Genomic DNA, 115,343 nt, shown 5'->3' on the forward strand with positions numbered 1-115,343 from the left:
CATAACGCGTTGTATTTGCAAAATTATTTAATACCGCTACACGTTTTACGTTACCTAAATCTACCCAAATTGGTAGTTGAGTGAATATTTGCCCATCAACGTCAAAAATAGCGGGTTGCGGATTTTCAATAGAAGAAACACCTCTTATATAAACTCCACCATTTAAAAATGTGACTCCAGGCAATCTTCCGTTTGCTACCAAGTTTGTAATGTCGCCATTTACCATGGTAATTTCATCTTCCTGCAAAAATGCTATTCGTCCGGCAGATCGCTCCGCATCTAAATAGCCATAAGCGGTTTTAATGATGTTTTCACGAATATTGTATTGCTCCTCAATTTCTTTTTGGGATAGCCTTTTACTGCTTTGGACCACAACCTCATCCAGTTCGTTTACATCAAGAATCATTACGGGGTTTAAAATTCGAGTTACATCCTCTACACGTATGTTTAAGGTTTTCATACCCATATATACGTAATTGATTACATCCCCTGTTTCAGCCTCTATCGCATATTTACCCTCGGCATCCGAAAAGGTAGCAGTATCAGTATTCAATATATTGATCTGTACATTGGAAAGTGGTGCGTTACCATCTGACACTATACCTGAAATCTTACGAACCTCTTGTCCTACAAGAGAAAAGGAACTTACCACTGCAATTAGTAAAATAATAATATTCTTATTCATAGCTACGTTAATTTTATAAGTTATAAGGTACAAAACAATTCTAACAGATCAGTTGATTTTAACAAAAGTTAAGCATAATTATCGCTTTATCAATAGTTTTACTATTAACATTTGTTATAATTGGAAAACTAGTTTAATGATTTCAATTTTTTGCTGATACAAATTTGAGCACTGTCATACATTGACTTATTACATTGTAAAGACTGTCGATTTGCCCCAAGAACACCACAAAAACCATTCCCTTCTTGATACAGGAAAAATATCTGAGACTGGTGCTGCTTTCCCTTTTAAAGATTTGACGTGTAGAAGTAACATGGTATGGATTAAAAAAGATACTACACTGGACAAGATGAAGTGTAGCTCATTAGAAAAGTAAAACAAAACGATGCATCAATTCATCAAGGATTTCCAATTACGACTGATACGCGGCCTGGCCTTATTTGAAACAGCATGCCATTTACAAGATTATAGACGACCACGCTTAAACTATTCAAATTTTCTCCGTTCCAAATTGACTAAGCACTAGGAACTATAGCTACCGAAGCAATGATTTAGGTTTAAAAAGTTTAACAACACTAATACCACTAGCCATTTACCGGTGACAAGAATAATGAAGTGCAGCACTCGAACAATTCTTTCAGTTACATTAAAGTTGGTTTTCAACTATTAGGAAATCTTCCTAATTCCCCTGATGACCCTTTACCCTAGGCACCAAAAGGAGTTCCGTTTGTCTCCCATTTACATACCTGAAACCATCTTCACCATAAAATCCGGCCTCTTCCAACATAATACGAATATCCTTTTTCCATTCCGGAATCGTAATCGTAGTATTCAATTCTATGGCATATACCGTATTGGAATTTAGCGGATAGTTCTCCCCATCATCCTTCATTACACCACCTTGAGAATCCCACATACCGATCGTAGTGCCCGCCGAGTGTCCATAGGAACCAAGAGGGTGCGTATAAATAGACGGTCGCAAACCTGCCGCTTTCGCATCCGAAAGGGCTTTGGCAAGAATTTCATTTCCGGTTCTTCCTTTAATCATATTCATTGTTAGAAAATCCTGTACCCTATTCCCGTCCTTTAATCCATTAATAAGAAAATCAGGGGCTTTGGTCTCTTCTGGTTTTAGTACGTAGGCCAACTCTTGACAATCTGTATTTAATCTGAGGTAGGTGATACCAAAATCGCAATGCAACAAATCTCCAGGCATAATCACCATTTCGTCCGGTTGATCTGCAAACGAATAAAAAGCAGCGTCATTCTCGTCGCTGGTACGTTGCACGTCTACTGTGGGGTGAAACCATGTTTCCAGTCCCAAATCCGTTACTTTCTGGCGCATCCACCACACCACTTCGCTCGTTTTGGTTACTCCTGGCGTAATTACTTTTTCGGAGAAAGCCTCTGCGATAATATCATGGGTAATATCTACCAACTGATCAAAGATGACCATTTCGCGTTCTGTACGGGTCTCAATCCAACGCACTGCCAACTGTTCTGCAGAAACTACCTTTTTATGATGTTTCTTGGGTAAATTTGCCATAAACTCATCATAATCCGTCTTATCCAAACCATCAGCAATATTATGATCTTTTGAAAAATTGAGTCCGATCGTTTTCGGATTCCGTTCTTCGATCAACTGCATTAAGCGTTTCCACTGGTCAGGTTCCTTTTCCTTGTCCCAAGCCGACATAATATTATCCCCTACGTTGTAACGTGCCACCGCTATCTTCTCTATTGTGTTCTTTGCCTTGTTTCTATAAAACAAAAGAATAGTGCGCCTACGGGCATTTAACCAAGTCGCCGGCAACATAGTTCTCAAAACAGGATCTTCGTTATATTCTCGTGAAATAACCACCCACATATCTATGCCCGATGTGTCCATAAGTTCTGGTAAGAGGTTGTTAAACCGGTCTGCCAGAATCTCATCCACTACCCTAGCCCTGTCCCGTTCCGGAAGAATTTGTTGTGCATTTAGATGGATGGTCAATAAAACTAGCAAGAAGCGCAAAAGGTATTTCATAAGGTGTTTATTTAAAGTCATGAAAATACAATATTTTATCGCTTTAAGACAAGCCATTAGTCAAGTTTACAACCACTATTTTCTAAATCTAAAATACGAATCGGCAATGTGATTTTTGAACACTTCTACCATGTTGATATCCAGTGGAACCAACATATTTAAAATCGCCAGATTCTATCCGGAAACGACAATGGTAATTATCGTCCTTTAGGACCTCATATTTCAATATGTGGCTGTTAGCTCTATTCACGATACGTTATTTAGACACTCTGTACATTTTGCCCATGGAATTGCCCTTTTAACCCATTAAACGCTACCGATTGAGCAATTCCAAGGTATTGGACCGCTGTATCTTCCCAGTTTTGGTATCTAAAAATTTAGGCAAAACAAAGATATTTTTAGGGATTTGATACTTGGAAAATCCTTCTGCCGTTTTCAATAGTTCTTTAATTTCTTCTACTTGAACTTTACCTTCTACCACTAGCACCAGTTTTTGACCTAGCACTTCATCCGCAAGACCGGCAACAAAAAAGCGTTGGGAAATAATGTTGGAAAGCATTGCTTCAATTTGTTCTGGAATCAGTTTTATACCTCCGGAATTGATGATGTTATCATACCTCCCCAGCCATCTAAATTGGGTAGGCGAGAATAAACTAACCATATCATTCGTTACCACCAAACCGTCCGTAAGCTTAGGCGCATCTATTACTAAACAACCTCTATCATCTTGAGAAACGCTAACATCTGGGACAGTATTAAATGCTTCTTGCACAGCAAGATCCTGCCCGCTTAAATGATTTACCGGTTTAATCGCAATATGGGTTACGGTCTCCGTCATTCCATAAGTCTCATAAATTTTAGTTGATTTTTTTGCTATTAATTCTTTTAAATCAGCGGACAAGGGGGCACCACCAACGATTAAGCAATCTACGCAGTCAATGTAATCTATGGTATTTCTTAGCTGCAACGGTACCATAGCGGCAAAATCGTATCGGTTTTGATCCGTAAGTATTGGAGCAGCTGTTGGAGCTACACAGGTTATTCTTAGTCCTAGAACCATAGCACGTACCAGCATCATTTTCCCCGCAATAAAATCCGTTGGTAGGCAATGTAAAGCGCTACTGCACGCTTGTAATCTAAAATAGCTACCCGTGGCCATAGCAGAACTAACCATGTGTAATTTCTTAATCACAATAGACGTTGGCATACCAGTGGAACCAGAGGTAAGCACTGTTAGGGTTGGCTCATCGGATAACCAATCTAAAAGAAAGGCTCCGATTTTAACCTCGTACTGTTCGCCTTCTTTTACAAGCGTATACGCATGCTCATTTAGCTCATCTATAGTATAGGGGGTTCCGTTTAATTTAAATTCGGGATGTAGTGGTATTGTACTCACTCTAGTCCAACTTTTCGGAATTGAATGCTTCTTCTTTGAGCACTTTACCTGTTAATTTTTCTTTCCAATTTTTCCAACCGTACATTTGAGAAAATACAAACAACAGTATGGGAAACACAACAAAAACCGGAATTAAAATATCCCAGCCTAGAGTAGGATCAGACACATCACGATATACCGAGTTTGTCTGAAAAGCCGTCCAATCTGCGGTAACCAATAGTGCTGCGGTTAGATTATTGGCGGCATGGAATCCCAAAGCCAACTCTAATCCGTCATCCATAAGCGTAATGATACCTAAAAAGAAACCCGTACCTATATAATAAACGAGTATTCCGTATCCAATTTTTTCAACTTCCGGATTAAAAATGTGCATGAGTCCAAAAAGTAACGATGTAAACACCAAAGGGAACCATCGATTTTTAACTGCAACACCCAAACCTTGCATTAAATAACCTCTAATAAAATACTCCTCCATACTGGTTTGCAAGGGAATCATAAAAATGGCAATGATGGCTAGGAATATAAATGGTTCTAATTTAAAATTGTATTCATAATTCTCTGGGGCCAAATAAATGTCCAAAAAGATAAACAGAATAGTAATAAAAGCCCAAAGCCCAAAGGCAATTACAACTCTGGACCAATCCGTTTTCTTTCTGGCGGTCGTGAGTGCCGTGATGGACTGTTGGTGGGCAAACTTTACGTATAGAAAAAGAAATACAAGACCAATAGCAAAAGTAAGTAGCATGTAAAAAAAGAAAGTATTGGAACCCAAGGCATCGGCTAATATTCCCATATCCCCACTAGCTAGCACGGCAACTGATTCTGTTTTTAAAAACAGTGCCAAAATCAAAGGAATACCGCCAAGAATTTGCCATCCAAAAAAAACAAGGATAGACCCAATAACGTAGCGCCAACCTTCGCTCAAACCCCTATATGCCTGTTCTATATACATAAACTCTCAATTAAATTTTCTTGCCATATCTTGGCTTGATCGTAATATATTCCGCCTTTGGCAACCGTTAACGGACTATCAAAATTGTTTGTGAACAAGGAGCCCGTACCCAAGCCTTGTGGAAGGGAATTTCCTAAGGTCGCTGTCCATTGCGCAATGGCATTCAAACCTACATTGCTTTCCAAAGCACTAGTTACCCACCAGCCAATTCCATGCTCCTCAGCTATTGCAATCCATTCATGACTACCCTTAATACCGCCTACCAAGCTAGGCTTAAGAATAATATATTGTGCATCAATTTTTTGTAATAGCTCCCGTTTCTTTCCAATATCGCTAATACCAATGAGTTCCTCATCTAGGGCAATAGGCAAGGGTGTCCTTTTACACAAATAATTCATTTCTTGCCATTGCCCCTGTTTAATAGGTTGCTCAATGGAATGTAAATCTAATTGCGACAAAACTGTTAACTTTTCCAATGCTTCCCCAGGAGAAAATGCACCATTGGCATCTACACGAAGCTCAATTTTATCTTGACCAAAGTTTTTTCTTATAGAGGCTAGCAACTTTACCTCTTCCGTAAAATCAATAGCCCCAATTTTCAATTTTATACACTTAAAGCCTTGTTCGAGTTTTTCCCGTACTTGGTCCTTCATAAACTCCATATCGCCCATCCAAACAAGACCGTTAATTTCAATAGGCTGTTCGGATGCTGTAAATGCTGAAGGAAAAAGTTCAAAAGGATGTTGAGAATGTAAGGATAACAGCGCTTGCTCCAATCCAAATTGTATACTAGGATACGTTCGCAAAGACTGAAGTAGCGTATCGGTTTCTTGGTTAATATTTGAAGCCAACCACTTTAATTGTTCCTCATAATCTGGCACGTCATCACTACTTAACCCTCTAAAAATTCCACATTCTCCAATTCCGAACCTGCCGTTTTCTTCTAAAATCAAAAACCAAGTTTCCTTGGTTCTGAGCACACCACGCGATGTGCCACTAGGGTTCTTAAACTTTAATATGTACTTTTTATAGCTTGCTTTCATACAACCGTATAAATTTAGGTATATTTTTAGTGTTTAAATGAAATAGATACACATGATGAAGGAAAAAATTATATGGATTACCGGAGCCTCTTCTGGCATAGGAGAGGCCTTGGCATATGAACTTAGCAAACAAGGCAGTACACTTATACTATCTGCAAGACGGAAGGATGCATTGGAAACCGTAAAGTCCAATTGTACATACCCTGAAAAAATAGCTATCATACCTTTAGACCTTTCCGATTTTGAATCACTACCAGATAGTGTCGAGAGCGCAATTGCAATACATGGTAACATTGATATTCTTATAAATAATGGAGGTATTAGCCAGCGTTCTTTACTAGCTGAAACCAAATTTGAAGTATTTAAAACAATGATAGACGTTAACTACCTGGGAACAATACAGTTAACAAAATCATTACTGCCGCATTTTATGGCAGAAAAAAAAGGGTATTTTGTTACGGTAACAAGTTTAATGGGGAAGTTTGGATCACCTTATCGCTCTGGGTATTGCGGCGCAAAACACGCGCTTCACGGCTTTTTTGATGTATTGCGGATGGAGCATGAAAAAGACAATATAAGCGTAACACTTATCTGCCCAGGATTTATTCAAACCAATGTTGCTAAAAATGCATTAACAGCTGACGGGAGTCCACAAGAAAAACAGGATAACGCAACCGCTGAAGGCTTACCGGTAGCAAGTTGTGCAAAACAAATTGTTAGCGCAATGGAAAGGAAAAAGTTTGAGGTGTATATTGGCGGAAAAGAAACATTTGCGGTTTACCTAAAACGTTTTTTTCCAAAGCTCTTGCATAAGATTGTCTTGAAAAGCACCGTACGATAACGTTTATTTAAAATTAAACCAAAAGCGAACACCATCAGCTGTTCTATCCGTATTCAAATTGGTTTGCAGCTGGTTTGCGAGTCTATTCATTAAACGTATTCCCATAGAGGAATTAGCTCTTTCCTCTGTATCTTCAGGAAGCCCAACGCCGTTATCGGTATATTCAAAAAATCCTTCCTGACCATTTATTTTTCGTAGATGGATATATATCTTTCCATCATCTTCGTCATTGGGAAAGGCATATTTAAATGAATTGGAAACCAGCTCATTCAGAATCAATCCAAAAGGAATTGCACGATCTATATCCAGCTCCACGCCTTCTGCATCAATCGTAATATTTATATTATGACCACCCTTCTTATATACAGACTGTACGCTATTAATAAGACTTTCGATATAACCCTGCATTTCAATTACCGATAAGTCATCGTTTTGATAGAGTTTTTGATGTATTAAAGCCATCGCCTTAACCCGACTCTTTCCTTCTTCCAACGCCGCAATAGCTGCCTTACTTCTAGTATTCTTGGTCTGTAAACTAAGTAAGCTGGAAACCATCTGCAAGTTATTTTTTACCCGATGATGAATTTCTTTTAGTAAGGAATCTTTCTCTACCAATGAATTTTCAATAATATGCTTTTGTTCGGCAATTAGCCGTTGGTTTTTTATACTTTTCAGATATGCATATACCAAGCCAGCGAAACCTAGAAGGGTGAATACCAACGAAATAAACACCAAACTAATGCTCTTGTCCTTTTCTATAATATCTATTCGAGATTTTTCTAACGCCAACTTTTGTTTTTCCAACATGCTTTTAGAGTTCTCTAAATTTTGGTTAAGTACGGCGGTGAGCTGCTGATTTATAATCTTAGACTCATTTTCGTCGATAGAATCCCTTATGCGTACATTACGTTTTAAATATTCATTCGCTGTTTTATAATCTCCTGTTCTGTCATAAAGCGCTGCAGAAATTCTATTCTTTTTAATAACATTGCTCGCTTTTTTGGGCTCATCTATTTGACTAAGATAATTTGTAACTTTATTGTAATCTTTTAATTGCAAATAGCATTCTACCAATTCCAAACTATTTTCGATTAAATCGGAGGAGAATTTACCTGTATTGTACTCTTTTATTGTCTGAACACTCTCCTCCAAAAATGGTATGGCCTTTTCGTACTCCTTATCCAAAACATGGCACTTTCCAATATTCCCAACAATTTTTCCTTTTAAAACATAAGCCGCAACAAGTTCTTGTTCTGTTCTATCCTCAAGAATATCATTAAAATAGACATCCATAAAAGCGTTAGCCTTTTTAAAATACGTTAACGCCGTAGGAACCGACTTGTCTAGTCTAAGGTAATTTCCAACGTTATTATTATAGACTGCCTTTGCATAAAAATCACCTTCCTCTATTAGGTTTTTCTGTTCTGCTATATAATCCTTCATAGCTTTGCGATACTGACCTAGATTAGAATAAATATCATAAAACATGATATTTTCCGTAAGACCCAGTTCTCGCTTGTCACTTCGGATTTCAAATTGCCTTTCGTAGAGATTAAGTTTTGAATAATTGGTATCCATCAATTCTAATATGATGGTCTTCGTAGGCAAATCAAAACGGTCCAGCTCATCGTATAGCGTTTTGGTAATTGCCCGGCTTTTCTCGTAATCCCCTAAATCATAATATATCTGAGCCTGAATAAGTTGATAATCCACGACAGCTGAAGAATCATTAATTTTCTGCGAAGAATTGAGATATACGTTAACTGTATCCAGCCAATCATAGGCAGAATTTTTAGCATACCTATTTTGTGTTTCAAAAAAGAATGCAACCCGTTCTTCACCGCCCTTAAGTTCTTTGAACTCCTGAAAAAAGTCGCGCTCCTGAGAAACGGTCTCTTGAGAACATAAAACACTACTAATAAAAAAGGCACATAGTATTACTGCCGTCCTCAAATAAACTACTCTTTTCATATTCTGCACTATACTGCATCAAACATAAGGATATTCCTTTGTTTCGTTACATTTTTGTTGTGAACCATATCAAACAAAAAGCTCCGCTTCCAATTTTCTCGTCAACTAGCGGATATGTAGACACCTAGCATGGTTATAATAGCGAACTAACATTTAACAAAAACAAAAGAATATTTTATACTAACCATCTGTTTAACAACTACTTAAAACTTATTATGAATAACTGCCCTATGACTTTTGTTATGTTGGTTTCGTTTAAAACAAAAATATGACAAACAGTTTCATGTCTAGTTCTATTGTTGTGTAAGTATTGTTTTTTGTTGTGTACCTTCTGGAAGACCACAGCGGCTATATGTATTATAAATTTCTCAAGAACCTACCCAAAAATCATGGTAGCGTATAATAAGTCGAAGCCCTTATTATTTTAAAAGGAAAAAATGATTTACAGGTATTAATTTAAGAGTTCATTGCCGAAATAATAAATTCCTTGAAATCCTTTGAGATAGGAATAAGGGTATTGTTAATCATAATATCCTTAGAGTTTATGGCATCAATATGATCCACATTTACAATATAGGACTTGTGAGCTCTGTAAAATTTATTCTTGGGAAGTTTCTCTAAATAGTCTTTTAAGGGAGATCTTACCAAAAACTTCTTGTCTACCGTATTTACCTCTAAATAAACGTTATCCGCCTTTATGAAATGAATATCACCAAACTGAATCCTATAATAAAGATGTTGTTTTTTAACAAAAATAGAATCTTTAAGTATGGAGTTTGACATTGCGACATTATCCTCCGACTGCGCATTACCCGCATTTGTATCTTTGGTTGCAGATTCTTTTCCATAAATAAAATTAGACAGCGCTATCTCAATAGAGGTGTATAAGTCTTGCTGCTCAAAAGGTTTTACCAAGTATCCGTTGGGCTTTACTGTTTTAGCATTTTCTACCGTGGCACGATCTGAGTTTGATGTGACGAATATAAAAGGTATATCGTAATTTTCTCGGATGTGTTTTCCTAAATCTATACCCGTTTTGTCGGATGCCAGAATTATATCTATCAACACCAAATCTACTTGCTTTGACTTCAAAACCTCTATCGCTTGTTCATAAACGATAACATTATCCACTATTTCATAGCCAATCTCCTCTAACATTGACTGCATATCATCTGCAATGATGACATTATCCTCAACTATGAGTATTTTAATCGCTTGCTCCAAAGTTCTATACGGTTTAGATGGTTGACATTCAAAACTACAAAAAATAAATGTAACTAAAATAAAACAACAAGGCCAATAGGAAGGTACTCAAAGCCAATTTTTTAAGTTCTGGATCTAATAACTGCGGACTCGTTGTTTTCAGTACGAAACCTAAATGCACAAAAATTGGAATAAAAGCAAAAAGACAAATGAACTGAACTGAGTGCGCAACATTTAAAATGAGAAAAACACAAATACAAACAAACGACAACAGTAATAGTAGTGCATGGTATCGTTTTCCCTTTTCAAAACCCATTTTCACTACCATCGTATTTTTACCTGCTAATTTATCGGAGGCTACATCTCTTAAATTATTGAGATTAAGCACACCAACACTCAATAATCCAATAGATATTGCCGGTAATACCGAAACCAAAGGAATCGTTTTTATAAATAAAAACATGCTTCCAAGAACTCCTAACAAACCAAAAAAAACAAAAACAAAAACATCCCCTAATCCCTTATATCCATAGGCTGAGTCACCAACAGTATATTTTATTGCTGCCCAAACACTAAATCCTCCTAAGAACAAAAATAAAATTCCCCAATGAACATATTCGCGACCAAAAGAGACGACCAATAAACTAAGCGTTAAAATCAGGTTGATAAAAACGGAAATAATAATTCCAGTTTTAAGCACCTCACGCGATAATAATCCGCTTTGTAACGCCCTTTTAGGACCTATTCTATTATTGTTGTCGGTACCCTTGACACCGTCCCCATAATCATTGGCAAAATTTGAAGTAACCTGAAAACCTATTGTAGTTAGAATTGCTAGAAAAAAGATAACATGGTCAATCTCTCCATACGAACTTGCCATAGCCGTGCCAACCAAGATTCCTGAAACAGATAAAGGAAGTGTTCTTGGTCTGGCCGCATTCAGCCAAACTTTAAATGTAGTCACTAGTAAGGGTCTTCTATTTGAAGTCGTTTTCCTTCTTTGTAGGAAGCTACAAAGGCATCCTCAAAACCAAGCTCAACCAATTGTTTTCTAAACAATTGTGCTTCTGCTAGCGTTTCAAAATTACCAAGAGAGTAAGAATAGAAAGGATTTGTTTTTACAAAAAGTGTATTTGTAAGGGCTTCGGAAGCCAAAGTGATATTATTATCTACAAAGGATTTTACCTGTACGGAATAAATTTTCTCCTTCTCTAAAAATTCTTTTGCCAAATAAAATTCCTTTACAAGGCTCAATTCAGCATTCTGTACCTTTAAATTGTCAATGCGTGTTTTAATTGCATCTAAACTATCAATGGAAACCAATAAATTATTGTTCTGTCTTTCGTAGTTGTTACCCATACTCCAACCAGTTGCCATTGAACCAACCGCCAAACCACCGATTAAAAAAAACGCAGTTATGCCAGCAAAAATATTTCGCTGCAACCTACTTCTTTTAAGTTCTTTGTTTTTAAACTTAATCTGATCCAATAAGCGTTCGTTGATAATCTGGGCCTTATCAATGTCTTTGTGAAGCTCCAATAAATCACTTTCTTCTATAAACGGCATTTGTGGGTATTTTAAAACTAATCTTATTAAATGTAGGCAAAATATTGAACTATAGTTAAAATTTTATCCTTATGTTACAAAAATAAACGTTCTAATGTATAGCACCAACAAAAAAGGGGATAAATAAGGAGTCACGAAGCTGAGATACAAGCATTTGAGTATTGAACTTACAACTATCAATTCTCAACCAAGCGTACACCATCTCCTTCTAGCTCAATTTTTCTTGCCTTGTAAAGTGTACCTAAGCCTTTCTTAAAAGTTTTCTTACTCATTTGCATCATATCCCTTATTTCATCAGGGCTAGATTTATCATGCAACCCCAAATAACCACCCTGCTCTTTTAGTACATTATAAATTTTATTTGCTGCGGGCTCCAAAACCCTACTTCCTAATGGCTGTAAGGAAATATCTATTTTGTTATCCTTTCTAATGGTCTTTACACAACCTGGTAAAACATCACCTATATTTATGGTTTTAAACACTTCATTAAAGTAAACCAAACCCTTATGTTTCTCGTTAACGATTACCTCCCATCCTAAGTCGGTCTGTCTGGTGACCACCAAATCTACTTCATCCCATTCCCTAAACTCCAGATGATCATTACTTAAGAATTTGTCCAATTTATTGGATGCAACCAATCTACCACTGCGACTGTCCAAATAACAATGTACTACATACCATTGCCCTTCTTTCATTTTCTCCCGTTGCTCCCTAAACGGAACCAGAAGATGCTTTTCCAATCCCCACTGCATAAATGCGCCAAACTCGTTAATCTCGGCTACCTGTAACAATCGAAACTCCCCAAGCATTATATAGGGTTCCAAGGTAGTGGCAATAGGCCTTTCGTCATAATCCAAATAACAAAATACTTCAATCGTATTACCTATTTCGTATCCTTCAGGAACATACTTATTAGGCAAAAGAACATCGTTGCCTTCTTCATCCCCTAAAAAAAGACCAACACTGGTATCCCTTAAAATCTCTAACTTATTATTTTTACCTAACTCAATCATGTTACAAAATTACATTTTATAATCCGCAAGACCACGCTATAAACACCCAAGATCTTTCGTAAACCAAAAAAGCTGCTTCATAAGAAACAGCTTTTTAATAATTTATACGTTTTAACTAGTAAACAGATGCCTTATTAAAGTGCTTACACAGCATATAATACACTACTGCTCTATGCTTATTTTTATTAGAGGACCCGTATTTATCCATAACGGTTTTAATGGCATCCATTAACTTTGGACTATCGGCCATACCCAGTTTTTTTATTAGATAATTGTTCTTAACTGTCTCTAATTCTTTTTCATCACCACCGGAAACCTTAGAGGCATCCAAGTTGTAAATGGATGGTCCTAAACCTACAGTTACTTTTGTAAGCAAATCCATATCGGCACTTTCTCCGAACTTGTCCTTAATGTCCGCAGCGTACTTTTCGATTAAATCATCACGTTTACTCATAATCTTTAGTGTTTGTAATTAATAGTTAATAGTGCTCTAAGATATAAAATGAAAGTAATCCATCAAAATTTTATTATTCAATAATCTCGGGGTCTGAATTTCAAGTAATCGAGGTGTTTTGGCAACTTCAAAAAACGCTAATAATTCTCGTTCCAAAGAATCCTGGTCATGTGCGCTATAGTAACCCAATCCAAACATTTTACAAAGTTCGCTAGCAGTTAAGTTATGCTTGGTTTCAAAAAAACGTTCAAAATTTTCCGAGTCCTCTTTTCCGGGCAATATTCTAAATATTCCGCCTCCGCTATTATTTACAAGAATAATCCTAAAATCTTTTCTAAGATAATTATTCCACAAGGCGTTACTATCGTAAAAAAAACTCAAATCTCCTGTAATCAATAGAGTTGGATTCTTGTTATAAAATGAAGCGCCAACTGCTGTAGAAGTGCTCCCATCAATACCACTGGTTCCCCTATTACAGAATACCTGAACCGATTCTTTTATATTGAACAATTGTGCATACCGAATTGTGGAACTATTGGCCAGCTGTAACTGATATGCATCGGGGATGCTGCCAAGAATGGTATTGAACACGGTAAAATCGGAGAACGGAACCTGTCTCAAGTAGGTTTCTCTCTTTTCCAGATAATGTTGTTTTATATCGTTCCAATGAGATAAATAAGTACTTTGCGGTACATTATGTGCTTTATAAAACTCCCTTAAAACTATATTGATAGGCAGCTTTAAATGGGTATCCAAACAAAAGAAGGTGTCGTTTGCCCGCTTTTCTCCTACATGCCAATGATATTTTGGACTATACTGGCGCAAAAAGGCCTTGATTTTTTTTGATACAATAAGTCCGCCAAAAGTAAGTAACACCTCTGGCTGAAGGGCTTTAAAGAGTTCTACCTTATTCTCAGACAGCTCTATAGGTGCTACCAAGGTGTCAATGCTATTAAAAAAATTGGGGTGATGCAGGTTAGAAGTACTTTCTGTTAAGACCAAAACAGAAGGGTCTAATCCCAACCTGTCCAGCAATACTTGTTCCACGCAATCAGGGTGGTTTACTCCAACCAAAACCATTTTTCTAGATGCGTTGTTCCATATAGCTTTAAACGTATCTAAAGCAATAGTACCATCGTTTTTTTGTAGCACTGGAGTGGTCTTTAAAACTACTGTTGGCTCCTTTACAAAATCATATAACGGCTCTTCAAAAGGTACATTAATATGTATGGGCAAAAACTCTTGCTGCGCGGTTTGCAGGGCGCGATTGAGTTCCACATCATTAAAATCCTGGATTTCCTTCTGTAGTGTGTAAACTTCTTTATTCTTTAGCCAATCCGCTTTATAACGCAGAATGCGGTCAGTAGCATGTGAAACATCTTGCTTCAAGTTTGCCGAGTATCCAATATGCCTATGAAATACATGGTCCTGTCGAATGGTTTGTCCATCTCCTACATCAATTTTATAGGAAGGCCTATCTGCAGATATGACTACCAAAGGTATTTCACTATAGTACGCTTCGGTTACTGCTGGGTAATAGTTTAACAAAGCACTCCCAGATGTGCAAACGACTGCTACTGGTTTCTTAATGTTTTGGGCCATACCTAAGGCAAAAAAAGCGGCACAACGCTCATCTACGATGCTATAACAACTGAAAAAAGGATCTTCGGAAAAAGAAATTGTCAAGGGTGCATTTCTTGAACCCGGAGAAATTACGATATTGGAAATACCGTTTTTCTTACATTGAGCTACAACGGTCTGCGCTAAGGGAATTGAAGAATATTTCATGCCCTACAAAAATACAACCTGCAGCTTACTTAACCCAATTCTAATTTACTTAAGTAGCCAACAAACGTAACATGATTTGTGCCTTACTCTCGGTTTCTAGCCACTCATTTTTAGGGTCGGAAGCCGCCGTAATTCCTCCACCAACATAAATAATGACCGAATCATTAATCTTTTGCATACACCTAAGATTTACAAAAAGTTCAGAACTTTGTACAACGGAGCGGTACGCACTATTTTCTTGGTTTTTACGGTTTCTGTTCCTAGATTTTTCTTCCTTAAAGTTCAGTTCACCTAAAAATCCAGAGTAGTAGGTACGGGGATACTTCTCATTTTCCAAAATAAAGCGCTTAGCATCGCCTAGTGGCAAACCACAGACTGCAGGTGTAGGATGTAATGCAGTGAGTAAATCCTTAAACTTACCTTTAGAGAACAGACCCGTTATTTTAGACCTTAAATGCCAAAGATGACCGGCGCTTACGGTTTCTACGTCACCAACACTAACTGTCGTTGCTCTAGTAGCCAAAACTTCTGCAATATAGTCCGTAACAAGCTGCTGCTCCTCTAATTCTTTTGAAGTCCAATTGGGATGTTCCTTTCCTGCTTGCTTATTCTGCGTTCCCGCCAAAGACATTGTTGTAAACTGTTGGCCACTGGCCTTTACCAAAATTTCTGGTGTTGCTCCTAACCATAATCCTACTTTTGGATGATACCAGAGGTAACAAAAAGCATTGGGGTATGAGTTCAATAGTTCTTGAAATATTATTAAAACCGGCTTAGTAAGCGAGACTTTAATATTTCTGGAGAGTACTATTTTTTTGCACTTACCTGCTTGTATTTCTGATTTGGCCTTTTCTATCAAGTTAATATATCGCTCTTTTTCATCGGAATTACTTACGGTCTCTTCCACGAAGCGAGCTTTCTTATTTTTTGAAACTTCGAGTACTGCGTTACAAACCTCATCAGATTTTAATAGCACCGGATTTTTAGTGTCCAAAAAGGGGGCGAACACAAAACCTTGCTCCCTATAATCTACTACCTCGTTTAAGATGTTATCGTATTGAAAAATAGCATTTAATATGTTTTGCTCAGGTTTTCTATACAACACGAAAGGCAACTCTTTGTCCAACTGAGTTTTGGCTCTGGCCATTAGTTTGGCACCCATACTATTTTCTTGGTAATGCGATAGTCGTTAATTTACACACCGATATCAATTGGTCGGCTTCATCGGTAATTTTAATGTCCCATAACTGTGTGGTCCTACCTTTATGGATAAAGGTTGCCTTTGCGAATACATAACCGGAGACTATACTTTTTACATGATTGGCAGAAATCTCAATACCTCTTACTATAAATTGTTGTGCATCTAGAAAAATATAGGAAGCGGCACTTCCAACACTTTCTGCAAGGGCAACCATGGCACCTCCATGTAAAACGCCATCTGGTTGATGTACACGTGGATTTACGGGCATTCTACCTACTAAGAAATCCTGGCCTACATCTACATATTCTATCTCCAAGGTCTCCATCATCGTATTCTTTGAGGATGCATTACATATATTTAAAATCTTTTCTTTGTGGTCGTTCATCTTTTTTTTGTAAAATTAAGGAATACTATTGCAATGAACCAGTTGTAAGCAAATGAATAGAACGACGAAATCAGTAACATACGCCACCAAAAATTCATATTCGACCTTAAATCACGTAACTTCCAAAACCAAAAATGTTTGGATTGTGTTTCATGGTATTGGTTATCTAAGTCGATATTTCCTTAAATATTTTAATGAACTAAATGCCCTGGAAAACTATATAATAGCACCTCAGGCACCTTCTAAATACTATTTGAACGATACCTACCGTCACGTAGGCGCTAGTTGGCTTACGAAAGAGGATACACACCAGGAAACTAAAAACCTATTTGAATATATTGATGCCGTGCTACAAGCAGAATCGATTCCAGAGCACTGTAAACTGATAGTATTCGGGTTCTCGCAAGGGGTCTCGGTAGCAACTCGATGGGTAGCACAAAAGAAAATGAAGTGCAATAAGCTGATACTTTATGCTGGTAGCCTACCAAAGGAGCTACATCCCGAGGATTTTGAACATTTAGTCTCAAATAGCACAGAAATCATCACAATCATTGGTAATAACGATGCCTATATTACCCCAAAAAGAATGTTAGAAGAGGAAGAAAAAACTAAAGTACTATTTAAAGGAAAGGCGAAAGGAATACGCTTTATAGGCGAACACGAAGTAAAAAAAGAAATCATTAATTCCTTGGTTTAAGGTACATGAACAACATTTTAGAGAATTCCCGAGTGAAACTAGTGCCATTAAAAACAGAGCACTGGACACTACTTTGGCCCATTGCGCAACAAGTGGACTTATATAACTACGGAACTAGTGATGTTTCTTCGCCTGAAAAGCTAAAAAATTATATAAAGGTTGCCATGGACGAAGCGGCAGGTCATAAATCCATACCCTTCGTAATCTACAATCTAGAAACCAATGAAGTGGTTGGCTGTACCCGATTCGGAAACATAGATAAGGTAAACAAAGTGCTACACATTGGGTGGACATGGATTTCCCCTGTCGTACAAGGAACAGGCCTTAATCACCAAGTGAAATTTTTAATGCTCACCCATGCTTTTGAAACTTTAAAATTCAAAAAAGTAGAATTTCGCATAGACGAAAGAAACATAGTATCAAGAAGGGCCGTTGAGAAATTAGGGGCGTATCTTGAAGGAATCCTGAGAGAAAATATGATCGTTAAAAATGGATTCAGAAGAAGTTCTTGCTGTTATGGAATTCTGAGCGAAGAGTGGCCAGCTTTAAAAACTACTAAATTTAAAGCATTAGATAATTAAAGAATAAAGTGAGCTACTGCTTTCCTACTCTTTTGTTTGCACTTCCTCATAATAGGTAATCTTACGTGTGATATATGAATTTTCAGGGGCAATAATCTGTTTCACCCAATTACCATTTTCCTTATTGTCGTACTGGTATATATAGGTTTTTTTCTCTACCGTATTTATTCCTTTTATCACCTCTTCTATTAACATATCGTTTTCGTCATAATTGTAGGAGGTACGGATGGTTGGTATAAACTTCTTATCCTTCTCCGCATATTCAAATTCTTGCTTTGCGATTAATTTTCCGGCAGCATCGAATACCTCTTCAAATGCCTTGTTTTCTTCGCCTCGCAAAAATTCTTTGATCAAGACTACTTCCTGTAAATCTCCATTTTTCTTTTTGATTGTTGAGGTCCGAATCGATTTTAAGGGCACATTATTAATGAGATAGGTAACGGTATATTCACCTTTATATTTCTTATACTCCACCAATGTTTCATCTATGCCTTCATCATTTAGACGGGTAATTTTGACTAAATCACCATTATCATCGTATTCATAAACGTATTGTTCTAAAAACTCATTTTCATAAGAAACTATTTTTTCGGTAACCTTCCTATTTTCAAGCGTGTCTAAGGTGTATAAATGCGCTAGAGAGGTGCTTGGATCAAACGTATTATTTCTGTAAGACTCAGAACGTTTCTCCGTAAGATTTTCATTTTTGTACCTGTATGAAACCAAATCGTAGTCTGCCTCATTATACCTTGTGATTGCTTTGGTCAACCGACCTAACCTATCAAAATCATATTCTTCCTTGCCGTAACTGGTGCTTACCAAACAGGTCTTTACTTTGTTGTTTAGGTCAAAATCATTTAATGTGAATAATTCAATTTCTTGCGCATGAGAATGGCAAGTATGAACTAAAAAGCTAAATAACAAAATACGGAAACATTGTTGTAACATAGGTACAAAGGTACTTTTAATTGGAAGAAGCAAAAACAAAATGTATACCAAACTAAAAAAGGCCGGATAACTCCGGCCCTTTTTCTACTTATATTTAAACAGTAGGCTACTTAACTTCTTCGAAGTCTACGTCTTCTACATTGTCACCTTCTGCTGTTGCCTCAGTTGCAGGCTCTCCTTGTGGAGCACCACCACCCTGTTGTGCATCTGCCTGAGCCTTGTACATTTCTTCGGAAGCTACTTTCCAAGCTTCGTTTATTTTGTCCAAAGCTGGAGTTATTACCGCTAAGTCCTTGGACTCATAAGCCGCTTTTAATTCCGTTAAGGCATCTTCGATAGGTTTTTTCTTATCATCGGATAATTTATCTCCAAACTCTTCTAATTGTTTTTCGGTCTGGAAAATCATACCATCGGCTTCGTTCAACTTGTCGGCGGTTTCCTTAGCTTTCTTATCGGATTCGGCATTAGCTTCCGCTTCGGCCTTCATTTTCTTGATTTCTTCTTCGGTCAATCCTGAAGAAGCCTCGATACGAATATCTTGTGACTTGTTCGTTGCCTTATCCGTTGCAGAAACTTTAATAATCCCATTTGCGTCAATATCAAACGTCACTTCAATTTGAGGTGTACCTCTTTTTGCCGGTGGAATACCGTCCAAATGAAAACGTCCTATTGTTTTATTGTCGTTCGCCATTGGGCGCTCTCCCTGGAGTACGTGAATTTCAACTGAAGGCTGATTATCCGCAGCCGTAGAGAATACCTGAGACTTTTTCGTTGGTATCGTCGTATTAGATTCAATCAACTTTGTCATTACACTTCCCATAGTCTCTATTCCTAAAGACAACGGTGTAACATCCAATAGCAGTACATCCTTAACATCGCCAGTTAATACACCACCTTGTATGGCAGCACCAACGGCAACAACCTCATCAGGATTCACCCCTTTTGAAGGTTTCTTGCCAAAGAATTTCTCAACGGCTTCTTGTACAGCAGGGATTCTAGTTGAACCACCTACCAAGATAATCTCGTCGATATCACTTTTAGATAACCCTGCAGCTTTAAGTGCTGTTTGGCAAGGCTCAATAGTCCTTTTCACCAAATCATCGATCAACTTGTTGAAGTTGGCCAATGTCAACGTGCGCACTAAGTGCTTCGGTCCACTTGCAGTAGCGGTAACGTATGGCAGGTTTATTTCAGTCTGTGCAGAGGAAGACAATTCAATTTTAGCTTTTTCAGCAGCCTCTCTTAACCGTTGTAATGCCATAGCATCATCACGTAAATCTATGCTCTCATCTTTCTTAAACTCGTCTGCCAACCAATCAATAATTTTTTGATCTACATCATCTCCACCTAAATGTGTATCTCCATCAGTAGACAATACTTCAAAAACACCATCTCCCAGTTCCAATATGGAAACATCATGTGTACCGCCACCAAAATCAAAAACAACAATTTTTTGGTCGGTATCTTTCTTATCCATTCCGTATGCCAAAGAAGCCGCAGTTGGCTCGTTGATTATACGTTCTACGGTAAGACCGGCAATTTCACCAGCCTCTTTTGTAGCCTGTCTTTGTGCGTCGTTAAAGTAGGCCGGCACTGTAATAACAGCTCTGGTTACGTCCTGTCCCAAATAATCCTCAGCAGTTTTCTTCATTTTCTGAAGAATCATTGCAGACAATTCCTGAGGAGAGTACATGCGGCCATTTATATCTACCCTTGGCGTATCGTTATCTCCCTTTACCACTTTATAAGGCACACGATCCGCTTCTTTTTTAGACTCGGAAAATTTGTTCCCCATAAAACGCTTTATGGAGTAAATAGTGTTGTGAGGGTTGGTTACCGCCTGTCTTTTGGCTGGATCCCCAACCTTGATTTCACCACCTTCTACGAAAGCAATAACGGATGGCGTTGTTCTTTTTCCTTCTGCGTTCGGGATTACCACTGGCTCGTTACCTTCCATTACGGAGACGCAGGAGTTCGTTGTACCCAAATCTATACCTATAATTTTACTCATTTTATGTGTTTTAAATATTAGTGCTTATTTCTTTAAATCATTACCTAATTGACAAACAATATGCCAAGGGACAGTAACCTGACAGGATGTCATTACAACTTATTTCTAAATGGTATATCAATACTATTATTTTTGAATTATCGATATTTTGCAAGAAGAAACCAATAAACTTCTATGTAAATTAGCTCAACACAAATTGACAAATATGTTACAAATTGAGTGTATCAGTATTTTCGACATGCTAAAAATAGGAGTTGGTCCATCTAGCTCGCACACCTTAGGTCCTTGGCGTGCCGCTGAAAGATGGCTGGCAGCGTTACGGGTAAAAGAACAATTTGATGAAATTGAAACCGTAATTGTAAATATGTATGGCTCGTTATCCCTTACCGGAAAGGGCCATGCCACTGATTACGCCGTAATGCTAGGGTTATCGGGGGCTGACCCAGAATATATCCCTATTGAAGATATTCATCCATTGGTACACCAAATAAAAAGGAATAAAGTTTTACAATTAGGGAACGAAAGAGAAATTGAATTTGATCCTGAATTGCATATTGTTTTCCATAGAAAATTTCTTCCTTTTCATGCAAACGGGCTCAAATTTGAAGCCGTTTTAAAATCTGGTCAAAAGAAATCGAAAACTTATTATTCTATCGGTGGCGGATTTGTGGTGGTAGAGGAACGTAAAAATGCAAAAAAGAATATCGATGCTTTTAAAACTTTTCCATTTCCCGTTCAAAAAGGGGCGGAATTATTAGCCTTTTGCGAAAAAGAACAAAAAAGCATTTCTGAAATCGTTTTGGAAAACGAGCGCTCCCTTAGAACAGATGAACAAATAGATACTGAAATAAAACGTATTTGGGATACCATGCTCGAATGTATGTATACCGGGTGCCATACCGAAGGAAAACTACCTGGTGGACTTAACGTAAAAAGAAGGGCTTATGATATTCACAAAGGATTAAAAGGGAACCTACCGTATGAGAATCATGAAGAATGGCTAATGACCATTAGACAGACGGAAGTCAAATTTCGTCAAATATTACAATGGGTAAGTTGTTTTGCGCTAAGCGTAAACGAAGTGAATGCCGCGCTTGGCAGAGTGGTTACGGCTCCTACGAACGGAAGCGCAGGAGTGATACCGGCTGTTTTAATGTATTATATGGTGATTGAAAACCACGGTGGCAACTTTGAACACATCAAGCAATTCCTTTTAGTAGCAGGGGAAATTGGAAGTATCTTTAAGAAAGGTGCTACCATTTCGGCAGCTATGGGTGGCTGCCAGGCAGAAATTGGGGTTTCCTCTGCCATGGCAGCAGGAGCACTGACCGAATTGTTGGGCGGCACACCGGAACAGGTGTTGATGGCCGCTGAAATAGCGATGGAACATCATTTAGGGCTTACCTGTGACCCAATAGGCGGATTGGTACAAATTCCGTGTATAGAACGTAATTCGATGGGAGCAATAAAAGCTATAAACGCAGCTGAACTCGCTTTGGGGTCTGACCCAAAGGAGGCAAAAGTACCTTTGGACAAAGTAGTACAGACCATGTGGGAAACTGCACAGGACATGAGTTCCAAATACAAGGAAACCTCAGAAGGAGGTCTCGCCGTTGGTGTGTTCTTAAGTGATTGTTAGGTCTTGGGTAGCTAAAAAAAACGAACTGATAAACGAATCACGCTGCAACGATTTCAGAATGTTATTCCGAATATTTGGTAATCAAACGGACCATCAAATCGTTAAGTTTTTCCACTTGATACTCCCCTACACTGGCTTCTAAATGGTCATTTCCGATTCCGCTATCATTGGTAATGAAAACGTAAGTGCCATTGGTAGCTATAGAGAAAGAACGCATTAAATACTCGGTTTCCTTATCGATTCCGCTGGCTGTTATGGGAATAATTTTTATTCCCTTTTTCGCAGCGTCTACTATAGCACCCTGAAGTTGATTGATAATGTTGCTATTATTATGGGGAGGAGCATCCAATAACAAAAAAGCGATTCTGGCTTTCGCTCTATTGGACCACTGTAATTCCGTCAGCACCGTATTCAACGCTGTATGCACTGCCTCTGGGAAGTCCCCACCCCCATCTGCACTTTGCGCTTTTATAAAATCCAAAGTAGTCTTTGTACTACTGGCAAAACCCGAGTGCTTTACCACATAATCGTCTCCTTCATCCCTGTAAAACACACTTGATGTCATAATATCCAAACTAGGAGACTCCTGTTCCACCTTTTCTATAACGCTCAACAAATCTTTTTTCAAAAACTCCAGTTCATCGCTCATACTACCCGTGGCATCCACAATGAAAGCCAATTCTACTTTTGTACCTGCCGAACCCACATCATTTAGTATAAATTCATTGATTCCTTCATCAAAAATTTTTAAAGATGAAGTCATCAGTTTATTGTCTATGAATACAGTAAAGTCCTCTGTGGCGATGTCCAAACTAGATTGCCGCAATCCAACGAAAAGTTCGGCAGTACCTAAATTATCGGTTTTAGCCTCCCACACTACGTTACCGCCTTTCTCCAGTCTTACAGGCACATCATTTAAAAGTTCGTCCATTTCGCTTTTTACAAGTACAGCAATCCTATTGAGTGTATGAAACTTCCACAAATCAGCCTTGTTGGAAAAATCTTCAGTTTGGAGTAAGTCTTTCCAAAAGGTCCAGTTGTCCAAATCGTTCCATTCCGCTGCAGTTACCAATCCGGCTTCACCACCAGTACCATTGCCGTTTCCGGAGGGTGTAGTAGCACTTCCCGAATCGGAGGCAAAAGTTTCAGATCCATCTGATGTTTCATCGGTACTATTTAAAATCGACTCGTCAACAGAGGCATCGTCATCACAGGATACCAATAGAAAACCAACTACTAAAAAGCTTAGGAAAAATCGTATATGTTGCATGGTGCTATTGTTTTACTAACAAGAGTAGTAGAACGTAAATTGGTTGCGTATTTATTTGCCAATTTTAAAGGAACCAATCCTTAAATATAAAGAAAGGTTCAGGACCATCCTTGCCTTCTCCAACGATGATAAAATGAAGTACCGCTTTTACCCTAGTTTAAAAATGCCAATACGTTTTTTTCAATACGTGCTTGAATATTATCGGTGTTGGCTTTAACGAATTTTTCTCCAATAATCTTTTCGAAGAGTTCTATGTACCTATTGGATACAGTAGTGATGTACTCATCTGTCATTTCAGGAACGGCTTGTCCCTTCAACCCCTGAAAGTCGTTAGCTATTAGCCATTGCCGCACAAACTCTTTTGACAATTGTTTTTGCTCGGCTCCCCTTTCCTGCCGCTCCTCATAGCCATCGGCATAAAAATAGCGGGAAGAATCGGGCGTATGAATTTCGTCTATCAATACGATTTTACCCTCTTTGGTCTTACCAAACTCATATTTGGTATCCACCAAAATCAAGCCTCTTTTGGCCGCAATCTCGGTTCCTCTTGCGAAAAGGGCATAGGTATAATTCTCCAAAATGGCATAATCTTCTTTGGATACGATTCCTCGTTTTAATATATCGGCTTTTGAAATATCTTCGTCATGGTCTCCCATTTCAGCCTTGGTAGCTGGAGTTATAATAGGTTTCGGAAACCTATCGTTCTCCTTCATACCTTCTGGCATCGCAACACCACAAAGCATTCGTTTGCCGGCTTTATATTCTCGTGCCGCGTGACCGCTCATGTAACCTCTAATCACCATTTCTACTTTAAAGGGTTCACACGCATGACCAATGGCAACATTAGGGTCTGGGGAAGCCGTTAACCAATTGGGAACAATATCTGCAGTATCGGCCATCATTTTGGTCGCTATTTGATTCAAAATCTGACCTTTGTAAGGGATGCCCTTTGGCATGACCACGTCAAACGCAGAAAGCCGGTCCGTAGCTATCATGACCAAAACATTGCCCTCTAACGCATAGACTTCACGAACTTTTCCTTTATAAACGCTTAGTTGACCTGGAAAATTAAAATTGGTATCTGTAATCGTATTCATTTCATTCTCTTATATGGTTTGCCAAATGATATAAAGTACCTAATGGTTAGCGTATCGATTCTAATTTTGATGTTCAATGGTCTTGTATGCGTCTATTACTTTTTTGACAAGCTTGTGTCTAATAACATCTTTATCGTCCAAATAAATTATTTCTATCCCCGGAACGTTTTGTAAAATTAATAACGCTTCCTTTAATCCGGAAATAGTTCTACGAGGTAAATCTATCTGACCCGGATCTCCAGTTATCAAAAATTTGGCATGCTTTCCCATTCGTGTCAGAAACATTTTCATCTGGGCATGGGTGGTATTTTGTGCCTCATCCAATATTACAAAAGCGTTATCGAGCGTTCTTCCTCGCATAAAGGCCATAGGTGCTACTTGAATGATTCCCGTTTCTAAGTAATGAGTCAATTTTTCTGGACTGATCATATCTCGCAACGCATCGTATAACGGCTGCATGTAAGGGTCTAACTTTTCCCTTAAATCTCCGGGTAAAAAACCTAAATTTTCACCCGCTTCTACCGCTGGTCTGGTTAGGATAATTTTACGAACCTGCTTCTCTTTAAGCGCCTTTACGGCCAAGGCTACACCCGTATAGGTTTTACCCGTTCCGGCTGGCCCTATAGCAAATACCATATCGTTTTTTTTTGAAGCATCGACTAGTCGTCTCTGATTGGGCGTCTGTGCTTTTATAAGTCGACCACTGACACCATGCACTAAGGTTTCCCCACTTTTCGCAGAAGATTGATTTTTACCGGTTTCCTCAGTATCCATAAGTACGCGCTCTATACTATTCTCGTCCAATCTATTATATTTCACAAAATGGTCGGTTAGCATTCCAAAGCGCTTTTCAAATTCTTCTAGAAGTGCATCGTCACCATAAGCTTTAATCTTATTACCCCTCGCCACGATTTTCAATTTTGGAAAATACTTTTTTAGAAGGTCTATATGTTCGTTTTGCTGTCCAAAGAAATCTCGTGGACTTATCTCGGTTAGTTCTAAAATCAGTTCGTTCAAATAGTAATTTTTAGTAAGGTGAAAACTAAGCTCGGTTTAATTTCGCCCAGCTTTATTTTTGTGTAATTTTGTTTATCAAATTTAGGTAAAAATTAAGTTTACCTTATCAAAAACATATCAACATTGCGGTATGGCGATAATCACCTTAACGACCGATTTTGGACTTAAAGACCACTTTGTTGGCGTCCTTAAGGGCTCTATTTATACAGAACTTCCAGAAGCTACCATTGTTGATATTTCGCATGGTATTTCACCGTTTAACATACAAGAGTGTGCTTATATACTGCAAAACTCCTATCATAACTTTCCCAAAGGCTCCATACACATTGTTGGTGTAGATTCTGAGGCTACCCCGGAGAACAAACATATTGCGGTATTGGTAGATGGTCATTTTTTTATAAGTGCCAACACTGGTGTCATTGGTCTTATTACCTCAGAAATGAAGCCTGAAAAAGTGGTTGAACTTCACCTCCCGGAGCGCATACAGGGTTCTTTTCCTGTAATGAGCGTTTTCATTCGGGTGGCATGCCATATTGCCAGAGGCGGTACATTAGAGGTCGTTGGAAAGCGGTATTCAGAACTTAAAACCTTGAGGGAATTTTCGCCAAGAATGGCCGAAGATGGTAAAAAAATTACTGGAAGCGTCATATATATCGATAATTACGGGAACGTAGTAACCAACATAAAAAAATCATTTTTTGATAGTTACGGCAAGGACCGCGAATTTGAACTACATGCAAGAAGTAAAAAGATAAGGCAAATACATAGTAATTACAGTGGTATTGTAAATTTTAACGGAGAAACGGACAAGCAAAAAAATGATGGGGATTTGTTGGCCCTCTTTAATTCATCGGGCTATCTGGAAATTGCCATCTACCGAAGCAACCTAGACACGGTGGGTGGTGCGTCTACATTACTTGGCTTGGAATATAGAGATACTATCATAATTGATTTTTTCGATTAAATAAACGTCGATTACGAGTACTTATTCCCTACACACCAAAAATTCATTTTTGTTTGGGTAAAGGGTTTAATTGAAGATTGTACAATACCTATAATGGTTAATAACTCCCCAGAAGAAAAGACAAGGAGCGCAGAGTAAGTTGGTATTGCGGTCTTTGAGTGTATAAAAAAGGTTTAGATTACTGTTAATAAGTTTGTTTCCTATAAAACCCCAATTCAAATATCTTTGTTTTACAGGGATTCTATTGAAATTGGAGCCTTATATTGATAATTTAGAGAGAAATAACTCAAAGTAGACCAAAATGAAATTTATAGTATCTAGCACCTATTTGTTAAAACAACTTCAAATTTTAGGGGGTGTTATCAATAACAGCAACACCCTACCGATTTTGGATAATTTTCTGTTCGACCTTAAAAAGAATAAGTTGATGGTATCGGCATCCGATTTGGAAACTACTATGAGTTCTGAGCTTAATGTAGATTCGGATAACGAAGGTGTTATTGCCGTTCCTGCACGCTTATTATTGGAGACTTTAAAAACCTTTCCGGAGCAACCGTTGACCTTTATGGTTACCGATAACAATACAGTGGAAATAAGCAGTAATCATGGTAAATATGCGCTAGCGTATGCAGATGGAGCAGAATTTCCAAAGGCAGTGGAACTAGCAAGCCCAAGCTCCACCACCATATTAGGCGATATATTGGCAACCGCTATTACAAAAACTATTTTCGCAGCAGGTAATGATGACCTAAGGCCTGTAATGAGTGGCGTTTTCTTTCAATTTTCACCTGAGAATCTAACCTTTGTAGCAACGGATGCACACAAATTGGTTAAATATAGACGCGAAGATGTCAGGGCATCCGAGGTAGCAGAGTTCATTATGCCAAAGAAACCGCTGACCCTATTAAAAGGGATTTTGGCAGGAAGCGAATCGGATGTTTTAATAGAGTACAATGAGAGTAATGCTAAATTTACGTTTGATGATACGGAGTTGATATGCCGACTAATTGATGGAAAATACCCAAATTACGAAGCGGTAATTCCGAAAGAAAATCCAAATAAACTTACGATAGCACGCAATCAATTTTTGAGCTCCGTACGCCGGGTTTCTATATTCTCCAACAAAACAACGCACCAAATACGATTAAAAATCGCTGGGGCGGAACTGAATATTTCAGCAGAGGATTTAGATTATTCAAACAAAGCGGAAGAACGTTTGACATGCGCTTACCAAGGTGATGATATGCAAATAGGGTTTAATTCGCGGTTTTTGACCGAAATGCTAAATAACCTTGGATGTGATGAAGTTTCCTTAGAAATGAGCCTACCCAACAGAGCTGGTATTCTTACGCCAATTGATGGTTTGGATGAAGGCGAAAGCGTAACCATGCTCGTAATGCCGGTAATGCTGAACGGATAAATGCAATACGAATATATAGAAAAAGGGAGCAAATTTTGCTCCCTTTTATTTTTCAAATTATCTACTCTTTTGATTAGAGACTATTGTCAAATAGAAATGAAAAAAGCAAGATTTTGAAGTTTTTTTAGGAGTTAACCGTAAAAACCTATTCCTTTCTGATTTACGAAGTTTCATACTGTGAACTAATTCCAAAACGATCAACGTTTTTAAACACAAGTGCTGAAATCGCTTCTTTCATTTTAAGATATAAACCGTATCGTTCCAAAATAACTAGGCGACTCCCCATTGCTAGCCCTAACAGCGTTTACAAGTGGTATTACTAATGACAGAATACCTGTCAATACCAAGAGAATTATACCCAATCCAAATAAAAGAATTGAAGGAATACCTATAATTACATATAATATTAGACTCAACTGAAAGTTAATAATAGACTTCCCATGCTCGTCCATACCTATAACAGTATCCTTCATGGTAAGCCATAGTGCCAAAGGCACCAATAGACCTCCTACCCCAGTAATATAATCTAAATATTGAGTTAAATGTGCGATGACCAATACATTTCGGTCTTCTCTAAGAACGTTACCTTGATTAATAATTTCCATTTTTCGATTGATTTAAAGATGAATACTACCTATATGACTCTAAAAAATGAAAAATGTTACAATAAGCAAGATTGAACCGCGCGTTTTATTTCTTACGTAGTTTATCTAGCTTGGCCTGGCTCTTAGCTATCCTGACATTCAATTTGCGGATTTTATCATCGATTTTTTCAATATCCACAGGAGCTAATTTTCCTTTCGCCTTTCCCTTTACCATCTTATCATTTAACTTGACGAGTTGGTTGTTGTACTTTTCAATATCCTTTTCTTTGGACTCGATTTCCTTTTTGAGTTTTTCTTCCTTCTCTTTTTTCTTAGCTGCCTTTTCTGTCTTTTTTGCTTTTTTCTTCTCCTTATTGGCTTTTTTTTCGGCGTCGTTGATCTTTTTCTTAACTGCCTTAAGCTCTTCCGCGCTTTCCATGACAACAGTTTTTACTGGTTCCACAGACTCAGATTCCTGTGCTTTGGTAGTAAACGTTATCGCTATTAAGAACAGTATTGTTATAGCATATCTTAAATTTTTCATGATTTTAATTTTATAGTTAACGGCGCGAATGTACTGTATTTTCCAATACGTACGACACCTTGTTATGTACGAGTAAAAAGGCCTACTAAGTTAATATTATTTACTTTTGTCACATGATTCAAGACGACACCATTATTGCCTTGGCAACTCCCTCGGGAGCAGGTGCCATTGCGGTTATACGAATATCAGGAGCTAAGGCTATTTACCTAGTTTCAGAACATTTTAAATCCATCACCAATAAGAAACTAAAAGAACAAAAAAGTCACACCATCCACCTAGGGCATATTATTGATGGGGAAATGCTTTTAGACGAAGTCCTCGTCTCTATCTTTAAAAATCCACGCTCCTATACGGGAGAAGATGTTATAGAAATCTCTTGTCACGGCTCTTCTTATATACAACAACAAATTATTCAGTTGTTTCTAAGAAAAGGTTGCCGAATGGCAGCAGCGGGCGAATTTACCATGCGTGCTTTTTTAAATGGAAAGATGGATTTGAGTCAGGCCGAAGCGGTGGCCGACCTAATCGCAAGTGATAGTGAAGCTGCGCACCAAATAGCGATGCAGCAGATGCGTGGAGGTTTTAGCTCTACAATTAACGACCTGAGGCAAGAGTTGCTAAATTTTGCTTCCTTGATAGAATTAGAACTAGATTTTTCAGGGGAAGATGTAGAGTTTGCGGATAGAACACAATTCAATCAACTATTACAAAAAATCACAAAAGTCTTGAAAGACCTCATAGATTCTTTCGCACTAGGCAACGTTATTAAAAATGGTATTCCTATTGCTATTGTGGGTGAACCCAACGTGGGAAAATCTACACTGCTCAATGCCATTTTAAATGAGGAAAGGGCTATTGTTAGCGATATTCCGGGGACCACACGAGACACCGTGGAGGATCAAATAGCCATAGGAGGTGTAAATTTCAGGTTTATCGATACAGCCGGACTACGAGATACTAGTGACAAAGTAGAGCAAATAGGCATTGCGAGGGCCTTTGAAAAAATAGCACAGGCACAGCTCGTTATTTATCTCTTCGAAGCTGCAAAGAACAAAGAGGCTGAAATCCGTACACTAAAGGAAAAGTATCGAGATAAGAATATTTTGTTGATTGCCAATAAAATTGACGAAGTAGATGAAGAACGTATAGCAGCACTACAAAATAACTATTCCCCACTACAATTGATCTCCGCAAAAACGGGACATGGCATCGAAGAACTAAAGCAGACCCTATTATCACTTTCTAGTGCAGGAAGCTTAGGTAAGAACGATACCATTGTTACCAATAACCGCCACTACGATGCCTTATTAAAAGCTCTCGAGTCAATTCAAAAAGTAAAAGAAGGTATGGATATGGAATTATCCAGCGACCTTATGGCCATAGATATCCGCGAAGCACTTTTCCATTTGGGCGAAATTACAGGAAGCGTTTCCACCGATGATTTATTGGGAAATATCTTTTCCAATTTCTGTATCGGGAAATAAGTATTTCATTTAGTTTGGTTAGCCAATAATCATTTGGATTTTAAAACTGCGTTTATTATTGTGCTATCAATAGCACGTACGCCATCTTGGCTCTCATCGTAGGTAATACGTATTACTGAAAACTCGTTTATAGCGGATAAAGAATCAATTTTAATTAATAAATTTTTTCTAATTGACTATGGAGATACTAATTAGTTCTGAGACTAATATTTTTGTTTTCATCGGGAACATGGTGCCGGATATAACCAAGAAATAAAGCGCACAATAGAAAAATCCAAAGTCCGTTGTAATAAAGTAACTTTGAGTTGAAATAAAATACCAAAATACATGTTCGACTTCTTCGTCAAAAAAAAGTTTCTAGTTGACTATCTAGATGGATTCACAGATATCCATAACCATATACTCCCAGGTATAGATGATGGAGCGAAAACAATTGATGAATCCATTCACTTAATTAAAGGAATGGGGGAATTCGGAGTTACCAATTTCATATGCACGCCTCACATAATGCAAAACTATTACCCAAACAATATGGAATCCATTCAAGGTGCGTTGGTTACGGTAGAAAACGCATTAAAAATCAACGGATTATCACATGTTCGAATACAAGCAGCAGCGGAGCACATGATAGACTCAGGTTTTGAGGCGTTAATAGAATGCAAAGGATTTATGCCAATATCTGAACAGTATGTGTTAGTGGAAATGAGCTATTTACAGGCCTCTTTAAATTTTGAAGAATCCATTCAAAAACTACACGACAAAGGGTTATATCCAATATTCGCTCACCCAGAAAGGTATGCGTATTTGAATCATGATAGAAATGATTATGCCCGTATGAAAGACCTTGGTCTATTATTTCAACTCAATCTATTATCACTTAGCGGTTATTATGGAAAGGATGTTCATAAAAAGGCAATAGCGCTTTTGGAAAATAATCTAGTCGATTTCGTGGGGTCTGACATCCATAATCAAAACCACTTAAAACACCTTAAAAGTATCCAAATCAGTTCTAAAGTATTAGACAAAGTAATTCCTATAATTGCACGTACTAATTATAATTTCGGTTAGAACTTCCACCATTTTTTAGTAGTTTTCCCATAACCATAACCATATTGTCCGCCATAACCAAGATTATCCAAGCTAACGCCATTCACCACAAAAGACACCCCGTTGAGCTTACCTTCTTCGTGCAAATCGATAGGAAACTGAATAGCACTTTTATCCGTGACTCCGGCTCTGGTTACATAAATGATATGATTCGAAAACTTTGTTAGTAGCAAGGTATCACTCACCACCATTAATGGTGCCGTATCCATAATCACATAATCGTAGTCTGCAGCTACCTCTTCAATTAACGCCCCCATTCGTTTGTTCATTAAAAGTTCCCCAGGGTTTGGTGGAATTTTACCAGAGTAGATAACATCTATAGTGTTGTTGTAAACCAACATAGGTTTTATAACATCCTTTACGCTTAATGTATCGTTGATTAAATAATCGGTTAATCCAGCATCTTTGTTGCGTTCGGGTGATTTAAGTTTATCTACCGAATCGCCGCTAAAAAAACTATATAACTTAGGGTTTCGAATATCAGCTCCTACTAGCAATACTTTTTTATTAGTACTTGCCAATATCATGGATAGGTTGGTGGACACAAAGGTTTTTCCTTCTCCTGGAACACTAGACGTGACCAGAACTACATTGTTCTTATACTTGTCCTTATCGTTTTTGGTGCTGATCAGAAAATCAAGATTGGTTCGCAAAATACGAAGGGCTTCTGCCAGAACAGAGCGATCATCATTCACAATGATTTTACTATCCTTTTTAGATAAGAAAGGTAACTCTCCAAGAACGGGCAAATCCTTGGTTATTTCTTCCAAACTATGTTTGTTATGAATTTTTGTATCTAATAAATCCTTAGCGTATAGCACGGAAAAAGGTACCAAAAGCCCTAAAATTAACGAGGCTAAATACGTAATAGCTTTTTTTGGTTTTACCGGAGTTGGACTTGCCAAATAGGCTTTGTCGATAACGTTAGATCTTGGTGCTGCGGAGGCAAAAGAAATTTGCGATTCCTCGCGCTTTTGTAGGAGGTACAAATACAAGGACTCTGTCGTTTCCTGTTTTCTAGTGATGTCCCGTAATTCCTTTTGATTTTTTGGCGCCGAATATATGGTTCCTTGAATACGACCTAGCTGATTCTGAAGTGTGCTGACGTTCATCCCAACATTAGTTTCCAAGGCGTTTAAACTAGAAGTCATCGTGCTCTTAAGGCCTTGTAACTGTTGGTCTAGGTTTACAATGATTGGATTCTGTTCATCAGCACTTTGCAACAAGCGCTTTCGCTCTGCTACTAATTGGTTGTACTGAGCCGTTGCCTGACTAATAGCGCCACTACCCACATCCAAAACGGGCATTTCTTCATAACCTACTTCTCCGTTCATATATTCTTTTAAACCGGTCACCATTTGCAGTTGATTTCTGGCATTGTCTAAATTCTGTCGGCTTGCAGCACTCACTTGTACAGCGGCACCTACTTCAAGGCCACTGCCGGTCATCCCCTTTTCGGTGAGCATTTCCTGGGCATCTTGGTCAACGTCACTAAGAGTACCTGCAATCATTTGAATACGATTGTCTATAAAATCAGACGTTGTATTCGCGATACGACGCTTATCATCTACCGCGTTTCTATTATAAATTTCAATTAGTTTATCAATAATATCCTTTGCTTTTTTTGGAGTGGTGCTATTCATGGTTATATCGATAATATTCGAGCCGTCTTCACTTGCGGTAATGAAAACACTAAGCTTATAGCTCCCTGCCACTCGCTCAACTGGATTAATACTTACCTGATAGCGCCTCCCTACATTTGCCTTTGGGTTTTTAATATTCGGAGTAATGATAATATCGCCTATGTTAGAAGATACCGCGTCTCCAAAAGTGTATTCTTTGGCTGGAAGATTTTCTGCTTCCGTAAAACTAAAGCGAGTTTCCGAAGTAAACTCTATAAAAAAATTGAAAGTGGTTCTAGCGATAATGGAATCTGAAGCCATAAAATTCAACTTTACCGGTGGAGCTCCATAAATCTCCGAATCGATAATACTTCCCAAGGCCATATAACTGATGTTGGTCTTTAGCTCGTTGACCACATCAATAAAATTAGCTCTAGATCCCAATATTTGAATTTCATCCTCCACCAGTTTGGAACTACCAGAAAAAACATCCAACTCTTTAAACATACTTAATTCATTGGTGGAGTTTTGGTCCTGGACAACCTGTATTTGGGATGTTACTTCATATTCTGGTATGGTATAACGTATATAAATAAAAGCCAACACTAGTGCCGCTATTGCAGCAAGCACAAACCATTTCCAGTGTTTGGTATAGGTTTGAATCAATATTTTGATATTATTTTTGTTATCCGCAATGCTCATTTAAATTAGCTTTAAAAATAAAAATTATCTAGTTAACAGAAATACTGTGGACGTAATCAGCAAGGAAGCAATAGAAACGGCAATGCTTGCCCTATTATCCAATGCAGATGAAGTTACCGCTGATTTGTTAGGTTCGACGTACACTACATCGTTCTGTGTCAAATAATACACAGGTGAATTTAATGCAGCTTTTCTTGTTAAATCGATGCGTTGAGAAATCTTGGTGCCATTAAAATCCCGAATAATCAACACATTATTTCGCTCACCCCTTATATCCAAATCACCTGCAAGACCTAGTGCTTCCAAAACAGTTATTTGTTCTCCGTTTACTTGATAAGTTCCTGGTCTTGACACTTGTCCTAAAACAGTAACTGTAAAATTTCGTAATCGAATGTTGATAATGGGGTCTTTCAAATAAATTTTTAATTTATCCGTCAATAATTCTTTAGTCTCGGTAGCGGTTAATCCTAAAATATTTACTTCCCCCAACACCGGAAAATCGATGTTTCCTTCCTTATTAACGATATAATCTAGTTGTTGAGCTTGTCCACCAAATCCTCCGCCTTGAATTTGAGGCGCCGTTAATAGGTTAAAAGGAATACTGGCTTCCGAATCTAGGGTAGACACATTAATACTCAATAAATCGTCAACCTTAAATTTATATGCATAGGAGTTGTCGCTTATGATAGTTTCATAATTTTGTGTATCCTGAAAATAAACAATATCTTTCTTAGAAGCGCAAGAAAATACGAATAAACTAACAATACAAACTACAGTAAGGTGCCGAAAGGCTGTACTTTTTTTGAACATGGTTCGGGTGATTTAATTCAATAACAGATTATTGAAAGGTTAATTAAGGTTGAACTATTTTTAATTTTTGCTGGCTATCATTGGTATTTTTAATCTTGTCCAACTCACAAAAATCTGAGTTTTTAGACACATACTCTGGTACTATTTGCTTCATTAACTTGACCGTATTTCCATTAAAAAACATATTGGTAATACACAATTCATCTATTTTAGATCGCGTCTTGGCATAGTCCAATTCCCGGACCTTACTTATCTTAATCTTCTTATGGTAGGTAGGCATGGTATTTTCGCCATTCGCGCTAATAACTCTTCATACAACTTCTCCCCTGGTCGTAATCCTGTAATCTTAATATCAATATCCTCAGGATAACGAAGTCCGGACAAACGAATCATGTTTTTGGCCAAATCATATATTTTAACCGATTCACCCATATCAAAAATGAATATCTCACCACCTTCTCCCATAGCTCCTGCTTCCAGCACCAGTTGCGATGCTTCTGGTATGGTCATAAAATAGCGGGTAATATCCTTATGAGTTAAGGTTAATGGTCCACCATTCTCTATTTGCTTTCTAAACAATGGAATTACCGAACCGTTTGATCCTAGCACATTCCCAAATCTTGTAGTAATAAACTTTGTTTTTTGCTCCTTCTGCATACATCCAATGTACATTTCTGCAATTCGCTTGCTGGCCCCCATGACATTAGTGGGATTCACCGCTTTGTCCGTTGATACAAATACAAACTTTTCTACCCCGTGCACTACAGATAAATCTGCAACAGTCTTGGTACCTCCTATGTTAATTTTTATCGCTTCGTACGAATTATATTCCATTAAAGGAACGTGCTTGTAGGCAGCAGCATGAAATACAATATCAGGACTGTACTCCTCAAAAATTCTATTTAATCTGTTTTTATCTCGTATATCCCCTACAATAGGAATAAAATTATGAAACCCATTTTGTTTCAGTTCCTGTTGTAAGTCGTACAAAGCAGACTCTGCTTGGTCTATTACTATTAAAGATTTATAAGAGTAAGAACATATTTGACGCACAATTTCACTCCCAATAGAACCAGCTCCACCAGTAACTAAAATACTTTTATTCAATAGTTCCAAAGCTATTTTGCTGTTCTTAATCTTTATAGGGGCCCTATCCAACAAATCTTCAATTTGTACTTGTTTAATTTGGGCAGCATTTAATTCCCCGTTTATCCAATCTTCTATGGGAGGTACAATTTTAACGGTCACAGGGAACCCTGCAAGACCTTCAACAGTAGCTCGCAACTTCTTAGCATCGATGTTCTGTATAGAAAATATTACCTCTTTGATATTATTTTTTGATAAAAAATCGGCATTTAATATCTGTTTAGTAAAAACCGGGACACCATTGATACGTTTACCGACCTTCTTTTGATCTCGATCTATAAAGCCGATAACCTTTACGTTTCCTTTGGAATGATTGGTTAAGGCGCCATAGGTAAGTATTCCTGAATCTCCCGCGCCATAAATCAATACATTTTTAGAAGATATTAAATCCCCACTTATTTGTTCATATAATGATTTAAAGACGTAGCGTGAGGAGGTTAAGATAATAAACGCAATCAAACTGTTTACTATGATGATGGAAATAGGAATCGTAAACTGCGGTAAAAATCCAAACTGTCGATTAGCGATGACAATAAAAATGACCATGATGCTCGACAAACATATTGCATTGAATATATTATAAACATCACGAACACCGGTATGTCTTACCACACCTTTATAAGACCCTACTATCAAAAAGGATATTAAGGCAGCTCCAATGACCAAGGGCAATTGCAGCATCAATTTGTCGACCTCAAAATTAAGTGTTAGGTTAAACCTAATGAGATAGGACAAAATAAAAGAAAAAGCAACGGTTATAAGGTCTATGAACAACACCAGCCATTTAGAGGCGTAACGCTGTGCATGGCTGGTTACAAATTTTTGTATCATGATTGGGTTCTTTTGATAATTTCTACAATGCGTTGCAAGTCAGCTTCTGTTAAATTAGAACCGCTTGGCAAACATAGACCACGATGAAACAAATCTAGTGAAGTTCCATCTAAAAAACTCAATTCCTGCTCAAAAATAGGTTGCAGATGTAGCGGTTTCCATAATGGTCTTGATTCTATATCTTCGGCTAATAATGCCAATCGTATTTCTTCGCGATGTTCGAATGATGATGTAAGCAAACAGCTTAACCATCTATTGGAGCTATAGCCCTCTGGCTCCGCTAGGAATTCGAAGTTCGGTATATCGTTTAGTTGGTTCACATAGTAGTCATAGTTTCTTCTTCGTGCAGCAACCCTGTCGGCCAGAACTTCCATTTGACCGCGACCGATACCCGCCAGTACATTACTCATTCGATAATTGTATCCAATGTGTGAATGTTGATAATGGGGAGCCTCATCCCTTGCCTGTGTCGCGAGAAAGATAGCTTTGTCCGTGTACCCTCTATTTTTGGAGATCAATGCTCCGCCCCCTGAGGTAGTAATTATTTTATTCCCGTTAAAAGACAAGATACCAATATCTCCAAACGTACCACATGCACTACCGCGAAATGAACTTCCTAAGGCCTCCGCACTATCTTCTAGGACCGGGATATCATATTCATTCGCAATCCTATGAATCGCTTCAACATTATAAGGCATCCCATATAAATGTACGGCCAAAATCGCTTTTGGTTTTTTATACTTCGCTATACGGTCTTCTATTGCGTTACGTAATAAAGCCGGGGACATGTTCCATGTAGTTCGTTCACTATCTATAAAAATAGGTTTAGCACCTAAATAGGTAATGGGATTAGCTGAAGCTGAAAAGGTAAAACTTTGACAAAGTACTTCATCACCAGGTGAAACGCCCAATATATTAAGTCCTAAATGTATGGCGGCGGTTCCGGAACTAAGCACTGCAGCGTGAACACCATTGCCCAACTCTTCCCGTATGGCCGCTTCAAAGGCATTTACGTGAGGACCCAAAGGAGCGATCCAGTTGGTCGCAAAAGCTTCGGCAACATACTTTTCTTCGTTTCCACCCATATGAGGGGAAGAAAGCCAGATTTTTGTAGGTAAGGTCAATGTTTTCAATATTTTAAGTTTAGGTTAGGGTAACTTGGGAACGAAATTAAGTATAGTTTCAAATAAAATAGTATTTTCTTACGTAATTTCGTTTAATACTCGAATATCATCGGTTAATGGATAACTTTTTTTTAATAAACCCTAAAACAATGCTATATAACCCTATACATGGGTCTTACGGCCAAAACATATTATTATTTACTACCTTATTTTATAATCTTTGCTAAACTTTTAGAACGTCTATGCGTCCAAACCGATCAAACAAAACACGTAGTATAATTCTGAACATACCATATACTACAGTGGCTCACATAAAACTTAAATGATTAAGAAATATATAAGAATTTCAATTTAAATACATTAAGAGAACTACATGCAAAAAATAACAAAAGTCTGTTGTATTGGAGCAGGTTATGTTGGAGGTCCCACCATGTCCGTTATCGCTAACAAATGTCCGCATATAAAAGTCACGGTAGTTGATATCAATCAAGACCGTATAAACCAGTGGAATACTGAAGACTTGGATGAATTGCCTATCTATGAGCCGGGACTTAAGGAAATTGTTGGACAAAGCAGAGGTAAAAACCTGTTTTTTTCAACGGAAGTAGATAAAGCCATAGACGAAGCACAGATGATTTTCATCTCTGTGAATACGCCTACCAAAACCTATGGTAAAGGCAAAGGGCAAGCTGCGGACCTTAAATTCGTGGAGCTCTGTGCGCGGAATATTGCCAAGGTTTCCAAAACAGATAAGATAGTGGTCGAAAAGTCCACCCTTCCCGTACGTACTGGACAGGCGATTCAGAATATCCTAGACAACACGGGTGACGGGGTACACTTTGAAATTCTTTCGAATCCTGAGTTTTTGGCCGAAGGTACCGCCATAAAGGACCTCGTCCATGCAGATCGCGTACTTATTGGTGGAAACGACACACCTACAGGGCAGGCCGCCAAGGACGCCCTTAGTGCTATTTATGAAAACTGGCTGCCAAAGGAACGTATCTTACAAACCAACATTTGGTCCTCGGAGCTGTCCAAACTAGTTGCGAATGCCTTTTTGGCACAACGGGTATCCTCTATAAATTCCATTTCGGCGCTATGTGAAAAAACGGATGCCAATATAGAGGAAATATCAAAAGCCATAGGCTTTGATAGTCGCATAGGACCAAAATTTCTGAATGCATCCGTTGGTTTTGGAGGCTCCTGCTTTCAAAAGGATATTTTAAATTTGGTCTATATTGCCCGTAGTTTTGGACTACAAGAAGTGGCAGATTATTGGGAACAGGTTATTATCATGAATGACTACCAAAAAAGTCGCTTTGCAGAACAAATCATCAGCACCTTATACAATACCATTTCTGGAAAAAAAATAATCATTTATGGCTGGGCCTTTAAAAAAGACACTAATGATACACGCGAATCTGCTGCCATACATGTAGCAGATGCCTTAATGGAAGAACATGCCGAAGTTATCGTATTTGACCCTAAAGTTTCTAAGGAACGTATCTATCAAGATTTAGATAGTTTAAACACAAGGAGTCCCGAAGAAAATCGACGTCTGCTTAGCGTAACCAACACTCCTATTAAAAGTACCGAAGATGCGCATGCTGTGGCAATTCTTACCGAATGGGATGTCTTTACCAGTTACGATTGGGAACAAATTTATGATAACATGCTTAAACCAGCCTTTGTGTTTGACGGCAGACGTTTATTAAACAGAGAGCTAATGAAAGTGATTGGTTTTAATTATTATAGCATTGGACAATCATGAAAATCCTAGTAACCGGGTCTGCAGGGTTTATTGGTTTTTACGTGGCAAAAATACTGGTATCCAAAGGGCACACTATCGTTGGCTTAGACAACATCAATGACTACTATGATGTGAATCTAAAATATGCTCGACTTAAGGAGTTGGGAGTTATGCGAGAAGATGCGGAAATTATGGGCCACCGCGCCTTGAGCAAAACCCATGAACAATTCTCCTTTGTCCGCATGGCATTGGAAGACCGCGAAAACTTGCCTAAACTATTTGAAGAGCAAAATTTTGATGTCGTCTGTAATCTTGCAGCACAGGCTGGCGTGCGGTACAGTTTGGAAAATCCAGAAGCCTACATTGATAGTAATGTAGTTGGGTTTCTGAATATTTTAGAATGTTGCCGCCACCATCACATAAAACATCTGGTCTATGCGAGTAGTTCCAGCGTATATGGCTTAAACGAAAAAATTCCTTTCGAGACCACAGATTCGGTAGATAATCCGGTGAGCCTTTATGCCGCTACAAAAAAAAGTAATGAGCTGATGGCACATGCCTACAGTCATTTATACGGATTTAAGACTACAGGGTTGCGTTTCTTTACCGTATACGGCCCTTGGGGAAGACCGGATATGGCCATGTTTCTCTTTACGGATGCTATAATTAAGGGCAAGCCGATTGAAGTATTCAACCAAGGAAAGCTAGAGCGGGACTTTACCTATATCGATGATATTGCGGAAGGTGTGGTACGGATTTTGGAAACTCCCTTGAACAATACATTGGATAAAACAGCACCTTATAAAGTCTACAATATTGGCAATAGTAAATCTGTGAAGCTACTGGATTTTATAGCCTCAATTGAAGAAAGTTTGGGTTTAACGGCGGTGAAGAAAATGATGGCCATGCAACCAGGGGATGTAGAACGAACTTGGGCTAATGTAGATGATTTAATCGCTGATTATGATTATCGACCGAATACGCCAATAAAATTAGGAGTACAACGTTTTGTAGATTGGTATAAGGACTTTTATGAGATTTAAAAAAAAGAATACTCTAGAAATGACCATTGATATTTTATAACTATAATATTAAGTTGGAGACAAAACTTCGATTATTCTTACTACAATCAATCCAATTATAAATGCTATTTAATTCCCTAGACTTTGCAATTTTCTTACCGATAGTATTTGTTCTATATTGGTTCGTTTTTCAAAAAAACTTAAAACTTCAAAACTTTTTGATTGTAGTAGCCAGCTATTTGTTTTATGGTTGGTGGGACTGGCGCTTCTTAACATTAATTCTCTTTAGCACCTTGGTCGACTTTAGTATTGGGTACCTGCTGGAACATGAAAAAAGAATACCCAGACGCAAAGTATACCTTTGGATAAGCATACTGGTAAATTTGGGCTTTCTAGGTTTTTTTAAATATTATAATTTTTTTGTAGAGAGTTTTACTGATGCCTTTTCTTTTTTAGGAAAAGAGATTCAACCCAATACCTTAAACGTAATTCTCCCGGTGGGTATTAGCTTTTATACCTTCCAAACATTAAGTTATACCATTGATGTTTACAAGAAAAAGCTGGAGCCGACTCGTAATTTTATAGCCTTTTCGGCTTTCGTTAGTTTCTTTCCCCAATTGGTAGCAGGCCCAATAGAAAGAGCTACAAATCTACTACCACAATTCTATACCAAACGAGTTTTTGACTACAACACCGCCGTTCTTGGACTTCGCCAAATACTTTGGGGATTATTCAAAAAAGTGGTCATAGCAGATAATTGTGCTACGTACGCCAATATTATTTTTAACGACCATTCTGACTATGGTACCGTTACTTTAATTTGGGGGGCGCTATTTTTCACGTTTCAAATCTATGGTGATTTTAGTGGCTACTCGGATATTGCAATCGGAACCTCCCGATTATTCGGTTTTAATTTAATGCAAAACTTTGCCTTTCCCTACTTTTCCAGGGATATTGCAGAATTTTGGAGAAGATGGCACATTTCCTTATCCACTTGGTTTAGGGATTATTTATACATTCCTCTTGGCGGTAGCAAGGGAGGCATGAACATGAAGGTTCGCAATACCTTTATCATATTTCTGGTAAGTGGGTTTTGGCACGGAGCCAATTGGACCTTTATAATTTGGGGATTGTTAAATGCAATGTACTTTTTACCACTATTGCTAAGAAACAAGAACCGAATCAATACGAATATTGTAGCAGAAGGAAACTGGTTACCAAATATAAAAGAGCTCTTTCAAATACTTAGAACCTTTAGTTTAACGGTTTTTGCATGGATATTATTTAGGGCAAATTCAGTAGCTGACGCCTTCGATTATATTTCTCACCTATTTAAAAGTAATCCTAATGCATTAAGCGTTACTATTCCAAGTGAGCTGCCATATCTTATATTGTTTTTCATAAGCGTAGAATGGCTTGGGCGTTCATCGCAATTTGCCATCGAAAACCTAAAAATGCTCCCAAAAGTTTTTCGGTGGACTTTGTATTTTGGGTTAATTCTGCTCTTGTTCCTATTTGCTGGCCAAGAACAGGAATTTATTTATTTCCAATTTTGATATTATGAGGTTACTTTTTAAAAACATGTTGGTTTTTTGTATTTTTGGATTACTTCTTGGCGAGGTAATATCACGTATGTTCAATACTACCTCGGACATCCCTAGTCGGATAATCGACCAAAACAATATTCAAAAATATAACCCTAATCAAACCGGGAACTGGATTGGGGGAACACATAGCTGGCTTATAAACGAGGAGGGTTGGCCGGGTAAACTTCCTAGCTCAAAAGATAGTCTTATTACTATTATCGGCGATTCGTTCGTAGAGAATTTCATGAATCCAGATTCATGCCGGCAGTCTGTTGTTTTAAAGAAAATGCTACCCGATTACAATTTTTATGAAGCTTCAAGATCAGGAGTCTCTTTTATCGAGACCATGGAAATAGCATCACATTTAGACTCCCTAGAACCCTTGCAGCAACTAATCTACGTCCATGATGGAGATTTTTTGGAAAGTGTGGTTCAAATTAAGAAAATGGCTGATATTACCCAGTACGACCGTGAGAAAAATAAAATCGTTCCTGGTATTTTAAAATCTCCAGGTTTAAAAAAGATTTTATACAATTGGAAATTCATGTACTACCTGTATACCAATTATTCTTTTGGCTCTAAAAATAAAGAGGCTACCGAACCCAATAAAGAAACAACTGAAACAAAATCTTTAAAGGCAGCACATGTAACAGCACTAAGAGCCCTACTAACTTTTGTAAGCAAAAGTTATAATACAACTAAAATCACCTTGATATGTAGACCCAATACAGACCCAGAATTGCTCGCCCTACTAAACGACTTTAATTTCAAAGTGCTTTTACTGGTAGATAATAAGAAAATAGAGTGGTCTTTTGAGCATGATGCACATTGGACCTGCATTGGGCATAAAGAAGCAGCAAAACAGGTTAAAAACAAAATAGAACAATAAATACTCTTTATAAAAGAATTACCTTTCCTTTAAATAAATTAGCATCACGGGAAAAGGATAATGATGGTTAAAAAAACCCTTTATCGAAAATTCTTTCATATCACATGGAAAAATTAGAATTCTCAATAGGAATTTACATCTTTACATCCCTAAAGTCAAAAAAGAAACATGAGCATTAAAGCATTACAACTAAAGTCTGAATTACATATACTCGTTACCGGCGGTGCTGGTTTCATCGGTTCCAACCTTTGTGAAGCACTTTTGGAGAACGGAAATAAAGTAAGCTGTTTGGATAATTTTTCCACAGGAAAGCGGGAGAATTTAGCTGCTTTTATGAACAATCCTAGGTTTACCTTGATTGAAGGGGACATCCGAAACCTAACAGACTGCCAAAAAGCTTGTGAAGGCGTAGATTATGTTTTACACCAAGCCGCCTTAGGCTCTGTGCCTCGTTCCATCAAAGACCCCATCACCAGTAATGCTGTAAATGTCTCCGGTTTTCTTAACATGTTGGTGGCCGCTAGGGATGCCAAGGTAAAACGCATGGTCTATGCGGCAAGCTCCTCCACCTATGGAGATTCCACCTCCATGCCCAAGGTAGAGGAGATTATCGGAAAACCCTTATCCCCTTACGCCATTACCAAATATGTAAACGAATTGTATGCGGATGTATTCGCCAAAACTTACGGAATGGAAACCATAGGCCTCCGTTATTTTAATGTCTTTGGCCGTAAGCAGGACCCCAATGGAGCCTACGCCGCGGTAATTCCAAAATTTGTGATGCAGTTGATGAGCTACGAATCCCCTGTCGTCAATGGGGATGGAAGCTTTTCTAGAGATTTTACCTATATAGACAATGTCATACAAATGAACGTGCGCGCCATGACGACGACCAATCCAGTAGCGGTTAATACCGTGTACAATACGGCTTATGGCGAACGAACGGACTTAAAAGAACTCATTGCACTGCTGAAAGAATACCTAAGTACTTTCGACCCAAAAATAGCAAGGATAGCGACAATTTACGGGCCTCAAAGGGCAGGTGATGTACCGCATTCGCTGGCATCCATAGACAAAGCTAAGACGCAACTTGGTTACGATCCACAATTCGATATTAAATCCGGCCTAAAGGAAGCTGTGGCTTGGTATTGGGACAATCTTAGATTGTAAGCAGAGGGTAGTTAGTAGTTTGCAGAAAAGGCAACTCCAACCACTACACTTGTAGGAGGAAACAAAAAATAAAAACCGGAAAATAACGTTAACGGAGTAACATATAAAAATAGCGCAACGCAAGCAGCGATTGGCGCATAGCACAATAAGCATGAATAACACAAAAATTGCCATAATTGGTTTAGGATATGTAGGATTGCCCTTAGCACGACTCTTCGCTACCAAATATCCCGTTGTTGGATTTGACATTAACACGCCAAGAATCAAAGAATTAATGTCAGGTCACGACAGTACCTTAGAGGTAGATGATGCCACGCTAAAGGGCGTATTACAGGGAACAAGTACCATGGAAACAGGCTTGTTCTGCTCTGATCAATTATCCGATATTGCCGACTGTAATTACTATATCGTTACCGTACCTACACCCGTGGACAGTACCAACCGCCCCATTCTCACGCCGTTGTTCAAAGCGAGCGAAACAGTGGCGCAAGTCTTAAAAAAAGGCGATACCGTGATTTATGAATCTACCGTCTACCCTGGAGTGACAGAGGACGAATGTATTCCCGTATTGGAAAAAATAAGCGGTCTTACGTTTAATACCGACTTTTTTGCCGGTTACTCCCCAGAACGTATCAATCCAGGCGATAAGGAACATACCGTAGAAAAAATATTAAAAGTGACCAGCGGATCCACACCGGAAGTGGGGAAACAAGTAGATGCTTTGTATGCCTCCGTTATTACGGCCGGCACCCATTTGGCACCAAGTATTAAAGTAGCCGAAGCGGCAAAAGTGATAGAAAACTCACAACGGGACATCAACATTGCCTTTGTGAACGAACTGGCAAAAATATTTAATTTGATGGGTATCGACACCCATCAAGTCTTGGAAGCCGCAGGAACCAAATGGAACTTCTTACCCTTTAAACCAGGGTTGGTAGGCGGACACTGTATTGGTGTAGATCCTTATTATTTGGCGCAAAAAGCACAAGAATTTGGCTACCACCCCGAAATTATTTTGGCGGGACGCCGTATGAACGATACCATGGGAAAATATGTGGCCTCGGAAGTGGTAAAACTGATGGTGCAGAAAGACATAAAAATTAAAGGCAGTAACATTCTAGTATTAGGCATCACTTTTAAGGAAAACTGCCCGGACGTGAGAAATACCAAGGCCGTAGATGTCATCAACAACTTGGCAAGCTATGGTTCTAAAGTAACGGTTTACGATCCCTGGGCCAGCCCAAAAGAAGTGATGCACGAATACAAGCTGGAAGTAACCAATACGGTACCAAAACAAAAATTTGATGCGATTGTACTCACTGTTGCGCATACAGAGTTCTTAACACTAACCCTTCAAGACTTTTTAGCCGAAACTGGGGTTATTTATGATGTTAAAGGGGTCTTGACTCAAAAAATAGATGCCCGTTTATAGTGTAGCAGCTTATTTCAAAGCAGGTGTACAAATAAATATTTTATAAGAAGGTGGGTAAATTTCCCTTGCTTTTACTACAGTTATATATCCAAAAACTAGGATTTGAGGTCAGTTTTAATAAATAGAAATCGCTTCTTTTGCGAAATATGATATTACTCTGAGTCCACCATTACGATGAATTTGGCTGTTATCTTCAAATTAACAGTCCTCCACTAGCAATCTTGCTATGGCTCTAGATATGTATAGCAACAAAAAAATATCCAATCTAGACCAGTTGTTACAACTGAAAGATTTTTATTACGTCACACTAATTTTCTGCTTTAAATAAATATCCCAATCAACAAGATTGGTAGATATAACACCTAAATTTTAGCTTTTAAATCGATTGCCGCTTTTAAACAGTCCGCCGGCACCTGCTAAGTGAACTTCCGTGAAATTTACTTTAAACAATTCTAAAAGTCATTTGTTGACTATAATTCTAGCTAAAACATGAAAGATATAGCTGAGCTTCGTTCTGACAATACTGCCAAACAATGTTAAAAAAAAATGCACTTCATCGAATATCAAAGTTTAAGAAAACCAAAATCACTCTCAATCACGTAATATACTTGTCACATATGTGTATTTCATCGAAAAAAATATACTATTTAACGATTTAAATGAGTTTATCTTTATAATTGCAGTCCCAATAAATGTTTTTATTCATCCTAATTAGTACACCTACTTATGAACCTAAATACTGATCGCTTTTTTGCACTACTGTTATGTGGTGCTTACCTGTTTTTTTCATCATCATGTTCCAAAGATGCTGATTTATTATCTGACTATGTTATCACAAATAATGGTGACATAGAAAGTATTGCGCTGTTAGCAGATGATATCTATTTTATTAACAATGCGCAATCAAGTATGCTCTTAGATGTTTTAAACAACGACTCCTTTAGTTCAAATACACAAGTAACGATAATTAGTACGTCAGAACCTAGCAATGGCGATGTAACCATTAATACTAATAATACCTTAACCTACACGCCAAATACTATAACTTCACAGGAAGAGACTAAACCCGAGGTAATAGAAACTCCAGAAGAAGATTCCTTTGAATACACTACCGAGGTAATCACAGAACAGGGCGAAACGTTTAGGGAAGCGGCTACAGTAACTATTTCCCCTGCAGATATGGGAGACCTAAAAGCTTTTCCTTTGGCTTACGGTGCTGGTGCGTACTCAACTGGGGGTAGAGGGCAATCAGTATACAAGGTTACGAACTTGAACAATGCTGGACCTGGGAGCCTCAGAGATGCGCTAAGTCAAAGTAATAGAACTATCGTGTTCGATGTTTCAGGAACTATTGAATTAACTTCAGGAATAAATGCTAATATAAGCAATGTCACAATAGCCGGACAAACAGCTCCAGCAGGAGGTATTACAATAACCGGGAAAGTAATTAACCTATCGGGCGATAATATAATTATGCGATATATAAGGGCTAGACCAGATTTTGACAAATCTGGAACTAATGACGTGATAAACGCCGTGCGGTTAACCAATTCTATTTTTGATCACCTTTCTGTTTCTTGGGGGGGTGACGAAATTGTGAGTATGGTAATAAATACCAATAACAATACCATACAGAATTGTTTGATGGCTGAAAGTAAGACTGGACAAATAATGGGCGATAGTCAAAACCCTGCTACCGGAGGGAATTTTTCTGTCTTAAGAAATGCTTATTACAACATTAGTCATAGGTTTCCGAATCCAGTCACAGAAGATAGAGCAGATATTATAAACAACTTTATTTACAACCATAATTATAGGTTAATGACTTTCGCACCATCCACTAATATAGATTTAAATTGGATTGCAAATTATATTGAGTCTCCTTGTGGTCAAAACAACAGAACAAGTTCTCATCAGATAAATTGGATTGATTACAACTCCGGTAAGTCAGAAAATATTTATGCCGAAGGAAATCTCCTTATGCCTGCTGAATTTACTAATCCCTCTGAAGATAATCGTTTTTTCTTTCAGTACCGAAACCCTCCTTCAGGTATCCAGCAATGGTCCACTGTCAATGAAAGCTATTTTGTTCCTAATCCGTTTCCTTTCTTAGGTGCATCATTACCGGTCACAAACCCGCTTACTGTAAAAGAAAGTGTTTTAAATGATGCAGGTGCCAGATGGGTACTATCCGAAAATGGACAGAAAATTGAAAGTATCGACACAATAGACAGTAGATATCTGAATCACATGGCCAACAATGTTTGTTTTGATTATGAATGGCTTGAGGATTATTCCCAATATGCCCATTATAAAACATGGCATTCCAATGTTAGTAATGTACCACTGGCCTCATACCCGACCTCCAGGGATAGTGATGATGATGGAATGCCTGACGCTTGGGAACTAAGCCGGTTTGGTGAATTATCAAGAGATGGCAAAGGTGATATAAATGATGACGGTTACACCGATTTAGAAGAGTTTTTAAATTTGGTAGACTTTTAAATGGAATAAAGCTTCTGTTATCACCCAACTATAGCTAGCGCTATTCAGATATTAAATACTTGTTTCAACTAAACTCAAAACTATTGATTTTTTTAAAACTTCCATACTCTTCTATAGCTATATCAGTTTAAAGAATCATAATTAAAGGGTTTACCCCTAATAATTATTAAGCCTTTTCATATTTGGATTGTTGTAGAAAGTCAGTTTACTCTGTTTAAGTTGAATTTTTATTTACGCTGGATAACGACTGAAATATTTTCACCTGTAAATCTCCAATTATCAATATTCATAACTAAAGTATCAAGTTTTAATTAGATCTTGTAGAATATTAATGAATCCCAGAGCAATAGTACAGCAACCGTTTGTTGTATAGTCTTTTGTCCGAAATCTAAAGTACTTAATAGACTAAAGTATCGATAATAACGCATATTCTAAAAATTATTTGAAATCTATACTACTAATCTCAAATTATAATTACAACTGGAAAAATGAGGTTAACGAACTTTTTGTTTAGACAAAATTTGATAATACCTTACTTTCCACAAATCCAGGGTTGAAAGAAATAAAGCTCTGTATAACTGCAATATAGTTTCAGTATTGGAGTTAATTATTATAATGTATTTTTACATTTTTTGGTTCATTATTCTGTTCTCCATGTAAATTTCAAAAATATTGAAAATTGAAACGTTAGTTACTAGACTATTATTTGCTGGTCTCGCTTTAAGCCTAGTTTTTATTTATTTTTCACAAGAACGCTTGTTTTCTTTCATGACAAAAGGAGATAATACGCTTGGTTTTGAGAGGTACGTCAGGATTGCATCCACACTGTTAGTTATAGTTGCAGCTTTTATCACTCTTTTTTTTACTAGGAAAAAATATTCTATTTCTATTTATTTCTCTTACGGTATTCTTGTAGTTTATCTGATTTTAAATTTTTTGCTAAGTGGTGGAGATATTCTAAATCCTACAGACATAATGAATACCAAGGGTTTTGGCGTTTGGCTATGTTTTGGACTTATTTTTGTTAGTTATGATGACAACCGCTATAAACTATTTCAACGTTTTTTATATATCGCAATTATTATAATAGCGCTATTATCCATTTATAACTTATTCGAATTTGGCGCCGGCTTATACCGAGGGCAAGCATTAGGTAGGTATAGGGTATATGCCGTTAACTATGTCTGGGTGGCACCCTATGTCTTCTTAATTCTAAAGGGAAATAAAAAATTAGCTTGGTTAAGAATTTTCGCTCTATTCATGGGTTTAATCTTAGCATTAGTAACACAAACAAGATCATTTATACTTATTTATATGATTGTTCTACTATTTGATTATTTCCATACAAAAAAGAAAACACCATATCTCATTGTTTTTTCAATTTTAGTTATACCAGCATTGTATATGGTAACCAATTTGGATCTCATTTCTAGGTCTCTAGATTTACTAATTAACAGGGGTGTCAACGATACTAGAACAGGGCAACTTACGTTATTCTTAAGTCAATTAAATGTAATAGAAATCATTCCTGGCAAAGGGTTTTTAGCCAATTACAAACTTGGAAACACTAAATTTTACTTTCTAGATAACCAATGGCTTTATCTTTTATGGTGGGGGGGGCTAATCCCTGTGCTAGCTTATTTTTACCTTACCGCAATTATTCCCTTAAAGGTGTTCTTCACGAAAAATATATCCTATGATACCAAAGTAGAGTGTTTTGTAATGCTATTATGGGTTTTAGGCCTTGCTGGACTAGCAATATATACGACTATGAATTTCGATTTCTTTTTTCTCGTAATTTGCATAATTCAAGGAAGGGTTCTTTACAAATATAGCTGTTTAAAAGATGATTAAGAATTCTAGAAGTAAAATGATGGTCATGTATGGCTCCAGCATTGCTGGTATCCTTTTAGGTTTTCTTATTAGTGTTTTGCATACAAAATTACTAGGAGCTGAAAAATTTGGTGACTTTAAATTTATCGAAACTGTCGTTAGATTTATTGGTAGCTTGGTATCCGTTGGATTCTTTATTTCCCTAACCAGATTGCTAGCTATTAATAATGATAGCAAAAAAGAAAGAAAATATGTTGGTCTATTTACACTAGTTTTTATAATAATTTCCTTGATAGGAATCATTTTGATTCTATTCTTTTCTTTTATAGAACCTTATTTTTTTGGTCACGGTCTAAGCACAATATTTAGAAAATATTTTTTTGTAGTCTCCGCGGTAATTGGTCAGTTGGCATTGAATGAAATTTTAAAAGGAATGCACAAAATCAACTACTTGGTCATTTTTAATGTTTTACCGGGTACTATTTACGTGATTATACTTTATATTTTAAGTTTTTATTTTACCATAGGTGTCGAAACTATTTTGTTTCTATATTATTTATTAATCTTTATAGCAGTAATTCTGGCAATTATATGCTTAAAACCAAAGTTTAATTTTGACAAAAAAATGTATCGCGCCCTATTGGTTGAAAATAAACATAATGGCAGACCAATATATTTTGGGAGTCTAGCAGGAGTAGCGACTTCTCATATCGCTGGTTTCAGTATATCTTACTATTTAAACAATACTGAGGTGGGATTTTACATGCTGGCACTTACCGTATGTAGCCCAATTTTAATAGTGCCTTCTGTTTTAGGAACCATTTACTTTAAAGAATTTGTGCACCTAAAATCAATCCCACGCAAGGTGTTGATTTTTAGTTTTTTGTTCACTTTTATTGCGTTAATCATTTTTTATGCGTTAATAGAACCAGTAGTTATTTATGTTTACGGGGATGCTTTTCAGCCTGTATCAGCAATGTCTAAATATTTAATTTTTGGTTTTATTGTTCATGGTTTAGGGGACTTATATAATCGATTTCTTGGGGCAAAAGGAAAAGGCAAATTGTTACGAAACGCGGCATTTTTTGTCGGTATTGTAAATGTTGTTGGATATACAGTTTTAATAAGCTTATTTGATATAAATGGTGCCATTCTAACGAAAATACTGGCAAGTTGTCTTTATATGTCGGTTATGATTTATTATTATTTCAATTTTGATAAAAATTAAAATATGTTCAAAAATAAGATTCTATTGATTACTGGAGGCACTGGCTCTTTTGGAAACGCTGTGCTTGATCGTTTTTTAGAAACAAATATTAAAGAAATTCGCATATTTTCTCGCGATGAGAAAAAGCAAGATGATATGCGTAACCAACTAAATAATGAGAAGGTTAAATTTTATATTGGCGATGTCCGCGACTATGCTAGTATTGATAAAGCCATGCGAAATGTAGATTATGTATTCCACGCGGCTGCACTAAAGCAGGTACCATCTTGTGAGTTTTTTCCACTAGAGGCTGCAAAAACAAATGTCTTTGGCACTCAAAATACCATAGATGCCGCTGTAGCAAATAAGGTAAAACGAATTATATGTTTGAGCACTGATAAGGCTGCTTATCCAATAAACGCCATGGGTATTAGTAAAGCATTAATGGAGAAAGTGGCGGTAGCAGCCTCTAGGAATATTCCAAATGACGAAACTATTGTGTGCCTCACGCGCTATGGCAATGTTATGGCATCCAGAGGCTCTGTGATACCCCTTTTTACAAAGCAAATACACGAAATGCAACCCTTAACTATAACCGATCCTAAAATGACCCGTTTTCTTATGTCTTTAGAAGATGCGGTAGATCTAGTTTTATTTGCCTTTAAAAATGGAAACCAAGGAGACCTTTTCGTAAACAAGGCCCCTGCAAGTACTATTGGAGATTTAGCCAACGCTATTAAGGATATATTTAAAGCCGATAATCAAATAAAAGTGATTGGTACTCGTCATGGAGAAAAACTTTATGAAACACTATGCACTAGAGAGGAAATGCAAAAGGCAGAAGATATGGGTGATTTTTATCGAATCCCCGCAGATAATAGGGACTTAAATTACAATCGTTTCTTTTCTGAAGGAAAAACCAATACTAGTTTGATCGAAGATTACCATTCGCATAACACAGAACAACTATCCAACAAAGAATTAAAGGATACGCTTTTAGGTTTACAATTCATAAAAGATTTTTTATAAATGGGTAATCATTTCTTAATACAAGGAGCCTTGCATGAAGACCAACGGGGCAAAATTTCCTTTTTCAATACTTTAGATTTGTCTAAAATTAAAAGGATGTATCAAATAGAACCTGCTAATGAAGGAATAATTAGGGCATGGCAAGGTCATAAAGTCGAGAAAAAATGGTTCTACTGCCTTCAGGGTAGTTTTATCATTAACCTTGTAAAAGTGACTGATTTTGAACATCCGACGACCGATGCGACAATTAGTCAAAATAAACTTACGGCAACTACTCCTTCTGTTCTTTATATGGAAGGGGGGTATGCATCTGGTATCAAGTCCACTGCTCCAAATTCTAAACTATTGGTGTTTTCCGACCTTTCTATAGAGGCTTCAAAAAATGACGATTATCGTTTCGATTTAGATTTCTGGAATGCGAAATGGGAATAAACAATAAATAATCATAAGTAAAAAGGTATGAAAATACGAGTTGGAGTTACCGGACAAGCAGGTTTTTTAGGCTATCATTTATATCGCACCTTAGCCTTAAAAGAGCATATAGAGCTCATATCCTTTGATCGGTCTTTTTTTAACAATGTCTCTTTGTTGGCTGCTTTTGTAAAGCAGTGCGATGTTATTGTGCATCTTGCGGCTATGAATAGGCATGATAATCCACAAATTATCTATAATACTAATGTTAAATTAGTATCCCAACTTATTACCGCATGTGAAAATGAAAATGTAAGTCCACACATCTTATTTTCATCTTCCTCTCAAGAAGTAAAAGACAATTTATACGGAAAATCAAAAAAAGAAGGTAAAGTACGGTTTATGAATTGGGCAAAACGCACTGAAGGTAACTTTACTTCTTTGAGGATACCCAACGTTTTTGGACCCTTTGGCAAACCAAATTACAATTCAGTTGTAGCTACTTTTTGCCATAAAGTGGCGCATAATGAAGAAACTACGATAATAAATGATGGAGAAGTTGGGCTCATTTATGTAAACGACCTTGTAGATCGCTTTATTAAAATTATTGAAGAAAAAATAGAAACCAAAGAGATAGGGCGCCATAGTTTTGAATTGGTTGTTGCACCATTAACCCACATAAAAGTTTCAAAAATTCTTTCCCTTTTACAGCGGTACAAATCTGATTATATGGGTAAGGGCATCTTTCCAAGTCTGGAAAAGCCTTTTGAAAAAGCCTTGTTCAATACCTTCAGATGTTATGTTCCCCAACATCATTATCCTGTGAAATTCACAAAGCATACGGATGACAGAGGAAGTTTTGTTGAAATTGCTAGAACGGAAACAAGCGGCCAATTCTCATTTTCCACGACAGTTCCGGGTGTTACTAGGGGTAACCATTACCACACCAGAAAAGCAGAGCGCTTTGCCGTAATAAGTGGTAAAGCCTTGATTCAGTTGCGAAAAATGGGAACAGAAGAAGTTATAGACTATTATTTGGATGGAAAAGAGCCTGCCTACGTGGATATGCCCATTTGGTATACTCACAATATTAAAAATATCGGCGATCAAGAATTGGTTACCTTATTTTGGATTAATGAACCTTACAACCCCGAAGATGCAGACACCTATTTTGAAAATGTTTAAATCAAACGTAATCAATGTCTAAAAAAAGATAAGGGTAAGAGGCAAATGTAGTGGACGGGGTCAATAGGCTTAATTTTTAAAACTAATTCAATTCGATAGGCTAAATAGCAAACTTAATTTTAGTTTGCCAAAATGGAATTATACAAATGAAAAAACTTAAAGTACTTACCGTCGTAGGAACTCGACCAGAAATAATCCGGTTATCCTGTGTATTAAATGCCCTAGATGCTAACGAAGCTATTGAACATACCTTGGTACATACAGGGCAAAATTATGATTATGAACTTAATGAAATTTTCTTTGATGATTTAGAGATTAGAAAACCTGATATTTTTTTAAATGCTGCCGGAAAGAATGCTACGGAAACAGTGGGTAATATTCTTATTAAAATAGATCCAGTTTTAGAGGATATGGAGCCGGATGCTTTTTTGGTTTTGGGCGACACTAACTCCTGTCTGTGTGCCATTCCTGCAAAAAAGAGAAAAATACCTGTATTTCATATGGAAGCGGGAAACCGTTGTTTTGATCAACGTGTGCCCGAAGAAACCAATAGAAAAATTGTTGATCATGTCTCGGATATCAATTTAACCTATAGCGATATTGCAAGAGAGTACCTACTCAGAGAGGGCCTTTCCCCCGATAGGATAATAAAGACCGGTAGCCCTATGTTTGAGGTTTTGCATAAATTCAGGGCCAAAATAGAAGGATCTGACGTACTAGAAAAACTAAACTTGCAAAAAGACAAATTTTTTGTAGTATCATCGCACCGCGAAGAAAACATAGGTAATCCTAAAAATTTTGAAGACCTAATTACTTCGCTCAACCTAATTGCAGAAAAATATGATTATCCGGTAATCGTTTCCACACATCCAAGAACACGCAATATGCTAGTTGCCAAAAAGATAAAAGCGCATAAAAATGTAAAATTTTTAAAGCCGCTTGGCTTTTCGGATTATAACGCATTACAATACAATTCCTTTGCCGTATTGTCCGATAGTGGCACCATTTCCGAAGAATCCAGCATTTTAAACTTTAGGGCCTTAAACATTAGGGAAGCTCACGAACGTCCTGAAGCAATGGAAGAAGCCTCCGTAATGATGGTGGGCCTTAACCCAGAGCGTATTCTTCAAGCACTTGTGGCTCTTGAAACGCAAAAACGAAATCCTGAGCGTAATTTTAGAGCGGTAGCGGATTACTCCATGCCGAATGTAAGCGAAAAAGTTGTCCGTATTATCCTGTCATATGTAGATTATGTAAACACAGTAGTTTGGAAAAAATAACCAACCATCCCCATGTTAAATTTCATATAAGATTACAATAATCACTAAAATTTTTATGGACTCTGTCAATTATTATATTTACAGCAATTTCGACTTTTCCCAAAAAAGTGCTGGAGCTACACGAATGTTGTATTATGCAAAGGCATTGGCGAATAAAAAACAAGCAGTTTTCCTGGTTAGTTGCTGTAAAACTAAATTCAATCTAGATAGTTTTGAAGAAGTTGAACCGCATGTTTTTGTACTTAAAAACAAAAAACTGACCACGAATTTCTTTTTCAATATTCTGTTCTTAAAAAGACTATATGGATTCTCTAAAAAATTTAAAGGAAAACGTAGATTTATATTTTACCCATCCCCTCTAGTCTATTTGGAGATTTTAGCATTGGTTTATTTAAAAGGGATTAAAAAACAACAATTATTTTGTGAATTAAATGAAGTAAGACTTTACTCATCGAGTTTCCACGACCCTTTATCTTTTACAAGAATAATATATTCGTTAAAAAAAATCATTTATAAAACGGTGTTTTTTTTAATGCAATACCTACTTTATTTTTACTCTGGTATTATTTGTATTTCAACCTCCATAGAACAATATGCCAGAACATATAATAGTAACACTATCAGGATTCCCATACTTACCGATCCATTTTTAGAATTGAAAACTCAAAATGATAAATCATATTCAAAACAGGGTTATTTTAATATCGGATTTTCAGGGACAATACATCCTACCAAGGAAAACTTAAACGATTTTATTAAGACTCTGAATAATGTAATCAAAGAAGGCCATAACGTAGTATTTAATCTTTGTGGACATGCATATGATAAAGACTTCGCTAAAATATTTAATAATAATCACTTTCAAATAGAATTGAATTATTATGGAAATCTAAATCAAATTGAGTTGTCTACATTTCTACTTCAACAAAATTTATTGGTAATACCAAGAGGTTATACGTTGCAAAATAAATTTGGATTTTCCACTAAATTATCGGATTACTTAAATCATAAAAAGACAATATTACTTACAGATATCAGCGATAATAGTTTATATATTAAGGATGGTATAAATGGATTTATTGTTCCGCCAAACGATAATGAAGCTATGTTTGAAAAACTAGTTTATATAATTAAAAACTTTGAACAAAATGAAATAAAAATAATTGAAAATGCTTATGCTACATCTTTAGAGCATTTTTATTATAAAATACAAAGCAGAAGACTTCGCAAATTTTTAGTTTAATAAGTAGCACGGGACAATTTCCCATACTAGGTTCTACCAACGAGCAATCTGCAAGCTATCCTTAAAACCGAACGGTTTAAAGGGAGGAGGTCACTTTTTGATACAAATTTATTTAGTACAAAGAAAAATATGGCATTTCATTAATTAATCCAATACATATTCAAATGATTGATTATATAACGTAACTACATATAGGAAAAAGTGTTCAAAAAATAATATTTGCGTTTTTGACTCGTTCATGCACTTGGTTATAAACCAATAGATAGATTAAAAATCAATCATACAAAAGATACGTACTTAAATTTCCGATGCCTAAATTTAACGAATACAATCTATCTCTAAGTTGTTAAAGTATATCATTATCATAAATGAACAAAGGAAACATGGCCATGCTGCGAAATAATAATGAGTAAAGTAAACATATTTTAACTTAAGCATTATTAATCAAAAACAGATTTAACACAGGTAAATTATAGTTGTAAAGAATAGAACTATTGACAAAGCCAATTACATTTTATTTAGGAATAGTATCTTTATACATTAATCTAGAGGATTCATTGGCCTATAGTAACTAGCATAAAAAAACAATGGCTAGAACTCTGCAATTTATTGGCTATTTAAAACGTTTAATTATTCTTAAAACAATATAATATGTGCGGCATCAATGGCTTCATTACATCCAATTCATCCAGAGTAAACGATTTAAAAGCTGATATACAGCACATGAACGATTTGATTGTTCACCGAGGTCCTGATGATGATGGAGTATTCACAGAAGTTCAAAAAGAGTATGGTATAGCCTTAGGAATGCGAAGGCTCTCCATTATAGATTTAACTAGCGGAAATCAGCCCATCCTAAGTTCGGATAAACAATTGGTCATCGTTTTTAATGGGGAAATATACAATTACAAAATTTTACGAAATGCATTGATAGCCAAAGGTTTACATTTTGAGACTAATAGCGATACAGAAGTAATCCTGAAGCTTTATGAATTGGAAGGTGAACAATCATTTAAAAAACTGGACGGTATGTTCGCCTTTAGTATTTATGACAAAAGGAGAAAGAAGGTGTTTATAGCACGTGATTTCTTTGGGGAAAAACCACTCTATTATACAAAGCAAAATGACAAATTTATTTGGGCATCAGAATTAAAATCACTGTTAAAAGTCGTGAAAAGTAAACCCGAGATTTCCATTCCTGGGCTTAACCTTTATTTTAGATTAACCTACGTGCCAGCTCCACATACTATTTATAAAAATATATTTAAATTAGAGGCCAACAATTATTTGGTTTACGACTTGGATACCCATGAGTATCAAACATATAGTATTGAAGATGCTTTTCAACGACGTAAAAGCGATTTGAGCTTCAACAAAGCTAAAATAAAAACTAAAGAACTGGTTACAGAAAGTGTAGAAAGCAGATCTATCTCTGATGTACCCATTGGCACCTTCCTTTCAGGTGGCGTAGATTCGTCAGTCGTCTCGCTTTGTCTAGCCCAAATGTCATCAAAAAAAATAAACACTTTTTCCATTGGTTTTAAGAAAAAATCATATGATGAATCGGACAGGTCGCGCATAGTTGCCAAACAAATCAACAGCCAACACCATGAATATATTATAGGCGAGGAAGACTTAAAAGATAACATTTCCGAAATCTTACTTAATTTTGATGAACCCTTTTCAGATTCTTCCGCTTTACCCACCTATTTAGTTTCTAAAAAAACAGGTGAACATGTAAAAGTTGCCCTTACAGGTGACGGTGGCGATGAAATTTTCGGAGGTTATAACAAGTATTATGTCGGCAAGATAAATAGTAAATATACTTCTATAGTGCCTAAAACTCTCCACCAATTTATAATAAAAAACATGGACTATGTTTTGAAATATAAGGGCGACAAAAGAGGACAAAAGTATAGGATTAGAAAAATGTTGAGTTCGGTTAGCTACGATGGAAGCCACTATTGGGACATGATTTCGCTGGCGAATACCGAATATCAATTAAAAAATTTGTTGAAATCCGATATATTTCACCAAGATATATTCATGGAATATAAAAAGAAACTTTCTATTGAGAAGCCCAACAATATTACTGATTTTCGTTTTATAGATAAAATAATTAGTTTAGAAGGAGATATGTTGGTAAAAGTAGATCGAACCAGTATGCTAAATTCCCTTGAATGCAGAGCTCCCTTTTTAAATAAGAAATTATGGGCCTTCACAAATACTTTACCTGAAAAATATTTAATGAAGGGATGGGACAAAAAACACATATTAAAAGAGGCTTTTAGAGAGGATTTTCCAAAGGGGTTTTTAAATCTAAGCAAACGTGGTTTTGGTGCTCCGGTCGGCGATTGGTTACAAATGAGCCTGAAGAAAGAGGTAGAATCCTATATTTCAACACCATTTTTAACAAAGCAGAATCTGTTTAATGCCACGTATATTCAAGAAATGGTCACTAATCACTTAGAAGGTATTCAGGACAGTACATTTCAGGTTTGGAACTTTTATTGTTTTCAGAAATGGTATGTTAATATTTATGAACAACTATAAAGATTAAACCAATGCCAGGGTAATATCTTTATTAAGTTATAAATCCTGATAAATATACTTTATTAATTATTTAGGTTTAACACTTAATTTAAAATGTTCGAAAAAAAATATAAAAAAATAATTAGAGTAACAACGGTACAAGGGTCCCTAGTGGGTACATTAAAAGGTCAGTTTGCTTTTATGAAACAATTCTATGAAATCATAGGTGTTTGTTCTAATGACCCTGAGCTAAACATACTATCAGAAAGAGAAGGCGTAAGGACAGTGGGGATAGATATGACCCGTAAGATTACACCCTTCAAAGATTTAATATCTTTATTTCAATTATATCGCTTGTTTAGAAGTGAAAGTCCAGAAATTGTTCATACACATACACCAAAAGCAGGAACTTTGGGCCTCATAGCAGCATATCTTGCTAGAGTTCCATACAGATTACATACTATTGCGGGTTTACCCCTTATGGAAGCCACTGGTTTAAAAAGAAAACTATTAAATCTGATAGAAAAAATAACCTACGCCTTTGCAACCAATATATATCCAAATTCAAAAGGGCACTATGAGTTCATAATACAGGAGGGGTTTACTAGTGTTGAAAAATTAAAGGTAATTGGGCAGGGTAGTTCCAACGGTATTGATATTTCTCTTTTTAATCCAAAGCTATTTTCAGCTAAAGATAAAGAAACTTTAAGAGAAAAATTAGATATTCCCTTGAATGAAAGGGTTTTAATTTTTCTAGGTCGAATCGTAGTGGATAAAGGTATTCATGAGCTTATAGATTCATTTGTTAGTCTATCCAAAAAATTTAATAACATCACACTAATTATTGGTGGGGATTATGAACGAGATTTAGATCCTATCTCAAAAAGGACAGAAAATATTATAAATAAACATCCTAAAATTAAATTATTAGGTTGGGTCAAAGATGTTAGGCCTTACCTTTCTATTGCAGAATTAATGATTTTCCTAGTTATCGCGAAGGCTTTCCTAATGTGGTCATGCAAGCTGGGGCAATGGGTTTACCTGTAATAGCCACAGATATAAATGGCTGTAACGAAATTATAGTTAATGACATAAATGGTATTATCGTGCCTCCTAAAAACACGTTAAAGTTAGAGGAGGCAATTTCAAATTATTTGAATGGCGATTGTCATACCTATTCTGCAGAAACATGTAGGAACATGATTACAGAAAGATATGATCAAAAATTAGTTTGGAAGCTTATACATGAAGAATATGAGCGTATCCTTACTTCAGATTCCGCCTAGAGCTTTTGACGTAAATACTCCAGAAGATTGCGTTTCACCCATAATTTAAGAACTTACTCGACTTCTCAAGTGAATTCAATCCATATTTGTTTTCTTTGAAAATGGACAAAGCCTTGTAAGGGTAATATAATAATCTATGTGTACCAAAAAACCTCAAAAATAAGTGTCTTTCTTGGGAAATATTCAATCATCCTTAGGCTAAATTCGAAATCCATTTTAAGAATAGAATTTAAAGCGTTTTGTTGTTTTTACTTAAGAATCAAAAAATCTAATAGCGATATCTAGCAAAACAACTTACAAATAGCTTAAGAAATTTATGACTGTAGGTGTGGAAAAACTACAAATATCAATTTTATTGGAAATCGTTGTTCTTATGTCAACGGTTGTCCAAAAAAGAAAAAGAATTAAGTAAAAAATACATTTAGAAATGAAAATAGCAATCCTTATCTACTCCTTATCCGGTGGCGGTGCAGAACGTGTGGTTTCCTACCTACTACCCTACCTTAAAAACAAGGGAATGGAAGTACATTTGGTCCTCATGAACCCCATCATTAGCTATGACATCCCTAAAGATACTACTATCCATTACATTGAAAAATCGAAAGGTGGTATTGAAAATGGTCTCCTTAAGTTGATAAAACTGCCTTGGTTGGGCTATAAGTATGCTAAATTGATTAGTAGTTTAAAAATAACACATTCGTTTGCCCTTCTTACACGGCCAAGTTATATTAATATCCTATCCCGTTATTTTACGAAATGGCACTACAAAATCAGTATCAGCGAACGATCACACCCGAGTATGCAATACGGTTACAATAACTTGCAATCTAAAATAAACAATTTTCTAATTAAAAAATTATACCCAAAGGCAGATCAGATTATATGTAATTCCCGCGGTAATGCCAATGACCTCATTATCAATTATGATATTGCAGCATCCAAAATAGCAGTAGTTCACAATCCTGTTGATATTGAAAAAATAGACGGTATCGAACGAAAAGATGCTTTTTTTGATGACCAATATTTTAATGTGATTACCGTTGGCCGTTTGGATGCGGGCAAAAACCATCAATTACTTATTAACGCAGTTCTTCCTTTTCCTAACCTCCGTTTATACATTATTGGTGCTGGTGGTCTTAACGAGTCCCTAGCTGAGTTGGTACACGAACTGAAGCTAGAGAAACGGGTCTTCTTTTTAGGTTTTGACAATAACCCCTACAAATATGTTAAGGCTGCAGATTTGTTTTTGTTCGGATCTAATCATGAAGGCTTCCCCAATGTGCTATTAGAAGCCATGGCCTGTGGCCTGCCCATTGTAAGTACCAACTGTAAATCGGGACCTGATGAAATTATGGAACTAAAACAACCAAAAACTGAGGACATAATGCTTACCGATTATGGTATCCTTAGCCCAGTTGGCAATCTAGAACTAGTACAAAAAGCATTGGCCTATTGCCTTGAGAATCCAGAATTTTTAGACGCAAGTCGCACAAATGTAAAAACTCGTATACAAGATTTTAAACGAGAACCTATATTAGAAGCCTATACCCATCATATCCTATCCTAATCATATTATGAGCACGTCGATACCCAAAAAAGAAAGAAAAAAAGTGATTCGTACGGCTTCTTTATCGTGGTCTCTCTACGCCTTTCTTGGAGGTCAACTTCGTTTTTTAAACAAACATTACGAAATGATGACCATAGGCTCAGATGATCCCGAGCTACAAAACATGGCCTGTAAAGAGGGTATTGTATCCATACCTGTGAACATTGAACGAACAATTAACCCCATTAAAGATTTTATTTCAATTTATCAATTATTTAAGATTTTTAAAAAGGAAAAACCCTATATGGTACATAGTATGAATCCTAAAGCAGGCCTGGTATCCATGCTTGCCGCCTATTTTGCAGGAGTACCAAAAAGGGCGCATACCTTTACCGGTTTAATCTTTCCTACAAAAAAAGGTCCAATGAAGCAACTATTGTTATTTTCAGATAAATTGATTTGTAGATTTGCTACACATATCTATCCGGAAGGAAATGGGGTAAAGAACGACCTTAAAAACCACAGCGTGACCCACAAACGCTTAAAAGTGATAGCAAATGGTAACATTAATGGAGTAAACCTAGACTACTTTAATCCTGAACTATATACGGAAGCAGATAATTTAAAATTACAGGAACAAATTGGTATCCAACCCACAAATTTCGTTTTTATCTTTATAGGAAGATTAGTAATTGACAAGGGAGTCAATGAATTAGTTGCTGCTTTTGATTCCTTAACTCGTGAACATAATAACGTAAAACTTATACTTGTTGGATCTGATGAGTGGGAATCAGATATTCTTCCACAGACCACTTGGAATACCATTGCCGACAACGAAAATATAGTAGAGGTAGGACATCAAAATGATGTCAGACCCTATTTAGCACTCGCTTCTGCTTTGGTTTTCCCCAGTTATAGGGAGGGTTTTCCCAACGTAGTGCTGGAAGCTGGTGCCATGGGGCTCCCCTCTATAGTAACAGATATAAATGGCAGCAACGAGATTATTACCCAAGATTATAACGGTTTAATAATTCCATCCAAAGACACAGAAGCTTTGGAAAATGCCATGCGATGGTTTATAGACCATCCTCTATTGGTAGATTCACTCGCAAAAGAATGCCGAAATCATATTAGAAAAAAATATGACCGCAAGTTTGTATGGCAGGAAGTATTGAAGGAATACAAATTGATTGAATCGGAAGACTAAAAAAGTACCATCTAATACTTTAAATTTTGTAAATTTTCGTTTAACGAAGTTTTTAAAAGCCTACTTGGTTGCCGAAAACTTTTCATCCTATACCTTTAGAATTACCCTGAAAATCAGTTTTTTAAGAACCATTACGGCTTAACCATAATTAAGGAATAGTAATATTCACAGAATTATGAGATGACGGACTACCTATCGGCCTTAAAAAGTATTAGCTTTAACTTATCAAACAACTAACCCTTCATCCAAGATTTTAGAGTTTCTTCGAATAGAAAAACAAATCTGAAAAGTTTTTGATTACTTTGACCTATGCAAAAAAGCGTAATAGGCTATGGATCAATTTTCCATAAGGTAGATATCACCCACTTACCGGAAATATCCGACACTTCTTTCCTAGGAACACATACGCTATTCTATGCTGGGCGTTATGCCATTAAACACGTCATAGATTGTATTATGCTAACCCGTACTATAGAAACCTTATGGGTGCCCAACTACTATTGTCCCTATGTTAAGAATTGGTTAGAACAAAGAAATATTAGTATAAAATATTACAACATAGACCCCTTTGACACAGAAGCCGATGTTGATTGGAAACAGTTTTCAACATCGGACGTAGTGCTACTCAATAATTATTGGGGACTCAAGGTAAACGATATTCCTAATGGTGCTCGTCCTTTAGTCATTGAGGATCATTCCCATGGATGGCTTTCTCTTGGCTGCTTGACTAGTAAGGCAGATTTTTGTATAGCCTCCTTACGTAAGACATTGCCTATACCTTTGTCAGGTATTGCATGGAAACCCAAGAAAGGAATTTGCCAGATTCCCTTACTTCCTATAAAGCATACCGGTGCCGAAACCTATCCAATGATCGAGTCGTGGAACTTGATTGAAACCGCAATGGCAAAAAAAGCCTCATGTATAGACCCAAAGGAGAAGTCAGAATTTTTAAGTCTTTATGGGATTGGGGAAACGATACTTAGAACTACCCAGGAAATTTTTGAGGTTAAAAAATCACATGAAACGGTAATACGGAACTATCTTTTCAAAGATTTTAACTCGTACAAAAAGAAAAACTTAGGATTGATAACGAAAAGCCTCAAGGATTCCAATAAATTTAAAGTAGTATTTCGTGAAAACCCGATTCCATTTGGGCTACTGTTGGTATTCAAGGATATGGACATACTTAGCAGCTTTAAAAAGTACTTGATCGCCAACGCTATCTACCCGGCCGAACTTTGGCCGCATAATAAAATGAGCCAGACGTATAAGCATTTACTTAATATTCATGTGGACTTTAGGTACAATAAAGCAGATATGGACTATCTTGTGCGCATAATTAACCAGTGGAGTTCTCCAAATACAAAATCGGAAACTATTGAAGAAATGCGACCACTTAAAAACTTATACAAATAAACACCTTAATCCTGATTTAGTTGAACACATTATATACTAACGGGTAAACTCAGTCGTTCACATGTATAGTGACTATAATATACCCCCCAATGATATACAAACGCTTTTTCAAAAGACCTTTAGAATTTGTTTTGGCACTAATTGGCCTGTTAGTGCTATCGCCGTTACTTTTGATTACCATAATCGTGCTTACGATTAGCTTCAAAGAAAGTCCGTTTTTTACTCAAAAACGTCCCGGTAGGCATGAGAAAATTTTTTCTGTTCTAAAGTTAAAAACCATGAGCAGTAAAACAGATGCGGAAGGCAATCTTTTACCAGATACGGAACGTTTAACTCCGATGGGAATTTTTATACGTAAAACATCGATTGACGAATTACCACAACTGATAAACGTACTTAAAGGAGAGATGAGTTTAATTGGTCCAAGACCTTTATTGATACGTTATTTGCCTTACTACACAGATGAGGAAAGAAAACGGTTTTTGATACGACCAGGCATCACAGGATTGGCACAAATATCCGGACGAAATTTTATTACTTGGGAAAAGAAATTTGCCAAAGATGTTGAATATTTAGAGCATATGAGTTTTGCGCTTGACCTAAAAATTATACTATTAACCGTTAAAAAAATATTTACCTCAGAGGGCATCGATGTTGATCCAGTTGGGAACAAAGAAATGCTCGCCCTTGATGATGAGCGCAAGAACAAAGAGGCCTTTGCCCATATCAAAGAACTTTGTTTATGAAAGTTGTTTTTGTAGTGATGCGTTTTGGTCAGGACGGGCTTTCTACCAATATATTAGAGCTAGCTAAAGGCTTGGTTAACAAAGGACACGAACTGCATATCGTGACTAGCGGTTTTAAAACCGGAGCCACTACGGATACTACTTTTTTTAAAGAATTAAAAACAGCTTTCACGTCCTTAGGTATTCAACTTCATTATTTTAAGGAACCATCAGGTCATGTCTTGAATAAAATTAGTATGTCGTTACAGAGCTTATTTAAAATAGGAAATGTACTTCGGAAACTAAACCCTGAGGTGATTCATTGTCACTCCCCCAACCTAACTTTTATACCGTGGATGATGGGTAGAAACTATGTATCTACGGTACATGCAGACACCATTAGACCTAATAGCAGGTATAAACATCCTACCTTGTTAATAGCAGTAAGTGAAGGTTCAAAAGAGTTTACCGAAAGAGTTATGGGTTCTCCCCCAGAAAGTATTCGCATGGTATATCATGGAATCTCCGATCGGTTCGCGTCGGTTATACCTAAAAACAAATTAGAAATATTAAAAAGGACAAACGCAATCCCAATCGATAAAATAATCATCGGGTTTGTAGGAAGAATTTCCGAAATGAAGGGAACCGATATTTTGGTAGAAGCAATTGGTAAATACTTAACTAAAGCAACAAGAGAAAAAATACATATTGTCCTTGTAGGTGACTATCTTAACAAGGATAAAGAAAAATGGTTGTCAGGTATGTTAGAGGAACAACAATTGGAACATTTGATTACGGTACTTCCCTTTCAAGACCCCAAACCTTTCTACCAGCTTTTCGATGTTTTTGTATTACCATCCAGATCAGATACTTTTGGTCTGGTAGCGGTAGAAGCGATGATGAGTGGTTGCTGTACCATACGTGCCGATTCCAATGGCGCTTATGACCAAATTGATCATGGTATTAACGGTATGATATTCCAGATGGAAAATGCTGAACAGTTGGGAGCACAATTGGAAGAAGTGCTTACGGACGAATCTTTACGACTGCAATTGGGAAAAAGAGGCAAGGAAAAAGCCCTTGCAAATTTTACCAACAAGCAAATGATTGACAATACGATTTTGGTTTATGAAGAACTGACGCAGATGTAATAGATTGTATCGCGCAATACCTTAAAAACCTTCGTTAGCTGGTTACATTTTAAAAAGATACTTCAAGTCAACTGCTTAATCAAAAACGATAAATTAAGGGGTTGGAAAAGTTTTTGACGTTAAATACCATGTATACGCTGCCATTGACCTGGGATTTATTTTTTATATCCAAGGAAATTATACGCTAGTCTACCTTTGGAGCTCTGTATTTAGGAAAAAATCCCATGGTAATATTCTCATCATTAGAATTGTTACACTCTTGACCAGAAATCTCTGAAAACTCTTGATATTTCTTTGGCATTAGTATTTTTCTTCCAGTATAAAAATCGATGTCATCATCAAAAGGAAAATACTTCTTTTTATAGAGATACAATTTGTCCTCTTTGCCGTTGGAAAGGCCTCCTCCAATCATGTAGTAGCGCAATCCCTTTTCGTTTGCCCATTTGACAGCACTTATTTTTAAATATTCATTAGGCCGAAGCTTAAAATAATCTGAATCCGTACCTCCTAAAAAGGAGTACATTGTCTTTTCCGAAATTAAGAAAAGTTCGGTGGAAATAGGAAGTCCGTCCTTATACACTAAACCTATGGCGCATTTGCGCTCATTGTTACGCCAAAATTCTACAAAGTATTCCAAGGGATGATAGAATGAATCTATGGCATCCCTCCGATCCATAGTGCCTATATACACCTTATAAAAATCTTCAACTTGCTTTTGGGTTATATCCTCATAAAAGAGTCTAAACTCTAAACCAGTCTTCTCCGCTTTACGAAATTGATTTCTGGTATTCGATTTAAGATTAGACCAAAAGCGCTCCCAATCTGTAATATCGCCTTTTACATTAAATAATGTATGTACTACTTCACCGGAGTAGCCTTTATAGTTTTCAAAGAAATTAAATCTCAAAAATTCCGAAACTACCTTGTTTTCAAGATACCAGTGGTCTACAACGTTCCAAAACTCCTTAACTAAAACTTCTGAGCTACCTTCTTTAAAAAAAGGTCCATTATAACCCCAGGGACTGCTAACATCATAAAATCCGGTATCCTTGTTGTTGAGCATTATGGTTCTAAGTAAAAATGGCATTACCGCGATAACCTGATTATCCGAAGATGTAAAAACAAAAAAATGTAATCGTTGTTGATCCGTTTGTACACTAGACAAAAGTTCATAACAGTAATAGGCGCTATCGCAACCCACTTCCTGCAATGCATTTTTATATAACTCTATAGTTTCTCCTTTTTCAAAAAGATAACTTTGTAATGTAAAAGTCTCCGTAGACTGCATGCTTTAATTGTTTGTAAAATAGAACGTCAATAAATCAAAAGAATTGTTTTTCCAATAGGATAAACAATTTTTTTAAACACCATATATCCTAGCATATCTTAAATGTATAAGCATATAACATTGGTTGCTTTCTAAAGACTGTACGTACAGAATGCCTTCTGATCATTTAATACGCGGTATACTACCCTTTATAATCAAAAAACTAGTTTAATGGTTCAAATATTAAATTCAACATACTACCCGCGTATTTCTTCGATAAAACAAAAGTAAGAAAGGCATAAATAACGTAACGATTCATTTCGTAATAAACCCTGTCTTTGAAATTAGTAATATGCTTCAATGGTAACAGTTCACTTTACAATTATTGTTTTTAACATAAATTTAGTATAATTTTACCCCGTCCCCGATTCAAAACTAAATTTGCTACGATGAAAAAAAGTACCGCGGGGATTATACTATTAGTACTAGGCATAAGTCTTTATTACAGTTTTAAACTTTTGCCAGATGAACCTGGGTTAACGGTCCCAGAGGCCGTTCAGCCCTTTTTAAATGGTAATTTTCCAGATATTTCCCCAACTAACCAAGAGTATAAAATTGCATTTCCGAACCTTACCTTTAATTCACCTTTAACGTTCTCAAGTATTCCCAACAGTAATACTGTAGTGGTTGGCCAACGTGACGGAACCCTGTATTGGTTTGACAATAACGATAGTGTTACACAAAAGAATCTTTTTCTAGACATGTCCGACCAAGTTGGGATGGTATGGGATGGTGGATTTCTTGGTTTGGCCGTCCATCCAGAATTTGGACAAAACGGTAAGAATTACTTTTATATTTATTACACCACAAAGAATAGCGAAGGCGCAGACTACCCTGATAGCTTCGTTTCAGGCTTCGGTTGTAATCGAGAAGATTACTGGGGAAGTTTTCTCATACTAAAAAGAATCAGTGTTGACCCAACCACACTTACGGTAGAGGCTGCGGAAGACTTAACCATGTTAAAAATGCGGATGTTCAGTTCTACTCACAGAGGTGGAGGCCTCACTTTTGGGAACGACGGATTTCTTTATTTGGCAACAGGAGATCAATCTGCCTATGCGAAACCTCAAAATATACAAACGAATTTAGATGGAGGTGTACTTCGATTAGATGTAGATCAAAATCCTAGTAGAAGTCATACCCCTATAAAAAAATTAAACGTTAATGGTCGTTTTCCAGACGAAATCTCTGGAGAAGGCTATTGGATACCAAACGACAATCCTTTTTTGAGTGGAGATGGAAGTCGCTTTGAAGAATACTATACTATTGGTCATAGAAATCCCCATAGAATGACTAAAGATAAATTAACAGGTGATTTTTATGTAGGGGAAGTAGGCGAATCACGGCACGAAGAAATTAATGTACTAAAGAAAGGTGGTAATTATGGATGGCCCGTTTATGAAGGCAACTATTTTAGGGGCACGGGATGTACAGATATGTTAGAAGGAATGCCTCATGAAGGCCCGTTGACAGTTTTTCCCAGATCGGATGCGAACGCGGTAATTGGTGGCTACGTATACAGAGGCACCTCTATGCCTAGCTACTACGGGAAATATATATGTGCAGATTATGGGGTTGGGGAAGAAATCTGGGCCGTAGATATCGCCACTGGAACCTATGAGGTCATTACACAATTTTCCCCCACGGATATTATATCTTTTGGGGAGGATAACGATGGTGAACTATATCTTTTGAGTCAAGGGGATAATGTTCCCTTGTACCAATTAACAGAAAGTGGAGAATTCCTAGGGTCAATGCCCCTAAGTTTAACCGAAACCGGGGCATTTGAAAACCTACAAAATATGGAACCGGCTCAAGGATTAATTCCTTACGAACTTATAGAATCGTTTTGGTCGGATGGTGCGGAAAAACAAAGATGGATGGCCATACCCAACAATGGTAGCCACAATACGCCAGAAGAGCAGATTTCTTTTTCAGAAAACGGAGATTGGGATTTTCCTATAGGTGCGGTTTTGATAAAGCACTTTGAACTTCCTATTGACGAGAACAATCCTACAATTACAAAAAAACTGGAAACTAGATTTTCTATCAAGGCAAGCAACGAATCCTTCTATTTTGCAACCTACAAATGGAACGAGTCCGAAACGGATGCTTTTCTATTGGAAACTGGTATGGAAGAAGCTATTGCAATAACCCAGTCCGATGGAAGTACGGCATACCAAACATGGTCCTATCCTTCGAACGCAGATTGTATTTCATGCCACAATCCAGCTACTGGCGGCACATTAGGACCCAGAACGCGTTATATAAATTCTGAATTGACCTATAAACAATCTGGGGTTACCGCAAACCAATTGGTCACTTTAAGCCACCTAGGTATCCTTAATGAAATCATTGACAAACCTAAAACTCAGGAATACCAAACCCATAAGGCCATCAACGATGCAACGGCAAGTTTAGATGAAAAGGCTAGGTCATACTTAGATTTGAATTGTGCCTATTGCCATAGACCAGGGGCAACAGGTGAACGGGCGCAATTTGATTTACAACTCTTCCAGAGCTTGGCCCAAACTGGTCTGCTTAACGCAGGTATTAATACACCATTAGGTATTGATGGTGAACAGATTGTTGTTCCTAACGACGCATCAAAGTCCATACTTTACCATAGAATGAACTCTATTGATCAAACTATTGCGATGCCTCCTATTGCAAAAAACAAAATTGACGATGATGGCGTGCAATTAATTGCAGAATGGATCAATCAATTAAACGCTCCACAACCACCTCCGAATCCTGGTGAATACCGAATAGTGAACAAGGCTAGCGGCGGAACCTTACAAATACCTAGCGCAGGCCTGGCCGACCGTTTAAATGTTGCGGTCGGAACTTACGACATATTGGATAATCAGCATTTTACTTTGGAAGCAGTCGGAAATGGTTACTATCAGTTTCGGGCCCTACATAGCGATAAATATATTGATGTGGAGTTGGGCGGTACTACAGCAGGTACAAATGTCTGGCATTATCTAGGAAATGGTACCGACGCACAACTATGGGAACTTATAGCTGCGGGGGAGAATTCCTTTTATGTTGTAAGCAAACTTTCGGGCTATTATCTAGGAGAAGGACCTGATGGGAACGTAGCGGTTTTAGACGATACCGGTAATGCCACACGTTGGGAATTTCTTTCTATTGGACAACAAGCAGACATCGGTATAGCGATACAAACTACCTCAATTTCTACCTCCGAGAACGAAGATACAGCCAACTTAGAAATATCTTTAAAATCAGCTCCGGCAGAAGATGTAATCATACTATTATCCGGTACTGACAATACGGATGAATACAGTCTATCCGAATCGGAACTTACTTTTACCGCCTCCAATTGGAACACCCCCCAAAACGTGACGGTAACAGGTGCCGACGATGAGGAGAATGATGGCACCCAATTGTATACCATCACTATTCGAGTTGATGATTCCCGCAGCGATATATTATATGAAGGATTTTCGGTAACGGTTTCCGGAGAGAATCTGGATAATGACGGTAATACTTGTAACGGAACCCTGACCGATGTATCGGAGCCGGTTGGAAGTGGAACCATCACCGCGAGAAACGATTTCATACCCGCAGAAGATAGGTTCAAAGCCTTTGACAACAAACGCATACTCGGCGACCATAGCAAATGGCTCGATGGAGGTGGAATACCCTCCGCGGCAGAACCGAGCTGGATACAGATAGACCTAGGAGCGCCCAAACGGGTAGAGGGCATAACAATTACAAGTGCCAACGACGACTATGGCAGAGATCCAAAGGACTTCAGGCTTATGGCATCCAACGGGGGACCCTATACCGAGGTGGGAACCTGGAGCAACGAAACCTTCTCCTCGCGATACCAGACCAGGACCTTCGACCTTTCGGTACCGGGCACCTATACAACGTACAGATTGGAGATTACCCGGAACGATGAGGGGGTCGACCTCACACAGTTGGCAGAAATAGAGTTATTGGGATGCGAGGCGGAGAGCACAGGAACTGTTCAGGTTACGGATGTGCAACTGGAACCCATGTCGCTAGACATGATAATGGGGTATACAGTACAATTAACCGCAACCATAGCACCCAGCAATGCTACCGACAAGACCCTTAACTGGACTAGCGGAGATACTTCCATCGCAACGGTAGACGATACGGGCAATCTAACAGCACAAGGAGCTGGAAATACGGTAATTACTGTAACTACCAACGACGGAAACTATACCGCAACAACTTTGGTTACCGTGGAACAGGAAGTGATTAACGATGGTAACTGTACCGGTAGCTTAACGGATGTCTCGGAGCCAGTAGGCAGTGGGTCCATTACTTCTCGAGACGACTTCGTCCCCGCCGAGGACAGATTCAAGGCATTTGACAATAGGCTTATCCGTGGAGACCATAGCAAATGGCTGGATGGCGCAGGAATACCTACTATAGCAAACCCTAGTTGGATCCAATTGGAACTAGAAACGCCAAAGCGTGTAGAGACCATTACGATTACCAGTGCAAACGATGACTACGGTCGTGATCCGAAAGACTTCAGATTAATGGCATCTAATGGCGGCGCGTTTACACAGGTCGGAAGTTGGAACGGTGAAGAATTCACATCACGATACCAAACCAAAAGTTTTGAACTCTCCTCCCCGGGAACATATACTACATACCGACTAGAAATTACCAGGAATGACGAAGATGTTGATTTAACCCAATTGGCAGAATTAGAATTATTAGGATGTGAACCGCAACTATTGGATATTGTTGAAGTAACGAGCATTACCACCTCAGCGGCATCCTTAGAAATGGAAATTGGAGACATTGCTGAACTTACAGCGACCGTTGTTCCAAACGATGCCACTGATAGGGCAGTACGTTGGGTTAGCGAGGATACCGCTATTGCAACAGTAAGCAACGATGGAACTATTACTGCCCGAGGAATTGGAAATACTACAATAACTGTAATAAGCAATGATGGAGGGTTTACCGCAAATACCTCCGTTACTGTTAACGAATTGGAAATAACAGATGTTCCTGTTACCGATGTGAACATTACCACTACTCTACTGGAAATGGAAATCGGCGCGGTAATAGAACTTGTAGCAACCATCCAACCAGAAAATGCTACCAACAAAGCGATACGTTGGGCTAGCGGTGACACCGCGGTCGCCACCGTTGACAGTAATGGGAATGTTACCGCTCAAGGAAGCGGAAATACACTTATTACCATAACTAGCGATGATGGAGGATTTACAGCAGCTACCTCCGTTATTGTTAAGGAACCGACTATCGGCATGGATAGCTGTAACGGGACACGCATAGACATGACAAATCCTGTGGGCAGTGGAACTATAACCTCACGAAATGACTTTATACCTGCTGAGGATAGATTCAAGGCATTTGACAATAGGCGTATCCGTGGAGACCATAGCAAATGGTTAGATAGCGCCGGAATACCCACATTGGCAAACCCCAGTTGGATACAGATAGATTTAGGGGAGCCAAAACGCATAGAAGCCATAACAATTACCAGTGCTAACGACGACTATGGGCGTGATCCAAAGGACTTTAGGCTAATGGCATCAAATGGAGGAACTTTTAATCAGGTAGGAAGTTGGAGCAACCAAGAATTCACATCGCGATACCAAACTAGAACTTTTGAACTTTCTGCTCCGGGAACTTTCACTATATACAGATTGGAAGTTACCAAAAACGACGAGGGTGTTGAACTAACACAACTGGCGGAAATTGAATTATTAGGATGCGAAGTTGGGACAGTTGTTGAAACCGTTCCAGTTACAAGTGTGCAATTGGAACCAGAATCACTCCAAATGACAGTAGGGGCTACAATACAGTTAACAGCAACCGTGTTACCTTCAAATGCTTCGGATAGAACCCTTAGTTGGGCTAGTGAGGACCAAAGCGTAGCCAATATAGATGCTAATGGAAACATAACCGCTTTAGCAACAGGAAGCACATCAATTAGGGTAAGCACTAACAATGGGAATTTTAGTGCAACCTCGCTAATTACGGTGGAACAAGAATCGATCAGCGACGGTAGCTGCAGCGGTATCCTATCTGATGTATCCGAACCAATAGGCAGTGGAACGATTACTTCACGAAATGATTTTATACCCGCAGAAGATAGATTCAAGGCCTTTGACAATCGGCGTGTCCAAGGGAACCATAGTAAATGGCTGGATAGCGGTGGCATACCCACAACGACCGACCCTAGCTGGATACAGATAACCTTGGAAACCCCTAAGCGTGTAGAGTCCATTACAATTACTAGCGCTAACGACGACTATGGGCGTGACCCGAAAGACTTTCGACTAATGGCATCCAATGGAGGGGCTTTTACCGAAGTAGGGAAATGGAGTAATCAAGCATTCTCATTACGCTACCAAACTAGGACCTTTGATCTTTCTGCGCCGGGTAATTACACCACCTATAGATTGGAAATTACAAAGAACGACGAAGATGTAGATATGACCCAATTATCGGAAGTGGAACTGGTTGGCTGTGAACCTGAAGTTTTAGAGAATGTAACCCTTTCCGCACGATTAAACCCAAACCATGATTATCTGCAAAAAGATGTCTTTTCTTTTGCGCCGAACCCAGTAGATGAGTCAAGAGTTGTAACCCTTCAATTACCAAGTTCCCTATGGGATGGTGAAGTCACAATTAAACTATACAGCATAAATGGAAAATTAGTATACACTTCCCAGTTTTTGAATAATTCAAATCTGATATATTATGATATTCAGCTAGAACAGAGATTACCTACGGGTATATACATGCTAGAACTAAGAAACTTCAACAAAAAGGTTTATAGAAAAAAATTGATACTAAAATAGCATCTATTTTATGATTAGCAGACGTTAATATTCAGCGCCAAGTTTTGCATTTATAAATAACGCCGTTTCACGATTTTATTTATGCGATTTGTAATCGAAATTGTTCAAAACAGAACTTAGGTTTGGCGGTTATAAGTATATAATAAAATTCAACTATTTTATTATCAGACCATTATTTAGGTATTATGAACTAAAATTCAAAGTTCTTTAACCCAGTTTTACAACGATTTAAAGAATAAACTTTCAAAAGTTGAAGAGTATTCAATTTCATATTTAACTTTGGATTAGTGTGACATTTTAATTCAAATAAATAATGGTTTGATTAGAGACAATAACCAACTTTATTTTAATAATTAAGAGGTTTATGAGATTGACCTTAAACTAATACTATTTATGAAAAGTAAACTAATATCCATTTTATACCGGTTTCTAGCAGCCACGGTAGGCAATTTCTTGGTCTTTCTACAACCAAAAAAAGCAAAAAAACTTGCAAAGGATAGAATAACGCTAATCCATAAAAATAAAAATAGTATGACCATATCGGAGCGGTTAATGCGCGCTGCCTTGGTAACCAAGCTCGATAAAATTGAAGATTATGAGGCCATACGTGAGGCAAATAGGAATTTCTGGCTTAACAAATCCGCAACTGAATTATTTTCCGAAACAGAGGACGGCTTTGAAAAGGACTTTCTTCCTAATTGTACTTTTATCTTCGATAAACTCAAAAAAGAATTATCCGATAGTCCGGAAAAATTTACAACGTTAGTAGAGATAGGTACAGGAAACGGTGATGTCCTAAATTATTTAAGTGATGAATTTCCGAATATTGATCGTTTTGTAGGGATAGACCTAAGCGAAGATCAAATTGATTTAAACAGAACAAAATTCCAAACGAACCAAAAACTGAAATTTGTAGCCGCAGATGCTTATGATTGGGTTCAAGAACACGGTAAAAGTAATACTATATTCGTTTCTTCCAGAGGTGTTCTAGAATACTTTCTGGAGGCTCGTTTACAAGAGTTCTTAAAGGAAATAAACGGATTGGGAAATACATTTTTTGTAGCAATTGAGCCAAATGGAGGGGATCACGATTTTGAAATAACGTTAAACTCCCAACTTTATGGAAATGAACCATCCTTTTCTCATAATTACCCCCATCTATTTAAGAATGCTGGATTCAATTTATGGCATTTTTCGCAACAACCTTGGCTAGGAGGCAAAGATATGCAGACCTTTATTGGTGCTAAAAGTGAAGCAAAATCCTAAGCAACTATAATCGCTCCAACCAAAAACAAAATAATTGTAACCACGGTAGTAAAGGTTTTAATCGATAAAAAAAACAACTTATCTGATTTTCATTAGTTAATTTCTTTTTTTATTTACCTTTCTTATTAAAAGTACTTTTAATTGATTTATAATCAGTTTATTCCAAACTATTTGAAAGTAACGAAAATCGAGTAAATCTTAAGGATGAGGGATAATACTAAAAACTATTCGAAACCGTTTCTAAGCTAGGATAAGTATTGTACTACCGCTTAATATAATTGAGTTCGAAGTGATATAAATTACAACAAAATGAGTAACCCAAACAAGCTTTACCTCCTTTTTGAAAAATCAGCTAAACTATATCCAAATGCTGACTGTATAATTTCAGAAAACCAAAAGCTAAGTTATAAAGAAGCACAAGAGCAGATTTCTAAAGTCTGCAATACTATACTAAATATTGCGAAGAATGAAGATTTCATTGGGCTCCCAACGACACGATCTATTGAGCAAATCATCTTTGTACTGGCAGTTTTAAAATCTGGTAAAGCCTATTTACCAATCGATTTTGGATATCCGAAAAAAAGACTGGATAGTATGATTAGCAATTCTGGTCTGTCCTACTGTCTAACTGCGGAGGTGGACAAGAAAAATGTACTGGCAAATGGCCTTACGCCAATTGAAATTAATGATAGTAAAGCAGCTAAGCATTATATAGGAACCGCTTCAAACACGAGTAATTTAGCTACTTATGTCTTATATACCTCCGGCTCCACAGGGGAACCTAAGGGTGTTTGTATGGGAGAAAAGGCCATGTTAAACCTAATCAACTGGCAGAACGAAAATTCAATCAGTAAAAACAACTCACGAACTTTACAATTTGCACCCTTAAGTTTTGATGTATCCTTCCAAGAAATCATGGCAACACTAAGCAATGGTGGTACTCTTGTACTGATAAATGAAGAACAACGATTAGATATGGTCTCGCTGATAACATTGATTGAAGATCATTCTATAAACCGACTTTTTCTTCCTTTTGTAGCGTTGCAAGCGCTTTCGGAAGCAGCCGTAAGTATCAACCTCTTTCCGTCCAGTTTGAAAGAAATTATGACTGCTGGTGAACAACTAAAAATCACCTCTCAAGTAAAAACGTTTTTTACAGCCCTTAATAACTGTAAATTATATAACCAATATGGTCCCACGGAATGTCATGTAGTCACCGAATTAAAATTAGAAGGTGATCCAGAACAATGGCCTGCCCTTCCCAACATTGGAAAACCTATTAACAATACCGCTATATACATTTTGGATAAGAACCAGCAAATAGTCCCATCTGGTGAAACTGGTGAACTCTGTATCACGGGTGACTGTCTCGCAGAAGGATACTTAGGGAACGACGTTCTAACAAAGGAAAAGTTTTCAACTTTAAAACTTCCAGATTCCAATGACATTAGAATGTATCGTACAGGTGATATAGCACGCTACTTACCTGACGGAAATATAGAATTCCTTGGTCGTGAAGATGAACAAGTAAAAATTAGCGGTCATAGAATAGAACTTGGAGAAGTAGAAATAGTACTTAATAAGCTACCAGGTATTACTCAAGCAGTGGTTGTTGCGAGTACTCATGTATCAGATCAAGCACAATTAATTGCTTATCTGCAATCTAATGATGGCACTCAGGATAGTCCTGATTTCAGACAGCAAGTAAGCGAAGTCCTACCAGAATATATGCTACCTACATATTTTATTTGGGTAGACGAATTTCCGAAGACATCCAGTGGAAAAGTGAATAAAAAAGAGTTGCCACTTCCTGAATACAAGAGACCAAGTACAGCGCCGATATACAAAAAGCCAAATACTGAAGTACAAAAAAATATAGCGAAAATCTGGTCTAAACTATTAAGAATTCCAAAAATCGGAATCTCAGATAACTTTTTTGAAATGGGAGGTACTTCACTCCTAGCCCAAAAATCCGTGTTGACTCTGCGACAACATTATAATTATGAAATTCCAATTATAAAACTGTATCAATACCCTTCAATTTCAGAATTATCTATCTATCTAGAGCCAAAGAAAGACATAAAAGTCAAACAGAATACAACAGAAAAAAGAAACCGATCATCATCTGCAATCGCTGTTATTGGTATGGCTGGACGATTTCCTGGAGCAAACTCCATTCAAGAACTTTGGGACGTTTTAAGGGATGGAAAGGAAACGATTTCATTCTTTGCACCGGAAGAGCTTGATTCAAGTATTCCTGAATCTCTTCGTAATGACCCTCTTTACGTTCCTGCTCGAGGTATAGTACCGACCACGAAGGAATTTGATGCTGCTTTTTTTGGGTTGAATCCAAAAATTGCTGAAGCCATGGATCCTCAGCAGCGCTTATTTTTAGAAATTGCTTGGGAAGTACTTGAACAAGCTGGGCATTTATCATCACATTTTGATGGAAGAATTGGAGTCTATGCTGGTACAGGTATGAATACGTATTACAAAAACAATATTCTTCCTAATAAAAAAGTAATGGACAGGATAGGCAGCTTTCTTGCCGATACGATTAACGAAAAAGACTATATCGCATCAAGGACGGCATACCAACTAAACCTTAAAGGTCCTGCTGTTAGCGTACATTCTGCTTGTTCTACATCTTCACTTGCTATTGCACAAGCTGTTGAAGCAATTAGAAACGGGCAATGTGATGTCGCTTTAGCCGGTGGGTCAAGTGTCACCGCACCAATTCATATTGGGCATTTATATCAAGATGGCTCGATTATGAGTCCTGATGGACGTTGCCGACCGTTTGACGAAAACGCTAGAGGCACTATATTTAGTGATGGTGCTGGTGTTATATTACTGAAACGTTTAGAAGATGCAGAACGTGATGGTGATATCATTCATGGTATAATCAAAGGTATTGGAATAAATAACGATGGTGGAAATAAAGGAAGCTTCACAGCGCCTAGCACAGAGGGGCAAGCAGATGCGATTTCTTTAGCATTTCGTGATGCCGAGATTGACCCTTCAGAAATAAGTTATATTGAAACACATGGTACAGCAACTCCTGTTGGAGATCCAATTGAAATTGAAGGCCTCAAAATGGCATTTGGCGAACAAGCCGATAATGGGTTTTGTGCCATTGGCTCGATAAAAAGTAATATGGGCCATCTTACAGGTGCAGCTGGAGTAGCTGGTGTTATTAAGACTATATTAGCGTTGAAAAACCGTCAAATTCCAGCATCGTTAGGATTTGAAAACCCAAATCCATCCATTGATTTTGAAAACAGTCCATTTTATGTGAACAATAAATTGAGCACATGGAATTCTGAAAGCCCAAGAAAAGCCGGAATTAGCTCTTTTGGCGTAGGTGGTACCAATGTTCATATTGTGGTTGAAGAATATGAAAATAAAAAAATCACATCAGAGTCAGCACGACCCCTACAATTGTTAACCTGGTCTGCTAAGTCAGAAGATAGTTTGGTAGGTTATCAAAAATTATTAGGCGAGTTTTTAGAACCGACTTCGGATGTTTCTCTTTCCGATATTGCGCACTCTTTAAGTCGCACCAGAGGTGAATTTACACACAGAAGTTTTGCTATAGCAGACAATATAACTCAAGCCAAAGAAACTTTAGTATCTGAGAACAATAAGCACATAAAAACCAATGAATTAAAGGTAGTTCCGAGTGAATTGGCATTTTTATTTCCAGGACAAGGTTCACAATATCTGCAAATGGGCAAATCGCTCTATGATGAAGAATCCGTCTTTAAAAATGCTGTAGACCAATGTGCAGAATTTTTAAAATCTGATTTAAAATTAGATATCAGAGACATTATATATCCTGGGGTCGATGCAACTGAAGCTGAAGAAAAATTAAAAGATACTAAATTTACGCAACCAGCATTATTTGTTATTGAGTATGCCCTTTCGCAATTGTGGATTAGCTGGGGAATAAAACCAACCTTACTTTGCGGTCACAGTATTGGCGAGTTTGTCGCAGCTCATTTAGCTGGAATCTTTAGTTTAGAAGACGCTTTACATCTGATTACTATGCGTGGTAAACTAGTGAGTGAGCTTCCAGGCGGCAGTATGCTATCCGTACGCTCCACTATGGATGATGTTAAACATTTAATTCCAGATACACTATCGATTGCTGCTATCAATTCCGATCGCTTAATTGTTATTTCCGGACCAGATAATGAGGTTGAGCATTTCGCAGAAACATTAAATAAAGAAAGTATTGCCAATAAGTTATTATTAACAAGTCATGCGTTTCATTCCACTATGATGGATCCTGTGCTTGATGTTTTCGAAGCCGAAGTAAAAAAGGTAACGCTAAATGTACCTCGCTTACCCATCGTGTCCACAGTAACTGGCAAATGGCTTACAGATGCAGAGGCAACAAGTTCTGCGTATTGGACTAATCATTTACGAGAAGCCGTGAATTATTCTGGAGCCATGGAAACCGTTTTAAGTTTAGAAGACCCTGTCTTATTAGAAGTTGGACCTGGTCGCGCCTTATCAACCTTATCCATGCAAAAGAAAGGTCTAAAATCTTTAGCGTCAATAGCAAGTTTATCATTTCCAAAGGAAAATCAGAATGCGCATCATACAGTGTTATCTGCCTTAGGCGATTTATGGCTCAATGGTATTGACCCTAATTGGACTTCATTTTATGAAAATCAAATCAGTAAAAAAGTATGGTTACCATCTTATGTATTTGATCGCAAACCATGTTGGATAAATCCTCCGGCCACCGAAACCGTTTCGGCACCAATTAAAACAACTATTGAACATAACATTAATCCTTCTATACAAACTCAAATGAATACAGTTACACAACCTGACAGAAAAACGACGCTTCTAGAAAAAATTGCAGAGATCGTCATGAATACCTCGGGAATGGAATTAGAATCTTCTGAGCACGATTATAGCTTTCTTGAACTTGGCCTCGATTCGCTTGTTCTAACACAAATGGCGATTACATGCAAAAACGAGTTCAAAACACCTATTACTTTTCGTCAGTTGAATGATGAATTTGGCACACCAAATCTTTTGGCAAACTATTTGGATAAAACCCTACCACCAGAGCTTTTTGCTCCAAAACCTGTTGCAGTTCAAGGAGCAACTGCACCTGCACCAACGGCAACAATAGCACAAACTTCAACCCCTAGCCCTTTACCTAATAACATGCCGGTTCAAACGACTACCTCGAACCTACCTGTTTACAATAACAATGGTTCGGCCATCGATCTTATTGCACAGCAACTTCAATTGTTGGGAAGACAATTAGAATTGTTAAAAGGGAGCGGCACCCCCCTCCTACTATGGCTGAAGAAACCAATATAGCAGGTCAAGTAGCGGCAGCAGCACCTACAGCTCCGGTATCGCCAAGAATAAAGCCCCATACAGATTCGTTATCGGATGGGCTTTCCGAAGAAGAAATAAAGGAGCTCAAAAAACCTTTTGGTGCTTCTCCCAGGATTGAAAAGCAATCAACAGAAATTGGGGAGCAACAAAAATCGTTTATGGATAAGCTGACTGTTTCATACAACCAAAAAACAGCCGGTAGTAAAGCATATACTCAAAAACACCGTGCACATATGTCAGATCCAAGAGTAGTTTCTGGCTTTAAGCCTTTGACGAAAGAACTGGTATATCCAATCGTGGTTGAAAAATCATCAGGAAATAGATTATGGGATATCGATGGTAATGAGTACATAGATACCTTAAATGGCTTCGGCTCCAGTTTATTCGGACATCAACCAGATTTCGTCACCAAAGCGCTACGAAAACAAATCGATAATGGTTATGAAGTTGGACCACAGCATCCCTTGGCAGGTGAGGTCTGCGAATTACTTTGCGAATTTACCGGACTTGAACGTGCGGCTCTTTGTAACACGGGTTCGGAAGCTGTATTAGGAGCTATGCGAATTGCACGAACCGTTACGGGACGTAATCTTATAGTTGGCTTTTCTGGGGCTTACCATGGAATTAATGACGAAGGGCTTGTAAGGGGGTCTAAAAAATTAATGACGTTTCCAGCCTCCGCGGGAATTCTAAAGGATTCTGTACAAAATGTATTGATTTTGGAATATGGGACACAAGAAAGTTTAGACATTATCCGCGAACGTTCGCATGAACTTGCCGCAGTACTGGTTGAACCTGTTCAAAGTCGCAGACCAGAGTTTCAACCTGTCGAATTCCTGAGGGAAATAAGGGAAATAACAAAAAAAACGGATACTGCCTTTATTTTTGATGAAGTTATAACCGGTTTCCGAATGCATCCTGGCGGGGCACAAGCCTTGTTCGGAATTAAGGCGGATTTAGCAACATATGGAAAAGTGATTGGTGGAGGAATTTCCATTGGGGCAATTGCAGGAAGCAAGACCTATATGGATGCCCTTGATGGTGGGCATTGGGAGTACGGAGATGACTCCTATCCAGAAATTGGTGTTACGTACTTTGCTGGAACCTTCGTAAGACACCCACTTGCACTTGCGGCTTCAAAAGCATCCCTACTGCACATGAAAGAGAAAGGAGAAGCACTGCAAAGTGGTCTCAATAAGCTCACTAAAAGTTTTGCGGATAATCTCAATAAGGAAATTTCGAAGCGCGGATTACCCATGGAGATTAATTATTTTGGCTCCTTATGGCGATTAAAAATGTTAGAGGATATACCATATGCAGAACTACTTTTTGTTTTGTTGCGTGAAAAAGGAATTCACGTTTGGGACGGTTTTCCATGTTTCATTACCAGTGCTTTTAAACAAGAGGATATAAATACACTTACCAATGCGTTTACCAATAGTATGGATGAACTCATCGCTGCAGGTATTTTAAAGTCCGAGGGAGTACATACCGTTGCCGTTTCAGATACGACTTCAGAAACAGATTTAAACAGTCCACCTGTGCCAGGGGCACGTTTAGGTCTGGATGAGTCAGGCAACCCTGCATGGTTCGTTGTAGATGAGCAAAAAAATGGATCTTATGTTAAAATCGAAATATAGAAGGCAATACTAATTCCCTGAAGATTTCGTTACGCATGTAGTATAATTGCAGTCAATAAACCAAAATATGCAGAATACAGTTACCGTTGCCCATAATCCATTTGCGGGTCCCGCGATTGAAAAGATTATTCCAATTATTCAGGCGCAAGCGGAAATATGGATTGCCTGTAAGTTTGGTGGGGAAGATGCAAGCAGGTCCTATAACGAATCTGTTTCCCTTATTCTTAAAGGAAAATTGAAACGAGAAGCCTTGGACTATGCGGTAGAACAATTAGTATCAAGACATGAAGCTTTGCGTTCAACATTTAGTCCAGACGGTCGTTTTATGACCGTTTTTCAAGAGATTTCACAGAATATTATTTTTAAAGATATCTCGCAAAGTTCTGATGAAGATAAAAACAGAGCTGTCCAAGAATATTTGTCCGAAGACGCACATCATGTTTTCGACTTAGTTAAAGGGCCTTTATTAAAAATTGGTTTGTTAAAACTATCGGAACAAGAACACCAGTTGGTCCTCACTGGACATCATATTATATGTGATGGTTGGTCTACGGGTATTATGCTGGAAGAAATAGGCGCATTTTACTCCGCACATGTTCTTGGTTCCACACCTAATGTTTCACCACCTGATACTTTTAGCTCATTTGCAGCGGAGGAGCAGGAATTCATGAAAAGCGATGCCTATATTGATACTGAGAACTATTGGCTTACACAATACGAATCATCCGTACCAACGGTCAACTTGCCTACAGATTTTCCACGACCGGCATTACGTACATTTGAAAGCCATCGCCTCGATTTTCCCATTGACCTTGAATTGGTATCCAATATAAAGAAAGTAGGTATAAAATCAGGTGCTAGTTTTGTTGTCACCTTAATGGCCGCATTTGAGGTTTTTCTGTCTCGGGAAACGGGACAAGATGATTTGGTATTGGGCTTACCCGCTGCGGGTCAATCGCTAAATGGCAAGACCCAACTTGTGGGACACTGTGTTAATCTTTTACCACTACGCAGTAAATTGGTTGCTGACACCCCCTTTAATACATATCTCAAAAATAGAAAAAACGAAATTTTCGATGCTTACGACCATCAGCAGTTTAGCTTTGGTCAGCTACTACAGAAGCTTGCCATCTCAAGAGATCCATCTAGAGTACCGTTGGTCCCTATCACGTTTAATATTGATATGGGCATGGATACCGCCGTTGCCTTTAATGACCTTAGCTATAAATTAAAAAGCAATCCTAGAGCTTTTGAGGCATTTGAGCTTTTTTTAAATGCTACTGGAACAGAAGATGAGCTAATATTAGAATGGTCTTATAACACCTCGCTTTTTAAACCTGAAACGATTGAAGGGATGATGGCTTCCTTTAAAGAAGTTTTGCATGCCATTATAGCAAATCCAAGTGTAGAGATAGGTAATGTTATTAAGGTCGATGCATCTGCATATTCCGACTTAAATGCTACCAAATTAGCTTTTCCTCAATTGCCATTGCATGAATTAGTTGTAAAACAATGCCAAAAATCGCCTAAAAAACCGGCTATAACTTTCGGAAATCAGGTGATTTCCTACGGTGATCTAGAAAAGCAAGTACACCAATTAGCACATTATTTGGAACAGCAGGGAGTTGTCCCTGGTGATTACATAGCCGTTTCTTTGCCACGTTCGATCGAACTCATATCAACTTTGCTTGCCATTTTAGAATGCGGTGCTTCCTATGTCCCCTTGGACCCAAGCTATCCGAGCACACGCTTGGAATTTATGCTCCAAGATTCAGAGGCTAAATACCTGATTACCAAAAAGTCGTCCACATCTAAGATCAAATCGGATACCAAGGAAATGTTTTTGGAAGATCTGTTTACAGGTTCAAAAACATATTCCGATGCACCTTTGTCCCTAAAAGTTGATCAGGATAATACGGCGTACCTATTATACACATCCGGCTCAACAGGTAAACCAAAAGGAGTGTCCGTATCCCATAAAAACCTAGTGAATTTACTTAGCAGTGTTTTGGTAGAACCGGGTATCCAAGAAACAGACAAAATTCTATCTATAACCACAATTTCATTTGATATTGCTGGTTTTGAGCTATATGGAGCATTGCTCAAAGGAGCTGAACTGGTATTAACTAACGAAGAAACCTCAAAAGACCCTCGTTTATTACTTGATATACTTAGAAATACGGATATTACTATGATGGAGGCCACTCCGGCAACTTGGCAAATGCTATTGGATGCTGGATGGAAAGAAAAACTGCCTATTAAAGCATTATGTACAGGAGAAGCACTTCCGTTAGTTTTAGCAAAAAAAATAATAGGAAAGGTAGACGAACTTTGGAATCTATATGGCCCCACTGAGACGACCATATGGTCTGCCCTTACCAAAGTAGGGCCATCAGTAGAAATAATTACTATAGGAAGACCAATAGCCAATACCCAGTTGTACATAGTAAACGAACAAGGGAACCTAGTTGAACCTGGTAAAATTGGAGAGCTATATATTGCCGGTGACGGTGTTGCCAATGGATATTGGAAGCGACCGGACTTAACGGCTGAAAAGTTTATTGAAAATACTTTTGATTCAGTCACAGGTGGTACTATTTATCGTACCGGAGACCTTGCTAAATTGCTTCCGTCAGGAGAGGTACAGTGTTTAGGTCGTATTGACCAGCAAATTAAGATTAGGGGACATCGTATTGAACTTGGCGAAATCGAACAAGCCTTGGATTCTCTTGAGGGGATAGAATCTTCTGTAGTTTTGTTCCATGAAGATAGATTAGTAGCTAACTTAATTACTGAGAAAACAGAAAACCCCTTTGAGGAAGAGCAGTTAACAACTTGGAAAGCGACCTTAAGAAACCAGCTGCCGATGCATATGGTTCCGCAACAGTTTAATTTGGTTTCCAAATTCCCTACCACCCTTAATGGAAAAATTGACCGTAAAAAATTGGTTGATACCTTACCTAAACCGAACGTAAAAACCAGATTTACCGATCCTACTACCGACTCTGAAAGAATTATAGCCGAGGTATGGAAAAAATGTCTAAACATTGATAACATAGGAGTGGATAACGACTTTTTTGAGCTAGGTGGCCATTCTGTTATAGCCGTAAGGGTAATGACCCAACTAGAAGAAAAAACAGGGAATAGATTACCATTAGTAGCGTTATTAAAACATCCAACAATAAAGAAATTAGCTGCTTATATGGACAGTGAATTTGTTGTATGGGACTCCTTGGTACCTTTAAAACCAGAAGGAACCAAACCACCTTTGTACATAGTTCATGGGGCGCATCATAATGTTTTGATATTTAATGAATTGGCTAAAAATTTAGACAAAGACCAGCCGGTTTTTGGACTACAGGCAAGAGGTTTAGACGGTGTTGCGGAACCACATGACTCCATGTACCAGATGGCAACTGATTATCTTGCAGAAATAATGAAGTCAAATCCGGACGGACCTTACGCTTTAGCAGGATTTTCATTGGGAGGAACTATTGCCTTTGAAATGGCTAGACAGTTAAAGGCCATGGGCAAAGAGGTTAAAATGGTTGGAGAATTTGATACCTACGTGTTTCCAGATTATTATTTCGCAAGCCCTATTAAGAAAAAAGTAGTAGATGTATTTTATGTCTTGGGGAAAATAGTTTTCATTGCGTTTAATATGTTTACCAGTAAAAAGAAATTTAAACGAAGAACAGGTTTAATAAAACTTTTTATCTCGGGATTGTTTTTAAGAGTGAAATATGGAAAGGAAAAGCAGGTTCAGATGCAGCACAATCGATTATTAAAAATGGAAACCAATCATTACAAAGCTACGGGTAGTTATGTCATAGAACCCCAAGATATTGTAATAGATTTATTCAAGGCAGAAGAGCAAATCAATTTTGTACATGACGATGAATTTCTTGGTTGGAAAAAAATGGCAAGAAAAGGTATTCGTAAGCACATGGTACCGGGTAATCATATTGACATGTTCGACAAAGGTAATGTAGAAGTCTTTGCAAAAAAACTCCAGCACGTATTAGACCATCATAATGCAGAAAGTGTACAGTAAATTATTTTGTTGGAATACTGATACCCCAACAGAGGCTGTTAATTACGCTTTTACCCAGGCCTCAAAAATCAAATTATACAAAATAAAACTCCCTGATTATTTTGACTTGGTTAACAGGTTTAAGAAATATTTAAACGAGACAGAACTAAACCGAAGCCAAAAATATCATTTTGAAAAAGATAGAAATAGATTTATCATCTGTAGAGCTTTGCTTAAAATATCACTTGCAAATCATATTGGAGTATCTGTTGACAACATAGTTATTGCGATTGATGTAAATAAAAAACCGTACCTCCCCTCCCATCCAAACGTATTTTTTAATGTATCACACACGAGGAAATATGCCCTCATTGCAATCTGCAAAACATTGGTAGGAGTTGATATTGAAAAAATAGACCGAGATTTTGATTATTCTGAAGCCATCCCAACAATATTTAATACTGCCGATACCAAGACCTTAGTAGTTGCCGACGATAAAAAACAGACCTTTTTTAAATACTGGACCCGTAAGGAGGCCATCGTAAAGGCAACCGGAAAAGGTATTGGCGACAATTTTATGCAGATTCCTGCTGGTGATGGGATGCACACCCTGCCATCGGCACTTTTAAATAATGTCCAGAATCTATCTGTTCTAAGCTTTGATGTGGACAAAGAGTACCTTGCATCAGTTGCAATAGAAGGAGTTACAAGTGAATTTAAAACGTTATACTATTCCAAATTACCCTCGATTGAAGGGAATGTTTGACAAAAGTTTATCTTAAAAAACAAGCATTTACTTCGTATCGGATTTTGCTTCTATCTTTTTAAAAAACTGAAGTATTGCATTCAAAAATCGGTTTTTGACTAGTCTATTAGTAAACTTTACACCCAATATATTTTTAATTTTTCTTCGGAACTTTGAAAATGCGGGGAGCCAAGAGCTATTGAAATGATGAACGGTATAGGTGTTTTTTGTACTGTGAATAATTCCTGTTTCAACATCCTTTGGACTGAAATATTCATACGGAAACAAAAAGAAACTATTTTCATCTTGAATAACCGTTTCTACCTCTTTAACTTGATCGGAGGTCATTGAAACAATTTCCCTAAATTTCTGTAACTGTAATTTCAAAACTGCCGGTAATATCGTAATGTCATAGCTCCCATCATCCCTAATAAAAGACCTACTATCGTAATACTCCAAACATTTCTTAAGCCAATCTGATTCTTTTTCAGCTCCAAAAATAGCAGCTTCCATAATGTTCTTATGCTCTAAGCCTGCAAAATAGGGCAAGTGCAAAAGGTCATCAAACTTTTTAAGTATCTGAACATCGGTATCCAAATAAATACCACCATACTTGTGTACCGCAAAAAGCCTAACAATATCGGATGCAAAAGCATATTTCTTTTTATCAAAGGCTTCTTTTGCAAATGGCCATTGTTCTAAATCAAAACGTTTAGTATCCCAAAGCATGAATTCATAATCTGGCAACATTGCTCGCCAGGTATCAATATTTCTCTTTATGTCTTCTGGAAATTCTTCGCCGCTTAACCAACAATAGTGGATTATTTTAGGAATCATTTATTAGGTTGTTAAGAGTGGTACTATGTGGTTCATCATTCAAGAACGAAATTAGTTCAAAATAATCAAAGCAAATTATTTAATCGGTCAAAACACCACTATGCAAGATAAGAACAAAGTGATAAATAGCTTTTTTATGAAAATGAGTACCCTCCGGAACAAATCACGAGTAAAGGTTCAAGGTTGAAGGTTTCATGCCTTACCGGAGTAATAGGTTTGAATGTTTATACACTAAGGGTTGTTACTTGTATCCTACCTTTTGCGCCATGGGAAGTATCCGTTATCTGGCAGAAAGATGGACAGGTTTAAACGAGCTAAGACCCGCAAACCGCTCAACAAAATAAAACTAATGTCTATTAGATGGCATCAATAATTAGCCTTATTAAAAACACTTTGATATCGTATAAAAAAGGCTCCGTGTTGAACGGGGCCTTTTTAAAGAATTACATAGAATTAGTTATTTATAATCAAACGTTTTGATACCGGTTCATTGTTATTGAACATTACGGTTATTACATACATTTCATTTCTGTATATGTTGGTTGGAATAGTCATACGCTGCTGTACAAACTCCTCCCGCGTAAACTGCCGTATCAACCTACCTGATGTGTCGTGAATCATAACACCCAATATATCATTGGTATCAAAATTATCCTCCATCACAATTTGAACAGCATCCGTTGATGGATTCGGAGTTAGGATGAACTCAAATGAGACTTCGTCTGTGGGTTCACTTTCGGTTACTACCGAAATTTCTATGCTCGCCGTAGCCGCTAAACCTTCTACATCGGTAACCGTTAAAACAACATTATATGTTCCGTCTGTAGTAAACGTATGCGTTGGATTTGCATCTGTCGAGATTTCACCGTCTCCAAAATCCCAAGAATAACCTACAATCTCGACATCATCGGTAGACTGATCACCAGCGAAGTTGACTTCCAAAGGAGCTTGCCCTTCTATGATATCAGATGTGGCTATTGCAATCGGTGCCTCGTTAGGAATACTGGTTTCCGTTACTGTTATGGTCACTGTCTCAGTATCAATAAGATTATCTCCATCAGTTACTGTTAACTCTACATTATAAGCTCCTGGAATATCAAAAGTATATATCGGATTTGCTTCGGACGATGTTCCTCCATCATTGAAATTCCATGCATAAGAAACAATACCAACATCATCCGTAGATTGATCTCCCACAAAACTAACCTCCAAAGGAGCATCGCCTTCCGTAACATCTGCAGTAGCTACAGCTATTGGTGCTCCATTAGCCCGGGTAGCTGTAATCGTCACACTTGCCGTATCTGTTAATCCAGCTTCATCCGTAACGGTTAACACAACCGTATAAGTGTCGGCCACGTCAAACGTATGAACAGGATTGGCTAGAGTAGAACTTGTTCCATCACCAAAATCCCAACTGTAGGCGACTACCACGTCATCATCTGTAGACTGATCACCCGTAAAGTTAACTACCAAAGGTGCTTCACCCTCTGTTGCATCTGCGCTTGCTACCGCTACAGGAGCCATATTCGGTGAAACAACTATCGTAACGGTATCGGTATCCTGAAGTCCACCTTCATCCGTTACCGTTAAGACGACGTCATACGTTCCCGGTGTGGTAAAGGTGAACACAGGGTTAGCATCCGTTGAATTAGCGCTGCCGTCAAAGTTCCAATTATAGGTTACAAATCCTTCGGCATCCGTAGATTGGTCACCAGTGAAGGCTACCTCTAAAGCTGCAATACCGCTAACGATATCAGCGCTTGCTACCGCTTCAGGAGCTCCATTTACAACTATTTCTATAGTGTTACTCTGATCTTCATAACCATCACCGTCAGTTACCGTCAACGTTACGTTATAGGTACCCCCTTGGGTAAAGCTATAGTTAGGGTCAGCTTCTAAAGAAGTATCTCCATTACCAAAGTCCCATAGATAAGTTACAATATCATCCTTATCATCAGTAGAAGTACTTCCTGTAAACTGCACTGCCAAAGGAGCGTTCCCTGCGTTGGCACTAGCCGTAGCTATAGCCTCTGGGGGGAAACCGGTAGGTAAAAATTGCCATCTAAAGAAATCGGTACCTGTGTCCGTATCGGCAATTAGGTTACCATTAGGTTCCACTGTTAGGTAGTTTGGATCTGGCAGCGTTTCTAAAGCATTTATGATGTAATACGAACCATCACCTGCATTCTGAATTTGGAACAATTGCGCTATCCTACCCGAACCAAGGCTTTCAATGTAAGACCAAATGTTGGTCCCTGGAGCATTACTTCCTCCCTCATTATCCAAATACAAATCTCTTCCTGTTCCATCTTGTTGGGTAAACCTAATACTGTATAGTCCATTAGCTTCGGCTATCAACTCAAAATGCTGATATTCAGAAGCATCATATGTATCCGTACCCATATTTACCTGCCACTCTAGCGTGCCGGCATCTGGCATGATATTCAGTTGATTCCCTAAATTACGTATTTGATAAATACCAGCTACAGGACCTCCATTGTCGCCACCATCATTATCATAATTAATACCAGAAACAGTATCCCCAATACCCGAACTGTAGTTAGTGTCATTAAAGGGGGCTATAACAACAACTTCCACTACAAAATCCTGAGCACCGTCTGGGTCTGGTGTAATATCGTCCAGACCTGTAACCGTTATCGTTTGTGGAACATTCCAGTTGGTGGCGTCAAAAGTTAGTTGCGGTGCACTTACACTTGCCTCGGCAACACCCGAAACTACCACTATACCAACTGTTACCATTGCTGTTGGCACTTCCTTGAGCGCTACCGTAAATGTATCAGTAGCGCCATCTTCACTGGTAAATAGTATATCCTGACTTACAGTAATACCTGTATTACCAAGAGTTACGATATCTTCAAAACGCCATCTAAAGATATCGGTACCATTATCGACATCTACAAGAATATTTCCGCTAGCATCTATAGTTAAATAATGCCCTCCCAGTTCACTGATTATATGATAGGTGTCATTCCCAGCATCCTGAATAGTCCATAGTTGAGAAACCGTCTCGTTCGCAGTAAATTGCCATACGTTGGTACCTGGATTAGCATTGCCTTGTTCCACATCTATAGCTCTGCCGCTATGTTCCGCCAATAAGGAATAGAGTCCGTTATCTTGATAGACCAACTCAAATTGCTGATGGCTATCGCCTTGGTATAACCCCTGATCCACATTCACCTCATCGGCTGTACCGGCATCCAGTACTTGGGCAGACAGCCCGCTTTCAACGTTAACGATTCTGTAACTACCCGGTGCTGGAGGAGCGCCAACCCCACCATCGTTATCTTCATTATAGCCACCAAAGGTTTCCGTAAAGCCGGCATAGGCGTTATCACTGCGTGTGTTATCAACGGCTAGTTGTATATCGTAATACTGCACCCCATCTACATCTGCATCGTCCACCCCAGTTACCGTAACCGTTTGTGGCACATTCCAATTTGTAGCCGTGAAGGTAAGTTCTGTTTCTGAAAGCGTAAATTCATCCGTAGCACCGGTTCCTGAAACCAATAATACGACATCATCCACGGGTGCGGATTTCAGCGCGACATCAAAATCATCCGTAGTGCCGTCCTCAGAAGTAATCACCAGATTAGTTAGTACGTCTATACCTATATCAAATGGTGCACTCGTTGGTAAAAATTCCCATCTAAAAGTGTCGCTACCGTCGTCGGTTGCTACAACAACATTCCCGTCTGGCTCTAAGCCGAGGAAGTTACCGTTTGATCTAACTATGATATGAAAAGTACCGTCTCCGGCATCAACAATTTCCCATTGTTGAGCCACCGAACCGTTATCTTCCCATTGCCATACATTAACTCCTAAACCAGGGCCAAAACCTGCAACATCCAAATACCTATCACTACTAATAACCTTAAATCTGAAGTATCCCGCTTCCGTTGCATCCTCTAATGCCCAATGTTGTTGATCCAGTCCTTCATACCCTCCTTGTTCCACATTAGTCCCTAAAACGTTACCGGCATCAGCTACCTGTAATGTAGCTTTTGTTGCAAAATTTACCAATCTATAAGTATCCAAATTTGGAGCTGGTGCTATTGGATCCATTGCATTTATCCATGCTTCTATCAAATTTACACCTTCTTGATCAACAACACTTTTAGAAACTGGTGGCATCATAATACCAGGATCAAGACTTAAAGACCTATGGTATATTTGTGAATTAGTTGCATCTCCTGGAATCAGGATGCGTTGGGTTGATGGCAAACCAGGAACCGCTTGATTAAAACCTGCATTTACAAGACCTGTTTGCGCCATAGTATTCTGTAACCTAAGGTCAAAATCAGCCCGGTTTCCAGTAGCAGGTTGATGACAATATGCACAATTATTATCAAGATAAGAACGCGCTTGTTGATCTAACGTACCATTAGGGTCGTCCATAGCAACATGGGTCAAATACCCTGGGGTATCCGTATCCGTTATGTTTGCATCTAAAATACCCAAAGCACTCAGGGTTACTAATTGGTTCGCTTCCGTACCGCTTGGATCATGCAAAGAGTAATCATATTCACTGTTCAAATTACGAGTACGTAACCCTAAGGTGCCGCCCAACGCGGGGCTGTGGCAACTAATACATTGACTATTGGATGGATACTGCCAACTTCCTTGACGTTGACCACCTCCTACAGTGGCTATGTCTACACTTATGGTTTCACCTACTTCCATATCTACCAAAACAGCGTCACTTTCATCTGGAAGCCACTTATACGTGAGGAAATAGAAATTCCCATCACTTCCTTTAATCGAAAATCGTGTCTCAATTTTTCGAGTTACGGACGGGTCAGCATCATCAATAGGATAATCAAAATGCTTAATGATTATAGAACCAATTGGAAAATCCCATACACCATTCTCAGAGAATTCTATCTGTTCTTCGGGTGTATTGTGAGTTCCATCGTTAGGAATACCGATCCAACGTTTCTTTAAAGCCCCATCCGACCAAAATGGCGCAATCATTTCGTAAGGAAGAAAACCATCAGATACAGTTAAGTTCGATAAATCCGTAAATGCGTTTGTTTGAGACAACAAAGCGGGTGCGTCGTCCAAATCAATAGAAGCAGTTAACCTGTACAGGTTACTATTGTCGCCTAATCGCAGTAAATATAATTCTCCGGCAGCATCCTGTCCAAATGAAATAATATCTAGTGGCTCAAAAACCCCTAACGCCTGTTTAGCACCCGTATTGATATCTATTTCGTAAATGACATCTGTTTGACCGTAATCCGCAGCAATATATTTTCCTACCAAACCTGGTAAATTAGATCCGCGATATACATAGCCACCAGTAATAGAGGTAGCTTCTGCACGTGAAAATTGGGTTAAGGGGGTTGAATGGGTAGTTCCAGGATAAAGACTAACGGCACAACCAGGATTATAAGGAGCATTTGCCTCAAATAATGGCCAACCATAATTATTACCTGCACCTACTACATTAATTTCTTCATGGGTATTTTCCCCTACCTCACCGATATAAAAAGTTCCGGTGGCACGGTCCTTTGTCATTCTGTGGGGGTTTCTATGCCCTATAGTATAATATTCCTCAAACGTTTCTCCGCCAGGACTTGGGAAAGGGTTATCGTTGGGAATAAAATAATCCACCCCAGAGAATTCATCGGCTTCCCCAGCTCCCGGTGAAGATAAAGTCCTTATGGGAGCATGGCTGACGGCTCCGCCAATCATATCCACATCTAAACGCAATACTCCTCCATCTAAATTTTCATCTAATTCTTGAGCATTAATATAAGCGGCTTGATCACCGGTAGACAAGTATAAAAATCCGTCATTACCAAATTCCATACCACCACCCCTATGGGTAGTATTGTACAATCTCCTGTTAATCATGGTTACCCTTGAATTAGTAACAAACTTCATAGAAACCGGATCTACTTCAAATCGTTCCAGCTTTAAGTAGTTATCCGAAAATGCCTCTACATTACACGAAAATCCCTGAGGCCCCCAAGGGTAGGATTTGCCGATGCCGTAGTATAATAAATGAAAAAATAGTTGTTCCCAGCTGTTCCGAAATCAGGATGAATAGCTAGTCCCAAAAATCCACCGTCCCAAACTTGCCCTTCATTACGATCGCCAACTTCTGCCGATAGGTCTATAATTTGGGTACTCGTAGTTGTATTATTGTCATCCTCCATCCAATATACCATACCATTGAGCTGACCTACAACTATCTTAGTCTGATTGGGTACAGGAGTGAATATAATTGGTGAATCGAATGTTAGATTTGGAAAAGCCACCTCATAGGTTGGACTTGCTGTACCTAAATCTGAGAATGTTGTATCCACAAAAGGGTCAAATGGTTCAGGTGTCGTGAGACCTGGCCCCATAAACATAGGTCCAAAACTCATAAAAGCAGCTACAGCACCAACCATGGTTGTCATTAGTAATGCATTCTTAAAACTGGGTAATTTTGAGGAGTAATTTTTCTTCATCATAGCATTGTTAAAAAAAAACAGTGTTCTTTATTGAACATACAAAACAAATATATTTGGTTGTGCCAAGCGATTAATCTCGTTAAATAACCTATATATACGTTTAATTTCAATGGTACAAATTTACTGCAACCACAACGTTAACAGAAACTGGGAAACCGAAAAATTAATGACTTATTAACAATATTATCAAGAAAATGACGTTGGTTTTGAAAGAACTGCGTATGGGCGGATTATACCCTTGATTCTTAGGTCTGTAAATAGGTTTCGTTCTTATAACCAAAAGAGCATTTGGTATGAACAAAACCAGAAGACCTTTATTAATTTTCAATGTAGACTAGGCACTTGTTTATGCAAATTAGCAGATGAACGATAAATCTGTTTAGTTGGTCATAAAAAGAATCGAAAACACGGGGAGTCAACCTTTATTTTATCATTTTTGCAATTTAATAATCAAACTTTCAACTCCATGTCAACAAAAATAGCATTTATCGGTGCGGGAATAGCCACAAGCTATACCTTAATTCCCTTCTTGGAAGAATTGGGTAATGACGTTTCAAAAGGAAAAATTACCCTCTATATTATCGATAAAAGCAATGATTTCTTCAAAGGGATGCCGTACGGCGAACGCTCTGGAAAATCAGTTTTGCTAATTCAGGATTTGAAAAATTTTATTTCGGAACCTCACCGCACCCATTATAAGGCTTGGTTGAATAAAAATATTGACAAACTAACAGCAGAATTTATGGCCAACGGTGGCCAATATGCCACAAAATGGGTAGCCGAAAATAATCCATTGTACAAAAATGGCGACTGGGACGATTTATATGTGCCAAGGTTCTTTTTTGGTAGGTACATACATCAAGAAGTTGTAAAAAGAATAGATAAGTTAGTAGCAGAGGAAAGACTAGTCGTTGAATACCTTCAAAAAGAAACGAAGGCTATAACGAAAGAAAATGGTTTGTTTAGCCTAAAATTTAATGACAGTAGTAAGCTTTTGGTTGAAAAGGCAGTGCTTTCCATAGGTTCGCTTCCCTATAAGGAACTATATAACAAAAAGGTCAAAGAAAATTTGAACACGCTATATATAGATTCGCCTTACGGCGCAGGGATGGAAGAAAATATGGCAAAAATTGCCCGTTTCATTAAAGAACGGGAAAAGAAGAATCTTCATACCAAAATTGCGGTTTTGGGAGCAAATGCTAGTGGATTGGAAATGCTATATAAGATTTGCGACAAACTACCCATGGATGAATACCACACATCCTTTAAAACACTTTCTTCCCATGGGGTTATGCCCGATGGTACTTTTGACCCCATAAAAGCTAAAACTTTTAAGGCTACCCATTTGGAAACCCTTGCAACATCGGAATTCCTTACCGCAGAGTTAATTGCCCAGGCTGCCCATAAAGATATAGACAACGCGGAAAAACAGCAGTTAGGTGCCGCTACTACCGTGGGCATAATCTCCCAAGGTTTTGGAAGTTTATTACCAAAATTGAGTAAAGAGGAGCTTCTTGATTTTGCTTGCTTTCATGGTAACCAAATAGGAAGAAGGCAACGTTGTGCTGGCAACCATTACCTGTCCGTAGTAGATGATTTAACTAAAAAAGAGCGATTTACACATCTGAAGGGCAGATTTGTTAGCATTGACGAAAACGCCGATGACCTAGTTCTTAACTACAAACCTACCGAAGCTACATCCGAGTCCGAGCAAAATTCGGAAACTTTTAATTTGATCATAAACTGTTTGGGAAGTGTTAATCTAGCATCTGAAGGTTTAACCCCGTTTTTAAGTAATCTAATCAATGATGGCCTGTGCACTCCCAATGCTTCCAACATTGGATTTCAAGTAGATGAGCGCATGCAAGCATCTGAAAATCTATTTGTTGCAGGACCTCTCTTAGCAGGTAACCAAATCGAAGATCGAATTTTTTGGCATTTAGAACACTGTGTACGCATCATCTGGTCTAGTGCTGTACTTTCCAAAAATTTGATTGCCAGTTTGAGCTAACACCTATCGCCGAGATTTATTAAATCTCATTTTCCAGAATAGCATATCCCTAAAAGAAAGCCTTTGCGCGATTGGACGTTCAGCTTAAGATGGTATATACTTTTGAATCGCTTATGTATACTGCACATTTTGGCGTTCATAAATCTATTCCTAAAAATCTAATAGCTTAGTTTACAGGATGGTAGTAAGAAAATTATCTTTTAGTCTTTCTTGAAACAGGTTATACGCTATCATTAAATTATTTTGGTTGCCATTTTTAAATCCTTCGGTTTAGGGATAGTCCAAAACTAGGATGGACTGCGTATATTTGTCATCCTTAAATTACCTACATGCGTTTAGTCCCCTTAATGCTGGAAGAAGCTCTTGTTTGCTTCATATTTTTGTGCGTATTTGCTACTTCTCACGGCCAAGTTTCCTATGAAGAAGCGTTTCCCAATATCAGTTTTAATGTTCCTGTAGAAATACAGAACGCCGGCGATGGATCTAATAGACTTTTCGTAGTGGAGCAACAGGGAACGATCAAAGTATTTCCAAATAACAGCCAAACAACAAGTAGTCAGGTCAGTACTTTTTTGGATATTTCATCTAAAGTAGCGTATAGTTCCGGACAAGAAATCGGCTTATTAGGTTTAGCGTTCCATCCAGAATTCGAAAGCAATGGTTATATTTTTGTTTACTATATAGACAGCCCAAGCAATTACAGGATCAATATTGTTCGGTACCAAGTGAGCAGCTCCAGCCCTAATCTTGTTGACCCCAATAGCGAAACTATTATCGCCCAATTCACTAAAAATCATTCGGAATCAAATCATAACGGGGGTAAAATTGCATTTGGTCCTGATGGTTACTTATACATTTCAGTTGGCGACGGTGGCGGTGGTGGTGATCCCCAAGGTAATGCCCAAAATTTAAATACGGTATTCGGAAGTATCCTTAGGATAGATATTGATTTAAATGGTGATAATCCTTTGGAAAGCAACCCCACGCTACCAAATGGCAATTATGAAATACCTTTGGATAATCCAAGGATTAACCAAAATGGCCTTGACGAAATCTATGCTTGGGGAGTTCGAAATACCTGGAAATTCAGCTTTGATGCACGTGGAAATTTATGGGGTGCAGATGTTGGACAAAATATGCATGAAGAAATAAACATCATTATCAATGGAGGCAATTACGGATGGAACAAATTTGAAGCAAATTCCGACTACAATTCAAGTATAGTTTTGACAACCACACCAGATATCAAACCCGTTTATTCATACAATCATAATCAAGGGGATAAATCGATAACAGGAGGCTATGTATATCAGGGTAGTTTAAGTTCTGATGTGATTATTGGAAACTATATTTATGGGGACTTTACAACCGGAAGAGTTTGGGCATTGTCCTACGATCAGTCGAATGGTTCCGCCACATCAACTTTGCTATTTAGGGCAAGCGGACAGTCGATATCATCCTTCGGTGAAGACGAATCTGGAGAATTATACTTTTCGGGCTATGGAAACGATGCTAAACTTTTTAAGCTAACGGAAACCGTAACCGGACCTGTAACCAATCCAATAAATGGTATTGGAGCATGGAAAGGAATTTCAGGCGGAACTAACGGAACTGTAGAAACCATCGTCAGGGGAACAGATAACATGACGTACGTAGGAGGAAAATTTACCAATGCAAGTGGAGTTAGCGTATCGAACTTGGCGGTAATTACCCCAGAAGGACAATGGCAAAACTTAGGAGGTGGAAGCAACGGGAGCGTAAACTCAATTGCAATCGCTCCAAACGGTTACATCTTCGTAGGTGGTGAATTTACACAAATTGGAGATATAGTAGCAAACAACGTAGCATTTTGGAATGGCTCGGTTTGGACTGCCCTTGGCAATGGAACAGATGGACCTATTTTTGACTTGAAATTTAACCAAGAAGGAAGTCTTTTTGCGGGTGGCGTTTTTACCAAAGCAGCTGATATTGCGGTAAATAATATCGCAAAATGGCAAGATGGTAATTGGATAAGCTTAAAAGATGCCACTACCAATATAGCTGGGACCAACAATGAAGTCAGAAGCATTGCATTCGATGAAAAAAACAATCTATACGTTGGGGGAAATTTTGATACTGCAGGAGGTATTTCTGCGGCCAGAATTGCGAAATGGGACAACCTGAGGTGGTCTGCACTAGGTGAAGGAACGAGTGGTTTTGTTCAAGCTATTACTATAGTTGATAATTATTTATATGCAGGTGGAAACTTTAACCTTACGGAAACTATTACGGCAAATAGAATTGCTAGATGGAATTTTACGAATTCAAGATGGGAAAATCTGGGCTATGGACTTAGTGGTAGTGTAAACACGATTACCTCATATGAAAATTACATTTTTGTTGGAGGTGATTTTGAAACGGCGAGCGACACTGAAAATAGCAGTAAAACAGTGAACAATGTAGCACGATGGAGCGATGACAAAGGATGGGAAGCCTTGGGGCAAGGTACACAAGTGGGTATAAATTCAAGTGTATTAGCCTTAGCATTTGCAAATGATTTAGAGGAGTTATATGTTGGTGGCAACTTTAATACTTCTGGTAGTATACAAAATAATAATATCGCCATTTGGGGAGAAAGCTTTTGCAACGAGAATAGTATCACCCCAAGATACCAATTAAACGGTATTTGGGATAGTGGAACTGACATACTAACCCTAACAGAAGGAGCTACCCTCATTCTTGGCATACTACCTAACACCACAGATTTTACGATTACACTGCCTGATGGAGAAGTAGTAAATAATAATTATGATTTAGGTAGTGTAACATCAGAAAAATCTGGCATATATACCTTTACAACATCAATAGGCTGCATGGCTACACTAGAGCTTATAGTTAGTACTTCATCCAATATGGACACGGACAATGACGGCGTAATAGACTCTGATGATTTATGTCCAAATACGCTAGCCAATGCAATTGTAAACGGTAACGGGTGTGAACAAAATGGTTTTCCAGTAGACCAGTTTTCTATAATTACCACTGCCAATCCCTGCGCTAATAGTTCCAATGGGCAAATATCTATTGATACTTCTGTAAGTGGTTCCTATAGCGCTAAGTTGTTTAAAGACTCACGAACCATTAGCACCTATGAATTTACTGCCAATTTAATTATTGAGAATTTAGATAGTGGTAATTATGACATCTGTATCTCCGCTATAAACGCTAATTTGCAAGGTTGTTATTCACGTACGGTTGACAATGCATTTGTAGGGCTTGAAGTACTTTCTTCCCTAAATGAAATCAGTTCTGAAACGAGCCTCACATTAAACTTAAATGGTGCCTCCAAATATTATATAAGTCTTAATGGAACACGAATAGAAACTGAGTTAAACGTGATTACCTTAGCATTAAACAAAGAGGTTAATACCCTAACAGTTAATTCTGATAATATTTGTCAAGGTGAATATAAAGAAAACATTGTTCTTAAAGATACGTTTCTAGTATACCCTAATCCTATAAAGGAGTTTGTTACTGTAGATATGAGCTATTTATCAGATGACCAAATAGAAATATCCTTATACTCGGCATCAGGTAAACTACTGCACCATGATTTGTATACAACAATAAATCAGACGGCTACTATAGACACAGCGCATTTAGCACCAGGATATTTCTTTTTACGCATAAAAGGGAATAATATAGATAAGGGGTTTAAACTCTATAAATAATATAGATAAGTAGCTTTTAAGTTAATTCAATACGACCTTGATTACTTAAGCTAAGGATAATGGATAATTGTACTCAAGCAGGTTATAGCTTTAATAATTTTGTATTAACCAACTTCTCATTTATCGCTAGAAAAAATAAGCTCTAGATAGCAAAAAAGCATCTAACGCTATTACCGTTAGATGCTTTTTGTATTTAAAATATATAAGTCTAAATTATTTTAAAGATAAAAGGTATACTATAATTCTAAAACAAGAAACTCCGATCTCCTATTTACCCTATGTTTTTCTTCTGGGCAGTATACACCATCACTACATTCATTTAGTAGCTGTGTCTCCCCAAAGGACTCAGTAGTTAATTTTGAAGTGTTAATTCCTTTAGAAATCAAGTAATCCTTGGTACTCTGAACTCTTTTTTCAGAAAGCCAATCGTTATATTTTGATGCTCCCCTCGAATCTGTATGCGAAGTTATCTTTAATTCCAAAGTAGGTATCTCCATTAGTATTACTGCTAAAGAGCTTAAAACTTCCTTAGACTCCCGTGTAAGAGCGGAAGAGTTCAAGTCAAAATACATATAACCTAACTCAGCGATACGTTTTTCAATCGCATCTTTTCGATCTCTTTCTGCTTTCAACCTAGCTTCTTCAGCTGCCGCTAAGTCGGCAGCTTCTTTTTCTTTTTGTAAACGTTCTGCCAATAATCGCGCCTCTTTTTCCTTATTTACAGCTGCGATAGAATCCATTTGTCTTTGCTTTTCTGCCTCAATAGCAGCAAGCAATTCCAATTTCTCTTCACCTCTCTTGGAAAGTCCTTTTTCAATCCCGAACTGATAAACCACCCCAGCAGCATGCTGTATATGGTTTGTTACACCGTTCTCACTACCTATAGACCACTTTCCAGTAGAATTAAAATCCAATCCCCATCTATCCGAGAACCAGGTTCTAAATCCGACCACTGCGTTATACGTTCCTCTACCAAGTCTATTGGCATCGGTATACCCTAAACCAACACCTACATAAGGGTCAAACCATGCCGTCTGACCAACTATTTTATTTAAATCGTAGGTAAGCCTTGCATCAAAACCAAAGTAATCAATATCCTCTGGGCTAGGAATACCATCTATAATATTACCTTCCATATACTGATTGTAAGTACCTATGGCTTCTATACCCAAACCACTTTTGAAGTACCTTCCTATACTAAGCCTAGAGGGAAATGGTACCATGTTCCATTCATCGGAAACATTAAATAACCCACTAAACACATTACCGGAATCATCTACCGCATTTAAGCCAACCCCAAAAATCCAGGAGCTTACAACAATACTGTCCTTGGCGGTAATTTGTAAATCGGCTTCGTTAGTTTGGGCACTTATCGTTGAACCCAAAAGCATAGAAGCAAGCAAAAAAGAAAGAAATGGAGCTTTCATAATATCTTATTTTATTTCAGTAAGCTAAATTAATTCAATTGAATACTACCGTCAAAAATCACCTACATAATGTAGGATTATTCGTTAGATAGTTGAACACACCAATTTATCGGTCGTAGTACCTATTCAACAATTACTTTTTTATCACTTAAAGGAAGCTTATAAACTAAAAAGGGACTGGTAATAGCTGAGTTTTTAACATTTTTATTTGGACGGAGTTTACTAAAAATATAAACCTCTGAAGTTTCTTTTTCCAAATCCAAACCTAAACTGGCCGCTGTTGTTTCTCCTTCACACCAGACCAGTAGCATATCCTTTTGAAAATCAATTTTCGGGATAGGCAGTCCCGGTTTTCTTGTCCTATTTATCTTTGCGAAGAATTGTTGTAAGGATTTCTGATTCTTAATTAAAAGGACTTCTTCCACTTCTGTGCCACTATAATCATCTTTAAGAATGAGCGTTATAGCCGAATCGTTAATTCCTTCTCTTGGCATCGTGTTTTGGCTTTTGCAGGAACATACTAACAGTAAGGGCAACCACAAGGATGTCAAGAGAAACCTAGGCATTTAAAAGTCTCCGTTTATAAGCCCTTTCATAAACCTCCTCGTACAAAGGCAATACACTTAGGATATCAAATTTTTTGGATTCTCGTACAGCATTTAACTTAAACTGTTCCAACGTTTTATCGTCCTTAAGAATATTAATCGCATTCTTGGCCATATCGTCGATATCACCGATCTTGCTTAAAAAACCGGTAACCCCATGCATATTAACTTCTGGAATACCACCGGCATCACTCGAAATCACGGCCACCTTGTTCACCATCGCTTCGAGCGCTGCCAGACCAAAGCTTTCGGATTCGGATGGCAATAAGAACAAGTCAGAAAAACAAAGTATTTTATCTATTTCATTACTATTTCCCAAGAATATAACGCGGTCAGTGATACCTAACGTGTCACATAATCGTTCCGCACCTTCCTTTTCTGGCCCCTCTCCCACCATAATCAATTTGGCAGGAATTTCTTTTTGAATTTTGTGGAATATCCTTATGACATCCGGAATACGCTTTACCTTCCTAAAATTACTGATATGGGTAACAATCCGTTCATCTTCAGTAGCCATATTGGAACGCTGGCAGTCTGTAAAGGTATTTTTGTATTTATTAGTATCAATAAAATTTGGAATTACCTCTATCTCGCCTGTAATGTCAAAAATATCTAAAGTACGCTGTTTAAGGTTTTCGGAAACAGAAGTAACCACATCCGATTGGTTAATACTAAATGTTACTGCGGGTTTATAGAAGGGATGCTTCCCTACCAAAGTAATATCCGTACCATGCAGGGTGGTTATCATTGGTACAAAGATTCCCTCCTCCTCCAACATTTTTTTTGCCATATACCCTGCATAGGCATGCGGTATGGCATAATGTACATGGAGTAAATCTATTTTATGCAATTTAATAGTGTCTACCAATTTGCTGGAAAGTGCAAGTTCGTAAGGCTGATAATGAAATAGTGGGTATTCGGGCACATGCACCTCGTGAAAAAATATATTATTGTTCAATAACTCTAACCGTACAGGTTGCCTATACGTTACGAAATGAACTTCATGGCCTCTATTGGCCAACGCAATTCCAAGCTCTGTGGCCACAACACCACTACCTCCAAAGGTCGGATAACATACTATCGCTATTCTCATCAATACAAAATTACATTTTAATTTAGAATTGAATCATAAATAGCCTGTTGAATCCTTGTTCTTAACCCTGATTTAACTAATAGTCTATTTGAGGCTGATGGGTAAGTTCTATTTGACAAAAACACATAAACAATTTCTTCTTCGGGGTCTGCCCAAGTATAGGTGCCTGTGAAGCCACTATGACCGAAACTCTTTCTAGAAACGCAACCACAAGTAGGACCACTATTTTCCAACTGAGGCTTATCAAAACCTACACCTCGTCTCACATTTTTATCACAGAAATAACACCTATTAAATTTTTCTACCGTCCTATAATTAAAAAACTCAGTGCCGCCATAGTAACCATTCTGCAAATACATTTGCATTATTTTTGCAATATCGTTGGCATTGCTAAAAAGCCCGGCATGACCTCCCACGCCGCCTTGCATGGCAGCTCCCATGTCGTGTACATAACCTTGAACGGTTTGGTACCTATAATAGGTATCTTCCTCGGATGGCACAATCTGATTTTTTGTAAAACGATCTAATGGATTAAAACCTGTATAGTTGGCTCCTATCCTTGCATATAAAAAATCATTAGAGAGTATATCCAATCGATTGGAATAGATATCTTCCACATATTTTTTCATAACATAATAAGGCACATCACTATAGCGGTAGCGGTTAGATTTTAAATCTTGGCGTCCAATACGGTCATAAATAGAATCCTTATAGGAATCTATAATATATAAATTATCGGAAACCTTATTTGAAAAACCTACTGTAGGAACTGTTCTATATAATAATTTTGAAGGTTTCTTATTTTCATCCAGCGTATTGATATAAAATGGAATCCAAGCTGGTAACCTACCGTAATGGGATAAGGCTTTTAATACTGTCACATTCTTTATTTCCGTATCCGTAAACCTAGGCTCCAGCTGCTCAAAAGTGTCGCTCAGGGCTATCTTTCCTTCTTCTTCCATTTTCATTACCATGGGCAAGGTCGCCAATATCTTGGTTAAGGACGCTAGGTCATAAATGGCTTCATTCGTAATAGTCTCTTTTGATTCGTACGTAGGTTTCCCAAAACTTTTGCTGTAGACTACCTTTCCTTTTCTTGAAATTAGTACTTGTGCACCGGGAAACATAAGACTATCCAAACCATTTTGCACCAATCTATCCACTTCTGCCAGTTTAGTGGAACTCATACCAACACCTTCAGGATGAGTATATCCCAACCTTTTCATCGGTTTTAATTGTATGCCTGTACCAATAGGAAACTCCGAATTAGTGCTCACGGGTATTGTTCCTGAAGACCCAACCGCCCCAAAAAGTATTTCCGCGGTTTTTCGTTGGGCAATCGCACTATTTTGATATGACATCACTACGGCATCAATATTTTGGAATGTGGAGATATCAGAAAGTGCGTAAGGTTTAGCAAATACACAAAGTACGAGATTAGAAGACCTTAGATTGGAAATTTCCTGAAGCCATGCAAGCTCGGTTTTTGAAAAACTGTAGGCCTTCCAAGGGCTTTCATTACTTTTATGATGGCCTATAATTATCAAGTTGTAATCAGATAACTTTTTCTTGAGGTCAGCTATATCACTACCATTTATCTGCGTTACACTTGTATATTTTTTAAGGGTTTGAACGAAATCATTATTTGGCGCATCTCCAAACTTCACATAGGCGATTTTTTTATTCTGTAAATTTTTAATTCCAAGAATATCAAACTTGTTTTTTAAAACGGTAATCGCTTTCTCGATCGCTTCTTCATAAATTAGGTCATCTTCTATCGAATTTAAGTCCTCATATAGGTTCTCTAGCTTAATTGGGGTGTACTTGTGTAGCCCAACCTTATATTTGGCCATGAGTATCTTCTTTACCGAAGTTGCTAATCGTTGTTCTGAAATTCTGCCTTTTTGATATGCCTTGATGAGTTTTTCCTTAGCGTTTTCAACATTTTCTGGCATCAACAAGATATCGTTTCCGGCAATAAAAGCAGCCAGTTCCACTTCGCCATCAACGCCATATTTAGTAGCACCTTTCATATTTAGGGCATCTGTGAACACTAAGCCTTCAAAACCCATTTTATCTTTTAATATACCAGATATAATCTGTTCGGATAATGAAGAAGGCAGTCCCTCTTTGAGTTCTAACGCAGGCACCTCTAGATGTGCGACCATTACACTGCTTAATCCATTTTTTATCAATCTTCTAAACGGATATAGTTCTAAGCTATCCAAACGTTCTTTCGAGAAGTTGAGAAAGGGTAAGTCGTGATGTGAGTCGACTGCGGTATCACCGTGACCGGGAAAATGCTTTCCGCTGGAAAGAACACCTACACTTTCCATCCCCTTCATAAAGGCAATTCCCTTTTCAGCTACGTTCTCCCTATTCTCACCAAAAGAACGGTTTCCAATGATGGGGTTTTTAGGATTTGTATTAATATCGATATCCGGTGCAAAGTTAATATGCACCCCAAGTCTATTGGCATGTCTTCCTATTTGCTGACCGACCTTTTCTACTATTGAATTATCTGAAATTGCACCTAAGGTCATATTCCAGGGAAAGGCGTATGTAGAATCCAATCGCATAGAGAGTCCCCATTCTGCATCCATAGCTACGAGTAATGGTATCTTGGACGCTGATTGATATTCATTACATAACTGGGCCTGTCTGATTGGTCCACCTCTAGAAAATATTACCCCGCCGATCTGATGAGAAGCTATCAAACTTTTGATTCTATCCGTTGCCGCTTCACTTTGTCTGGATTCTATGCTTACCATGAACAACTGCCCCATCTTTTCTTCTAAGGACATAGCTTTATACTGAAGCTCTACCCATTGACTTTGTGCTAGGCTGTCCTTGGTCACCAATGGATTTTGGCCATTGACCGAAAATATAATAATTGAGAATAAAAATATAGTGAGAAACGAACGCATGAATTCTAAATGTATGGAGATAACTTAAAACGAGGAAAATTATTGCATTTCGTCGATATAACCAAGTAAAATAGGGTATTTAAAGCTGTTCTAACCCAATTATCAAGATTTAAATACCCCGGCTTGCCTTGTACCTTTTTGGTTGTATTTTCCGAAAAACATGTAGGCTTGCCTAAGCCTATTCAACTTAAACAAAACGGGCATGCCAACTTTCGGAAACGGGAACTTCCCAATGCTCTTTGTATTCCCCTTTAGTGGCTACCAGGTTGTTAAAAACAATAGTGTTTTTCGAAATTGCCTTTTGCTTTGCCATTGCCTTGAACTCCAATAGGGTCTTGTAAGCCACAAATTCCCCTTGCTTGTAAGAGACATTCATTTTATCCAAGAGTTCTACGTTATACTTCTTTTCCAGCTGTTGAATAAAATGAACGGAAGCATCAATAGAGCAACCAGTAGCGGATTGTCCACTCTGATCTAATGCAATTACCAAAAACCGCTTATAACGTATCTCAAAACCGGCCTCTAAATCATTACCATGGGCAGTCCAATGTGATATAAAATCTTTAAGCTCAGCGCTAATAGCTTCTAACTCGTCTGCGGTAAAACTTCTATTGGCCTGATAGATCCATATCCGAGACGTATCTGGTAACGTACTAAAATCTACTAACATTTTTGGGTTTGTTTAAAGTTCTTCTGCTGTGGCAATCAATTCCGCAATATCCATTACTGCAATTGAACTTTCCTTTTCTTTGTTCTTTACGCCGTCGGTCATCATGGTATTGCAGAAAGGACATCCCGCTGCTATGATTTCAGGTTTGGTTTCCAAGGCCTGTTCCGTGCGTACTATATTTACTTCCGCATTCCCTTTTTCAGCCTCCTTGAACATTTGTGCTCCACCGGCACCACAACATAATCCGCGTGACTTACAACTTTTCATTTCTATAAGTTCCGCATCCAATTTTCTTATTAGTTCCCTTGGCGCCTCGTAAACACCGTTAGCCCGTCCTAAATAACAAGGGTCATGGAAGGTTATTCTTTTTCCCTTAAAGCTTCCACCTTCCATGGTTATGCGACCATCATCCAACAAACCCTTTAAAAATTGGGTATGATGTACAACATCGTAATTTCCACCTAATCCTGGATACTCGTTCTTAATGGTATTAAAACAGTGTGGACATGCCGTTACCACCTTTTTAATTCCATAGGCATTCATTACCTCTATATTCGTAACGGCCTGCATCTGAAATAAAAACTCATTGCCCGACCTCTTTGCAGGATCTCCGGTACAACTTTCCTCGGTACCCAATACGGCAAACGACACCTGCGCCTTGTTCAATATTTTAACAAAGGCTTTAGTTATCTTCTTTGCCCGATCGTCAAAACTTCCTGCACAACCTACCCAGAACAAAACCTCGGGTTGTTGTCCGGCAGCAAATAATTCTGCCATGGTAGGTACTTTCAATTCAGTTGACATATGCTTCTTCGTGTATTTATGATTCCTTGCTCCAGTTTAAACGGTCCATTTGGTTAAAAGGCCATGGAGCTCCGTTATTCTCTATATTTCCCATCATATTATTTAAATCTGTTGGAGCTGCCGACTGCTCCATCACCAGGTACTGCCGCATATCCATGATGATGGATAACGGATCTATACTTACGGGACAGGCTTCTACACAAGCGTTACAAGAAGTACACGCCCATAATTCTTCCCTTGTAATATAGCCATCAAGTAATTGCTTACCATCTTCTTTAAAGACCCCTTTATTTGCATCTATGTTTTTGCCTACTTCCTCCAATCGGTCACGGGTATCCATCATTATTTTTCTGGGTGACAAAAGCTTACCCGTTTGATTAGCCGGACATTCGTCCGTACATCTTCCACACTCGGTGCAAGTATATGCGTTCATTAGTTGTATCCAACTTAAGTCTTGGACATCCGATGCGCCAAACTTTTCCGGAACAGCTGCATCATCTGCCGGAGCGGCAAACGGGTCTGCAGAGGGATCCATCATTAACTTGACTTCATTGGTAACCGATGCCAAATTAGGCAACTGCCCTTTTGGCGTTAACTTACCATAAAAAGTGTTGGGAAATGCCAGTAAAATATGAAGATGCTTGCTGTAGTATAGATAATTTAAGAACAATAGGATACCGACTATGTGCAACCACCATGCGGTTCTTTCTATTCCTATCAGGGTAGCCTCCGGTAACCCTTGAAACCCGGCAGCAATAAACTGACTGATTGGAAATGACCCAGCCTGAGCGTAATGTTCCGAGCCTAACTGTTGCAACTGATAATCAGCAGCGTTCATTGTTAAAAATAAGAACATTAAGACCAATTCAATATAAAGAATAAGGTTTCCGTCTTTCTTGGGCCAGCCCTCCATCTCGGGTTTTATGAATCGCTTCAGACGTATTACATTCCTGCGTATCCAAAAAATAACTACGGCTACAACGACCAAAAAGGCTAAGATTTCAAAAGAGGCTATCAATGCATTATAAACAGTACCCAGTCCCGAAAATATCCTGTGCGTGCCTAAAAGGCCGTCTATGATAATTTCAAGAACTTCGATGTTGATAATAACAAAACCAACATATACGATAATGTGCAACAAACCGGAAATAGGCCGAACTACCATTTTACTTTGGCCCAAAGCAATATTTGCCATGTTTTTCCATCGCTGAGAACTATTGTCCGTAACGTCCACATCTTTTCCTAAAAATATGTTCCGTTTTATACGCCCAACGTTTCTTACAAAAAAGCCAATTCCCAAGATTAAGATAAGGGCGAACAAAATATTTGGTATATACTGCATAAATTAGTTTTCTATGGTTGCTGCAGGATCATCTTCGGGTACAGCATACTCCTTCTGTTTTTTACCAAAAACGGATACATTTACATAACGTTTCGGATTTAATCGAAAGTCCTGTAAAAGCAAATCTAGTTCCCTTGAAGCGCTCGTTAAATTAGAATAGAGTTCTTTATCGTTCATTAACTTACCAAGTGTGCCATCTCCTTGTTCCAGTTTAGACATCACATTATTAAGGCTTGCTACGGTAGACTGAAGGCTGGCTAACGTGCTTCCTAAACCAGCGTTATTCAAAGAATCCGATAACTGAGCAAAATTGGTGGTCAATACATCAAAATTATCTAATGAACTCGCCAACTTACCTTCGTTATCTTTTAACAACTTATCCAAAGTGCTTGCACTACCGTTAAGGCTCACCATAAGATTACTTAAACCATTGATTGCTTTTCTTAAATCATTTCTAGTATTTTCATCTAAAACATCGTTAACATTGATCAATACGGAATCTGCATCCGAAACGGCCGACTCAAATTTTTTGAACAACGGTGTTAGTTTTTGCTGCGCAAGCTCGGTTAGTCCAGGTCTTGTTTCGGTGCTTAACGTATCACCGGACTGCACATTGCCGGAGTCGTCAAAAATGGGCATAATTTGCAAACCTTTGCCGCCTATAATACCCGTATCATATAGCTCTACAGTACTATTTTTAGAAAATTGAAACTCGCTGCTCACCGTAAAGGTTACGACCAAATTTCCTTGGGAATCAATAAAACGGATATCATTAACTTTTCCAACTCCGTACCCATTTATGGAGACTACGGTACCGGATTGCAATCCACCTACATTCGGATAAACAGCATATAAAGTTTTACTATTATCAAAAAGCGGAGTGGACTTTAGATAACTAAATCCCATGATAAAAAGTAGGATTCCCCCTATAACTATTATTCCTGTTTTAAGTTCCCTGGATAGTTTCAAATAAATGGATTTTAAATTAGCAACAAAATTAGAAATAATTATTACAATAACTATAGTTATTGCGGAACCTGCTTTAGTGCCTCTAAAATAGAAATTCTATTCCCGTTCCGTTACGCCACAATATATGCGCTGGAAAATCCCTTTAGAGCTGCTTTGGACTTCATCATTTCCGCTTCTCGATGCGAACGTGTTTCACCATAAAGATACCGATACATATCTTTGTAAGGTTCTTTGGAAATAAGATTTAACCCCTTAAAATAGGGAGAATCTGACGGTAAGTCCTTACCACTGGCCATAATCTGTACCTTAAACACGACATTCGATTCCGGTACAGTAGATTCAGTTTTATCGGGGTCCGAGGAAGTTACCACAACAGCAACTAGCTTTTCTTTATCAAGCATTTTCGTATCTGTTGTATTTGGCTTTTTGGTGGGTACGCTACTTGGGATTTCTTCCACCATATCCTTTTCGGTTTGGGCTATGGCATCCTTCAACTCATCTTTAGAAGAAACCGACGCTTTCTTAGGTGCTTCAATCACTGGTGTTTCAATCACTGGTTCCGCTACTACATTGGACGCAGTATTCACTTTTGTTGCATCCTTATACGCTAGGATGGCGTTTGCAATTGCGGTACCCATTTCAACCTGACCTTTATTTGAATTAAGGTAAGCACCCTCGTTCTTATTAGTTAGAAAACCTGTTTCCACCAACACACTTGGCATAAAGGTTTGATGCAGCACAATAAAGCCAGCTTGCTTTACCTTCCTATTGTTTCGCTTTAACTTATCCGAAAAATTATCTTGAATCATCTTAGCCAGAGCTATACTCTGATCCAAAAATTCTTCTTGCATAATTGTTAGGCCAATGACAGATTCTGGAGAATTAATATCATAATCGGCATACCTGGTTTCATAATTATCCTCCAAATAAATTACAGAGTTTTCCTTCTTTGCTATTTCAAAATTTTGTTCGTTCGCATGTAGTCCCAAAACAAAAGTTCCTGCTCCATGAGCATCCGAGGTATGTGAATCGCAATGTACCGAAACAAATAGGTCTGCATTTGCCTTGTTCGCTATTTCTCCCCGTACAAAAAGATCTATAAACGTGTCGTCCTTTCGGGTATAAATAACCTTAATATCCTTATGCTCGCCAAGTAGCTGTCCTACTTTTAGAACAATATTTAAGGCAATGTTCTTTTCTAGGTAACCATTACCCAAATTACCGGGGTCATGACCTCCATGACCGGCATCCAAGACAACAACAAAATGATCTGCTGATTTCGTTTGGGTATAAAATGGTGTGAAAGAAAACAGAAGCAAAGAGAACGCCAAAAAGATAATGGACAAAAGCGATTTAATTTTCATCTTTAATATGGCTTTTTAAAAGCCCTTGTTATGGTTAAAATTATGGTAATACCCTAGTTAGGGAACAAAAAATATGTGTAAGTTTGACAACTGAAACCAATGTCCCATTGGATTGCCATACCTTTACAAAAATAGGATATAAAGCCTTGCAATCAAATAAACACTACGTACTTTTCCTCTGCATTCTTTTTGTTGGCACATTTTCTAGTAAAGCTCAGGAGCAGAAAGTGGTGCCACTAACCGTAAAAGCAGTAGCGGATACCATTGTTGCCCCTCTCTTTTTGGTACCTTTAAATCAGGATAGTATGGTTTTGGATTCCATTGCATCGGATTCTTTAAACGAAAAGCCACCGCTATTACTGGACAAAATCACTTACAAGGCCAAAGATTATGTAAGACTGAGTCAAAAAGAGAACAAGATCTACCTGTATAATGAAGCTGAAATTTATTATCAGGACACCGAACTAAAAGCTGGTGTAATTACCATGGATTATGTTAAGAACGAAGTTTATGCCGGCCGTCTTAAAGATTCTTTGGGAAATTATACACAGTTACCCTACTTTAAGCAAGGTTCCCAAGTTGTAATACCGGATTCCATCCGCTTTAATTTTGATACTCAAAAAGCTATTATTTTCAACTCCAGAACCGAACAACAAGCAGCCGCTGGAGCACTAGGCAGCGATGCTATGAAAATATATGCCGAAATCACAAAAAAGGAAAACGACTCTGTTTATTTTTTAAGTGAGGCCAAAATTACCACAGCAGAGGATACTATAAATCCAGACTATTACATTAGAGTCAAAAAGGCAAAATTTGTTCCAAAGAAAAAGGTGATAGCAGGATTTAGTAATATTTATATTGAAGATGTACCAACGCCCATAGCAATGCCATTTGCTTATTTTCCCCTAACGGTGGGACGCGCAGCCGGTGTGTTGATGCCTTCCTTTGGAAATGACCCCAACACCGGATATTTTCTCCAAGATATGGGGTACTATGTTCCCTTGGGAGATTATGCAGATGTGACTTTTTCAGGAGATTTTTACACGAACGGGAGCTGGGGTATGCGGGCGGCATCCGTGTACACCAAACGCTACAAGTACCGAGGTAATATTAATTTTAGATACGAAAATCAGGTACGTAGCCAAAAAGGATTTAGTGATTATAGTTTATCCAAAAATTATAATATTCAGATTTCCCATTCACAGGACACCAAGGCCAGTCCAAATTCCAGGTTTTCTGCCTCTGTTAACTTGGGGAGCAGCGAATTTTATCGGAACTCCTTACAACAACGAAATTTACCCAATACACAAAACAACACATTATCTTCCTCCATATCCTATTCAAAGACTTTTCCGGCCTATCCATCGGTAAACATGAGCTTAACGGCAACCCATTCGCAGCTAACCTCCCCTACGGCCCAAGAGGACAATCCTGACAATATTACGATGACCCTTCCTACCCTACAGACAAGCATGGAACGTATCTTTCCATTTGCCAAGAGGGACGGTATCAAAAAGGGATTTATCCAAAATATAAATTTTCAATATGATTTAAACGCCCAAAACCGACTGACCACCAATGATCAAGATTTTTTAACCAGTAGAATGTTCGATAATGCAAGGTTCGGCGCTAGACACCGCATACCTATCAGCACCAATTTTAAAGTGGCCAAATACTTTAGCGTTAGCACAAGCGCAAACTATGAGGATGTTTGGACCTTGGAGACCTTTGACCAACGATTCGATACGGAAACCAACACGGTTGTTCGAGACACCATTAGCGGCTTTGATCGGTTTAATCAATATAATTTTAGCGCTAGCATAGGTACCACAATCTATGGAACCTTTAATTTTGGTGAAGATAAAAAAGTACAGGCTATACGACATGTTATGCGCCCATCCATTAGCTACGGTTATGCACCATCATTTGACCAATATTACGATGAATACCTGGATGGAAATGGCGAAATAGTACAATACACACGTTTTCAAGGCACCTTGAACGGAGTACCTAGACTGGGGCGCTCCAATGCTTTAAGTTTTTCCTTAGCTAATGTTTTAGAAGCCAAGGTTAGGGATAAGGATTCTACAAAGTTGGAAGCTAAAAAAGTGCCGCTTCTCAGCAACTTGAATATTTCCAGTGCCTACAATTTTGAATCGGATTCCCTAAAGCTTAGCCCCCTAAACATTAATGGAGGCACCAATATATTGGATAACAAAATGTCAATTAACTTTTCTGCCAACTTGGACCCCTATGCCATTGATAACAATGGTACCAGAATTAACACCTTAAATGTCAATAATGGAGGAAGCCTTTTTAGACTAACTAGAGCCCAGACCAATATTACCTATTCTATTAGTAGTGATATGTTTGGAAAAAACAAGGATGAAGAAGATGATGAAGAAAATCCTTTTGACTATGTAGCACAGAGTGGCGGCAGAACAGATGATTTATTTGGCAGGGCAGATAGTTTCCAAGACAGACCAATGGATACTAAACCTGATGGCGATATTGAAAACCCAAGATATGGTACAAAGGTTCCATGGAATTTTAGATTGGCCTATACCGCTGGATACAATAATAGGGCACGGGAAAACACCTTTGGTAATCATTCCCTAATGTTTTCGGGCGATATTGAGCTATCCCCAAGGTGGAAAGTTGGGGGATCTTCTGGATACGACTTTCAAAACTCCGGGTTTACCCTTACGCAGCTTCGTTTTGAACGGAATTTAGGAAGTTTTAATATGCGATTTAATTGGACCCCTTTCGGACAATTTAAACGATGGTTTTTCTTTATTGGGATTGATGCCTCTATACTTAGCGACCTAAAATGGGAAAACAGAAATCAACCGATTAGAAACTAATATTAAATAAAGTAAAATGAAAAAAATAATTAATACCGATAATGCTCCCGCCCCAATAGGACCTTATAATCAAGCCGTATTAACCGGTAACACATTATACATTTCAGGACAAATACCAATGGATGCGAAAACAGGTAACCTGATAGAAAATGACATTCAAAAAGAAACGAAACAGTGCATGATTAACCTAAGCGCTATTCTGACCGCTGCCAATATGACTTTTGATAACGTAGTAAAATCGTCCATTTTTCTAAAAGATATGCACCAATTTTCCGAGGTTAACGAAGTATATGGCACCTACTTTAATGCGGAGACAGCACCAGCAAGGGAAACGGTAGAAGTTGCAAATCTTCCAAAATTTGTACGTGTAGAAATTTCTATGATAGCAGTAAAGTAGTCAGCAATTAAATACAAAACTAAATCTCTAGAAAGTAACCAAGTAACTTTAAGGCTAAAAGTCACATTAAATAAACATAGTTTTATCT

Annotated in this window: 76 protein-coding genes and 2 pseudogenes (1 of these 78 running past the window's edge); 39 read left to right on the forward strand and 39 right to left on the reverse strand. The window is 38.0% G+C overall.

From position 1 onward, the window contains the following. From MS6x_RS01970 to menC, 5 genes are all read right to left on the reverse strand, one after another. On the reverse strand, nt 1–685 hold the start of the coding sequence (locus MS6x_RS01970; protein ID WP_482605102.1) for a carboxypeptidase-like regulatory domain-containing protein. 1,049 nt of this gene lie to the left of the window's left edge; 685 of the gene's 1,734 nt are visible here — the first part of the coding sequence; it begins with the start codon at nt 683–685; its stop codon lies beyond the left edge, outside the window. 679 nt (nt 686–1,364) lie between these two features. Beyond that, nucleotides 1,365–2,711, reverse strand: a complete 1,347-nt coding sequence (locus MS6x_RS01975) for a M24 family metallopeptidase (protein WP_482605103.1) — start codon at nt 2,709–2,711, stop codon at nt 1,365–1,367. 313 nt (nt 2,712–3,024) lie between these two features. Next, nucleotides 3,025–4,107 carry an AMP-binding protein gene (locus MS6x_RS01980; protein ID WP_482605104.1) on the reverse strand — a complete coding sequence of 361 codons (1,083 nt, stop codon included), beginning with the start codon at nt 4,105–4,107 and terminating at the stop codon, nt 3,025–3,027. 1 nt (nt 4,108) lies between these two features. After that, nucleotides 4,109–5,059: a CPBP family intramembrane glutamic endopeptidase gene (locus MS6x_RS01985; protein ID WP_482605105.1), complete on the reverse strand. Its 951-nt coding sequence runs from the start codon at nt 5,057–5,059 to the stop codon at nt 4,109–4,111. Next, nucleotides 5,050–6,102 carry an o-succinylbenzoate synthase gene (menC, locus tag MS6x_RS01990; RefSeq protein ID WP_482605106.1) on the reverse strand — a complete coding sequence of 351 codons (1,053 nt, stop codon included), beginning with the start codon at nt 6,100–6,102 and terminating at the stop codon, nt 5,050–5,052. Before menC ends, MS6x_RS01985 begins: the two co-directional genes overlap by 10 nt. A 52-nt stretch (nt 6,103–6,154) precedes the next feature. Here menC and MS6x_RS01995 point away from each other — a divergent pair, with 52 nt between their 5' ends. After that, a complete protein-coding gene (locus tag MS6x_RS01995; RefSeq protein WP_482605107.1) occupies nt 6,155–6,943 on the forward strand; it encodes an SDR family oxidoreductase in 789 nt (262 codons plus the stop codon). 3 nt (nt 6,944–6,946) lie between these two features. On the opposite strand, the gene MS6x_RS02000 is transcribed toward MS6x_RS01995, so the two are convergent. The 9 genes from MS6x_RS02000 to MS6x_RS02040 form a co-directional block, all read right to left on the reverse strand. Further along, nucleotides 6,947–8,914: a tetratricopeptide repeat-containing sensor histidine kinase gene (locus MS6x_RS02000; protein ID WP_482605108.1), complete on the reverse strand. Its 1,968-nt coding sequence runs from the start codon at nt 8,912–8,914 to the stop codon at nt 6,947–6,949. 456 nt (nt 8,915–9,370) lie between these two features. Next, entirely contained in the window at nt 9,371–10,138 is a 768-nt protein-coding gene (locus MS6x_RS02005) for a LytR/AlgR family response regulator transcription factor (RefSeq protein WP_482605109.1), read from the reverse strand. 34 nt (nt 10,139–10,172) lie between these two features. Further along, on the reverse strand, nt 10,173–11,081 hold the full coding sequence (menA, locus tag MS6x_RS02010) for a prenyltransferase (RefSeq protein ID WP_482605110.1): 909 nt from the start codon (nt 11,079–11,081) through the stop codon (nt 10,173–10,175). Next, nucleotides 11,081–11,683 carry an SPOR domain-containing protein gene (locus MS6x_RS02015; RefSeq protein WP_482605111.1) on the reverse strand — a complete coding sequence of 201 codons (603 nt, stop codon included), beginning with the start codon at nt 11,681–11,683 and terminating at the stop codon, nt 11,081–11,083. The genes menA and MS6x_RS02015 overlap by 1 nt, the downstream gene beginning before the upstream one ends. 176 nt (nt 11,684–11,859) lie before the next feature. Continuing rightward, nucleotides 11,860–12,696, reverse strand: a complete 837-nt coding sequence (locus tag MS6x_RS02020; RefSeq protein ID WP_482605112.1) for a CvfB family protein — start codon at nt 12,694–12,696, stop codon at nt 11,860–11,862. Between the two features lie 115 nt (nt 12,697–12,811). Continuing rightward, nucleotides 12,812–13,150 carry a DUF2853 family protein gene (locus MS6x_RS02025; RefSeq protein ID WP_482605113.1) on the reverse strand — a complete coding sequence of 113 codons (339 nt, stop codon included), beginning with the start codon at nt 13,148–13,150 and terminating at the stop codon, nt 12,812–12,814. 36 nt (nt 13,151–13,186) lie between these two features. Further along, the gene (gene menD, locus MS6x_RS02030) at nt 13,187–14,938 is read right to left on the reverse strand and encodes a 2-succinyl-5-enolpyruvyl-6-hydroxy-3-cyclohexene-1-carboxylic-acid synthase (RefSeq protein ID WP_482605114.1); all 1,752 of its coding nucleotides are present in this window, start codon (nt 14,936–14,938) and stop codon (nt 13,187–13,189) included. A 49-nt stretch (nt 14,939–14,987) separates the two neighbouring features. Beyond that, nucleotides 14,988–16,100, reverse strand: coding sequence for a chorismate-binding protein (locus tag MS6x_RS02035; RefSeq protein WP_482605115.1), 1,113 nt, complete (start codon nt 16,098–16,100; stop codon nt 14,988–14,990). A 1-nt stretch (nt 16,101) separates the two neighbouring features. Next, nucleotides 16,102–16,524 carry a PaaI family thioesterase gene (locus MS6x_RS02040; protein WP_482605116.1) on the reverse strand — a complete coding sequence of 141 codons (423 nt, stop codon included), beginning with the start codon at nt 16,522–16,524 and terminating at the stop codon, nt 16,102–16,104. 52 nt (nt 16,525–16,576) lie between these two features. Here MS6x_RS02040 and MS6x_RS02045 point away from each other — a divergent pair, with 52 nt between their 5' ends. Beyond that, nucleotides 16,577–17,221: an alpha/beta hydrolase gene (locus tag MS6x_RS02045; protein WP_482605117.1), complete on the forward strand. Its 645-nt coding sequence runs from the start codon at nt 16,577–16,579 to the stop codon at nt 17,219–17,221. Nucleotides 17,222–17,226: 5 nt separating this feature from the next. Beyond that, nucleotides 17,227–17,802 (forward strand): GNAT family N-acetyltransferase, encoded by a 576-nt coding sequence (locus MS6x_RS02050; protein ID WP_482605118.1) that lies wholly within the window; start codon nt 17,227–17,229, stop codon nt 17,800–17,802. Nucleotides 17,803–17,826: 24 nt separating this feature from the next. On the opposite strand, the gene MS6x_RS02055 is transcribed toward MS6x_RS02050, so the two are convergent. Beyond that, the gene (locus tag MS6x_RS02055) at nt 17,827–18,750 is read right to left on the reverse strand and encodes a hypothetical protein (RefSeq protein ID WP_482605119.1); all 924 of its coding nucleotides are present in this window, start codon (nt 18,748–18,750) and stop codon (nt 17,827–17,829) included. 106 nt (nt 18,751–18,856) lie between these two features. Then, nucleotides 18,857–20,761 (reverse strand): molecular chaperone DnaK, encoded by a 1,905-nt coding sequence (dnaK, locus tag MS6x_RS02060; protein ID WP_482605120.1) that lies wholly within the window; start codon nt 20,759–20,761, stop codon nt 18,857–18,859. 214 nt (nt 20,762–20,975) lie between these two features. Between dnaK and MS6x_RS02065 the strand changes: the two genes are divergently transcribed. Further along, nucleotides 20,976–22,400, forward strand: a complete 1,425-nt coding sequence (locus MS6x_RS02065) for an L-serine ammonia-lyase (RefSeq protein ID WP_482607126.1) — start codon at nt 20,976–20,978, stop codon at nt 22,398–22,400. Between the two features lie 61 nt (nt 22,401–22,461). Here MS6x_RS02065 and MS6x_RS02070 read toward each other — a convergent pair whose 3' ends face one another. The 3 genes from MS6x_RS02070 to MS6x_RS02080 form a co-directional block, all read right to left on the reverse strand. Then, nucleotides 22,462–23,670, reverse strand: coding sequence for a vWA domain-containing protein (locus MS6x_RS02070; protein WP_482605121.1), 1,209 nt, complete (start codon nt 23,668–23,670; stop codon nt 22,462–22,464). 152 nt (nt 23,671–23,822) lie between these two features. Continuing rightward, nucleotides 23,823–24,767 carry a phosphoribosylaminoimidazolesuccinocarboxamide synthase gene (locus tag MS6x_RS02075; protein WP_482605122.1) on the reverse strand — a complete coding sequence of 315 codons (945 nt, stop codon included), beginning with the start codon at nt 24,765–24,767 and terminating at the stop codon, nt 23,823–23,825. A gap of 60 nt (nt 24,768–24,827) precedes the next feature. After that, on the reverse strand, nt 24,828–25,784 hold the full coding sequence (locus MS6x_RS02080; protein WP_482605123.1) for a PhoH family protein: 957 nt from the start codon (nt 25,782–25,784) through the stop codon (nt 24,828–24,830). A 130-nt stretch (nt 25,785–25,914) separates the two neighbouring features. Here MS6x_RS02080 and MS6x_RS02085 point away from each other — a divergent pair, with 130 nt between their 5' ends. Both MS6x_RS02085 and dnaN read left to right on the forward strand, forming a co-directional pair. Next, complete coding sequence (locus tag MS6x_RS02085; protein ID WP_482605124.1) at nt 25,915–26,748, forward strand: SAM hydrolase/SAM-dependent halogenase family protein; 834 nt, start codon at nt 25,915–25,917, stop codon at nt 26,746–26,748. Between the two features lie 301 nt (nt 26,749–27,049). Next, nucleotides 27,050–28,168, forward strand: coding sequence for a DNA polymerase III subunit beta (gene dnaN / locus MS6x_RS02090; RefSeq protein ID WP_482605125.1), 1,119 nt, complete (start codon nt 27,050–27,052; stop codon nt 28,166–28,168). Nucleotides 28,169–28,407: 239 nt separating this feature from the next. Here dnaN and MS6x_RS02095 read toward each other — a convergent pair whose 3' ends face one another. Further along, on the reverse strand, nt 28,408–28,773 hold the full coding sequence (locus tag MS6x_RS02095) for a DUF4870 domain-containing protein (protein ID WP_482605126.1): 366 nt from the start codon (nt 28,771–28,773) through the stop codon (nt 28,408–28,410). 85 nt (nt 28,774–28,858) lie between these two features. Next, the gene (locus MS6x_RS02100; protein ID WP_482605127.1) at nt 28,859–29,296 is read right to left on the reverse strand and encodes a hypothetical protein; all 438 of its coding nucleotides are present in this window, start codon (nt 29,294–29,296) and stop codon (nt 28,859–28,861) included. 113 nt (nt 29,297–29,409) lie between these two features. Between MS6x_RS02100 and mnmE the strand changes: the two genes are divergently transcribed. After that, entirely contained in the window at nt 29,410–30,780 is a 1,371-nt protein-coding gene (mnmE, locus tag MS6x_RS02105) for a tRNA uridine-5-carboxymethylaminomethyl(34) synthesis GTPase MnmE (protein ID WP_482605128.1), read from the forward strand. 327 nt (nt 30,781–31,107) lie between these two features. Beyond that, entirely contained in the window at nt 31,108–31,848 is a 741-nt protein-coding gene (locus tag MS6x_RS02110) for a tyrosine-protein phosphatase (protein ID WP_482605129.1), read from the forward strand. Here the strand turns inward: MS6x_RS02110 and MS6x_RS02115 are convergent. The 5 genes and pseudogenes from MS6x_RS02115 to MS6x_RS02135 form a co-directional block, all read right to left on the reverse strand. After that, nucleotides 31,845–34,211, reverse strand: coding sequence for a GumC family protein (locus tag MS6x_RS02115; protein WP_482605130.1), 2,367 nt, complete (start codon nt 34,209–34,211; stop codon nt 31,845–31,847). The two genes, MS6x_RS02110 and MS6x_RS02115, sit on opposite strands and share 4 nt — an antisense overlap. Before the next feature lie 24 nt (nt 34,212–34,235). Next, entirely contained in the window at nt 34,236–35,021 is a 786-nt protein-coding gene (locus tag MS6x_RS02120; protein ID WP_482605131.1) for a polysaccharide biosynthesis/export family protein, read from the reverse strand. Between the two features lie 43 nt (nt 35,022–35,064). Beyond that, entirely contained in the window at nt 35,065–35,301 is a 237-nt protein-coding gene (locus MS6x_RS02125; protein ID WP_482607199.1) for a hypothetical protein, read from the reverse strand. A gap of 12 nt (nt 35,302–35,313) precedes the next feature. Then, nucleotides 35,314–36,998, reverse strand: a pseudogene (locus MS6x_RS02130) (polysaccharide biosynthesis protein); the annotation flags it as partial. Continuing rightward, nucleotides 36,995–38,083, reverse strand: coding sequence for a DegT/DnrJ/EryC1/StrS family aminotransferase (locus MS6x_RS02135; protein WP_482607127.1), 1,089 nt, complete (start codon nt 38,081–38,083; stop codon nt 36,995–36,997). The pseudogene MS6x_RS02130 and the gene MS6x_RS02135, both read right to left, overlap by 4 nt. Nucleotides 38,084–38,495: 412 nt before the next feature. On the opposite strand from MS6x_RS02135, the gene MS6x_RS02140 reads away from it, so the two are divergent. The 21 genes and pseudogenes from MS6x_RS02140 (at nt 38,496) to MS6x_RS02240 (ending at nt 66,527) form a co-directional block, all read left to right on the forward strand. Continuing rightward, nucleotides 38,496–39,893, forward strand: coding sequence for a nucleotide sugar dehydrogenase (locus tag MS6x_RS02140; RefSeq protein ID WP_482605132.1), 1,398 nt, complete (start codon nt 38,496–38,498; stop codon nt 39,891–39,893). Further along, the gene (locus MS6x_RS02145) at nt 39,890–40,915 is read left to right on the forward strand and encodes an NAD-dependent epimerase (RefSeq protein ID WP_482605133.1); all 1,026 of its coding nucleotides are present in this window, start codon (nt 39,890–39,892) and stop codon (nt 40,913–40,915) included. Before MS6x_RS02140 ends, MS6x_RS02145 begins: the two co-directional genes overlap by 4 nt. Before the next feature lie 101 nt (nt 40,916–41,016). Beyond that, nucleotides 41,017–42,450, forward strand: a complete 1,434-nt coding sequence (locus MS6x_RS02150; protein ID WP_482605134.1) for an MBOAT family O-acyltransferase — start codon at nt 41,017–41,019, stop codon at nt 42,448–42,450. A gap of 4 nt (nt 42,451–42,454) precedes the next feature. Next, nucleotides 42,455–43,369, forward strand: a complete 915-nt coding sequence (locus tag MS6x_RS02155; protein ID WP_482605135.1) for a hypothetical protein — start codon at nt 42,455–42,457, stop codon at nt 43,367–43,369. A 168-nt stretch (nt 43,370–43,537) separates the two neighbouring features. Then, complete coding sequence (locus MS6x_RS02160) at nt 43,538–44,539, forward strand: SDR family oxidoreductase (RefSeq protein WP_482605136.1); 1,002 nt, start codon at nt 43,538–43,540, stop codon at nt 44,537–44,539. A 151-nt stretch (nt 44,540–44,690) separates the two neighbouring features. After that, nucleotides 44,691–45,971 (forward strand): nucleotide sugar dehydrogenase, encoded by a 1,281-nt coding sequence (locus tag MS6x_RS02165; RefSeq protein ID WP_482605137.1) that lies wholly within the window; start codon nt 44,691–44,693, stop codon nt 45,969–45,971. 726 nt (nt 45,972–46,697) lie between these two features. Beyond that, a complete protein-coding gene (locus tag MS6x_RS02170) occupies nt 46,698–48,476 on the forward strand; it encodes an Ig-like domain-containing protein (RefSeq protein WP_482605138.1) in 1,779 nt (592 codons plus the stop codon). Between the two features lie 672 nt (nt 48,477–49,148). After that, the gene (locus MS6x_RS02175; RefSeq protein ID WP_482605139.1) at nt 49,149–50,330 is read left to right on the forward strand and encodes a hypothetical protein; all 1,182 of its coding nucleotides are present in this window, start codon (nt 49,149–49,151) and stop codon (nt 50,328–50,330) included. Beyond that, nucleotides 50,323–51,537: an oligosaccharide flippase family protein gene (locus tag MS6x_RS02180; protein WP_482605140.1), complete on the forward strand. Its 1,215-nt coding sequence runs from the start codon at nt 50,323–50,325 to the stop codon at nt 51,535–51,537. The genes MS6x_RS02175 and MS6x_RS02180 overlap by 8 nt, the downstream gene beginning before the upstream one ends. A 3-nt stretch (nt 51,538–51,540) precedes the next feature. Further along, on the forward strand, nt 51,541–52,545 hold the full coding sequence (locus tag MS6x_RS02185; RefSeq protein ID WP_482605141.1) for an SDR family NAD(P)-dependent oxidoreductase: 1,005 nt from the start codon (nt 51,541–51,543) through the stop codon (nt 52,543–52,545). Between the two features lie 96 nt (nt 52,546–52,641). Continuing rightward, nucleotides 52,642–52,977: a hypothetical protein gene (locus MS6x_RS02190; protein ID WP_482605142.1), complete on the forward strand. Its 336-nt coding sequence runs from the start codon at nt 52,642–52,644 to the stop codon at nt 52,975–52,977. Between the two features lie 27 nt (nt 52,978–53,004). Continuing rightward, nucleotides 53,005–54,141, forward strand: a complete 1,137-nt coding sequence (locus MS6x_RS02195) for a polysaccharide biosynthesis C-terminal domain-containing protein (protein WP_482605143.1) — start codon at nt 53,005–53,007, stop codon at nt 54,139–54,141. A gap of 146 nt (nt 54,142–54,287) precedes the next feature. Then, nucleotides 54,288–55,421, forward strand: a complete 1,134-nt coding sequence (gene wecB, locus MS6x_RS02200) for a non-hydrolyzing UDP-N-acetylglucosamine 2-epimerase (protein ID WP_482605144.1) — start codon at nt 54,288–54,290, stop codon at nt 55,419–55,421. A 55-nt stretch (nt 55,422–55,476) separates the two neighbouring features. Beyond that, nucleotides 55,477–56,664, forward strand: a complete 1,188-nt coding sequence (locus MS6x_RS02205) for a glycosyltransferase (RefSeq protein WP_482605145.1) — start codon at nt 55,477–55,479, stop codon at nt 56,662–56,664. Between the two features lie 651 nt (nt 56,665–57,315). Beyond that, nucleotides 57,316–59,217 carry an asparagine synthase (glutamine-hydrolyzing) gene (gene asnB / locus MS6x_RS02210; protein ID WP_482605146.1) on the forward strand — a complete coding sequence of 634 codons (1,902 nt, stop codon included), beginning with the start codon at nt 57,316–57,318 and terminating at the stop codon, nt 59,215–59,217. Between the two features lie 180 nt (nt 59,218–59,397). Next, nucleotides 59,398–60,482 (forward strand): annotated as a pseudogene (locus tag MS6x_RS02215) (glycosyltransferase family 4 protein). A 427-nt stretch (nt 60,483–60,909) separates the two neighbouring features. Beyond that, on the forward strand, nt 60,910–62,049 hold the full coding sequence (locus tag MS6x_RS02220; RefSeq protein WP_482605147.1) for a glycosyltransferase: 1,140 nt from the start codon (nt 60,910–60,912) through the stop codon (nt 62,047–62,049). 7 nt (nt 62,050–62,056) lie between these two features. After that, on the forward strand, nt 62,057–63,235 hold the full coding sequence (locus tag MS6x_RS02225; RefSeq protein ID WP_482605148.1) for a glycosyltransferase family 4 protein: 1,179 nt from the start codon (nt 62,057–62,059) through the stop codon (nt 63,233–63,235). Nucleotides 63,236–63,544: 309 nt separating this feature from the next. Further along, on the forward strand, nt 63,545–64,651 hold the full coding sequence (locus tag MS6x_RS02230; protein ID WP_482605149.1) for a hypothetical protein: 1,107 nt from the start codon (nt 63,545–63,547) through the stop codon (nt 64,649–64,651). Nucleotides 64,652–64,743: 92 nt separating this feature from the next. Beyond that, nucleotides 64,744–65,397 (forward strand): sugar transferase, encoded by a 654-nt coding sequence (locus MS6x_RS02235; RefSeq protein WP_482607128.1) that lies wholly within the window; start codon nt 64,744–64,746, stop codon nt 65,395–65,397. Continuing rightward, nucleotides 65,394–66,527 carry a glycosyltransferase family 4 protein gene (locus tag MS6x_RS02240; RefSeq protein ID WP_482605150.1) on the forward strand — a complete coding sequence of 378 codons (1,134 nt, stop codon included), beginning with the start codon at nt 65,394–65,396 and terminating at the stop codon, nt 66,525–66,527. The genes MS6x_RS02235 and MS6x_RS02240 overlap by 4 nt, the downstream gene beginning before the upstream one ends. 184 nt (nt 66,528–66,711) lie before the next feature. Here MS6x_RS02240 and MS6x_RS02245 read toward each other — a convergent pair whose 3' ends face one another. Continuing rightward, complete coding sequence (locus MS6x_RS02245) at nt 66,712–67,815, reverse strand: GNAT family N-acetyltransferase (RefSeq protein WP_482605151.1); 1,104 nt, start codon at nt 67,813–67,815, stop codon at nt 66,712–66,714. 428 nt (nt 67,816–68,243) lie between these two features. On the opposite strand from MS6x_RS02245, the gene MS6x_RS02250 reads away from it, so the two are divergent. The 6 genes from MS6x_RS02250 (at nt 68,244) to MS6x_RS02275 (ending at nt 87,774) form a co-directional block, all read left to right on the forward strand. Further along, nucleotides 68,244–74,702 carry an Ig-like domain-containing protein gene (locus MS6x_RS02250; RefSeq protein WP_482605152.1) on the forward strand — a complete coding sequence of 2,153 codons (6,459 nt, stop codon included), beginning with the start codon at nt 68,244–68,246 and terminating at the stop codon, nt 74,700–74,702. A gap of 393 nt (nt 74,703–75,095) precedes the next feature. Further along, entirely contained in the window at nt 75,096–75,968 is an 873-nt protein-coding gene (locus tag MS6x_RS02255; protein WP_482605153.1) for a class I SAM-dependent methyltransferase, read from the forward strand. Between the two features lie 309 nt (nt 75,969–76,277). After that, nucleotides 76,278–81,314, forward strand: a complete 5,037-nt coding sequence (locus MS6x_RS02260; protein WP_482605154.1) for an amino acid adenylation domain-containing protein — start codon at nt 76,278–76,280, stop codon at nt 81,312–81,314. Then, nucleotides 81,293–82,975 (forward strand): aminotransferase class III-fold pyridoxal phosphate-dependent enzyme, encoded by a 1,683-nt coding sequence (locus MS6x_RS02265; protein WP_482605155.1) that lies wholly within the window; start codon nt 81,293–81,295, stop codon nt 82,973–82,975. Before MS6x_RS02260 ends, MS6x_RS02265 begins: the two co-directional genes overlap by 22 nt. A gap of 67 nt (nt 82,976–83,042) precedes the next feature. Next, nucleotides 83,043–87,029, forward strand: a complete 3,987-nt coding sequence (locus tag MS6x_RS02270; RefSeq protein ID WP_482605156.1) for a non-ribosomal peptide synthetase — start codon at nt 83,043–83,045, stop codon at nt 87,027–87,029. Continuing rightward, nucleotides 87,010–87,774 carry a 4'-phosphopantetheinyl transferase family protein gene (locus MS6x_RS02275; protein ID WP_482605157.1) on the forward strand — a complete coding sequence of 255 codons (765 nt, stop codon included), beginning with the start codon at nt 87,010–87,012 and terminating at the stop codon, nt 87,772–87,774. Before MS6x_RS02270 ends, MS6x_RS02275 begins: the two co-directional genes overlap by 20 nt. A gap of 27 nt (nt 87,775–87,801) precedes the next feature. Here MS6x_RS02275 and MS6x_RS02280 read toward each other — a convergent pair whose 3' ends face one another. From MS6x_RS02280 to MS6x_RS02290, 3 genes are all read right to left on the reverse strand, one after another. Then, nucleotides 87,802–88,590, reverse strand: coding sequence for a glycosyltransferase family 32 protein (locus tag MS6x_RS02280; RefSeq protein WP_482605158.1), 789 nt, complete (start codon nt 88,588–88,590; stop codon nt 87,802–87,804). A 453-nt stretch (nt 88,591–89,043) separates the two neighbouring features. Continuing rightward, on the reverse strand, nt 89,044–94,497 hold the full coding sequence (locus MS6x_RS02285) for a PKD domain-containing protein (RefSeq protein WP_482605159.1): 5,454 nt from the start codon (nt 94,495–94,497) through the stop codon (nt 89,044–89,046). A 56-nt stretch (nt 94,498–94,553) separates the two neighbouring features. Beyond that, on the reverse strand, nt 94,554–95,072 hold the full coding sequence (locus tag MS6x_RS02290; RefSeq protein ID WP_482605160.1) for a hypothetical protein: 519 nt from the start codon (nt 95,070–95,072) through the stop codon (nt 94,554–94,556). 466 nt (nt 95,073–95,538) lie between these two features. Between MS6x_RS02290 and MS6x_RS02295 the strand changes: the two genes are divergently transcribed. Then, the gene (locus MS6x_RS02295; protein ID WP_482605161.1) at nt 95,539–97,083 is read left to right on the forward strand and encodes an FAD/NAD(P)-binding protein; all 1,545 of its coding nucleotides are present in this window, start codon (nt 95,539–95,541) and stop codon (nt 97,081–97,083) included. A 329-nt stretch (nt 97,084–97,412) separates the two neighbouring features. Continuing rightward, nucleotides 97,413–100,793 carry a PQQ-dependent sugar dehydrogenase gene (locus tag MS6x_RS02300; protein ID WP_482605162.1) on the forward strand — a complete coding sequence of 1,127 codons (3,381 nt, stop codon included), beginning with the start codon at nt 97,413–97,415 and terminating at the stop codon, nt 100,791–100,793. A gap of 236 nt (nt 100,794–101,029) precedes the next feature. Here MS6x_RS02300 and MS6x_RS02305 read toward each other — a convergent pair whose 3' ends face one another. The 9 genes from MS6x_RS02305 to MS6x_RS02345 form a co-directional block, all read right to left on the reverse strand. Further along, nucleotides 101,030–102,220: an OmpA family protein gene (locus MS6x_RS02305; protein ID WP_482605163.1), complete on the reverse strand. Its 1,191-nt coding sequence runs from the start codon at nt 102,218–102,220 to the stop codon at nt 101,030–101,032. A gap of 122 nt (nt 102,221–102,342) precedes the next feature. Beyond that, entirely contained in the window at nt 102,343–102,714 is a 372-nt protein-coding gene (locus MS6x_RS02310; RefSeq protein ID WP_482605164.1) for a hypothetical protein, read from the reverse strand. A gap of 64 nt (nt 102,715–102,778) precedes the next feature. Beyond that, the gene (bshA, locus tag MS6x_RS02315; protein WP_482605165.1) at nt 102,779–103,918 is read right to left on the reverse strand and encodes an N-acetyl-alpha-D-glucosaminyl L-malate synthase BshA; all 1,140 of its coding nucleotides are present in this window, start codon (nt 103,916–103,918) and stop codon (nt 102,779–102,781) included. Nucleotides 103,919–103,935: 17 nt separating this feature from the next. Beyond that, on the reverse strand, nt 103,936–106,845 hold the full coding sequence (locus MS6x_RS02320; RefSeq protein WP_482605166.1) for a serine hydrolase domain-containing protein: 2,910 nt from the start codon (nt 106,843–106,845) through the stop codon (nt 103,936–103,938). A gap of 187 nt (nt 106,846–107,032) precedes the next feature. Beyond that, nucleotides 107,033–107,515, reverse strand: coding sequence for an ABC transporter ATPase (locus MS6x_RS02325; RefSeq protein WP_482605167.1), 483 nt, complete (start codon nt 107,513–107,515; stop codon nt 107,033–107,035). Between the two features lie 12 nt (nt 107,516–107,527). Next, complete coding sequence (locus MS6x_RS02330) at nt 107,528–108,319, reverse strand: (Fe-S)-binding protein (RefSeq protein ID WP_482605168.1); 792 nt, start codon at nt 108,317–108,319, stop codon at nt 107,528–107,530. 16 nt (nt 108,320–108,335) lie between these two features. After that, on the reverse strand, nt 108,336–109,661 hold the full coding sequence (locus MS6x_RS02335; RefSeq protein ID WP_482605169.1) for a 4Fe-4S dicluster domain-containing protein: 1,326 nt from the start codon (nt 109,659–109,661) through the stop codon (nt 108,336–108,338). Nucleotides 109,662–109,664: 3 nt separating this feature from the next. Further along, nucleotides 109,665–110,630 carry an MlaD family protein gene (locus MS6x_RS02340; protein WP_482605170.1) on the reverse strand — a complete coding sequence of 322 codons (966 nt, stop codon included), beginning with the start codon at nt 110,628–110,630 and terminating at the stop codon, nt 109,665–109,667. A gap of 110 nt (nt 110,631–110,740) precedes the next feature. Next, nucleotides 110,741–111,994: an N-acetylmuramoyl-L-alanine amidase family protein gene (locus MS6x_RS02345; RefSeq protein WP_482605171.1), complete on the reverse strand. Its 1,254-nt coding sequence runs from the start codon at nt 111,992–111,994 to the stop codon at nt 110,741–110,743. 83 nt (nt 111,995–112,077) lie between these two features. On the opposite strand from MS6x_RS02345, the gene MS6x_RS02350 reads away from it, so the two are divergent. Both MS6x_RS02350 and MS6x_RS02355 read left to right on the forward strand, forming a co-directional pair. After that, entirely contained in the window at nt 112,078–114,858 is a 2,781-nt protein-coding gene (locus tag MS6x_RS02350) for a putative LPS assembly protein LptD (RefSeq protein ID WP_482605172.1), read from the forward strand. A 16-nt stretch (nt 114,859–114,874) separates the two neighbouring features. Next, the gene (locus MS6x_RS02355) at nt 114,875–115,255 is read left to right on the forward strand and encodes a RidA family protein (RefSeq protein ID WP_482605173.1); all 381 of its coding nucleotides are present in this window, start codon (nt 114,875–114,877) and stop codon (nt 115,253–115,255) included. Nucleotides 115,256–115,343: the final 88 nt, after the last annotated feature.

Source organism: Maribacter sp. MS6, assembly GCF_056839185.1.

Excerpts from the sequence above, each read along its gene's own strand:
- mnmE (WP_482605128.1), top strand. The coding sequence starts at position 29,410 with ATGATTCAAGACGACACCATTATTGCCTTGGCAACTCCCTCGGGAGCA.
- dnaN (WP_482605125.1), top strand. The coding sequence starts at position 27,050 with ATGAAATTTATAGTATCTAGCACCTATTTGTTAAAACAACTTCAAATT.
- MS6x_RS02305 (WP_482605163.1), bottom strand. The coding sequence starts at position 102,220 with ATGAAAGCTCCATTTCTTTCTTTTTTGCTTGCTTCTATGCTTTTGGGT.
- menC (WP_482605106.1), bottom strand. The coding sequence starts at position 6,102 with ATGAAAGCAAGCTATAAAAAGTACATATTAAAGTTTAAGAACCCTAGT.
- MS6x_RS02240 (WP_482605150.1), top strand. The coding sequence starts at position 65,394 with ATGAAAGTTGTTTTTGTAGTGATGCGTTTTGGTCAGGACGGGCTTTCT.
- MS6x_RS02225 (WP_482605148.1), top strand. The coding sequence starts at position 62,057 with ATGAGCACGTCGATACCCAAAAAAGAAAGAAAAAAAGTGATTCGTACG.
- MS6x_RS02085 (WP_482605124.1), top strand. The coding sequence starts at position 25,915 with ATGGCGATAATCACCTTAACGACCGATTTTGGACTTAAAGACCACTTT.
- MS6x_RS02335 (WP_482605169.1), bottom strand. The coding sequence starts at position 109,661 with ATGCAGTATATACCAAATATTTTGTTCGCCCTTATCTTAATCTTGGGA.
- MS6x_RS02125 (WP_482607199.1), bottom strand. The coding sequence starts at position 35,301 with ATGCCTACCTACCATAAGAAGATTAAGATAAGTAAGGTCCGGGAATTG.
- MS6x_RS02115 (WP_482605130.1), bottom strand. The coding sequence starts at position 34,211 with ATGAGCATTGCGGATAACAAAAATAATATCAAAATATTGATTCAAACC.
- MS6x_RS02255 (WP_482605153.1), top strand. The coding sequence starts at position 75,096 with ATGAAAAGTAAACTAATATCCATTTTATACCGGTTTCTAGCAGCCACG.
- MS6x_RS02095 (WP_482605126.1), bottom strand. The coding sequence starts at position 28,773 with ATGGAAATTATTAATCAAGGTAACGTTCTTAGAGAAGACCGAAATGTA.
- MS6x_RS02330 (WP_482605168.1), bottom strand. The coding sequence starts at position 108,319 with ATGTCAACTGAATTGAAAGTACCTACCATGGCAGAATTATTTGCTGCC.
- MS6x_RS02285 (WP_482605159.1), bottom strand. The coding sequence starts at position 94,497 with ATGAAGTTTGTTACTAATTCAAGGGTAACCATGATTAACAGGAGATTG.
- MS6x_RS02185 (WP_482605141.1), top strand. The coding sequence starts at position 51,541 with ATGTTCAAAAATAAGATTCTATTGATTACTGGAGGCACTGGCTCTTTT.
- MS6x_RS02075 (WP_482605122.1), bottom strand. The coding sequence starts at position 24,767 with ATGAATACGATTACAGATACCAATTTTAATTTTCCAGGTCAACTAAGC.
- MS6x_RS02295 (WP_482605161.1), top strand. The coding sequence starts at position 95,539 with ATGTCAACAAAAATAGCATTTATCGGTGCGGGAATAGCCACAAGCTAT.
- MS6x_RS02230 (WP_482605149.1), top strand. The coding sequence starts at position 63,545 with ATGCAAAAAAGCGTAATAGGCTATGGATCAATTTTCCATAAGGTAGAT.
- MS6x_RS02265 (WP_482605155.1), top strand. The coding sequence starts at position 81,293 with ATGGCTGAAGAAACCAATATAGCAGGTCAAGTAGCGGCAGCAGCACCT.
- MS6x_RS02025 (WP_482605113.1), bottom strand. The coding sequence starts at position 13,150 with ATGAGTAAACGTGATGATTTAATCGAAAAGTACGCTGCGGACATTAAG.
- MS6x_RS02140 (WP_482605132.1), top strand. The coding sequence starts at position 38,496 with ATGCAAAAAATAACAAAAGTCTGTTGTATTGGAGCAGGTTATGTTGGA.
- MS6x_RS02355 (WP_482605173.1), top strand. The coding sequence starts at position 114,875 with ATGAAAAAAATAATTAATACCGATAATGCTCCCGCCCCAATAGGACCT.
- MS6x_RS02055 (WP_482605119.1), bottom strand. The coding sequence starts at position 18,750 with ATGTTACAACAATGTTTCCGTATTTTGTTATTTAGCTTTTTAGTTCAT.
- MS6x_RS01975 (WP_482605103.1), bottom strand. The coding sequence starts at position 2,711 with ATGAAATACCTTTTGCGCTTCTTGCTAGTTTTATTGACCATCCATCTA.
- wecB (WP_482605144.1), top strand. The coding sequence starts at position 54,288 with ATGAAAAAACTTAAAGTACTTACCGTCGTAGGAACTCGACCAGAAATA.
- MS6x_RS02110 (WP_482605129.1), top strand. The coding sequence starts at position 31,108 with ATGTTCGACTTCTTCGTCAAAAAAAAGTTTCTAGTTGACTATCTAGAT.
- MS6x_RS02020 (WP_482605112.1), bottom strand. The coding sequence starts at position 12,696 with ATGATTGAGTTAGGTAAAAATAATAAGTTAGAGATTTTAAGGGATACC.
- MS6x_RS02220 (WP_482605147.1), top strand. The coding sequence starts at position 60,910 with ATGAAAATAGCAATCCTTATCTACTCCTTATCCGGTGGCGGTGCAGAA.
- MS6x_RS02190 (WP_482605142.1), top strand. The coding sequence starts at position 52,642 with ATGTATCAAATAGAACCTGCTAATGAAGGAATAATTAGGGCATGGCAA.
- MS6x_RS02045 (WP_482605117.1), top strand. The coding sequence starts at position 16,577 with ATGAATAGAACGACGAAATCAGTAACATACGCCACCAAAAATTCATAT.
- asnB (WP_482605146.1), top strand. The coding sequence starts at position 57,316 with ATGTGCGGCATCAATGGCTTCATTACATCCAATTCATCCAGAGTAAAC.
- MS6x_RS02145 (WP_482605133.1), top strand. The coding sequence starts at position 39,890 with ATGAAAATCCTAGTAACCGGGTCTGCAGGGTTTATTGGTTTTTACGTG.
- MS6x_RS02250 (WP_482605152.1), top strand. The coding sequence starts at position 68,244 with ATGAAAAAAAGTACCGCGGGGATTATACTATTAGTACTAGGCATAAGT.
- menD (WP_482605114.1), bottom strand. The coding sequence starts at position 14,938 with ATGAAATATTCTTCAATTCCCTTAGCGCAGACCGTTGTAGCTCAATGT.
- MS6x_RS02150 (WP_482605134.1), top strand. The coding sequence starts at position 41,017 with ATGCTATTTAATTCCCTAGACTTTGCAATTTTCTTACCGATAGTATTT.
- MS6x_RS02050 (WP_482605118.1), top strand. The coding sequence starts at position 17,227 with ATGAACAACATTTTAGAGAATTCCCGAGTGAAACTAGTGCCATTAAAA.
- MS6x_RS02135 (WP_482607127.1), bottom strand. The coding sequence starts at position 38,083 with ATGGGTGGAAACGAAGAAAAGTATGTTGCCGAAGCTTTTGCGACCAAC.
- MS6x_RS02195 (WP_482605143.1), top strand. The coding sequence starts at position 53,005 with ATGAAAATACGAGTTGGAGTTACCGGACAAGCAGGTTTTTTAGGCTAT.
- MS6x_RS02320 (WP_482605166.1), bottom strand. The coding sequence starts at position 106,845 with ATGCGTTCGTTTCTCACTATATTTTTATTCTCAATTATTATATTTTCG.
- MS6x_RS02205 (WP_482605145.1), top strand. The coding sequence starts at position 55,477 with ATGGACTCTGTCAATTATTATATTTACAGCAATTTCGACTTTTCCCAA.
- MS6x_RS02290 (WP_482605160.1), bottom strand. The coding sequence starts at position 95,072 with ATGATGAAGAAAAATTACTCCTCAAAATTACCCAGTTTTAAGAATGCA.
- MS6x_RS02170 (WP_482605138.1), top strand. The coding sequence starts at position 46,698 with ATGAACCTAAATACTGATCGCTTTTTTGCACTACTGTTATGTGGTGCT.
- MS6x_RS02280 (WP_482605158.1), bottom strand. The coding sequence starts at position 88,590 with ATGATTCCTAAAATAATCCACTATTGTTGGTTAAGCGGCGAAGAATTT.
- MS6x_RS02260 (WP_482605154.1), top strand. The coding sequence starts at position 76,278 with ATGAGTAACCCAAACAAGCTTTACCTCCTTTTTGAAAAATCAGCTAAA.
- MS6x_RS02035 (WP_482605115.1), bottom strand. The coding sequence starts at position 16,100 with ATGGGTGCCAAACTAATGGCCAGAGCCAAAACTCAGTTGGACAAAGAG.
- MS6x_RS02155 (WP_482605135.1), top strand. The coding sequence starts at position 42,455 with ATGAGGTTACTTTTTAAAAACATGTTGGTTTTTTGTATTTTTGGATTA.
- MS6x_RS02015 (WP_482605111.1), bottom strand. The coding sequence starts at position 11,683 with ATGCCGTTTATAGAAGAAAGTGATTTATTGGAGCTTCACAAAGACATT.
- bshA (WP_482605165.1), bottom strand. The coding sequence starts at position 103,918 with ATGAGAATAGCGATAGTATGTTATCCGACCTTTGGAGGTAGTGGTGTT.
- MS6x_RS02100 (WP_482605127.1), bottom strand. The coding sequence starts at position 29,296 with ATGAAAAATTTAAGATATGCTATAACAATACTGTTCTTAATAGCGATA.
- MS6x_RS02120 (WP_482605131.1), bottom strand. The coding sequence starts at position 35,021 with ATGTTCAAAAAAAGTACAGCCTTTCGGCACCTTACTGTAGTTTGTATT.
- MS6x_RS02180 (WP_482605140.1), top strand. The coding sequence starts at position 50,323 with ATGATTAAGAATTCTAGAAGTAAAATGATGGTCATGTATGGCTCCAGC.
- dnaK (WP_482605120.1), bottom strand. The coding sequence starts at position 20,761 with ATGAGTAAAATTATAGGTATAGATTTGGGTACAACGAACTCCTGCGTC.
- MS6x_RS02070 (WP_482605121.1), bottom strand. The coding sequence starts at position 23,670 with ATGCAACATATACGATTTTTCCTAAGCTTTTTAGTAGTTGGTTTTCTA.
- MS6x_RS02345 (WP_482605171.1), bottom strand. The coding sequence starts at position 111,994 with ATGAAAATTAAATCGCTTTTGTCCATTATCTTTTTGGCGTTCTCTTTG.
- MS6x_RS02275 (WP_482605157.1), top strand. The coding sequence starts at position 87,010 with ATGCAGAAAGTGTACAGTAAATTATTTTGTTGGAATACTGATACCCCA.
- MS6x_RS01995 (WP_482605107.1), top strand. The coding sequence starts at position 6,155 with ATGATGAAGGAAAAAATTATATGGATTACCGGAGCCTCTTCTGGCATA.
- MS6x_RS02270 (WP_482605156.1), top strand. The coding sequence starts at position 83,043 with ATGCAGAATACAGTTACCGTTGCCCATAATCCATTTGCGGGTCCCGCG.
- MS6x_RS02245 (WP_482605151.1), bottom strand. The coding sequence starts at position 67,815 with ATGCAGTCTACGGAGACTTTTACATTACAAAGTTATCTTTTTGAAAAA.
- MS6x_RS02310 (WP_482605164.1), bottom strand. The coding sequence starts at position 102,714 with ATGCCAAGAGAAGGAATTAACGATTCGGCTATAACGCTCATTCTTAAA.
- MS6x_RS02165 (WP_482605137.1), top strand. The coding sequence starts at position 44,691 with ATGAATAACACAAAAATTGCCATAATTGGTTTAGGATATGTAGGATTG.
- MS6x_RS02325 (WP_482605167.1), bottom strand. The coding sequence starts at position 107,515 with ATGTTAGTAGATTTTAGTACGTTACCAGATACGTCTCGGATATGGATC.
- MS6x_RS02000 (WP_482605108.1), bottom strand. The coding sequence starts at position 8,914 with ATGAAAAGAGTAGTTTATTTGAGGACGGCAGTAATACTATGTGCCTTT.
- MS6x_RS02160 (WP_482605136.1), top strand. The coding sequence starts at position 43,538 with ATGAGCATTAAAGCATTACAACTAAAGTCTGAATTACATATACTCGTT.
- MS6x_RS02040 (WP_482605116.1), bottom strand. The coding sequence starts at position 16,524 with ATGAACGACCACAAAGAAAAGATTTTAAATATATGTAATGCATCCTCA.
- MS6x_RS01985 (WP_482605105.1), bottom strand. The coding sequence starts at position 5,059 with ATGTATATAGAACAGGCATATAGGGGTTTGAGCGAAGGTTGGCGCTAC.
- MS6x_RS02300 (WP_482605162.1), top strand. The coding sequence starts at position 97,413 with ATGCGTTTAGTCCCCTTAATGCTGGAAGAAGCTCTTGTTTGCTTCATA.